Source organism: Chitinophaga arvensicola (genome assembly GCF_900110835.1).
GTDB classification, from domain to species: Bacteria; Bacteroidota; Bacteroidia; order Chitinophagales; family Chitinophagaceae; genus Chitinophaga; species Chitinophaga arvensicola.
Map to the genome: position 1 here is coordinate 1 of NZ_FOJG01000001.1, position 115343 is coordinate 115343.

Consider the following 115343-nt stretch of genomic DNA (forward strand, 5'->3'; position numbering starts at 1 on the left):
TCCACATTCTTATGGGGTATTAATCCAAATTTCTCTGGGCTATTCCCCGCTTGAAGGAAGGTTGCGTACGTGTTCCGCACCCGTTTGCCGGTCGCCACCCAGTATTGCTACCTGTGCTGCCCCTCGACTTGCATGTATTAGGCCTGCCGCTAGCGTTCATCCTGAGCCAGGATCAAACTCTCCATTGTAAAGAAGTTTTGATACTGACTAATTTCTCTCGAAATCAATCGGTGATCTATTAATTATGTTTAGCTGTACATTACCTGTTTTTTGATTCAAACTATCACTAATTTGAATCGTGCTGTTGTTTCCAATCTTTCAAAGAACTTATCGGTTATTACTAACCGGTAGATGATGTGTGAGATCCGATCTCTGTGACGCTTTCGTCAAACATCTTATTTCAATTTCGCAACATTTGCTTTCCGTTTGTTGCCCCGTTGTTGTTGGGGTTGCAAAGGTAATCAACTTTTCATTTCTACCAAATCTTTTTAAAGATTTTTTAAAAATTTATTTCCGGGTGAAGTCTGTCAGCAGAACCACTGCTACCAGGTGTTAGCGGCTATTCCGCATTCCGTAAATAAGTGTAAGAAAAGAGCTTTTTGTGTGCGTGCTTTCTATCAAAGCGGAGCGCAAAGGTAGGCGGATTTTTAACACTTCCAACTATTTGGACTAACTATTTTTAAACAATCTCTGTAACCCTTTACGACAAAGGGTTACAGAGACAAAGAATTATTGGCGATCAAAGCTTATTGGCTGCAAAAGCCCATCAGGATATCTCACGTTCATCAAAAACAAGCCCTGTGGAGGTACTGCAAAATCAGCATTGGTACAATCCAGGCTCTCAATCACCTGTCTGAACTGATCCATGGAAAGCTTACCACGCCCCACTCTCAGCATGGTGCCCACCAGCCCGCGCACCATTCCCCGCAGGAAACGGTTCCCTGTAACGTTATAGACTATACGCTCACCGTCTACCGTCCAGCGCGACTCCGTAATCTTACATATATGTGTCTTCACCTGTGAATTGCGTTTGGAGAACGTAGTAAAGTCGCTGTACCCCATGATCACTTCCGCCGCTTCTTCCAATGCAGCGATGTTCATCTTATAGGGAAAGAAGTAACCACGGTCTTTCAGAAAAGGATCTTTATGCGTGTAAAGGGTATATTCATAAGAGCGCGACAATGCCGCAAAGCGGCTGTTGGCATCTTCCGGTACCTGGTAAATAGCCCTCAGCACCACATCATCCGGCAGAATAGCATTGATCTTATATAGAAACTGCGGATGCAGGGGCAGCTCCGTATCAAAGTGCAGGAAGTTCTGCTGCGCATTTACACCGGCATCGGTTCTGCTGGATCCCGTAGTTTCTATGGGCGACCGGAATAATATACCCAGCGCCCTGTCAATCTCCGCCTGTACGGAATGTGCATTTTCCTGTACCTGGAACCCGCTGTACTGCGCCCCCTTATATCCTACTTCTATAAAGTACCTGTTCATATGGGGGCGAAATTAAAGAATTACCCACTATCTGAAATGAAATACGGAGTTATGGTCAGCCGTCGCTTCCCATAACTCCGTAAAAATGAAGATGATATTACTTATGTATCATGGCTTTGAACCTGCCTCTGTAATAGTCATCTATTAACAGTGTCTCCAGGGAGCCATATTTTTCAGTATCATATGTTTTGGAATAAGCCGCATCCAGCAGGCGGTAGCGGGTATCGTCTGCAGTGAGCAACTGTACCAGCGTTTTGATCTGTGCTGTTTCCAGGCAATAGTTGCGGGTTTGCTTCTGGAACACATCGATCATGCTGTTATCCGTTCTGGCTGCCACAAACTTGCGGAGTACCTTCCGGAAAGTAGCGTCGTCCATGATATTGGCGCAATCGGAATTTACGAGGCGTGTGCCGCTTTTCTTTTTGGAAGATGTGGTTTCTTCAGCAGCTACTGCCGCGCCAACCGGCGCCCCGGCTGCATCAACCGACACTGCTGCTGTCTCTTCGTCGTCTCCACGTTTCTTTTTCTTCTTGCTGCTCTTTGCCGGCGCTTCGTCTGTTATAGCGATGCCGTATCCGCTGGAATCAGTAATGATGTTGGCCGGATGTTCGGTATCGTCAAAGATCTTTTTCTTCTTCTTTTTGGCGGGTGTAGGTGTTTCTTCTGCAGCTACTACCGGCACTTCTACCACAATAGGCGTAGTGGTGGCAGCGGCTTCTACTGCGGTTGGCGCTTTATCATCCTGGAATTCTATGAAATCAGGATCACCTTCCTTTGCCTTATGCTTCTTTGATTTCTTTGCCGGTGCAGGTTCTTCTGTAGCAACGGCTTTCGCCGCATCGTCTGCCGCAGCTTCACTGGCAGCGGTTTTACCTTCTTCTGCCAATACCTCATTCAAAATAGCCTGTTCTTCTTCTGATAAAGGCTCACGGCCATTTTTATGCTTCTTACCTTTCGACTTCTTCACTTCTCCATCTGCGGCTACCGGCGGAGCATCCGTAACGGCTACTGCTGCTTCTTTCTTCACTTCCGGCTCCGGCTCGTTCCTGTCGTCGCCAGTCACTACTACCTTATCGAGTGCGGAAGAGAACGGATTCGCAGATTTAGCTGCAGCGGGTTTTGAGGGCGAGGGCCCTGTTACAATGGCCTTATCGGCAAAAGTAGTTTCCAGGTCCTTCTGGAGATTGGCCATCATTTCCTTTTTAGCCGTATCCAGTTCCGGTTCTACTGCTGCCGGCGCGGGCGTGGCTACCGCCAGCGCGCCATCTCCTGCATCCGACTTGAGTTCGCGAAAGGTTTGCAGGTTATATAAGGAATAGCCGGATTCACCGGATTGCTTCAGTAAGAAACCCTGGTCGTTCTTGGCTACTCTCACATTGAACTGTGCTTCTTTAGAATCTTTACCTGCGAAACCCACGGTAATAGGGGCTGTTCCGTTTTCCAGCTGCGGGATAATGATATAGCCCCGCTCTGTGGAACTTAACACTTTGCCGTTATGCTTTACATAAAACGGCTGCCCCTTCTCGCTCTGAATATATACGTAGTGCCGCTGATCCTGCGCCCACAACCGGCCGCAGAGCAACAGACATGCCCATACGAATATTACTGTCCTGTATTTAAGATGCATACTATTGATTGGTATAAAACTTTCCTTGTGCAAATATTATTCCAGCACGATCAGCACTTCGCCTTTTTCCACTGCGGTGCGCTCCGTTACCTTGATTTCCTTTACGGTGGCATCAGCACTGGCCTTGAATACATTTTCCATCTTCATGGCCTCCAGGATCAATACCGGATCTCCCTTACGGATGGCCTGTCCTGGCGTAACGAGCACTTTCAGTACCAATCCGGGCATGGGCGCCTTGATGTCATTTACCTTTTTAGTCATGGCATCTTTAATGCCCATGGCCGCCAGCAGCTGGTCGATCGGCTCTTCAACAGCCACTTCAAACTGTTGCTGATTTACCTGTAAAACGACGGTCTTGGTATCTTTCTCGATTCTTAAAACCTGCGCCAGATAGCTCTTTCCGTCCATGATAATACTATAATCGCCGGAGGGCAGCTTCACAGCAGACCAGGCTACTTCCTGGTTATCGACTGCCAACTTTGAATCGTTATTCACGGCAAATGTAGATTTGCCATTCACTATTGCTTTGATCATAATGCTGTTTTATGGGCCCGTAAGCATAACAAAAATAGCATTTTTAACCACTTACCTCATATTTGGCCCATTTGTTTAAATTTGACACTTTTAAATCGGTTCAAGCCGATACATTTGTTTAAAACAGTCTTTTACATGAATCAATATCTGAAGCAATCCCTGATGGGGATGCTGATCGGAGGAATCGCCGGACTGGGAATGAGTACTTCCCTGATGGCCCAATCCGATAAAGCTGCCCAGGAAGACCCCGCACTAAAGATTTACCGGGCATCTGCCACCAAAGTGAATGATCTCGTACACACCAAGCTGGACGTACGTTTTGACTATGCCAAACGCTACCTGTACGGCAAAGCCTGGATTACCCTGAAACCTCATTTCTATGCCACCGACTCCCTTACCCTGGATGCCAAAGGCATGGACATTAAAGAAGTAGCCGTAGTAAAAGCAGGCAAGAACAGTCCGCTGAAATACAGCTACGACAGCCTGCAACTGCATATCGCACTCGATAAGAGCTACAAAGCCACTGAATCATATATCATTTATATCAGCTATACCGCCAAACCCGATGAGCTGAAAGTAAAGGGCAGCGCCGCTATTTCCGATGCCAAAGGATTATATTTTATTAATCCCGATGGTAAAGATCCTAAAAAGCCCACCCAGATCTGGACACAGGGTGAAACAGAAAGTTCCTCTGCCTGGTTTCCAACGATCGATAAAACCAACCAGAAATGTACCCAGGAACTCAGCATGACCGTAGAAAAGAAATACGTAACCCTTTCCAACGGTAAACTGGTAAGCCAGAAAAACAATGCAGACGGTACCCGTACCGATACCTGGAAGATGGATCTCCCCCACTCCCCTTACCTGTTTATGATGGCTGTAGGCGACTATGCCATTGTAAAAGATACCTGGCGCGGAAAGGAAGTAAACTACTACGTAGAAAAGCCCTACGAAAAATATGCGAAGAACATTTTTGGCAACACACCTGAAATGCTCACCTTCTACTCTAAAATATTAGGCTACGATTATCCTTGGGTGAAATACTCTCAGATCACCGGCCGCGACTACGTTTCCGGTGCTATGGAAAATACCACGGCCACCCTGCACGGAGAGTTTATGCAGAAAACAGACCGTGAACTGCTGGACAACAACAACTACAATGAAAGCGTAATTGCGCACGAATTGTTTCACCACTGGTTTGGCGATCTCGCTACTGCTGAGTCCTGGAGCAACCTCACGGTGAACGAATCATTTGCCGACTACAGCGAATACCTGTGGCTGGAACATAAGTACGGTAAGGACGCCGCAGATGAACACAGCCTGGAGGCTACTCAGTCCTATATGTCTATGGTACAGTATTCCGGCGACAAAGACCTGGTGCGTTTCCACTACCGCGACAGGGAAGATATGTTTGATCAGATCACATACCAGAAAGGTGGCCGGATCCTGCATATGCTGCGCAATGCCATCGGTGATTCCGCCTTCTTCAAGTCACTGAACGTTTACCTGAAAACAAATGCTTTCAAGGCAACAGAAGCACATCAACTTCGTTTAGCCGTAGAGGAAGTAACCGGTCGTGATATGAACTGGTTCTTCAACGAGTGGTATTTCGGCAAAGGCTTCCCACAACTGGATATCAGCTACAAGTATAACGAAGCTGCGAAAACAGTGACCGTGATCCTGCAACAGATCCAGAAGGAAGATAAAGTGTGGCATATTCCAATGGCTATTGATATTTATGCTGGTGGTAAAACGGAGCGTCACAACATCTTCATGGAAAACAGGGTTGATTCCTTTACCTATTCTTATAACACCAAACCGGACCTGGTGAATGTGGATGCAGATAAAGTAGTATTGGCCAAGATAGATGACCACCGTGCTTTCAGCACCTATGCTTTCCAGTATGCACATGCGCCTAATTATATGGATCGGCATATTGCTATCGACGAAGCAGCAGACGCACAGGCCACCAACCCCGAAGCGGTGAAACTGCTGGTACTGGCATTGAAAGACAAATATCATGGTTTAAGAACATATGCCATTGGTAAACTGAACATGGGCAATGAGGCGGTGAAATCTGCTGCCCTGCCTGTTTTGCTGGAATTGGCCAAACAGGACCCAAGTTCACTGACACGTGCTGCCGCCCTGCAACAACTGGGTGAACTGAAAGATCCTGCGTATGCTTCCTTATTCGAAGCAGCTACAAAAGAAAAATCATACGGTGTAGCAGCAGCCGGCCTGGAAGGGCTGGCCACACTGGACCTGGACAAAGCCTACAACATCGCCAAAACACTGGAAAGCGATACCCGTGGTAAACTGGTAAATGCGATTGCAGGGGTGTATGCGAGGAAAGGTAATCCGGCAGATGTGGACTTTGTAGCCACCAAATTTGATGAAACCTCTGGCCAGGACAAGCTGAATGCGGCTTTTGACTACCTTGGTTTCTTATCAAAAGTCAACAATACCGCAGCCGTAATCAAAGGCGTGGACCAGGTAAAAGCCATGACCGTGCAGTTTAACAACTCACAGGTAAGCACCTACATCAGTAACTGGATGCAGGAGATCAGCAAGGCCAAATCACAGGAAGCCACCGCTGTTTCCGGTGATAACCGTGAGGCGCTGTACAAACAGGCGGATTATTTCAAGAAAACATCTGAAGAAATTAAGAAGACCATCCGGTAATTCCGGGTAAATGATAAAGCAAAAGGGAGATGCCGTTGTGGTATCTCCCTTTTCTTTTACAAATCAATTTCCACCAGTCCGTTGATGTCGGGGTCCCAGCGCCAGGCTGTGGTGGCGAGTCGCACGCCACCGAGCCAGCGGTGTTCGAGCGATACATAGTCCAGATAATTTTCTTCTTCCTCCAGTATTTCCCTCCCCAGGCTGGTAATTTTCAGCATCTGGTCGTGTTCTTCCAGCACGCCTGCATTCACCATACGATGGATGAGAATATCGAGTTGAAAGTTGGTGAAGCCATATATTTCGAGTTCATCCCAGAACAGCATGTAGAGGTCGTACCAGCGGTAGCTTCCCAGCACCAGGCGGAGCAGGAAGTAGTTTTCGATGGTACTGAGTCCGGTATTGAGATCAGGAAATCTTTTCAGATGGGCGGTAATAGCAGCGGGAAGGTGTTTGAGATTTCCGGCAGATAGTTTACTGATAGTTTCCAGCACCTGTGGCGTGGGGAGGCACCATGCATCCCATACATCGGCGGCCCATTGAAGGTCGTCGGGCTGAAGAGTAACACGCTGTTCAAACAGTTTAGGAAAATCTGACACATCGGGATGGTGATGGAGGTCTACCAGGCTGATGGTAGGTAGTGCAGGCAATTTACTGCTGAGGTAGTGAAGAATGAATAGCATATTGATCTGGCAAAACAGATCGTATTCAAACCAGAGAACGATTTCATCAGCATGGGAGCCGGAGAGATCTAATTTCTCCAGCTCCTGTACTACATTGGTATAATAAGTTTGTTTATCTATTCCGTAATGGAATTCGAGATGTTTGGCGCGGCTTTCAAAGAATTCGGGCAGGTTGTTGGTATACTTTACTTTTCCTTCGCACATCATTTCCCTGCAAACCACTACTTCTCCTGGCACCCCGCTTTGTTGAAACAAGGGTAGAATCGCATCTCCGTTTAACACATGCACATATGACATAAAATAGTTTTCATGCTATTACCAGCTGCCACTGGCGCCACCGCCGCCACCGGAGCCTCCTCCGAAGCCGCCGAAGCCACCACCTCCTCCACCGCCGCCGGACCAACCGCCGCCGCCGCTGCTACCACCGCCGAAGCCGCCCATGCCGCCTATTACCGGCCAGATCCAGCCACCGCGTCTGTTGTAGGTGGTACCACCACCTCTGCCGCCACCGCCACCACCGCGGCTGATGAGGGACACAACAATAACGATAATCATGATGAGGATGAACAGTCCACCGGCGCTGATACCGGGTTTACTTTGTTTCGGGTCTGCTTTGTACTCTCCGGCTGCTGCTTTCACAATGGCATCTACCGCGCCGTCGAGTCCTTCATAATAATGGCCTTCCCTGAAAGCTGGTTTGATGATCTGGGCAATGATTTCGTTGGCCACAGCGTCTGGCACTGCACCTTCCATTCCATAGCCCGTTTCTATCCTGATCTTTCTATCTTCTACTGAAACAAGAATAAGGATACCATTGTTCTTGCCTTTGGATCCTATTCCCCAATCGCGTAATATTTTTAATGATACCTGACTGATATCGTAATCGCCTATTGACTTGAGCGTTACCACGGCAATCTGGGTGGAGGTGCTGTCGAAGTATGCGACTACTTTATGTTCGAGTGCGTCGTCTTCATTTTTCAGCAATACACCTGCGAAGTCATTTACTAAAGTTGGAGGATTAGGCCGGGGCGGTATGTTCTGGGCATTCGCCAGCAGACCTGCCATCATTAATAATCCCGGTAAAAACCAGCGTAGTATCCTCATTGTATCAAAGCTAAAATCGTTTAAAAAGAGTGGCGTTTATCTGCCGAAGACGATATCGTCGGGCAGTTGATTCTCATCATTGCCGGCTTCATGCGGGAAATAGGTGCGGAGTGAAGCGCCGATTTCCTCAATGCATGCTTCAATGCCATCGATAATACGATTATCCTGAAAGTGGCTGATCATGAGGTCGGCTTCTTTAACCCAGAAGTCGTCTCCCACTTTCTCATGAATGCCCTGGTCGCCCAGGATGGCAAACTGCCGGTCTTTAATGGCCACATATACCAATACGCCATTGCGGAGTTTTGTTTTGCCCATGTCGAGGGAGTCGAAAGCTTCTTTCGCTCTGTCGATGGGATTTACGTAACTGCAATGGCTTTCTACAAACAACCTGATTTCTCCGGAGGTGAGCCGTTCAGCTACCCGGATAGCCTGCACTAATCTTTCTTTCTCCGTTTCTGAAAAAATCTCTTTTCGTTTAAAAGGGAAAATGCGCATGCTTTATATTTTTTGATGACTGTAACTTGGGATGCCGGTGATTAGGCCGGCATCCCTGGAACAGCATATCTTTTCGGCTGTTATTAGAATTTTACCTGTGGTGCGTTTTCGGAACCGGCGGCAGCTTCGAAGTAGCCTTTCTGTTTAAAGCCTGTGATACCGGCCACGATGTTGTTCGGGAAGGTACGTACGGAGCTGTTATACACATTTACGGCATCGTTGAAGTCGTTGCGGGCAACGTTGATCCTGTTTTCCGTTCCTTCCAGTTGTGCCTGGAGGTTCTGGAAGTTGGCGTTGGCTTTCAGGTCAGGATAAGCTTCAGATACGGCGAGTAAGCGGCCGAGTGCCTGGCTTAATTGTCCCTGGGCAGCCTGGTATTGTTGAATTTTTTCAGGGCTCAGATCATTTACATCTACTTTAATCTGGGTAGCGCTGGCGCGTGCCTGGATCACTTTTTCGAGGGTTTCAGTTTCGAAGTTAGCAGCACCTTTTACAGTAGCTACGAGGTTAGGGATCAGGTCAGCACGGCGTTGATAGCTACTTTGAACTACGCCCCATTTGTTCTTCACATTTTCATCTTTCGTTACGAGGCCGTTGTACTTTCCACAGCCTAACATGACTAACAAAGCGACAACTACGATAACAATAATTCCTGTTTTCATCTGAGTTATAATTTAAAATTTGAGTACCGGCAAATATGCAAAACGTATTCCCGTTTTCCCGCTTGCCGGTGTAAGTAGTTTTTTCACCGGTGAATGCTATAAAAAAAGCGGTAAACGCTTGCTTTTCATAACTACACGAAAATATGGAAACTCCCCCACTAAATCGCTATTGGATAAGGAAACGGCAATTTTTTAAAAAAGTTCAATCATCCTTGAAATATTCATCATAAAACAGTATGTTTATATGTACCTTTGCTATGTACAAAACGTTGAACGTTTTACTATATGATTTAAGGTGAATGGGGCAGAATGGATACAAAATCGATATCGAAGGTTTCATTGTTTCTAACTCATTTATTATCAATAACTTGGAACTAAGTCTGCTTAAATGAGTGCACAACACATCCATATACTCTATATTGATGATGAAATACACAATCTGAATGCCTTCAAGGCTTCATTCAGACGGATGTACAATGTAGTCACAGCAACATCTGCAGAGGAAGCAGAGAAGCTGCTGGCAGAACAGGAATTTCACATCATTATCTCGGATCAGCGAATGCCCAAAACGACCGGGATAGAATTTTTTGAGTCTATACTGGAAAGGTACCCCGAGCCTATACGTATGCTGCTTACTGGTTATGCCGATATTAATGCGGTAGTAGATGCGATCAACAAAGGACAGGTTTACAAGTATTTCTCCAAACCCTGGAACGAAGAGGAGCTGAAACACAACATTGACAAAGCTTATGAGGTGTACGCCCTTCGGAAGGAGAATAAAGAATTAACCGCCAAATTGCTGGATGTAAACCAAAAGCTGGAGTTTTTGGTAAGGCAGAAACTGATTTCCTGATCATTTTCCTGGCAGTGAAGAAAGAGGGGTTGCCCCCTGAGAAAGGGAGCAGCTGCATTTCCTGTGTGCTTGAAAATGGAAGATTGCACCTTGAAAAAGGGTGCAACAGGTATTCCTTTATCAATACATGACGATGCTCCCGGTATTAATACACCAGACATAGCTTATCTGCAAAACCATCATCCCTGTTCCCTTTCCGGGGATATCCACATTAAACGTAAGTCCATTAAAAGGAGCATAAAGATCGATCGTCACTGCAGTTATACTGCTGTAGATGATTTTCCGGGTGGCGAAGCTGATCCGGGTAGCTATACATATTCTTTACGAACCATCAGGCAAGAAATCCAGGTGCGGAGTGATAGCCTGCCTCAAGAGCTTAGCTTTCTGGCTTGCGATCCCGAAATCGCGGGCAGCCTGCCGGGTGGCGGCTGTTTGCTTTACCGTTTCGGGCATGGAACGGACAAAATAAGTACCGTTTCTCCGGTAGCCTATTATATTACCTAATTTTCCTGTAAATGGGAGGATCCCGCTTATGTAGCCATGGAGTTAACAATTTTCACGAAAATATTGAAAATGTAAAGGGTGATTGCCGGGGATATTTAGTAGTTTTCTAAAGAGATAGTATTACGCATTGAAAGATATTCAAACACCCGGGCACTCCCTCTGATGGTTTGTCTAAAAGGAGCATATGGGGGCTTGGAAATCATCTAAAAATGAAAGGTTCCGTTTATCATAATCCTCCGGGCCCGCAATTTCTGAATGTTGATTTTACTTTAACTTGCACCACATTGTGAACTTAATTTCCTAGAATCATGCAAGTTTGGAAAGATTACCAGGCAGAGAACAAAGATCGTTTCCTGGATGAATTACTGGCGCTGTTACGCATTCCTTCTGTGAGTGCGGATTCCCGTCACAATAAAGATACCCAGCAATGTGCGGAAGCAGTAAAACTGCGCCTGGAAGAAGCCGGCGCGGATAAGGTAGAAGTGTGTCAGACTGCTGGTCACCCGATTGTTTATGGAGAAAAGATCATAGATCCTTCCTTACCTACCGTACTGGTATATGGTCACTACGACGTACAGCCTGCAGATCCGCTGGATCTGTGGCATAGCGGCCCGTTTGAACCGGTGATTAAAGATGGTAATATATATGCCCGTGGCAGCGCGGACGACAAAGGCCAGTTTTACATGCACGTAAAAGCCTTTGAAACCATGAACAAGACCAACACTATTCCCTGTAATATCAAGTTTATGATTGAGGGTGAAGAAGAAGTGGGTTCTGCGAATCTTGGCATCTTCCTGAAAGATAACAAGGAACGCCTGAAAGCAGACGTGGTGCTGATTTCAGATACTTCTATGATCAGCCTGGAAAATCCGTCTATCGATACCGGTCTTCGCGGACTGGCCTACATGGAAGTAGAAGTAACCGGCCCTAACCGCGACCTGCACAGTGGTGTATATGGTGGCGCTGTGGCCAATCCTGCTACCATCCTGGCTAAAATGATTGCTTCCCTGCATGATGATAATAACCATATCACCATTCCAGGTTTCTACGATAAAGTACAGGAGCTGACCGAAGAAGAAAGAGCCGCCCTTAACGCTGCTCCGTTCGACGAAGAGGAATATAAGCAAGATCTCGGTGTAGACGACGTTTGGGGTGAAAAGGGATATTCCACTATCGAAAGAACCGGTATCCGTCCTACACTGGAAGTGAACGGTATCTGGGGTGGTTACACCGGCGAAGGTTCTAAAACTGTATTACCTTCCAAGGCATTTGCGAAAATCTCTATGCGCCTCGTTCCCAACCAGGACTGGCACGAGATCTCCGACCTGTTTACCAAACACTTTGAAGCGATTGCGCCAAAGAGCGTGAAAGTGAAAGTGACCAAGCATCACGGCGGCAGCCCGTATGTTACACCGATCGACTCTGTAGCATTCAAGGCAGCTCACCAGGCCATCAATGCTACTTTCGGTAAAGATCCGATTCCGGTACGCGGCGGCGGTAGCATTCCTATCGTAGCCCTGTTTGAAAAGGAACTGGGACTGAAAACAGTACTGATGGGCTTTGGTCTGGATAGCGACAACCTGCACTCTCCCAACGAGAAATATGGTTTGGCTAACTACTACAAAGGCATTGAAACCATTCCTTATTTCCACAAATACTTTGCGGAAATGAGCAAATAGATAAACTTTCAGCGGTTAGTTTTACCGGCTAACCGCTGAAAGCTAAACGATTTTAACATGAGTAATACCGAAAAAGTACGCGTAGATAAATACCTCTGGTCTATCCGGGTGTTTAAAACCCGCAGCCAGGCTGCAGATGCCTGCGACGGCGGTAAAGTAAAACTGAACGGCTCTTCTGTAAAAGCCGCTAAACCAGTGAATATTGGCGATAAATTCGAAGTGAGAAGCGAAGCCCGCAAATGGGTGATAGAAGTGACCGGCCTCATTTCCAACAGAGTAGCCTATCCGGAAGCCATCAAATATTATATTGATAATACCCCTGACGAAGATAAACTCGCCCCGGCCTTTGTTCCGTCTGTGTTCCAGACCGGTAAACGCCAGAGTAAAATTGGCCGTCCTACCAAGAAAGACCGGAGAAGTATCGAAGGTTTTATGGAAGGGGATGAAGAAGAATAATTATTCAGCAAGGCTCCTCCTTGTATTTCAGAGGGCCTTTGCTTTTCTTACAGCCTGTCTTTCAGATCTGCCTGTACTTCCCATGCCAGGTCTCTTATTTTCTTCATTTCAGCGATGCTGAAGATGGATTAGTAAGACAGTTCTGTCGAACCGGTACGATTCCGTAAATTCCGAATTTACTAATTACAACGATTAGTATCCCGCTACCACCCTGATTCTTCCTTTTTTTATAATTTCTCACTTTTGCGTAGTAATTTTGCATCCTCATTCTTAAACTAAGGATTTTCAATGCCTAAACAAAGCGACGTACTTAATGCCGACTTTCTCGTGAAAGTGGCAGAAGAATTTGGTACCCCGGTATATATATACCATGCAGAAAAGATTAAAACCCAGTATGAAAAGCTGCAGAAGGCTTTCCATAAGGCTGACACCCGCTTTTTCTACGCCTGTAAGGCATTGACCAACATCAATATCCTTAAGTACATCAACTCCATCGGTTGCGGCCTGGATACCGTATCCATCCAGGAAGTACAACTGGGCCTGAAGGCTGGTTTTGATCCGAAGAATATCATCTTTACCCCCAACTGTGTGGACCTGCAGGAAATTATTGCAGCGAAAGACCTGGGTGTAATCATCAATATTGACAACCTCTCCATCCTGGAGCAGTTTGGTAATAAGTTCGGCGGCAGCTACCCGATCTGCATCCGCCTGAACCCACATATCATGGCTGGTGGAAACTTTAAGATCTCCACCGGGCATATCGACAGCAAATTCGGTATCTCTATCCACCAGATGCGTCATATTGAACGCATTATTAATTCTACTAAACTGAAAGTAACGGGCCTGCACATGCATACCGGCTCTGAAATCAAGGATGTAGATGTGTTCCTGCGTGGTGTAGAGGTAATGTTTGAAATGGTACAGCACTTCCCTGACCTGGAATCTATTGACCTGGGCAGCGGATTTAAAGTAGCTTACCAACAGGGCGATCCGGAAACGGATATCGACCTGCTCGGCAAGAAACTGAGTGAGGCGTTTAACAATTTTGCAAAATCATATGTGCGTCCACTGCAGCTGTGGTTTGAACCAGGAAAGTTCCTGGTGAGCCAGAGCGGCTACTTTGTGGTAAAAGCCAATGTGATCAAGCAAACAACGGCTAATGTATTTGTAGGGGTGAATTCAGGCTTCAACCACCTGATCAGACCGATGTTTTATGATGCTTTCCACCTGATCCGTAATATATCCAATCCAAAAGGTACCGAACGGATTTATACCGTTGTAGGTAATATCTGTGAAACAGACACCTTTGGCTGGGACCGTAAGATCAACGAAGTAAGGGAAGGCGATTACCTGGTGTTCTATAACGCCGGCGCCTATGGCTTTGAAATGTCTTCCAACTTTAACTCCCGCCTGAAACCGGCAGAAGTATTGGTGAAAGACGGTAAGCCACACCTGATCCGTAAACGTGATACTATCGACGATCTGCTGAGAAACCAGATCGAACTGCAATAAAAACACCGGGTTTAGGATTCAGGTATTTGATTATCAGGAACATAGTTCCGGGTAACAGGTACCTGGATCCCAAAATTCAGAATTGATACAATATTTCCCCTACCTTTGCGTCTACATTAGTACTCCCCTCTGTTACTCCTGCAATGTTTTACTGTAAATTGTAATAAGCTATTTTATTACTGGCACAAAAAGGATCGCCTTTGGTTATAATTGTACGAACATATGAAAGTTTTAACTGCACACCCCGGCATATTTAACGAGGATAAGGTAATTGAGTCACACATATCATTCGTTCCCTTCCTGAACTTTTTGAAGGAAAAAGTAGCTCAGGATGGTGAAGCACGCTCGTCTTTCTATAAACTGATCATTGATAAGTTTGAAAGCAACCCGAACATACTTAAACCCATCCCTGCAAATACCGATCTCAGCGAATATAAAGAATACCTGGATCTGCTTATCGCCGCGATTTTTCCGGTGACTACAGATGCTACCAAGGATATTTATGGCATCGGCGTGCCTTTTAAATTCGCCATCTTCCACTACTCCGACCTGTTTAAACAACTGTTTTCAGGTAATGGAAGCGAGCTGACCGCTGTACCAGATGGGATCTCCATGGCACAGGTGAAAAAAGATAAAATTACCTGGCTCTATAAACTGATCCTGGAAAAGGTATTCCATTTTCCGATGAACTATAAAAACGATATCATCCATACGGTGGAAACACCCGACGGAGGTAAGCGTTATGTGAAAGTGAATATCGACCCAAGGTTTGTAGATGTGAAGGTAAACGGCGATCTGCCGGAACTGAACTACGACCTGTTCTGTTCCAAACAGATCACACCGGAGGCCCTGCAACAAATACTACCTACCAGCATGTTTTCCCTGGAAGGATTCGTGATATGGACCGTGAAAGATGTCACCCAGTCAGAAACCCTTAACAACATCAAGGGACTGGTGATGAACATGCGCACCAGCAACGAAGTGGAAAGTTATGCCGCCCTGGAAAAAATGATCCCGGTAATACTCGGTATTCCTGATGTGACCGCGCACGTAGTACCATTCCCGAAAGTGAACGGAAAGAATGTACTGGAAGAACAGTTCTCCAATACAGACCCGATCCTGGGCGTGGGTAACAAGAAACAACAACAGCATTTCTTTCAACTGCTGCTGGAGCATCTGCAAGCTAACCCGGTACCACTGATCATTCCGGATGTAAATGAAACAGCTATTGCGCCGCACGCATTCCTGAAATACCTGCCTATCAAGAATATCAAGAGTTTCATTGTATTCCCGATTACCCATAAAAAGGAAATCCTGGGCGTACTGGAACTGGCGTCTTCCACACCTAACCGGTTAACATCCGATCCGTTGTGGAAGCTGCAAAATACCTATCCCCTGCTGGTACTCATGCTCAACCGCAGCATGAATATCCTGGAGAGCCGGCTGAACGAAGTGATCAAAGACCAGTTCACCGCCCTGCAACCCGCCGTGGAATGGAAGTTTGTGGACGCCGCCTGGAACTACCTGCTTACACCGGTAGAGGACAGGAAGGATATTGAAAGCATTTCTTTTGATGAGGTATACCCGCTCTATGGCGCTGTGGATATCCGTAACTCCTCTGTACAGCAGGGAACGGCTATACGCGAAGATCTTCAGGAGCAACTGGAACTAATCCGTGATACACTTGAAACCGTTGGACAAACCGTACATCTTCCTTTACTGGAAGAACTACAATTCAAAACCAACGACCTGCTCGAAAATCTCAGCAACAGCCTGCAAGCCGGTGAAGACCTGAAAGTGAACGAATTCATGGACCAGGAAATAGAACCGATACTTCGACACCTTTGTGAAGACAACGACGACCTGAAACCATTACTGGCCAACTATTTCGCCAAAATGGATAAATCAGAAGGGCATGTGTATCATCACCGGAGAGAGTATGAAGAAAGTCTGGCTACCATCAATACCGCCATCAGTCAATACCTGGAGAAAGAACGTTCCTATATACAGCAATCTTTCCCCTGCTACTTTGAGAAGTACAGAACAGATGGCGTAGAGTATACGATATACATTGGTCAGTCTATTGCTCAGGAAAAGAAGTTTGATCAACTCTACCTGCGCAACCTTCGCCTGTGGCAACTTTCTTCCATGGCGCATATTGCCCGGCTCACGCATCAGCTGGGACCTAAATTAAAAGTGCCGCTGCAAACCACGCAGATGATCCTGATGCACAGCGCCCCTATCACCATCAGTTTCCGTAGCGATGAACGTCGGTTTGATGTGGAAGGCGCGTACAATGTGCGTTATGAGATCATCAAAAAGAGAATCGATAAAGTACACGTGAAAGATACCGGCGAGAGATTAACGCAACCAGGTACCATCGCGATGGTATATTCTTATGTACGTGAAATGGAGGAGTTCAAAAAGTATATCACTTTCCTGCAAAGTAAAAAGATACTGATGCCGGAAATTGAAATGCTGGACCTGGAAGAACTGCAAGGTGTGAGTGGATTGAAAGCGCTGCGGGTGAAAGTAAATATGGAGCTTCCTGTTGGAGCGTAGAGTATACGGGAATATCATTCATTTAATAAAAAGGAAGAGGGAGATGAATTCATCTCCCTCTTCCTTTTTTAATTCTTCTATCATCAGAACTTAAATCCAAACGTGACATACGGCACCGTCTCCTCTTTTGAATGCCCTACTACTGCAGTAATGATCAAGGCATTGATAGGTGCAATGTAAATACCTCCACCGTAGCCATCATGCCAGACGTGGGAAGTTTCATTTTCACGCCATACGCGGCCAATGTCATTAAAGGCGATGAGCCCTATTCCTGCCGGCAGAACGTATGTTTTCAGGTCGAAGAGTTTTACACGGACTTCGGTATTGTTGTATACATTGGCATCACCGGCGAAGCGGAAGTTACGGTAGCCACGGAGACTCTGCACACCGCCTACAGTGAGCGCCTGGAAGTATTCATAGTTACCCCATAACTTACCACCACCGAAGCGGCTCACGATTACGAAGTTTGCTGGAATACGGAAACTCATGTATAAACTCAGGTCACTTTGCAGGGAAGTGGTGTTATAGCTACTGCTGTTCACACCGAAGTTACCGGCGTAAGTGGTAGTCCACAGGATGCCGCGTGTAGGAATGATCTTGTTGTTGCGTGTATCGATGGTTGCCACGATCTTACCACCGGCGTACGCTTTATTGGCGTAGATGCCGGCAGAGTCCAGCCCGTTGTCTTTAAAGTCGGTAATAAAACGGTTGTCGTTCTCGTCCTTATTAAAGGCGTAATTATTGAACGTAGGGCCATAAGCGATCGTCATGTGATTACCGACGCTTGTTCTCAGCAAAGCTTCTGCGGTATAGAAATTATACCGGGCACGATAATAGGAAATGGTTTTACCATTCGATTTATCGAACACTGTTTCGTTACCATATCCGAAGAAGTTGATGGTATTATTAGGCGCTTTGGCACGGGCGAAAAGCAGCAGGTCTGTTTTTCCGATAACGTCGGTGTATTCACCTTCGTAGCGGAAGTTCCAGGCACGGGTGGCTAATGCATGTGTAGCGGTGAACAGGTGCCGCGTGGAGAATGGCTCCCTGCGCCAGGAGTGGCGGGTAATAGACAAACCAACACCGAGTAAAACACCGTCGTCGCGGTTGTAGCCTCCAGCCAGTAAGGGGATTGTTTTCTCGTATTGGAAGGCGCTACGGTTATATTTGATATTATCGGGATCGTTAGAGAGACGGCGTTGTTCATTGCCGGTGAGGACAAAAGTATCTTTAGCGTTCTTCTGATCGTATATGCGTATGCGTTTGCCAGCCCTTACGGTGCTGCTATCCACATAAGTGTCTGCATCTTTACCGCCAATGAGCCGGATGCGGATGGGGGTAGCGTGATCGCCTTTTATTTCGAAGCGGTCGTTGCCACCGAGGCCGTATACATTCACTTCTTTGGTGACAGCCGGATCGAAGGTGCGGGAGTAGAAGTTTTGCTGTATGGCTCCTTTCTTGCTGATCTTAAACATATTCAGCGCTACCATGCCACCAGGCTGCTTTTCAACGGTGATGAGTTCATTCTTTTCTGTACCGGGAACATCCACGCCTTTGGCGAGGAAGCGGTAGTACTTCATGGTATTTTTCTCCAGGATGTTGCGACGGGCAGATAAACGCTCTTTCATCATGGGTCCTACGAGCGACTGGATTGTATCGGGAAATGCTTTAACAGCAGCATCAATCACGCTGTCCGTCATCTTCCTGATCAGTCTTTCTGTTTGCTTCTGCCAGTCTTTCTCATCCATTTCATTCAGGAAAGAGCGGTCGAAGTAGCGGGTGCTAAAGTTGAAACCGTTGATATCTGGGATGTAATTACGGAAGCCTTGAATAGCGGGCAGCAGCCATGGGCGTGAAGCCGCACGGGGAATCACGCCACTGTTGATAAAGAACGCCTGATCGCGGTCGCGGGGCACCGGGTAATAGTAATCTTCCCCCTTGTGCTTTTCCTTGTACCAGCGCCACTGGTCGTCGTGCCGGTCAAAGTCCATGATATACATATCGAACAAACGGGCGCGCAGTACGGATTTCTGGTCTACATGTACATCGTTATCTCCCCAGATCTTTGCCAGTACTTTCGGCGTATTATAGGTTTTATCGTTCTTTCCGGTAACGGGTTCCCGCTCTTCAAAGAGGAACACTTCATTACCGAAGTCGTGGGCATAAATGCCCAGTGAGCTATCTACCGGTAAGTATACAAATGTTGGATTGGTATGGGGTACGCCGGCTGCTTCTGCCAGTACGCTTACGGCCAGTGGCGCATAAGGGTTAGCGGCAGAGATCTGGTCCTGTACTACATCCCGGGCTACGGTTTCCCTCAACAGTTCGGGGATGGCCGCCAGCGGGAATTTCTTCAGGGAACGCATGGCCCATTCGGTACCGGTGCTGTCTTCCAGCCGGAGGGAATGGGTTTGTTTACCACCGCCTCTTTGCAGGATCTTCAATCCGCCTTTAGCCGTTTTCAGGTTGAGTACGGGGAAGTTGAGCGGGGTAGCCCATACTTTGCGGTAATTTTCACCGAGCAGGAATTTATGGAAACTGCCTACATGGTTATACTGGGTGTCGGCGGCCACCTTCACAAATGGTGGTAATTCTGCCGGCTGCTGATAAGTGAGGGCCTGTTGCGGAATATCCTGGAGCCGGAACAGGTTGTCGCTGAATACCGGCTGTGTGCCTTTATCTGCAATGTAGTACTGCACTCTCACCGTGCTGTCGGACATCAGTTCCAGGGTACTGAAGCCATTTTCGGTAGTGGCGAACAACGATTTCGGCCCTTTGCGGACCCGGTTATTTTTAGCGCCGCTGCCACTTACCACATAGGCGTTCTGGCTATCCTTAATCAACTGCAGGGTATGATCATGCCCGGACACAAATACGACCGGACCATGCGGTTTCACTGCCGCTTCTACGCCTTTGATCATTTCCTGGTATTTGGGATTGGGAATATCTTCCGGTGTTCCAAACACGCCACGGGCAATGGGATAAATAGATCCCATCACCGGCAACGGCACATACAGTGCGGGGCGCAGATCGGTGAGCGGGAAGATATGTTGCTTGATCGTATAGTAGCCACCGTGAATACCGTAACTACGGAAAGGATGGTGGGTAGCGAAAATGATCAGTTTGTTGCGGTTCAGCGCTACAATGTCTGAGATCCTGGTGAGCACCTCGTCTTTGTCTTTACAATCGCAGGAAGATTCTACTCCCGGCTTCTGATACGGGAATACCCACCATTCGCTATCCATAATGATGAGTGTAATATTATCAGAGATCTTCACTTCTACCGGGCCGGGGCATCCTTCTTTGGGCTCGAACTGCACGTTATCCAGGTGTTGTGAATCTACATACCGTTGCTGATTGCGGATAATATCCCATCCATCGGGCTTGCTTTTGTCCCAGTCGTGGTTACCCGGAATAATATAGCCCTGTGCGTTAGTACCCCGTACCAGGTTGATCTGGTAGTCGATGATTTCTTTGGCAACGGGATATTTACGGCTGGAGGAGTCGGGTACCCCGTGTGGATATACGTTATCACCCAGGAAGAGGATGGTATTGCGGTTATCCTGCAGATCGAATGTATTACGGACGGCATCCACTACGGCATTTTTACCGTTGCCATGGAGCTCACCGGCATCGCCGATCAGGATGATACGTTTTACCACCTGTGGCGATTGGGCCAATATGGTGGTATATCCGCAAAGCAATAGGGCTATAAAGATGATGGCTGATCTGATCATTTTGACTTGTAACTAAATTTAAGAATGTTGGCGGTACCGTCGTATCCGCCTTCGTTGGAAATATACATATCACCGTTGGGGGCAAACGCCAGTCCTTCGGGTTGCAGGAATAGCCGGTGTTTCAGATTATAGGCTTCCTGTACATGTCCCTGAAGGTCGGAAATAACGAGCAAACCGTTAACGGAAGCTACGATATACAAGCGTTTTTCAATAGGATGAATAGCGGCAGCAGATGGTTTGAAGAAGCGCATATCTGATCCGGCGAGACGGGCTATTTCCTGGTTATTGAACTGGTAAATGGCCGAGGTGTCAAATGTTTTGGTAGCCAGATCAAAGCGATAGGCGCTGGTAACGCCCAGGCGCTTATCATCTTCACAGTTCTTACAAATCATGATAATACTGTTCTTAGCGGGATCGTAATAAGTAGTTTCGAACTCCTTCTTCCCGTGCTTCTCCATTTTGTAGTGCTCACTGGCAACGCTATCGGAAAAAAGACCCTGCACATGGAACAACGAGCCGCTGCTTTTCAGCACAAACCAGCCGCTATCAGTATGGCAGATATCTTCATAGTCGCCGTTCTTGGCAAATTTAAAATACGGATAGGGCTGTGTAGCGTTCACATCTATCTGGTAAATACGGCCTTCCTCGTCGTTAATGGCCATGATCTTATGTTCGTCGGGGAATAACACGATACCGGAAATTTCCTGCATCGATTCCCTTACCCGGTACCTTACCGGTTCCTTTAAATCATAGCCGCCGGGAGAGGCATATACTTTTTGTTCTCTGTCGCTAAACGCATTGCAAGACAGTAAAAAAAGGAGAAAGATTAACCCGATCCGGACATCCATAGTGTAACTTTATAGCATAAATTTAACTCAAAAATGCAGTAACTTAGGTTCAATTTGCGATTTGTAATACGCGAATGGGCGAACATACCGTTATTAGTATCGTATTTCGCAGTTCCTTATCTTAATTTTCGTCTTCCTTATGCAAAACAATGTTATCATAGATGCAGCACGGGACTATGTTTTAGCCCAGTATCAACAACACCCGCGCCCCAATCTGGTATATCACAATCTCATACATACACAACAGGTAGTACAGGTTGCAGGGCAGATTGCCGCTCACTACCGCCTGCAGGACGACGAACTACTGGCCGTTTATGTAGCCGCCTGGTTCCATGATGCCGGTTACCTGCTGGGTGAAGGCAAACAACACGAAGAGAACGGTGCCAAAGAAGCCCTCCAGTTTTTACAGCAACAACAGGTTCCTGAAAATGTTCAAACCATGGTACAGGGAGCTATTATGGCCACCAAAATGCCACAATCGCCCAAGACCCTGGTAGAACAGATTGTTTGCGATGCCGACCTCTCCCACCTCGGCTCCAAAGAGTTTTCCGACCGTAATAAATTACTGCGGCATGAAATGGAACTGACCTATCAGCAGGAAATACCCGCCATTCAATGGCTCACCGGAAACGTCACTTTCCTGACACAGCATCACTACTGGACAGACTACGCACAAACCCTCTTCAAACAACAGAAAGAAGAGAACCTGGCCAAACTGAAAAAGAAGCTGGAGAAGAAAACGGAAGACGCCGCAGAAGAAAACCTGGCTGCCGCCACCGTTGCCGCTACCGGCACAGAAGGCGCTCCGGTAACCGCTACACAAAAGAAGAAAAAAGATAAGACCGCCAAATCCGAACGCGGTGTGGAAACCATGTTCCGGACCACTTCTACCAATCATATCCGGCTCAGTTCCATGGCCGACAGCAAAGCACATATCATGATTTCGGTAAACTCCATCATCATCTCCGTGATATTGAGCGTGCTGGTAAGACGGCTGGAAGACTATCCCAATATGGTGATTCCGTCCATTATCTTTCTCACTACGGCCGTACTGACGGTCATCTTCTCCGTACTGGCTACCCGCCCGAATGTAACCAGTGGCGTGTTTACCAAAACAGATATTGAGAAAAAGAACGCCAACCTGCTGTTCTTTGGTAACTTCTATAAAATGCACCTGGAAGAATACCAATGGGGCATGAAGCAAATGATGGAAGATTCTGAATTCCTGTACAGCAGCATGACACGCGACATCTACTACCTGGGCGTAGTACTAGGTCATAAATACAAACTGCTGCGCATCTCCTATAATATTTTCATGTTTGGTCTGATTATCTCTGTACTCGCCTTCCTGATTGCAGCTATATTTTTTCCGGTAAAAGCTTAATGATTCATGGGTGTTCCTTTAAATAACCGCGATCTCAGCTGGTTATCCTTTAATTACCGGGTGCTGCTGATGGCAGCAGACCAACAGGTGCCCCTATACGAAAGGATTAAATTCCTTTCTATTTTTTCTTCCAACCTCGATGAGTTTTTCCGGGTGAGAATGCCGGCCATACTCACCATCAATAAGGTATTGGAAAATGATCCGGCAGCCGGGGAAAACGAATCGATCAGCAGCGACACCCTGCAACAGGTATTGCAGGAAATAAACCGCCAGCAACAGGAATACGGGAAAATATTCAGCGGCTCAGTGATTCCCGACCTGCTATCGAGAGGGGTGCAGTTGTATTATAACCAACCCATTCAAGTGCCGCACCTGGCGTTTACCAAAAACTATTTTCTATCTACTATACTGGCCTACCTGCAACCGGTGTGGCTGGGCCGTAAACAGGAAAAACTCTTTCTGGAAAATAACCAGCTATACCTCGCTGTTACGCTGATTCCCGAACATAATACCAACATACAGGAGTATGTGATCGTGAATATCCCTTCTGTTCTGCCGCGTTTTCAACAACTGCCGGCACTCGAAGGCATTCATTATATCGCTTTCCTTGATGATATTATCCGTACACATATCGGCTACCTCTTTCCCGGCTATTCCGTGGAAAACTGCCACAGCATCAAGCTTACGCGGAATGCCGAAATGGATATGGATGAAATGAAAGTGGATATCCTCGAAGAGGTGGAAACGTTGATCCGTAAGCGTGAGTTAGGCGTACCTACCCGCTTCCTTTACGACGCTGCCATTTCGAGGCCACTGCTGCACTTCCTGGCGCAGCAGTTTGATGTACAGGAAGATGAACTGGTGCTGGGTGGCCGCTATCATAACCTGAAAGACCTGGCCAGTTTACCTGCGCCTGCCGGTCTTACACAGGTAGATTATCCAAAGGTAATTCCGGCGGAAAACAAAGCCGCCGCTGCTACCGATCGTTTACTCGACCTCGTTTTACAACAGGACCTGTTACTGCATCTCCCCTACCAGCGATATGATTATGTGCTCCGCTTCTTCAGCGAAGCTGCCGTAGATCCGGATGTAGCAGAGATATATGTAACCCTGTACCGCATTGCTTCCGGCTCGCAGATCGCGCAGGCGCTGATCAGTGCGGCAAAGAACGGCAAGAAAGTAACCGTGTTCGTGGAACTGAAAGCCCGCTTCGATGAAGCCAATAATATCCGCTGGGCCAAGAAGATGAAAGACGCCGGGGTAAAGCTGATCTACAGCATTCCGGGCATGAAAGTACATGCCAAAACAGCGCTGGTAAAGCGTAATCGCGGCTACCAATGGGATTATTGCGGCCTTATTGCCACCGGTAACTTTAACGAAAGTACCGCCCGTTTTTATACCGATCATGTGTTATTTACCAGCCATAAGGATATTACCCGGGAGATGGAATTGCTGTTCCTCTATCTCCAGAGCAGAGAACAACCCATTGCCTACGACTTCCTCCAGTTCCAGCATCTGCTGGTGGCGCAGTTCAATATGACGGCGCGTTTTACCAAGCTGATAGACCGGGAAATTGTTCATGTAAAAGAGGGGAAACCGGCGCGTATTACCATCAAACTAAATAACCTCCAGGAAAGAGGCATGATCAATAAGCTGTATGAAGCCAGCCTGGCAGGTGTACAGATCGATCTGATTGTGCGCAGCATCAACTGCCTGGTACCCGATATCCCTGAAAGCGCCAACATCCGGATCATACGGATTGTAGACCGCTACCTGGAACACGCCCGCGTATTCATCTTCCATAATAACCAGCAGGAAGAAGTATATATGGGCTCGGCCGACTGGATGAACCGGAACCTGCACCGCCGCATAGAAGTATGTGTGCCGGTATATGATCCTGCCCTGCAGCAACAGCTGAAAGACATTATTCAGCTACAGTTGAAAGATCCGGCAAACGCACAAACGGCCATTCAATCCTATGTGCAAAATATAGTGTAAATTAGATATCCTGATTTAATCGATTTTTATGAAGAAGTATGTATGGATGTTGTTACTGAGTATGGCTTTTGCTATTCCTGCCACGCAGGCGCAAACGCACGACCTGGAGCACATCTACAATCCAACCGCTGATGCGAAAGCGGATATTGCCGCCGCTACAAAACAGGCCGCAAAAGAGAACAAACATGTATTGCTGCAGATCGGCGGTAACTGGTGTATCTGGTGTAAACGACTGTATAAGTTCATCGAAGATGACGCAGAGCTAAAAACCACCATGAACAACAATTATGTAGTATATCACCTGAACTACAGCAAGGAAAACAAGAACCTGCCTATCCTGAAAGAGCTGGGCTATCCGCAGCGTTTTGGTTTCCCGGTACTGGTGATCCTGGATGCCAAAGGCAACCGCCTGCATACGCAGAATTCCGGTTTGCTGGAATCGGCAGATTCCTATGATAGGAAGAAAGTGCAGGAGTTCCTGAAACAATGGTCACCCACTGCTTTGCAGGCTTCCCAGTATATCAACGAATAACATCGTCATGGATAACGGCATTACCACTTTCAATACGGATGCTGTGCAATCTTTTCAGAAGTTTGCACAGCATCCGTTTAAGTTTTCGGCCTACCTGTTCTGGAAACTACCGGCCGCATGGCTGGCAGGTGTCCGGTTACAATCGCTGGAAACCAATACCTGCGTGACTACCGTTCCTTTCCGCTGGTTATCGCAAAACCCTTTTAAATCCACTTACTTTGCCTGTCTGGCGATGGCGGCGGAACTCAGTACCGGCTTACCGGCAATGATGTACGTACGCAGCGCCCCACGTCGTGTATCCATGCTTGTTACCGGTATGGAATCCACCTTTGTAAAAAAAGCAACGGGGCGCACCATCTTTACCTGTTCCGAATTACCCTTGCTCAGATCCGCTATAGAAAGAGCGCTCAACAACAATTCCGCAGAAACTATTACCCTCCACAGTGAAGGCAGAGACAAAGACGGCATATTAATTGCCTCTTTCGCGATCACCTGGTCGTTTAAATGTAAATCGTAAAAATGGTGAACCTGTTCACCCTAAATCTCTGATATGAAAATTGCATTTCATGGCGCCGCGCGCACCGTTACCGGATCAAAACACCTGATCACACTTAAGAATGGCAAAAAGATTTTATTGGATTGCGGCATGTTCCAGGGTATGGGCCACGACACAGATGGCATGAACCGCGAGTTTGGCTTTGATCCGCAGGAAGTGACCTACATGGTATTATCGCATGCACATATCGATCACTCGGGACTGATACCACGACTGGTGAAACTGGGCTATCGTGGTGATATCTTCTGCACACCCGCTACCCGCGACCTCGCAGAAATACTGCTGCTCGACTCCGCCGAAATACAACGCGATGATGCGAAATTCACCAATAAGAAAATGGCAAAAGAAGGCCTTCCTTTCATAGAACCATTGTATGATGTAGATGATGCGAAGCTGTCTATCGGTCGCCTGAAACCAACGCCTTATCATAGCTGGGTGAACATTGACCCGGATATCCAGCTGATGTTTACCGACGCGGGACACATTGTAGGCGCGGCTTCTGTACATCTGCGTATCACCGAAAACGGTAAAACAGAACAGATTTCCTTTAGTGGCGATATTGGCCGTTATAACGATGCGATCCTGAAATCGCCGGAAGTATTTCCACAGGCAGATTATATCCTGATGGAATCTACCTATGGCAGCACCCTGCACGCCGACGCGGCGCCGGCAGATGATGAACTGCTGCGTCACATCCGGGAAACCTGTGTGCAGAAAAAAGGCAAACTCATTATTCCTGCCTTTAGCGTGGGCCGTACGCAGGAATTACTATACGCACTGAATAATGCGCAGGCAGCCGGCAAACTGCCTAAAGTGGATATTTTTGTGGACAGTCCGCTGTCGACAGAAGCTACTGCCGTAACGAAAGCGCATCCGGAAGTATTCAATAAAGCAGTGGCCAATGTGCTGAAAACGGATGATGATCCGTTTGATTTCCCCGGGCTACGCTATATTCAAACAGTAGATGAATCCAAAGCGCTGAACTTCCGCCAGGAGCCCTGCGTGATCATCTCTGCCTCCGGCATGGCGGAAGCAGGTCGCGTGAAACACCATATTGCCAATAACATCGACAATCCGCATAATACTATTCTCATTGTGGGTTATTGCGAACCGCAATCGCTCGGTGGCCGCCTGATGCGCGGCGCCAAAGAGGTATCCATCTATGGTACGCGTTTTAAAGTAAATGCAGAAATAGGGGTGATCCGCTCTATGAGCGCTCATGGTGATTATGAAGATCTGAGCCAGTGGCTGGCTTGTCAGCATCCGAAAGAAATAAAGAAATTATTCCTGGTACACGGGGAGTATGACGTACAACAGATTTTCAAGGCGTGGCTCTTTAAGAAAGGGTTCCTGGATATTGAGATTCCGGAGCGTCATTACGAAATCGGACTGGCATAATTTGCTGCAGAGATGGTCGCTTCAGGCGACCATCTCTGTTTTATTCTTCAACCAATGGAAACCATAAGTTCACACGGGTTCCTTTTGCTTTGCCTTCTTCATCTGCCAGGTCTTCGATATCAAAGCTGGCGTCTACATTAAAGCGGCTGTTATACAAGGATAAGCGATCGCGTGTGATCTGTAACCCGCGCGACTGATGCCGGGGTTTATTCAAGCGCTTCATGGCCGCAGATTTCTCCCTGCCGATACCGTTATCTTCAATGGTACACAATATGCGATCCTCTACTTTATTAAAAGTGATAGTGAGTTTGCCTTTAGTTTTCTCATGGAGCAGTCCGTGCCAGATAGCATTTTCCACAAATGGCTGTATGATCATGGTGGGTACTTCTACCATGTGTGCGTCGAGAGAAGGATCCACGATAATTTCGTATTCAAATTCATCGGTAAAACGCAGCTTCTCCAGTTCCATGTAATTCTCCAATATGGCCACTTCCTGGGCTACCGTGATGTTATTGAGTTGTGAATTATCCAGTACGTTACGGATCAGTTTTGCGAAGCGGCTCAGGTAAGACAATGCCTGTTCTGTTTCGCTTTTCATCATAAAGGTCTGGATGGAATTCAGTGCGTTGAAGATGAAGTGCGGATTCATCTGGGCACGCAGTGCTTTCATTTCCAGCTGAGCGATCTGTTGTTGTATCGCTTCCCGTTGTTTGGCTTCTTTTTTAATTCCGTGGATGCGTAAGCGGTAGTACAGGTATACCAGCGATCCTGCCAGGAGTATACATACCAGCCGGAACCACCCCGTTTGCCAGAAGGCTGGTTTGATAAAGATCTGCAGACTGGTTATATGTTCCGAAAAAGTACCGGCCGTATTCACCGCTCTTACACGGAACAAATAATTTCCTGGTGGCAGATTGGTGTATTTGGCCACAAGGATATTGTCTGTGAGTACCCAGTTTTCATCCACGCCTTCCAGCTGGTAGTAATAGCGGATCTTCTCTTCGTGGTATTGCAGGCTTTTAAATTCTATGCTGATAAAGTTCTGCTTGTGGCTGAGTGTCACCGGAGAGCTGTCGCGCAGGGCAGAATAAATCAGTACAACACTATCGAGTGCTTTCAAATTAACGATCGTAACATCGGGTGGCGGCGGGGCCAGCCGGAGGCTTTTCGGATCGAAGGAAACGATATGATCGGAAGCGCCTACCAGGAGATGATCGTTTCTCAGCTTTATGATGCGGCGTCTTACCTTGCGGGTGTTATCGATGATATCATCGCCCTGGATAAAGGTTTCAAGGCGGTCTTCTGCGGCATAGTAGCGATAAAAACCGTACTGTGTAGTGAACCATATTTTACCTGGTTCATCTTCTTCCATGCTCAGTACCCATTGATCAAACAACTTGGTGTTGGTCAGTAACGGCTTATATGTGCGCCTCAGCGTGTTATAAATCCACAGGCCATGATCGGTACCCGCCAGCAAGGTAGTGTCGTTAAAACGGCGCAAACAGGTGATATTGCTATAGACCTTGGTATTCCGTTCAAAAGTCTGGCTACCGGTAATACGACGCAGTTTTTTATTAAACCTGATCAGCCCGGCGCTGCTGGTGCCCAGCCACAGGATGGAATCTCCTTCGGGTACTATATCCATGACAGATACAGGTCGTTTCAGTTCATCGGTTATTTCGTGGTAGTGCTGGAAGGTTTCCAGTTTTGGATTCCAGCTGGCTAATCCTCTTTTGTATAATCCGATCCAGACGGTGGTATCATTTTGGGGTTGCAGGTCGAGAATTGTTTGTTCATACAGTAGCGGCGAGGTAAGGTGTTTGGTGAATTTGCCGCTGGCCGGATTGAACACGGAAATATAGCCGTTTTCCTGGCCTACGATGATGTTGCCATCTTTCAGTTCGGCGAAAGTCCATACCAGGCCGCGTTCTTCGGGCAGGGAATACGCAGGATCGCCGTCATCATGTACATAATTCCGGATCAGCTGGAGATTAGCATTGAGCCGGCTGAATCCCCGTCCCCAGTAGCCTACATATATGCTGCCATCTGAGGCCTGGAGGGCACCGGTAACTTCTGTTTCGGGCAGGCGTTCTTTGGTGTTGGAGAAAACGGTCCTGTTATCGAGGAGGCGGAAAGTTTTGTTATGCAGGCTGAGGATATTCACACCGAGATCGGTACCGATCCAGAGGTGACCTTCGCGGTCGCTCAGGAAACAGTTGGCTTCGTAGGTGTAATGAAATCCCTTATCGTCGGTATTGTTGGCGGCGATATTAAGATCAAAACGTCCTAAAGGACGGTTAAAACGGAAAATTCCGCCTTTTTCGGTAGCCACCCAGAGGTGTTTATCTCCATCGGCTACGAGATCGAAGATGGCATCCCCCACTTCTTTTTTTCCACCGGGTGCTTCAAAGGTATAATTGCTCAGTTTGCGCGAGGCGGGATCGTAACTGTACAGCCATCCCTGCCTGCCGGCCAGCCAGATCTGGTGATGCGGGTCGGTGAATATTTTTTTAAACGTATTATCGATGTTGAGAATGGGAAGATGTTGGGGATTGTTGGCGGCGCTGTATAGATTTTTCCGGTCGCGGTCGAGAATGTATACGCCATGTTTTCCGCTGATCCAGAGGTTACCGGTTTCATCTTCCATGATGGCGTCCATCATTTGTATGCGGTCGGCTTCAGGGATCACGGAGGCTTTCTGAAAGTTAAATGCTTTTTCGTTGAAGCGAAGGAGGCCATCGTGGGTGGTAGCCCAGATAACGCCGGCGTGATCCTGTACGATCTGGCTGCATTGCAGCCCTTCCGGCCGGATGTCCCTGTCGGCAACCTGCAACGCTTTCACCTGGTCTGTAACGGGGTCGTATACACGAATATTGTCAGGTGTCCCCATCCAGATGCGGCCTTTTTTGTCTTCGCATAAACAGATATCATCGTAGTAAATAGAGCCTGGTATGCGGTCGAAGCTGGCGACAGTTACAAGGTTGGTGCCATCATAACGTTGCAGTGCGGTGCTGGCGATCCAGATAAAACCTTTGCGGTCCTGCATGATGGCCGACACGTGATTACTCGCTAAACCGTTGCTGATATCGAGATGGGAGAATTTATAGCTGGCAGTTTCCCTCTGTTGTGCGCTGGCGGGAAGGAGGTGTAATATGATCCCCATCAGGTAAAAAGTATACCTGACTACAGTTAGCCATTGTTGGACAGAAGCCTTGATATGACGTCGAATCATTGCAATTTCCGGGAAAGAAGCACTATTGACTAAATGTACTAAATGTTGTTGTGAATTTATTGCATGACTATCATCTGCAACTAAACTTTCACCAGCTGTGGGAAATAAATGGCTGAAATGAAAAAAGGACTTCTTTGCAGAAGTCCTTTTTCTTGTACCACGTACGGGATTCGAACCCGTGAATCCTCCGTGAAAGGGAGGCGTCTTAACCCCTTGACCAACGCGGCATTTTTCGTTTGGGATTGCAAAGATAGGAAAATGTTTTACAAACCAAAATTTTTTTTCGATTCTTTATCAAAGGTAAGCATATTTATGATTTTTACCTCTTATTTTTCTATTCATCAGTCCGGCGATTACCCAATGGTACTAAGGCTTTCCGGGTATTTTTTCCGGGAGATAAAAATCAGGATATTTTTTTCATTGTCAGATTATTGTTTCAATCCCGCGATTAAATTAATCGTTAATGCAACCACAAACGTGTTCAGTAAAAAAGAAAGTAACCCATGTGCAAGGGCAGTACGACGGATAATGCGGCCGGTGATATCCACATCTGATACCTGGAAGGTCATGCCGATCACAAAAGCGAAATAAGCAAAATCGAGATAGTCGGGTTTCTTTTCCTGGGGAAATTCGAGTCCACCGGCATGTTTGGTGGTATCTTTTTCGTCATCATCATAATACAGGTTTGCATAGTGAAACGTGAGCGTGGTATGCACCATGGTCCATGACGCCAGCATTCCGGTAATCGCTACCGGCAGGTATAACATCTGCGACACGCCAGACAGCTCTTTCGACAACATGAGCAGCAGTACCAGCACCAGGCTGGCCACAGACGCCAATACCACCGTGATGGAAACAAAAATACGGCTGCCGTCATCTATCCTGGCCCAGGTACGGATCTGATCAGTAGACCTGTTATAGAAAACGATCCAGCCGGTAGCGATATAGGAAATCGCAAAGATATTCCAGAGCAATGCCGAGAATACCAATGGGTGCATGCTCAGATGCAACATAAAACAGATCAGAAACACCACGGCTGTTAAACCCAGGCTCACCAGCACCCTTTGCAAAGGATGCATACTCACCAACAGCGAGGCTACCGCTTTCTTTTTTTTCATAAACGAAACTGTATCCTTTTTTTTAAGAATGCAATACTTAAAGATAGCCCTCATTTTCAATGCTTATCTATCCGGCATTAAAAATAATATCCTACAAATTTAGTAGACTATTGTTTGGATCATTCAATTTAGCTACTTTAGCAGCTTACAATTGAAACCAATGATACCAAACCACCGGTCCGTTACCTGGTATATTTCCGGGTACCGTCCATGCCTTCGGGCAACCTGCTTATTCAACCAATAATATCACATCCGGGCTTCCGGATCCCGGGCAACCACCAATATACCCGGTCGTACACATTGTTCCCTATCTGCCTAAAGAGAGACACTCCTTTAGCTATCATCTCACTAAAAAAAATTAGTATGAAACCAAAATTGTATGCCCTGCTTTGGCTGTTTTTTATTTCCTACTCTGTCTATGGACAAACAATAGAAGGAACAGTATCAGACAATAAACAACCGCTGGTTGGCGCTTCTGTGAAGTTAGTGGGACGGAATACCGGCGCCACCACCGACCTTGGCGGTCACTATAAAATTACCGTACAGCCAGGCCAGTACAAATTAAACGTCAGCTATATCGGTTATCAGTCCGTGGAGAAAACCATCACCATAGCCGCCGGAGAACATATCACGCAAGATTTTACCCTGAATACTACGGATGATCTCAATGAAGTAGTAGTGCTGGGCTCCAGGAGTGCGCCCCGCAGTCAGCTCACTACTGCAGTTCCCGTAGATGTGGTAGATGTAAAACAGATAGCACAATATTCGCCTCAGGTATCTATCAACCAGATCCTGAATTATGTGGCTCCTTCCTTTTCCTCCAACGTACAAACCCTGTCGGACGGTACCGATCACATAGATCCCGCTTCTCTCCGTGGTTTAGGACCAGACCAGGTATTGGTGCTGATCAATGGAAAGAGAAGACATACCACCTCTCTCGTAAATATCAACGGCAGCTTTGGTAAGGGCTCTGTAGGCACCGACCTGAACGCCATTCCCACCTCCGCTATCAAACGTATTGAAATATTACGCGATGGCGCCGCCGCCCAATATGGCTCCGATGCCATTGCCGGCGTAATCAACATCATCCTCAACGACGAAGTAAATAAACTCAATGCGAGCGTATCTACCGGCGCTTACGTATCCAAACATTCGGAGAATAATTTCGATGGACAGAACGTACAGGCGAATCTTAACTATGGACTTCCGCTGGGCAATAAAGGCGGCTTTGTAAACCTTGCCGGCTCTTACGACTACCGCAATTATACCAACCGCACCGGTACTTTCACCGGCACCATCTTCAGCGATTACAACGATCCTACGCTCGCCGATGTACCCGGTTCCCCCAAAGGAAAAGATATTACTGATGCGGAACTGGCCAAGAGAGGATTAAAACGCAGCGACTTCAATTCCCGCATCGGGCAGTCGGCCAACCGTGGTGGTAGCCTGTTTCTGAATGCCTCCCTTCCGGTAAGCGATCATGCAGAAGTGTATGCCTTTGGCGGACTAAATTATCGTCATGGTGAAGCAGCGGCTTTTTTCAGAACGCCTTCCCAACTCACACAAACGAACGACACCATTTACCCCAATGGATTTCTGCCGCTCATCGTTACCGATAACCGGGATAAGTCGCTCGCAGCAGGTATCCGTGGCTCACTCGGCGAATGGAAAGTAGATTTCAGTAACACCTTTGGTGAAAACGGTGTTGATTTTACGGTAGACAATACCCTGAACGCTTCCCTGCTGAAAGCCTCTCCCACCAGCTTTGAAGCCGGCGGCTACCGCTTTCAGCAAAACACCACCAACCTCGATTTCAGCCGTTTCTTTGAGAACGCACTCAGTGGTACCAACGTGGCGTTTGGCGCGGAACACCGTTACGAAAATTACCAGATCTTACCGGGTGAAGCGTCTTCTTATGTGAACTATGGCAATGCGCTGAATATTGGCACCGACGGACAAGGAAAGCCCATCCTGATCCCTGATCCAAAAGGCAACGTACCTACCCGCCTTGCTGCTAATGGCGCCGCCTTTGCCGGTGGGGCGCAGAGCTTCCCGGGCTTTAGTCCGGATAACGCTACCAAAGCCTCCCGCACTTCCATTGCTGCCTATGGCGATGTGGAATTAAATTTTACCAAACAGTTCCTGCTCGATGCAGCATTGCGTTTTGAAAACTACTCCGACTTTGGTTCTACCTTAAACTGGAAACTGGCAGGCCGGTATCAGTTCAGTCCGAAGTTCCTGCTGAGAGCTGCTGCCAGCACAGGCTTCCGCGCACCTTCTTTACATCAGCGTTACTTTAACGCCACATCCAGCATCTTCACAGATGGTGCATTCATAGAATCCGGCACCTTCACGAACGATAGCCGCGTAGCAGCTTTGCTGGGAATTCCCAAGCTGAAACAGGAAACCTCCCATAGCTACAGCGCTGGCGCCACCAGCAACCTGGGCCCGCTGAAACTGACGGTAGACGGGTATTACATCCGGATTGACGATCGCATTGTATACACCGGTCAGTTCTCCGGTAACAAAACCGGTACGCCACAGGAACAGGAAATCTATAACATCTTGCGTTCTGCAAATGCACAGACAGCAAGGTTCTTCGCGAACGCCATCAATACCGAAACCAAAGGTGTGGACGTAGTGATTACCTACACCGCACATCCCGGCAAAGGACATTTCAAAGCGGATCTCTCCGGTACTTTTGCTAAAACATCCTTAGTGGGTCCTATTCACTCGTCCGCGCAACTGGCAGGAAAAGAGAGTACTTATTTTGATGACGCCAGCCGCATTTATCTCGAAAACTCCGTACCACAAACGAAGGCTAACCTGACGCTGAACTATTCCATTCAGAAATGGGGATTCTTCCTGCGGAATGTGTATTTCGGGAAAGTACAGGAAGCCACCAATACAGCAGCCAACCAGGCTATTTACAGCGGAAAAGTAGTAACAGACCTCAGTGTGAGCTACGCTTTTATTCCTAACCTGCGGCTCACCCTGGGCGCCAATAACCTGCTGGATATTTATCCTGACGAGTTATCTGTAGCCAATTCCAGTTCAGGCCGTTTCCTCTATTCCCGCAGTTCACAGCAATTTGGCTTTAATGGCCGGTTCCTGTTTGCGCGCATCGGATTTAGTTTCTAACATAAAGGCGCATAGTACTCACCGTACTGTGCGCCTTTGCTTTTTTATTGCGGCATAATTACAAACTCATACCACCATCCATCAGGAATTCTGCGCCTGTTATAAACGACGATTCGCTCCGGCTTAAATGTGCTACCATTTTACCCACATCTCCCGCTTTACCCATGGTACGCAAAGGTACCCTGTCTATGATCCAATCATGCAGCCCCTTCAGCTGCTCCTCACTTAAACCCTGCTTTTTCAGGATTTCTGTTTCAGTAGGGCCCGGACTTACCGCATTCACCCTGATTTTTCTCGGCGCCAGTTCCACGGCTGCAATCTTCATCACAGCATTTAAGGCTGCTTTGCTGGCAGAATAAACAGAAGAGGTGGCGCCATTCATGCTGGCGGTGTTCGACGACAGGAACGTTACAGAAGCGCCTTCACTCAGCAAAGGAATAAACCTGCTCAGGGTAAAGTAGGCGCCTTTGAAGTTGATATCAAAAATGTTGTCAAACATCGCTTCTGTGGCGTCTTCAATGGCGGCTGTCTGTACCACGCCCGCATTGATGAATAAAATATCCAGTTTCCCGAATTGCTCCTTCACAGTAGCCGCCAGTTGTTCGATGGCAGATAAATCGCCCTGATCAGCGATAAATCCTGTGGCCCCCAGCTCCTGTGCAGCCTTATCCACCGCCTCTTTCCGCCGGCCTGTTATAATTACTTCTGCTCCCTGCGCCTTTAATTCCTTTGCTGTTGCATAGCCGATACCGCTATTTCCACCGGTTACCAGGGCTATTTTTCCACTTAACGTTTCCATGCTTTTATTTTTTTGACAAAGGTATGGGCGGATTGGTATAACTTTGTAACCAGTATAACGAAGTATACCAGTATGGAAGACAAAAAAAGATTGAAACTGATCAAGGAAGTCCTTGCCAGTCCTCGTAATCAGAAGGAAGAAGTGATGGCATTGCAGGACGCGATTTACGTAATTGGTGGCAAGTGGAAGCTCCCTATCATCAATTCTATCTGCAATGGCAATAAGCGCTTCAGGGATATTGAACGCAGCATTCCGGGTATCACCACCAGGATGTTATCGAAAGACCTGAAGGAAATGGAAGCCAATCAGCTGGTGAAAAGAACCGTGCTGCCTACCTCACCGGTAACAGTAGAATATACGGCTACCGATTATTGCCGGTCGTTTGGCGACATCATCCTGGAGATGATCAAATGGGGCAAGCAACACCGGGAGCGCGTTATCCGGACCCCGGCAAAAAGTTAAGGCGGGGATCTGTCCAACTCACCCCGCTTTTTGTCCGATTCCCCCTGAAACCGGTTCCCATCCTGCACGCTGCCAGGTACTTTCGTAGTGCCTGGGGAGCATAAAAGCATCTGCAGGATGATAAGATGGAATCAAACACAAATTTTAACCGTCGCCGTTTTCTCGGCATAGCTGCGCTCACGTTTGCAGCCACCAAACTTTCTCCTTTAACGGCGCTGGCAGCTACCGGCAGCAGCAACAGAAACAACTATAAAAGCACTCAAGGCACATTTGACCAGATCAAACAGATCAGGGCAGGTGTACTGGATGTGGGTTATGCAGAAGCCGGTCCGGCGGATGGACAGCCCGTTATCCTGCTTCATGGCTGGCCTTATGACATCCATAGTTATGCAGAAGTAGCCGGTATCCTGGCAGCAGCAGGCTACCGCGTCATTGTTCCTCATTTGCGCGGTCATGGCACCACACAGTTCTTATCTGCACAGACCTTCCGGAATGGCCAGCAGGCTGCCGTTGCCAGCGATATCCTTTCGCTGATGGATGCACTCCATATCAAAAAAGCCATCCTTGGCGGATTCGACTGGGGCGCCCGCACCGCCAATATTATCGCGGCATTATGGCCGGAACGCTGCACTGCCATGGTTTCTGTGAATGGTTATCTTATCAATAACCTCGAAAGAAATAAACAGCCCTTGCCGCCAAAAGCAGAATGGGGATGGTGGTACCAGTATTACTTCGCTACCGATCGCGGTAAACTGGGCTACACCGCTAACTGGTACGACTTCAACAAACTGATCTGGAAAAATATTTCTCCGAAATGGGATTTTACAGAAGAGACGTATCAACGCGCAGCAGCCTCTTTCAAAAACCCGGACTATGCAGCCGTAGTAGTTCACAACTACCGCTGGCGGCTAAGTCTGGAGCCAGGAGAAGCACAATACGATGCCATTGAAAAACAGCTGGCTGCCGGCCCTGCTATTTCCGTTCCTACGGTTACACTCGACGGCGATGCAGATGGCGTTGTACCCGCCAGCAATGGCTCCGCCTTTGCGGCAAAATTCACCGGCAAACATACGCATCATGTAATTAAAGGCGCTGGTCACAATCTCCCACAGGAAGCACCCGAAGCATTTGCAAAAGCAATTATCGAAGCACATGGCTTTGCCATTTAAACCATTACTCATGCAACTCTCCCACCGCACCATCAGAAGATCCAGTATAGTTATAGGCATATTCACCCTGTTTGTTATTGCGATCCAATTTATAGGGAAACGGGTAGAAAATCCGCCTGTCACAGCGCCATTAAAGGCTCCGGCCGAAGTAGCGGAAATTCTCCGCCGGGCCTGTTACGACTGCCACTCCAATGAAACAAAGCTGACCTGGTACGATAACATTGCACCCGTGTCATGGCTTATATCCTCCGATGTAGCGGAAGCCCGTTCAAGGTTTAATTTCTCTACCTGGGATACCCTGTCGCCCGCAGATCAACAGGGTCGTTTATGGGAAATGGTAAACATGGTACAGAATGGTAAAATGCCTTTAGCCACTTACATTGCCGCACATCCCGCTGCGAAGCTCACCGCAAAAGATCTGGCTGTTCTGAAAAAGTACGTGACAGATGGTAGTCCTTCGAAATACCATGATACCGCAGTGATCAACCAGGCTGATAAAGAATTTCATTCCTTTCAGAAAACAAATACCGCTGATCTCGTGGCCGCCAACGGTGTAAAATATATTCCCGATTATCAGAGCTGGCAGGTGATCAGCACTACCAATAGGTTCGACAATCACAGTATCCGTGTGGTGTATGCCAATCCGATTGCGGTGAAAGCGATCCAGGCAAACAATATCCATCCTTTCCCTGAAGGCAGCGCCGTAGTGAAAGTGGTGTGGAACAGCATCGAGGAGCAAAATGGAGATATCACACCTGGCTCATTGAACAGTGTGCAGATCATGATCAAAGACAACAAGCGTTTTGCGGATAGTAAAGGCTGGGGGTACGCAAAATTCAATGGTATCAACCTAAAACCTTACGGCAGCACACCCATGTTTAATACCACCTGTTACAACTGTCATAAAGCTGCCAGCGAAAATGATTACCTGTTTAATCTTCCGCTGCCCAAGAGCGGATTAAAATAAACTACCTCTAAATAAAACCGTATGAAAAATATTTTGTTCCTTCTTTTTCTTTTAACGGCTGCAAGTGCCTGCCAGCCGTCAGTTCGGGAAGCTGATACCCGGGAGATGTTTAACGCAGAAGGCCTTCGTGTCATCACTTCTTTCGCCAATACACAACAACAAACCATGTCCGTATTGTATGGTAATGAAAGTGCCTCTGCAGCTGCATTATCCGGATATCAGACACATCTTCCGGGGGAGATATTCCGCCTGGTGGTGTACAAACAAACCGATAACAGGCTTTGGTACGGCAGTCATATCAACGGCGCCCTGCTAAGTGTAGAAACAATTACCAGCGGCGATCAGCTGAACTACAAACTGGAGAAAGGCCACGTATCCGGCGACAACACCAGTGCGTCAGACCGCATTGCTTACATATTCTCGCACAAACCGTCTGTTTTCCCGTGAGACTTTTGCCGCGGATAAAAAGAGTGAACTTAACTTTTTTAATGGTGGCGTAAAATCGATACTTTTATCTCCTCTGATTGATTTGCTATAAATGAAAAAAACAGCGCTTAAAATATCTCACGCCACTATCTGGATCAGCTCCATTGTACTGGGGCTGTTGTCCTCTGTGCCGCAGATTGCCGAGCATCATTTCAATGTGGCGGAAGCTGCGGTGAACGCAGGTTTAACGGCTACCTTCGCCGTGCTGATGTGGTATTTCAACATCTTTATGTTATCACGCCGTGCTGACAAGCCCCGGCAACAAAGTATCTCTTACTGGAACCTGATCAGCAGTCTGCTCTTTGGACTGGTAGTGATGCTGGGACTGGCCTGCATTCAGCAGCTGATCCTGTCGCATATCAACTTTGGCCCGGTAATGCTGATGGTGGAAGTCAGAGGTATCCTGATCAACCTGGTGTTTTATATGTTCCTGCACCTGCTACAGCAGAACTACGAGAACCAGCATGTAAGTATGGAACTGGAACGCATCAAAAGCGATAACCTCAGTGCACAATACGAATTACTGAAACAGCAGGTGAATCCGCATTTCCTGTTCAACAGCCTGAATACACTGAAAGCGATGGTGGAAAGCGGCGAAGAAGAATCTGTTGATTTCATCATCAAACTATCGAACTTCTACCGGTTTACGCTCGAAAGCCGCAAGCTGGATCTGATTCATGTAAAAGAAGAAATGGAGATCCTCAACGCTTACCTGTTTCTGCAAAAAGCAAGATTTGAAGATGGCTTCACATTTAAAAATACACTCGGTGAAAAAACGCTGGGAACGCTGATTCCCCCTTTCACCTTGCAATTGCTGGTAGAGAACTGTATCAAACATAATGTGGTGTCACTCGAAAAGCCGCTGCATATTACTATCTATGAGGAGGACGATAAGATAGTGGTAGAAAATCCTATTCAACAGAAAACAAAAGATCCCCATTCGCTGGGTGTGGGACTTAAAAATATTGACCTGAGATATAGCCACCTGCTTCATCAACACATTGAAATTATTGATGACGGCAAGGTATTTCAAATCAAACTTCCGCTTATTTATGAATATCATCATCATTGAGGACGAGCTGAAAACGGCGAAGTCGCTTGAGAATATAATACTTGGATTAAGACCTGCTGATAAAATCATCGGGCAATATCAGAGTGTATCTGCTTCCGTTACTGCACTTACCGAAGGTCCGATGCCGGATCTTATTTTTATGGATGTACAACTGGCAGATGGCCTTTGTTTTGAGATCTTTAAATCTGTAAAGATTACCTGCCCGGTTGTGTTTTGCACGGCGTACGATGAATACTCCATGGAAGCGTTTAAAAACAACGGCGTGGATTATGTGCTAAAACCCTTTGCCAAACAGGATATACAGGAAGCATTGCAAAAGGTGGACGAACTGAAAAACTTTTTCCAGCAACGTGCCCTTCCAGACCTGGGCGACCTGCTCTCCAAATTGAGTGTTCCCAGTGGGAAAACCAGCTTTCTAGTTTTTAAAAATCAGAAGTACAAGACCATCAGTATCGATGAAATTGCATTCTTCTATATCCACAATGAGCTTACCTGGATCATGTGTTTTGACAAGCAACAGTTTTCTGTGAACCAGTCGCTGGACCAGATCACGCAGGCTGTATCTGCGAAACAGTTTTTCCGGCTTAACCGCCAGTACCTGGTCAACTTCAAGGCCATCAAGGAAGTGGAGCCTTATTTTTTGCGTAAGCTGTATGTAAGACTTGTCATTGAAGCGCCGGATAAGTTGCTGGTGAATAAAGAAAAATCGCATAGTTTTCTTTCCTGGATGGAAGATCGCTGAGTATATTTTTTCCCGGCTTTATCGTCCCGGTTGGGGGCTGAAAATGTCTGCCTGCCACCTTTTCCGCTTACTTACGCTCTTAACAGCCAGTACTTTTGAATCAAACAAAATTCAAAAGATATGAACCAGGTAAAAAAGTCGGCCATAGGCGCCGCGTTCGTGCTTTCGCTGATAACTGCGTTATTTGTAAGTCGCAGTATCGCTTCAAAAAAACAGGATCATCCGGGTGGAGGCAATGGCTTTGCCGTACTGGAATTATTTACATCAGAGGGCTGTTCCAGTTGCCCGCCCGCAGATGCGCTATTGGCGCGTATCCAACAGGAAGCCGGTAATAAACCCATCTATATCCTGGCTTACCATGTAGACTACTGGAACCGCCTTGGCTGGAAAGATATCTTCAGCAATCCACAATATTCCAAACGTCAATATCAATACAGCGAGCAGTTAACCGGTCAGGTATATACGCCTCAACTGGTGATCAATGGCAAATCGTCCTGTATAGGATCAGATGAGTCTGCGGTGAACAGTGGTTTGTCAGAGGCATTGAGCGGCGCTACAGGTTTAGGTCTTGACATCAAAGGGCAATTGCAGCCTGGTAAGGTAAAATTGAATTACCAGCTTACCGGCGATGCCCGTAACACCGAATTGCTTATTGCCGTAGTACAAAAACATGCAGTGAGTAAAGTAGCGAGAGGAGAAAATGAAGGACGTACGCTGTCGCATGTGCAAATAGTGCGCGACCTGCAAACATTCCGGGTTGGCGCTGACAGGCAAGGTTCCGTGCAAATCACGTTGCCTGGTGATTTCACTACACAGGAGTGGGAACTGATAGGCATGATCCAACAGCCGAAAACCGGTGTGATGGAGGCGGCAACAAGAGTAGTCGTTTCTCAGTAAACACCAGGTCAAGACATAAAAAAAGCCCGGATTTTATCCGGGCTTTTTTATGTCTAAAATAAAAGAATGATTAACGGGCGAACTGTGCATCCAGTCCCGGATATAATTTCCGGAACATCAGATAGGTAACAGTTACCATTACGAAAGCGATTACCGCATCGAGTGTAGCAGTCAAACCGATAACACTCAGTTTTGAACCAAAAGCAAAAATGATATCAAAGAAAACACCTGCGAATACCCATTCTTTCAGGCGGAGTAATTTTCCGGGGATCAGCAAAACGGCTACGCCGGAGAGTTTGGCAATACCCAACAGATAAATAAAGTGCGGAGGATATCCCAGTTGTTGGGTAATTCCCCAAACGATCGGGTTACCGGTGATTTCAAAAAAGCCGCTTGCGCCAAACCAGAGAGAGGTCAATACGGTTCCTATCCAATAAATAGTAGTGATGGTTTTCTGTGTCATGATTTTAGTGATTTAGGTTGTTAATGACACAAAATTGCGATGGGATGGCTGAATAGTCCAGCGGATATAGGTTGAAGCGGACAAATACGGCGGTTGATCAGACATCAGGCGGCGTGATATCAAAAGTGAAACATCCTTTTGGGGTATCATGGCATAATTTTGTATTTTCGGATACATTGAAGAACCCAGTATGACCCAGATTAACAACACGTTCCCCAAGCGGGCAATCTATAGATCGAAACAAACAACAGCCCTTCTTTCCATTATGCTTTTATCAGGCTTATGCAGCCAGGCGCAAAAGTTATTTGATCAGTTAACCGTACCGAAAGACGGCCCTGAATACTATGTGACCATTGATGGAAAGGGCCCTTACCGGGTTAAGATAAATGATATTCCTTTCTTCACATTTGAAAAAGGTGATGGGAGTATGACTTTTATAGCCAATCATGCCATTCCTTCAAGCGGCGAACAACAAATCGCCATAGAAGCAGAGCCCGGCAGCAACATCCGGGAGGCTTCTATTTCCAGGCACCGGTGGACAGCTGCCGGAAGCCAGCTGGATAGTGTTTTATGGAAGAGCAATCAATCCTTCTCCGGTATTTTTTATGCTACAGTACCTCATGATCTGATTGGATGGAAAAAAAGCAGGGATATTTCATCGAACGAACAATTGCGCAAGGCAGCAGCAACCTGGTTTTCAGATATGATTACGCTACTCAAAGCACATAAAGGGAAGGAGTTTATGGACCGGATCATGCTGGCTGAGCAACAGTCTTTTATTATGAATTACGTGTCAGCTAAGGAAGCCAAAGTGCGCCACAAGGGATGGGAATCGTATATCAATAAAGGAAAATTTGAAGTTGGTAACGAAAAAGATGACCAGGTAGAAATTGTGGGTAACGGCCAACTCATTCATTTGCGTGGAAGCAACAATCAGGGAGGAATTAAACTCCTGAGCTCCGATGGACAGACGACCTACATGGATATTTTTCTGCATTTCCCTTCGGACAAACAGTTGCCGGAAGCGATTATGATTAATTACAGACAGGAAACAAGTGATTTCCGCAAGCGCATCAAATAATGATATTAATGGCACCATCTAATCTATGAGCAAATGGAAATCTTAACGCCCGATCATCTTTCAGATCATTCGATAGTAGTAAAGTCAGACATTTTTCCGGTAGATAAAACCTGGATAGATAGTATTGGTTTGAAACTGAAAGTTATCGATAAGGTAAGCGGCCGTGACAGCTTCCGGATCAGGTATTCAGGACTCAGATACAGCGATGGTTTTCTTGGCCCAGACGGCAAGATCCCGCTTGTTGTTTATGCAACAATGGACGACGGGAAGGAGATATTGATATATGATGAACGGATTCATGGGTATGAGCCCATACTGGTTGAAAAAAAGGACTTTCACGCTCCCCGGTTCCAGCAGTATATCGATCATTCCGGTGCACAGTTGTTCCGCATATATTTCTGTGCGAATTCAAGCATTGATTTTGAGGATGAGTTTACCAGTGATGAAAATGGCCTGATCCATACCCTTGAAGATAAATACCGTAGCCAGGAATGGCTGCGCGCAAATGCATTTGACTATATTGTTGTATTTCTTGAAAATGAAAACGGAGACTTTACCAAACTTATAGAAATGGAACTCGCATAGGTTGCTTCTGAAAGATCGTTGCTTTCCAAATTAACTTTGTGAAAGCTGGCATCTGACCAATAAAAAAGCCTGCAAATTAATTTGCAGGCTTTTTTTCGTCTTGTACCACGTACGGGAATCGAACCCGTGACTCCTCCGTGAAAGGGAGGCGTCTTAACCCCTTGACCAACGCGGCGCATCATTTTCGGATTGCAAATGTAGGATGTTATTTTATATTTCCAAAAAAAATTTTCATAACCTAAATTTATATTGATTAATACTGGTATTGATTGTAAATTCGCCTTCGATTTTTTCATACTCAAATCACGATGTAAAATGGGAACTACTCTCAAAATTGGTATTAATGGTTTCGGTCGTATTGGCCGTTTGGTATACCGCCAGATTTACAAAATGCCCGGCATTGATGTGGTAGCTATCAATGACCTCACCAGCCCTAACGTGCTGGCGCATTTGCTGAAATACGATTCAGCACAGGGTAGATTCGATGCAGAAGTTAAGCATTCCGACAACGCAATCAATGTGAACGGTGAAGATGTGAAGATATATGCACAGAGAGACCCGTCTCAAATTCCCTGGAAGAACCACGACATCGATGTAGTAATCGAATGTACCGGTTTCTTCGCTGACAAGGATAAAGCTGCTGCTCACATCACTGCTGGTGCTAAACGTGTGGTTATCTCTGCTCCTGCTACCGGTGATCTGAAAACTGTTGTTTTCAACGTAAACCACGCTATCCTGGATGGCAGTGAAACCGTTATCTCCTGCGCTTCCTGCACCACCAACTGCCTGGCTCCTATGGCGAAAGTGCTGCAAGACAACTACGGTATCGCTACCGGTTTAATGACTACCGTTCACGCTTACACCAACGACCAGAACACCCTGGATGCTCCTCATCCAAAAGGTGACCTGCGCCGTGCACGCGCTGCTGCTGCCAACATCGTACCTAACAGTACCGGTGCTGCAAAAGCAATCGGCCTGGTATTACCAGAACTGAAAGGTAAACTGGACGGTAACGCACAACGCGTACCTACTATCACTGGTTCCTTAACTGAGCTGACTACCATCCTCAATAAGAAAGTAACTGCTGAAGAAATCAACGCTGCCATGAAAGCTGCTTCCAATGAGTCTTTCGGTTATACCGAAGATGAAATTGTAAGCTCTGATGTAATCGGTATCCACTTTGGTTCCCTGTTTGATGCTACTCAGACTAAAGTAATCACTGTTGGCGATCACCAGATGGTTAAAACCGTTTCCTGGTACGATAACGAAATGAGCTACGTATCTCAGCTGGTTCGTACTGTAAAGTACTTCGCCGGTCTGATCACTAAATAATTATACCATGTACTCCCGGTGCAAACCGGGAGTCTTTAAATTCCGCGGGACTACACCATAGCAGCCATTAGCCAGATTAAACTGGTTGTATACTCGCTTTGTGCTGTTGGTACCGCGGTTTTTTTAATACTGCCCCTTCTCGTTATCTTAAATTGATACATATGAGCAAATTCTCTGATTATAACTTCAATGGCCGCAAAGCCTTGATCCGCGTTGATTTCAACGTGCCTTTGAACGATAAGTTCGAAATCACGGATGATACCCGTATGCGTGCAGCCGTACCTACCATCCAGAAAATCCTGAAAGATGGTGGTGCCGTGATCCTGATGTCTCACCTGGGTCGCCCGAAAGACGGTCCGACCGATAAATATTCTTTAAGACACCTGGTGTATCACCTCGTTTCCCTGCTGGGTGGCGTTACCGTGAAATTCGCGGAAGACTGCGTTGGTCCTGTTGCTGAAAAAGCGGCTGCCGACCTGCAGATGGGCGAAGTACTGCTGCTGGAAAACCTGCGTTTCCACAAAGCAGAAGAAAAAGGTGATGCACAATTTGCAGAACAGCTGTCCAAACTGGGCAACGTATATGTGAATGATGCATTTGGTACTGCCCACCGTGCACACGCTTCCACAGCGGTGATTGCACAGTATTTTGCCCCTGAGAACCGCATGTTCGGTTTACTCATGGAAGCAGAAGTAACCAGCGCTACCAAAGTACTGAACGATGCCGCTTCTCCGTTTACCGCTATCCTCGGTGGCGCCAAAGTGAGCGACAAGATCCTGATCATCGAAACCCTGATGGACCGCGCCAACAACCTGATCATCGGTGGTGGTATGGCTTATACTTTCCTGAAAGCACAGGGTAAAGAAATCGGCAGCTCCCTCTGCGAAAATGATAAACTGGACCTGGCCAATGAGCTGGTAGCCAAAGCAAAGGAAAAAGGAGTAAAATTATTACTGCCGGTAGATTCTATCGCAGCAGATAAATTTGCGCCAGATGCCAATACCCAGGAAGTTTCCAACGATAATATTCCTGCCGGATGGATGGGCCTCGACATAGGACCTAAGTCTGTAGCACTGTTTGCCGAAACAATTGCCGCTTCCAACACCATTTTATGGAATGGCCCTATGGGTGTATTCGAAATGGCTGCTTTCCAGGCTGGTACCAAAGGTGTAGCAGATGCTATTGTAACTGCAACCGCTAAGGGTGCATTCTCCCTGGTAGGTGGTGGCGACTCCGTTGCTGCTGTAAACCAGTTTGGTATTGCAGACAAGGTTAGCTACGTTTCCACAGGCGGTGGCGCATTACTGGAGTTCTTTGAAGGTAAGGAACTGCCAGGTATCGCAGCGATCAGCTAAGCAACCGATATTTATAGAAGCTATTACGGCGATAGGCGTATGCAAAGATTTAATCTTGCGCAGCGTTATATCGCTGTAATAGCTTTTTGCTTTTTTATATCTTGCAACCAATCATTAATACCTGTTGTCATGAATAAACGCTTTCTCTGGTACCCGGCCATCATCGGCGTTTTTGCGGCGCTGATCTGGGTCATCCTTCAGAAGGGACAATCCTTGCCGGTTAACCCGCATACCGTCATTCCGGCTACGCCGGCCACTGTAGCTGCTTCCGGCGGCTGGTGGCGTTATCTCGACAATCTGAAGCATCCGCTGGGCCTGCTGTTATTGCAGATCATCCTCATTATGCTGGCTGCCAGGGTATTTGGGCTCCTTGCCAATAAACTCAAGCAACCCGCCGTAGTAGGTGAAATCATTGCCGGTGTATTGCTGGGTCCTTCCCTGCTGGGCTGGATAGCGCCTTCCTTTTCCGGCTTCCTCTTCCCGGTGGAATCCCTGAAAAATCTTCAATTCCTCAGCCAGATAGGTTTAGCCTTCTTTATGTTCATCGTGGGCATGGAACTGGATATCCAAAAAATCAGGAATAAAGCACATGATGCGGTGATGATCAGTCATGCCAGCATCATTATCCCCTTTTTCCTGGGCGTTTGGCTGGCATATTTCCTCTTTACCCGTTTCGCCCCTGCCAACGTAAGCTTTTTATCATTTGCGCTGTTTATGGGCATTGCCATGAGCATTACCGCTTTCCCGGTGCTGGCCCGTATTGTACAGGAACGTAAACTGACCAATACTCCACTTGGGGTGATGGCTATCACCTGCGCTGCCGCCGATGATGTGACCGCCTGGTGTATTCTGGCCGTAGTAGTGGCTATTGTAAACGCCGGCGGACTGCTGAGCGCCGTGATCACCATTTTGCTGGCCATTGTGTTTGTGACTATCATGCTCACAGTAATAAGACCCTGGTTGAGCAAAACCGTGGAGACGCAGGTGGCCAAAGGCCGTCAGAAAGCAGCCGTTTCCCTGGTGTTTTTTATCCTGCTGATCTCTGCCTGGCTGGCGGAAGTAATCGGTATCCATGCCTTATTTGGCGCTTTCCTTGCTGGAGTGATCATGCCTTCCGGTACCAGTATCAAACAACTGCTGACAGATAAGCTGGAAGATGTGAGTGTTTTACTATTGTTACCCATTTTCTTTGTGTATACCGGCTTAAGAACACATATCGGCCTGTTGAACCAGGGCGATCTCTGGGTTGTTTGCGGTATGATCATGCTGGTAGCAGTGGTAGGTAAGTTTGGCGGCAGTACCATCACTGCACGGCTAATGGGTCAATCCTGGCGCCAGTCGGTTTCCATTGGTGCGCTGATGAATACACGTGGGTTAATGGAACTGGTAGTATTGAATATCGGGTTTGATCTCGGTATCCTATCTCCTGAAATCTTCGCCATGATGGTGCTGATGGCACTGGCTACCACCTTTATGACAGGACCGTTGCTGGACCTGGTAGCATTCAGTGAGAAACGCAAAGGACTGGTAAACGTATAAATAACAGATAAAGACATAAAAAAAAGAGACCGCTGATGATCAGCGGTCTCTTTTTTTATGTCGTATACCCTGCGGGTGATTATTTCTTTTTAGCAGCTACTGTCTTCTTTTTGGCAGTAGTAGTTTTCTTTTTAGCGCCGTAGTGGTGCTTTTTGGTGGTGTGATGTTTTCTGGCAGAAGTAGTAGTAGTTGCTTTTTTAGCTACCGGGCTCTTATCTGCCATTTTCACCGGTGGTGGGAATTTGGATTTATCCACACCTACTGCTTTATCATCCAGTGTCATCTGAACGGATTCTTTCAGCATTTCGTCTTTCTCTGCCATGAACTGTTTCATCTTTTCTTTCGGGATGCGCAGGTCATAGTTGTTTTCGGCGCTGGACATTGCTTTAGAGAAGCCAGGATTGAAGCGGTCCAGTTCGGCCACGTTCATGTCCAGTTTCTTTGCAATTGCTTCCAGGCGGTATTTGCCGGTTACATTAATTTCAACAGTGCTGAAGATCTCATCTTCTGTTAACGGACCTCTTGCCACGGGGGCAGACAGGTTATCTGCTACAGGTACATTAACAGTGATAGTGTTATCGTTATCGTCGCTTACACCGAAGAAGTTATTGAACTTATCGAGAATATAACCGGTAGCGATGAATTTGTACACATGATTACGTGATTCTGCCGGCAGGAAGTATTGCATGCCCCAGAAATCGGTACGTCCGCTGGCTTTGATAGCGCGTTGAACGCCACCTGCACCGCAGTTGTAGGCAGCAACTACCAGTAACCAGTCGTCGAACTGTGCATACAGCTGATTCAGGAACTGTGCGGCAGCCAGGGTAGATTTATAGAAGTCTTTTCTTTCGTCTACTTTCTTACCTACGCTCAAACCGAAGATGCGGGCGGTTCCGGCCATAAACTGCCAGGCGCCTACTGCACCCACCCGGGAGCGGGCATTGATATTAAAGCTGGATTCAATTACAGCGAGGTACTTCATTTCCTCCGGGATACCGTTATCGCGGAACACCTTTTCGATCATCGTGAAATAAGGTTGTCCCTTGTCGATCATGATCTGCAGATGCTGACTATACCGGGTAGCATAGTTACTTACGTAACCGGCAACCAGGTTATTGTTGATCTGTTCATACACTTTCGCGCTACGGATCGTGTTAGGCAGGCTCTGAGCGGCTTTTTTAACAGCCACGGATGTTGGCGATGGCAGTACAGCAGAATCCTTTGGTAAACGTACCTTGTGATTCAGCTTCACTACAGAAGTATCAGGCGATAAAACCGGATACGCCATCTCTTTAGGATTGCTATTGCCTCCCTTTGCACTCACACTCACTAAACTTGTTGCTGGCAACAGCAGTAGTAAAAAGATTTTTCTCATACAATTTATTTTAAACAACAGTAACCTGCTCTTTAGCCATCACCTGATGGGCTATATGTAACAAGTTTGCTTCGCTAAACTTCTTTGTGATGATCTGTACACCGTATGGCATTCCGTTTGAATGCCGGTACAAAGGAACGGATATAGCCGGAACCCCTGCCAGATTTGCCAGTACCGTATAAATATCGGCGAGGTACATGGCGATAGGGTCATCTGTTTTTTCCCCTAATTTAAATGCTGTGGATGGCACAGTTGGCATTAAAATGGCGTCGTATTCTTCTAGTATATCGTTGAGTTTCTCTGTGACAAAACGCCTAACCTGTTGTGCCTTAGTATAATATGCGTCATAGTAGCCTGCACTCAGCACAAAAGTCCCCAGTAAGATACGACGTTTTACCTCTTTACCAAACCCTTCAGATCTACTTTTTTTGTAAAATTCTGTAAGATCCAGGTTTTTTTCAGGGGTTCTGTGTCCATATTTCACCCCATCATACCGGGATAAATTCGAGGAAGCTTCTGCTGTAGTGAGTACGTAATAGGCTGGAACTACGTGGTCAAGGTATTCAAAACTCTTTCCTGATACCGTGTGACCCAATGACTGCAAACTTTCAAAAAAATCAATATAGCCTTCTTTCATTTCTGCGTCCAGACCGTCGTGGTACTGGGCATCTCTTAAATACGCAAATCTGAATGTTTTATTGTCTTCCAGGTTCGCTTTATAATCCGGTACCTCTTTTTGGGAGGCGGTACTATCGTACTCATCCGGACCAGCGATGACTTGTAGAACAGACGCCACATCGGCAATATCCTTGCCAAAAATGCCAATCTGATCAAATGAAGAGGCATAAGCGATGAGTCCGTAACGGGAGATGCGGCCATAGGTGGGCTTTAAGCCTACTATACCGCAAAAATCTGCCGGCTGGCGAACAGAACCGCCGGTATCGCTACCCAGGCTCACCTGGCATAAATCGGCCTGCACCGCAACGGCTGATCCACCAGAGGAACCACCCGGTACGCGGGAGTTATCCAGGGCATTCAGCGTGGGACCATAGGCAGAATTCTCATTGGTAGACCCCATGGCGAATTCATCGCAGTTGAGGTTACCAATGATAATGGCATCTTCTGCCAGCAGTCTTTCAACGGCGGTGGCAGAAAAGAGGGAAGTAAACCCTTCCAGTATATGGGAAGCGGCACTAACATTATGGCCTTGATAGCAGATCACATCTTTAATACCTATCACCACGCCTGCAAGCACGCCCAGCTTTTCCCCGTTTTTAAGGCGGGTATCGAGCGCACGTGCTTTCTCCAGGGCTTCCTCTTCATACACTTCCAGGAAGGCATTCAAATGTTTTAACTGAGCTATACGGTTGAGGTAATAACGCACCCGCTCCGTACAGCTTGTGCTGCCGGCGTATAATGCTTTATGGAAAGTAATTATACTGCTGAATTCAGACAAGACTAAACCAGTTAAAAAATTAAATTAATCAGAAATACTCCAAAGGGAGTTGGCTACAACTATATCTTAGAATGAGTTGCGTCCTCAGTGCTGGTATGCGGCGCATCTGTAGTGGCCGTAGCTGCTGGTTGAACAGGCTTTTCTTTCATACCTTCTTCTATTTCCTGGCGCACATTGTTTTTGGCGTCATTGAATTCACGGATACCTTTACCCAGACCGCGCATTAATTCAGGGATTTTCTTGCCTCCGAAGAGCAGCAATACAACCACGGCAATTAACAACAGCTCGGACATTCCAATATCCTGAAGAATCAAAAATGATGATTTTACAAAAACAGCAGTCATCGTCTCAAATGTTTATAAATGATTAGTCAACAAAGATAGTTGATAAAATCGGCTTTTTCACCTTCACTCCGCTATCCTGCTGTAGTTTTAATACCATTTTAAGCACACGAAAAAAGCGGCACCGGTAATGGTCCCGCTTTTAACAAATTTCCCTGTATTTATACTAAACCCTTTTTTCTTTGATACGGGCTTTCTTACCAGCTCTTTCGCGCAGGTAGTACAGCTTAGCTCTTCTTACTTTACCTACCTTGTTCAACACGATACCATCGATATGAGGAGAGTAAAGCGGAAACAGTCTTTCCACACCAATGCCATCAGAAATTTTTCTAACAGTGAAAGACATTGTTGATCCTGTACCCTGGATTTTCAACACATCACCTTTAAAGGACTGAATCCTTTCTTTATTACCTTCCACGATTTTATAGTTGACAGTGACGTTGTCGCCTGCTTTAAACTTCGGGTACTGTTTGTTAGCTGTCAGTTGTTCGTGAACAAACGAAATTGCGTTCATCTTTCAAATATTTATGGGAGTGCAAAAGTAAGTCAAGAAATAGCATTTACCAAATTAAAAATCAAGAAATTATCTCCGTCAAATGGTAAAGCAATCTATATGACCTATGTATCATTAAGTTATAACAGGTCGGGCCTGCGTTGTTTTGTTCTTTCTATTGATTCCTGGTGTCTCCATTCATCAATCTTCTTGTGATCACCGCTTAGAAGGATCTCCGGCACCTTCCAGCCACGGAACTCTTCAGGGCGGGTGTATACCGGCGGCGCCAGCAGATTGTCCTGGAATGAGTCTGTAAGGGCGCTTGTTTCGTTGTTGAGTACCCCTGGAAGCAATCTGCCAATGGCATCTACCAGCACAGCAGCTCCCAGTTCGCCTCCACTCAGCACATAATCACCGATGGAAATCTCTTTCGTGATAAAATGATCCCGGATACGTTGATCGATGCCTTTGTAATGTCCGCAAAGCATGAGCAGGTTCCCTTTGAGCGACAGCTGGTTGGCCATTTTCTGGTTCAGCGTTTCGCCATCGGGGGTCAGGTAGATCACTTCATCGTACTGAATCTTTGCCTGTAGTGACTCTATAGCATTTACAATGGGCTCCAGCATCATGACCATTCCTGCACCGCCGCCAAACTGGTAATCATCTACCTGGCTGTGTTTCAGGGTAGAATACTGCCTGAGCGGGTGTACATGTATTTCCAGTAATCCTTTGGCCTGTGCCCTTTTCATGATAGAATGGGACAACGGGCTTTCCAGCAGTTCCGGCAATACGGTAATTATATCTATTCGCATATTGCAATGTATTGAATTTCAGCCTTTAGCAGGATATCCGGCTAAAAGCCAGCGGCTACATTTCGGTGTAAAGTTCAATCAGTCCGTCCGGCAGGTTCAGGTGCACCACCTGGTTCTTCTTATCCACCTTTACGAGTGACTGTTCGTTTACCGGCAGCAGGGCTTCTTTTCCTTTGATAAACACCTTTACCAGTACCTGCATGGGCATTTCAATCACTTCTTCAATAGTGCCCAGGGGGCCGTATTGCTGGTCTTCCACCGCAAACCCGAGCAAAGCCAGGGGAGCGGAAGAAGCAGTTTGCTGTTTGAAATCTTCTTCCTGCAGGTATACCTGTGCCGGCATCAGTTTATGGGCAGCTTCCTTCGTATCGATGCCTTCCAGCTTGATGTACACGCTTTCTGTGTCCTTCACCGTTACCTGTTGTACGAAGTAAGGTATAAAGCTGTTTTTCCTTTCTTCCAGGAAAATGACCGTCACGCCCTTTAAGGCGGATCTTTTCCCAAGGCTGTGCCTTAAAAGCAGATCCCCTTGCAGTCCATGCGCTGACGCAAGTTTACCGATACTGAAATAATTACTCATTTGTAGCTGTTCGCTTTTAGCTACCGGCTTTTGTGCGGCCTGGCAGCGGTATGCTGCCGGCGCAATCCGGTGACTTTTTGGATGGGCATTAAAAAAGGAAATATTTGCGGTTGCAAATATTTCCTTTTTCAGGTATTGTTAAAACGTTGCCGTTTTATGCTTCTGTACCTTCACCTTCTGCTGCTGGTGCTTCTGTCGCAGGAGCTGCCGGAGTGTCTTCTACCTTTCTTACGATTGGAGCAGCAATTCTGGCTTTCTTGTGACCGTCGCGGCGGGCAGAAACTTTTTGTTCGTGTTCAGCTTGCCATTGTGCAAATTTCTGGTAAGCAGTAGGCTCGTCGAACAGGTTCAAAGTAACACCTCTTAACAGGTGTTTCAAATACAATACACCTTTGAATGACAAGATTCTTCTAACAGTGTCAGTAGGTTGTGCACCTTTCTGCAACCAACGCAATGCCTTTTCGGTATCGATGTTGATGGAAGCTGGAACTGTTAAAGGATTGTAAGTACCAATTTTCTGGATGAATTTACCATCTCTTGGTGCGCGTGCGTCGGCTACTACGATAAAATAGAAAGGCCTCTTCTTCGCGCCATGTCTCTGCAGTCTGATTTTTACTGGCATAAATAAGTCGAGTTATTTTTTGCGAGTTAGGAAATATTGTTTAATTAGGGATGCAAATGTAATCAGTAAGTTGATATTTGCAAAAAAATTTTATGTCAATCTGATCCAGTTATCTCATCATTCCTTTCAAACCCTTACCACCACCGCCAAATTTATTCATCATCTTCATCATCTGGCGCATCTGTTCGAACTGCTTCATGAACTGATTGACATCCTGGATGTCTTTTCCGGCTCCTTTTGCAATGCGTTTACGGCGGCTTCCGTCGATCATATCCGGGTCGGCACGCTCTGCCTTCGTCATGGAGTTGATCATGGCCTCAATGCCCTTAAAAGCGTCGTCGCTGATGTCCAGGTCCTTCACTGCCTTCCCTACTCCCGGGATCATGCCCATCAGATCTTTCAGGTTACCCATTTTCTTGATCTGCTGTAACTGCTCCTTGAAGTCGTCGAAATCGAACTGGTTCTGGCGGATTTTCTTTTCGAGTTTCTTGGCCTGTTCTTCGTTGAACTGCTCCTGGGCGCGTTCTACCAGGGTGGTGATATCACCCATCCCGAGGATACGCTGTGCCATACGTTCAGGGTAGAAAACATCGAGGGTATCGAGTTTTTCACCCATGCTCACAAACTTGATAGGCTTTGCCACCGTGTATTTGATGGTAAGCGCCGCACCACCACGGGTATCACCGTCGAGCTTGGTAAGTACCACACCGGTAAAGTCGAGGCGTTCGTTGAACGCTTTGGCAGTATTCACGGCATCCTGACCGGTCATCGAATCCACTACGAACAGGATTTCCTGGGGTTTTACCGCAGCTTTCACAGCGGCTACCTCGGTCATCATGGCTTCGTCTACCGCCAGACGGCCGGCAGTATCGATGATGATCACGTTGAAGCTGTTGGCTTTAGCGTATTTGACAGCGTTTTCAGCGATCTGAACGGCATTTTTATTTTCCGGTTCGCTGTACACTTCTACGCCTATCTGCTCACCCAGTACTTTCAGCTGGTCGATCGCCGCAGGGCGGTAGATATCGGCAGCTACGAGTAAAGGCTTTTTATTTTTCTTTGTTTTGAGGAAGCTGCTCAGTTTACCGGAGAAGGTAGTTTTACCAGAACCCTGCAAACCGGCGATCAGCACTACAGTAGGATTGGTTTTGAGGTCGAATTCTGCCTCGGTACCGCCCATGAGTTCTGCCAGTTCATCCTTCACGATTTTAACCATGAGCTGTCCGGGAGAAATAGAAGTTAATACCTTCTCTCCCAGCGCTTTATCCTTTACTTTATCGGTAAATTCCTTGGCTATTTTATAGTTCACATCCGCATCTACCAATGCACGACGGATCTCTTTAACGGTAGAGGCTATATTTATTTCGGAAATCCGGCCTTCGCCTTTAAGCTGTTTAAACGCGGAATCGAGTCTCTCTGATAATGATTCAAACATTGTTGGTATTTTAAACGGACTGCAAAAGTATATTTTTTAGCGGAAAATGTCTTATTCCCGGTTAAACTGATTCTGCAGACCTGGCTGATTTACTTTACGGGGGCATAAAAAAGATTAGCGAAGACGGCGCTGGTGTTGTCGCAGCGGTCTTCGCTAATCTTTATAAAATCTTACAAAACCTAAAAAACCTTATCGTGGAATCTATATGCTCAGATAACTGCTGAGCCAGGCAATATCCACTATCCGAGGTAATTACGCAGTAATTTGCTCCTGGAGGTAGTTCTGAGTTTGGTAATGGCTTTGTCTTTGATCTGACGGACGCGTTCGCGGGTCAGGCCAAATTTTTCGCCGATATCTTCGAGTGACATGGGATGTTCAACGGCGATGCCGAAGTACAGCATAATCACATCTTTCTGACGATCTGTTAAAGTAGAGAGGGAGCGCTCGATTTCGCGGCGGAGAGAATCGTGATGATCCAGTTCTTCGTCTGCGCTAACGGCATTTGGATTTTCGAGCACGTCCAGCAGGGAGTTGTCTTCTCCATCGATAAACGGTGCGTCCATGGAAACGTGACGGGCAGCAACGCCAAGGGTGGCTTCTACTTCTTCCGTGTTGATTTCGAGGATGGTAGCCAGTTCGTCGGGAGATGGTTCTCTTTCATATTCCTGTTCGAGCTGGGAGTATGCCTTGCTGATTTTGTTGCTGAGGCCTACTTTGTTCAGCGGGAGGCGGACAATCCTGGATTGTTCGGCCAGCGCCTGAAGGATCGATTGACGGATCCACCATACGGCATAGGAAATGAATTTAAAACCGCGCGTTTCATCAAAACGTTGAGCAGCTTTAATTAACCCGAGGTTCCCCTCGTTGATCAGGTCACTGAGTGACAGGCCCTGGTTCTGGTACTGTTTCGCAACGGATACCACAAAGCGGAGGTTTGCTTTGGTAAGCTTCTCCAACGCTCTCTGATCGCCCTGCTTGATCCGGATAGCCAGGTTTACCTCTTCTTCCGGCGTAATTAAATCCACTTTCCCAATCTCCTGCAGATACTTCTCCAGGGATTGTGACTCCCTGTTGGTAATGGATTTAGTGATTTTAAGTTGGCGCATTGACATAGAGTCGGAACAGTTACAGGTTAATAAAAAGTTAAGATTTGATGAATGCCTGACAAAAATAACTTTTTTTAGATAGCCACCAAAAAAAATCTATTGTTTTTAAATCATTTCCAAATAAAATCGATTGATCATTAAGGGCTTGCAATTGTCGCGGAAATTCGCCACTATAAAGGCGAAGCAGGAAGCCCTCCCATATGTTTAATTTTAATATTTATTATAAATGTAATATATATAGATTTACTTAGGTGTGTAAAGTTTTTGTGTATTCTATAAAAAAAAACCGTAAATTATTTTGACAGAGTAAAATATTTTCTATAATTGCAACTGGATGATATTGATTTACTAATTATTTGAGAGATGTCTAAGAAAGTGCTTTATGAGTTAGAATTTCCGGTAAGGTGCTCACCCGGTATCCTGTATGAATTCTTATCGACCCCTGCTGGTTTACAGGAGTGGTTTGCCGATAGGGTTGATTTCAGAGATAATGTTTTTTCCTTTTCGTGGAACGGCACAGCTGAAGAAGCTGAGGTGCTGGAACAGGAGGAAGACGAGTACATCCGGCTGCACTGGACGCATGCTCCCAAAGAGGAATATTTTGAGTTCCGCATACAAATTTCTGAAGTAACGAATGAAACTATCCTGATAGTAAAAGATTTCGCAGAGAAGAAAGAAGTGAAGGACCAAAGTCAGCTATGGGAATACCAGGTGAAAGATCTCTTCCACCGCATCGGCAGCTAAGCCCCTTTATTGTCAAGCATATTGAGTAGCGTAGCATAGGCCTCCACTACATCAGTGATTATTTCGCCCCAATGACCGATCACGAAAGGTTTAGCCACTTTAATGAAATCGTTCCGGCTAACCAGCGTCTTCCACTCATCTAAACTGAAGGTGTTTATGAAGCAATAATTCCCATTTTCGAAGTCATGTTCCCAGGGATTCTCCTGAATGTACACCTGAAATCCGGCCGCCGCCAATTTTGTGTAACTATTTTCCAGCTCCGTGCTGTAATAACGCTTTACGTTGCCTGCTAAATGCAGGGTAGCGCTGAAGTAATGCCCCCACCAGAACATCGTCCGGAAGGCAAATACATCTGATTTACTGAAATAACGTGGATAGTCCAGCATCACCCAGGGCAATCCCTTATACTGCTCCCCTTTTGATATTTTCCCTCCCTGCATCAACCATTCCTGCTTAAAGGGGAAACTACTGTTACGGTCGTACGCCGCCAGTGCCTCCTGTAACCTGCCCATCAACGCCATTACCTTCTCTATTGCGCTGTTTTTCAGGCGAATAAAATGCGTGCTGCCTATGATAGACGCTTCTTCCGGCGTTAATTCAAAACTTTCCATATAATTTTAACGGTATTTTCAGGTTCTCCTTAACACTCCTTTGTGAATTCGTGCTAACTTTACCGTTTAGGAGTACCCTGACCAGTAGCATACGAAGATCGGGATTCCATTTTTTTAATACCGCATTATCAGTGAAAAAACTCGACAAACTTATTATAAAAACCTTTCTGGGTCCCTTCATCGCCACGTTCTTCGTTACCCTGTTTGTGCTGGTGATGCAATTCCTCTGGAAGTATGTGGATGACCTGGTAGGTAAAGGACTGGACACCGGTGTGATTATTCAGCTCATCGCCTATACCAGCGCTACCCTGGTAACCCTGGCCCTTCCACTCGCGGTATTGCTCTCTTCTATCATGACCTTCGGGAACCTGGGAGAAAGCTTTGAATTAGTGGCCCTGAAATCTTCCGGTATTTCCCTGTTGCGTTTTATCCGCCCGCTGCTGTTCGTATGCACGATTATCGGGGTGCTTGCCTTTCTGTTTGCCAACTATGTGATTCCTGTAGCCAATCTTCAGGCCAAGTCGCTCCTCTACGATATTACCAACTCGAAACCCGCCTTTAACATCAAGGCAGGGGTATTTTATAAAGATATTCCCGGCTATACCATCAAGGTAGCGCAGAAAGATAAAGACAACCAGACCATTCACCAGGTGATGATCTTTGATCATCAGAGTGGCGGCGGCGACCGGATCATCCTAGCCGAAAAAGGCCAGATGGTGCTTACCGCCAACAAACGTTTCCTCTATTTTATCCTGGACAACGGCTGGCGCTATGAAGAAAGAAATAATCGCGGATATACTGTTCCCGGTGACATGATAAGACTGGGTTTCAAAAAATACAGCAAAGCATTTGATTTGAGTTCTTTCGCTTTCAGCCGCCTGAACATGGATCTTTTCGCGTCTAACCAGCAAATGCTGAACGTAAGGCAACTGGATATGGCGATAGATTCTATGCAAAAAGCAGAGAATCAATTCAGTAAAACCGTAAATTCGTACGTCACCGTTCGCTACCCATTCTTCAAATGGAAGGATACCGCCTGGGCAACCAGTGCTCCTCCGCTGAAAGTAAAGAGTTTTGAAGAAAGCATTCCGGAGAAAAATCGCCGGAGCGTGCTGGATAGGGCGGAACAAAATGTACGTGAAACACAGAGTTCCCTGGAACAGCCAACCCAGGAGTATGAGGATAAGCACAGCCTGATCCTGATGCACAAAGTGGAGTGGCAACGTAAATTCACACTGGCGGCGGCCTGTATTGTGATGTTCCTGATCGGCGCCCCGCTGGGATCCATTATCCGGAAAGGAGGATTGGGCACACCACTGGTGTTTGCGGTGATCTTTTTTGTGATTTTTAACGTATTTTTCATGATAGGCGAAAAGATGGCCAGGAGTGGCGTCATGTTCACCTGGTCGGGGATGTGGCTATCGAATATAGTCCTGCTTCCCATTGCAGGTTTCCTTATTGTTAAGGCTATGAATGATTCACAGCTTTTTAATAAAGAATATTATTTTCGCGTTATTCAGAATGTAAAAAAGTTCTTACAAAGATTTAGAAAGAAAGAAGTTCTTAAGGAGATTTAAAAACAACCTACAATTTAAAACCTACAGACTTGAAAACGCTGTTTACACTGTTCAGACAGAACGCTATGTTCTTTCTGCCCTTCCTGCTATGGCTAGTGGTGGGGGGAGTAATGCTGGCCACCTACAGCCAACGGGACTTGTTTCTCAGTATTAACGGAGAACATTCCGAATGGGGTGATGTTATTGTAACAGGGCTTACGTACCTCGGTGATGGGATTATGTTTGGAATAGTGCTGTTCCTGATGCTGGTAACACAGCGGTTCCGGCTATTCTTTATCGGGCTGGCAGTGCTCCTGCTGGTAACCATCATTGTACAGGTAGCCAAACATTATTTTAATGCGCCAAGGCCGATCAGCTATTTTGGCGACGAAACGGCCACACTGGTGCATACCGTGCGTTGGGTAAATGTGCACAGCAGCTGCAGCTTCCCTTCCGGTCACTCAGCAGCCGCTTTTGGTATGTTTAGTTTTCTGGCGCTGATCATACGCAATAAAAAGCTGGGAATATTGTTAATAGCTATGGCGCTTTGTGCGGGCTACTCCCGTATTTACCTCGCACAACATTTCTTTGCAGATGTATATGTGGGTAGTATAGTAGGCACATTAAGCACTATTATCGTATATGGATTTTTTAAATTCCGGGATACCACGTCATCTCCGGAAGTATGTTCAGAAGCACTATTACAGACTAATACAACAACTACATAGCAACGCATCATTACGAACAATTACGGACGGTCCCAACATCCCGTTCGTAATTGAATTTTTTTAAATACTGTCAATGAAATACCTATTGATTGCCCTGGTGGCCGCTTTACTATTCATACCTTTTCTGGGTGCTGTACATTTATTTGACTGGGACGAGATCAATTTTGCCGAAGCAGCCCGTGAGATGATAGTAAGCCACAACTACAGCCAGGTGCAGATCGACTTCCGGCCTTTCTGGGAAAAACCACCCTTATTTATCTGGATGCAGGTAGGCAGTATGTATCTTTTCGGTGTAAACGACTTCGCTGCAAGGTTCCCGAATGCCATCATAGGTATTGCCACATTGGTCAGCTTATTTGCTATCGGCAAAAAGACCGTAGACGAGAAATTTGGTTACTGGTGGGCACTGGTGTATGCCGGCTCCTGGTTGCCACACTTCTATTTCAAGTCGGGGATCATAGATCCTACATTTAACCTTTTTATTTTCCTGGCTATTTATTTTGCGTACCGTATCGGCTATAACCCGAAAACGTTGCGTATGGCTATATTCAGTGGATTGTTCCTCGGATTGGCCGTGTTAACAAAAGGACCCGTTGCCATCCTGGTGGCTTTACTCACCCTGCTGGTATACTGGATCTGGAACAAAGGCAAGATCAGTATCGGCTTTGCGCACCTCGGGTTAATTGCCCTGTTTGCCTGTATCACCACCTTGTTGTGGTTCGGATACGAAATACTGACACATGGCTGGTGGTTTGTAAATGAGTTTGTAGCCTACCAGATCCGCCTGCTTACCACCGAAGATGCCGGTCATGGTGGTCCGTTCTTCTATCACTGGATTGTACTGCTGATCGGGTGTTTTCCGGCCAGTACTTTCCTCTTCACCTATTTACAGGGCAGGAAGAAAACGATCTACACCACACCTGCTGCTACTGAATTGAAGGATTTTAAAATCTGGATGTGGGTATTGTTCTGGGTGGTACTGATCCTGTTCTCTATTGTGAAAACAAAGATCGTTCACTATTCTTCCCTTTGCTATTTCCCGCTGTCTTTCCTGGCTGCCTGGCAGGTGTATAAATTATCGGAGGGTAAGCAACAACTACGGGGCTGGAATATCGCCCTGATCCTTTTTATTGGTATTGTACTCGGACTCGCTATTGCGGTGTTACCGCTGGTAGGTGTGTACAAGGATATGCTGATTCCGTACATCGGGGATAAGTTTGCCGTAGCCAATTTACAGGCGGAAGTGCCCTGGTCTGTGGCGGAAGCGGCTTATGGCGCCGGGTATATTATCCTGGTGATTGTCAGTGCAGTGCTGCTGATGCGTAAGCAGATCAGCAAGGGTTTGCTTTGTCTTTTTATCAGCTCTATATTAGTGATCCAGGTAACCGTAGTGCATTTTGTACCTAAGATAGAAGCTTATTCACAGCGTGCGGCGATCGACTACTTCATTTCACTGCAGGGCAAGGATGTGTATGTAAAAGCGTTGGGGTATCACAGTTATGCACAGCATTACTATTCCAGGGAGCAGCCGCATTCGAATAAGAACTACTATAATGAAGACTGGCTCCTGAACGGGCAGATTGATAAACCAGCTTACTTTATTTGCCGCATTACGGATAGTGAGCCATACCGGCATCATCCAAACCTGGAAGTGATTGGTGAAAAGAATGGATTTGTGTTCCTGAAAAGAAAGTAATCTATAGTATAGCTATATATGCAAAAAGCCCTTCCGGTCTGGAAGGGCTTTTTGCATATATAGCTATTTAAAAAACTAAACGGCAGCCTTGTATCTCTTCTCTACTTCATCCCAGTTTACTGCATTCCAGAAAGCGTCGATATATTCCGGACGTTTGTTCTGGTGTTTCAGATAGTAAGCGTGTTCCCATACATCGAGTGCCAGGATGGGTGTGCCTTTATCTTTCACGATGTTATGCATCAGCGGATTGTCCTGGTTAGGGGTATTGATCACCGCCAGTTTCTTGTCGGGAGTAACGATAAGCCATGCCCAGCCGGATCCGAAAACGGTTTTAGCGGCATCGTTGAATTTTGTCTGGAAAGCTTCCCAGCTTCCGAAGTTGCTGGTAATGGCAGATTTCAGTTTATCGGAAGGTGTTTTCTTCGTGGGAGACAACAAGGTCCAGAAGAGGGAGTGATTGTAATGTCCGCCGCCGTTGTTGCGGATAGCTTTGTCTTTATCAGTCACTTTCTTGAGGATCTCCTCCAGTGACAGCGTAGCAAATGCAGTACCCCCCAGGTTATCATTCAGATTTTTCACATAGGCCGCATGATGTTTATCATGGTGAATTTCCATGGTGAGTTTATCGATATGAGGTTCCAGGGCATCGTATGCGTAAGGCAGCGCAGGTAATACAAAAGGGGCTTTAGGATCAGTAAAAGCGGGCTGTCCGGATACATTAGCGGTGGCCAGGCTGCTCAATGGCCCGCTCAGAATGGCGGCGCCGGCAAGACTGGTAAGCTTGAGAAATTCTCTCTTATCCATATTTATTAAATTTAATATATATTATTGTATAATAAAGATCGAGTCAGGCGGCGAAAGCCACAAATATTAAACCAAATCTCACTGGTGGGAAGAGATGAAAAGTAATATTAAAACTAAGGTAAAAGTATAAAAACAGGAATTTAATATCAAAATAAAGGGAAACTTTTACTTTGTTTTCATATTAAATTACTATTTTACCTTACATTCATATCTTGATTACGTGGTTTCATTGTAGTTAATTGTATGATTGCCAGACATATTTATCCCGGGCCCGGCAGGTAGACGAAAATAAGCCTGTTCATTAACCCGCCAATACGCCAACATAATAACCGGTTACATTTAATTATTTTATAGCAAATACTTAAGAGCAACTGGAATTGCTTTACACAACGATAATACAGCGTAAACCAGTGCAAGCAATCCCGGCCCAACCTCGATAAAGCAGGAAACATGATACAAGATTACCTCAGGAAACAACAGGATGAAAGTAACGACTATAAGCCTGTTTTTTATGATTTGAAGAATGCACACGACCTTCAGACCTTTGAAACCCTTCTGGAAACCCATCCGCATATCCGTATCAACGATAACATAGATTCCCAGTTGAGGGAGCTGATGAAAATCAGGAATCCTACCAAACGATTGACTGTGGCCGAATACGATGAAAAAGTGCAGGCGTATCTTGGGGATGTTTCCATGGAAAAATTTGGTGTTTGGGTATACTATCCCTGGAACGACCGGCTGGTACACCTGGTAGATGAGGCAGATTTTATAGAGTTGCGCACCAGTCGTAACCAGCATAAAATCACTGCAGCGGAAATTGCAGTATTATCCAAAAAGAAAATTGGTATTGTTGGCTTATCCGTTGGGCAATCGATCGCATTAACCCTGGTGATGGAGCGTATCTGCGGGGAGCTCCGGCTGGCCGACTTCGACAAACTGGAGCTGACCAACATGAACCGGATCCGTTGTGGCGTTCATAATATACAGGTACCCAAAGTGGTGATAGCTGCCAGGGAAATAGCGGAACTGGATCCTTTTATCAAGGTAAAGATCTACGGTGATGGTATGACGGAGGCAAATATGGATAGCTTCTTCACGGAAGACGGCGTACTCGATATTTTTGTGGAAGAATGCGATGGTGTAGATATAAAAATATTAAGCAGAATAAAGGCAAAAGCATTGAAAATCCCTGTAGTCATGGAAATGAACGACAGGGGAATGATTGATATTGAGCGTTTTGATCTGGAACCGGACAGGCCGCTTATGCACGGTTTGATCCCGGAAGTGAATACTGACACATTAAAGGGCCTGACAGATGCGGAAAAACTACCTATCTTCAGCCCGATGCTGGCATTGGAAAATGCCTCTGCCCGGATGAAATATTCGCTGGGAGAAATTGGCAAAACCATTACCACATGGCCGCAGCTGGCCTCTTCAGTGGTACTGGGAGGAGCACTGGTAGCCGATACATGTCGTCGTATAGCCCTGGATCAGTTAAAAAGTTCAGGCAGGTATTACATAGATTTTGAGCAGTTGATTGTTTAACATACTTATGCCTTGTATAAGCGCTATTCCGCAATGTCATGATTAATGTAAGGGTATTTAGGGCTCCGGATGATCCTGAGGCTTGCATGAGATTTTACACCGGTCACCTCAAGTTGCTGGAAATTTATTTTGGTATTGCCCAGGTAACATCCGGCAGCGCTGACTGGATGCAACACGAAAACACGATAGTGATCATTGTTGAGGACGAAACCCGTACCAAAACATATGGTGGAGCACGCGTACAGATTGCTGACGGCGTGTTACCACTGCCCATTGAAACGGCGATAGGCAAATACGATCCAAAAATATACTCATACGTTAAAAAAGGAAGTGCAGAGATCTGTGGAATGTGGAATTCAAAAGAAGTAGCGGGAATGGGCATTGGTAGCCAGGTACTGGCCAGAGTGGGCGTTGTACTCGGCGCCCAGTTACCGATAGATACCTACCATGTATTGTGCGCACCTATTACTACACGTGTTGGCAAACGTGTGGGTTTTGTCATTGATGAATCCCTGGGAAATAATGGTACCTTCTTTTATCCGAAAGACGACTTCCTGGCTACGGCCATGGTGATCAATGATCCCTTCAGTCTTCCACACGCAGATCCAAAAGAAAAACTACTCATTTCAGACCTCAGGGAAAATCCTATGCAGTCTAAAATCGAAGTAGGGCCAAAGGGTTCCTATGAGGTCAATTATAGCCTCCGGATCCCTACTCATGCGCATTCTACCCCGTAAACAACAAACCGGGCCGGAATTATAAAAAAACATATAAATTCAAGCCTCATAACTAATCTATTTCGTGATGTTGTCCAAGATTGTTGGTTTATGGTCAATCTTTACCTTACTATTCCTGTTTCATGTAACAGCACAACCTGTTGTTTATAAAAACAGCCGGTCGCTTTTACAGATAGGTAATCACCTGGAACTCTATACAGACAAGGCCGATACGCTGACCATAGCGGCTGCACCACAGCAAGCCTTTAAGCCTTCCGGACAGGATGTGCCCAATCTCCAGATCACACCTTATACACAATGGGCCAGGTTTTCTATCCGGAACGAATCTAAAGCAACCAAACTGCTGCTGGAAGTAGAATATCCTATCATCGACGATATTACCCTCTACGAGTTATTGCCGGATGGCACTGTCAAACAAACACGGCTCGGAGAGTTTACCGCCTATAAAAACCGGGGCTATGATCATCAGAATTACCAGTTTCCTATCCAGATAGCTCCGGAAGAAACAAGGCAGTTCTATCTCAAAGTAAAAGCCGGAGAACAGCTACAGCTGCCGGTATACCTCGGTACACCCGAAACTATTTTTGAGAAGAATAACAAACGGGAACTCATTTTTGGTATATACGTGGGCGTTATTCTCGCCATGGCGTTTTATAACCTGTTTATTTATATCTCAACCCGCGACAACAGCTACCTGATTTACGTAAGCTATATCATTTGTGTGGGCCTCACACAGGTAACACTGCAAGGTTATTCCTTCCGGTTCCTGTATCCGAACAGTCCCTGGCTGGCCATGCATGCCACCGTACTTGTGCCGGTGTTCAATGGTCTCACGGCAGTCGTCTTTATACAGCAATTCCTGTCTACCAAGATCAATTACCCGCTGGGACATAAGTTGCTGAATGTAGTACTGGGGCTTTACCTGCTTTGCTTTATCCCGACATTCCTGAATGAGTATAACTATGCCCAGATACTCGTACAACTGGATGCTTTCCTGGCGGCGGTAATGGCATTTATAGTGGCTTACCGTATCAGTCTGAAAGGCGTGAATGCGGCGCGATTCTTCCTCCTGGCATGGTCTATTTTCCTGATCAGCATCTTTGTATTTGTGTTACGCAATTTCAATATGCTGCCATATAACAACTTCACCTACTACGCGCTGCAGATCGGCTCTGCGGTGGAAGTACTGCTTCTCTCCTTTGCACTGGCGCATAAGATCAATGTGTTCAAAGCTGAGAAAGAAGCCTCGCAGCAAATGGCACTGGCCATCTCCCAGGAAAATGAAAGACTGGTAAGAGAACAAAACATCATACTGGAAAGTAAAGTAAAAGACAGAACAGAAGACCTGCAGGCCACTAACCTGGAACTGAACAATGCGTTGAATAACCTGAAAGATACACAGACAAGGCTGGTGGAAAAAGAGAAAATGGCATCGCTCGGTCAGCTGACCGCCGGTATTGCCCATGAAATCAACAATCCGATCAACTTCGTCACATCCAATATCAAACCATTAAAACTGGATATTGCGGATCTGAAAGAATTGCTGAACCGGTATGATGATTTGCGCGGCAGTACAGATGTGCCTAAAGCACTGGCCGACATCGAACTGTTTAAACGGGAAATTGATATAGATTATATTCACGAAGAAATTTCCTCACTTATTAAGGGAATAGAAGACGGCGCTGCACGCACAGCCGAAATCGTAAAAGGGTTACGCACATTCAGCCGTCTGGATGAGAGTGAAGTAAAATCCATCGATATCCACGAAGGACTGGATTCCACGCTGGTACTGCTCCGTAATGGTATTCCTCCTTATGTGAACATCATTAAGGAGTATGCGAGTTTGCCGAAGATCGAATGCTATGCCGGTAAAATAAACCAGGTATTCATGAACATCTTCTCCAATGCACTGAATGCTATTAAAACTAAAAAAGAGCATGGCAATGAATTCATCTCTATTCAAACTAAACAGGAAGGCAGTTTCATTGTTATAACTATCAAGGATACAGGTATCGGCATGTCGGAAGCAGTACGGGAAAAGATCTTTGATCCGTTCTTCACCACCAAGGATGTAGGAGAAGGAACCGGGCTGGGATTGTCTATCGTATTCAGTATTATTGAAAAGCACAAGGGTAAAATCATCGTCAACTCTGCGCCGGGAGAAGGAGCAGAATTTATTATATATTTACCTCTCGATATAACAACTCACTTATCGTAATTACCATTAAGGTCTTTTAATGAAAGAGAACCGCATAAGAATACTGTACATAGATGATGAAATTCATAACCTGAACGCTTTTAAAGCGAGCTTCCGCAGGAGTTATGAAATTTACACGGCAACATCTGCGCAGGAAGGTAAACTGCTGCTGAAGGAGATCTCCGTGCAGATTATCATCGCTGATCAGAAAATGCCTGTATCAACCGGTGTGGAATTCTTCAACGAAATCAAGGATACCCTGCCTGATCCCATGCGCATTCTGCTGACCGGCTACACCGATGTGGAAGATATTATAGATGCCATCAACAAGGGACACATCTATTCCTATATCAAGAAGCCCTGGGATGAACACGAGTTGCATAAGACGATCAACAACGCTTACGAAATATACCGTACCCGGAAACAACTCCGGGAAAAGATAGAGGAACTGGAGAAAACAAATGATGAACTCAACCGGTTTATCTACTCCACGTCCCATGATCTCCGTTCGCCACTGATGTCTGTACTGGGTATTATCAATTTGTCGCGGCTCGATAATTCTGTGACTGACCCCAACGGCTATGTGAATATGGTGGAAACCTGCGTGTTAAAGCTGGATGACTTTATTCAGAAGATCATCGAATATTACCGCAACTCCCGACTGGAAGTAGAATATGAAAAGATTGATTTCAATACGCTGTTGAATGATTGTATCACTGCTTTCAAGCCACAGAATACGCAGATCCGTTTTCAGACCCAGGTAGAACAGGCGGTAGACTTCCGGGGAGACACCTTCCGGATCAGTGTCATTTTAAACAATCTTATTTCAAATGCTGTTAAATACCAGAAGCCGGAGGAAACAAACCCGATGGTCAACCTGGCGGTGAAAGTGGAGCCTCACAAAGCCACCATCTGTATACGTGATAACGGGATTGGAATTTTAAGTGAACATCTGAACAATATTTTCAAGATGTTCTTCCGATCCAAAAATAATAATAAACCGGGCAGTGGTATTGGCTTATATATTGTTAAGGAAGCACTTAGTAAAATAGGTGGCACCATTAACGTAGAGTCTAAATATGGCGAAGGCACACAATTTGAAATTACCATCCCTAACAGAAATGAATTCGATACCTGACCTGCGTGTCATATTGATTGATGACAATGAGATTGATTTGTTGCTGCATGAAAAGTTGATCGGATTTCAACAAATCAGCAGAACCGTCATATCGTTTGTAAATGCCAACAAGGCACTGGAATTCCTGTCTTCCAATATCACCTTACCCAAAATTCCGCCTACCATGATCCTCCTGGATATACAGATGCCGGAGATGGATGGCTTTGAATTCCTGCAGGCGTTTGACTCCTACCCTCATAAAATAAAGTCCCAGTGTCATATTGTAATGGTATCTTCCTCTCTTGATTATGGAGATATTACCCGTACAAATGCCAATCCCATGGTAATTAAATTGCTCCGTAAACCCTTACTCCTAAAGGATCTGAAGGAAACCGTAGAAGGAATTTTCAAAGATTTTCTATAAAATGTTGGTGTTTACAGGAAAAAATATATTTTTGCACTCCCGAAAGGGGAATAACAAAACACATAAGGGGGATTAGCTCATCTGGTAGAGCGCAAGCATGGCATGTTTGAGGTGAGCGGTTCGAGCCCGCTATCCTCCACCAACAAAAAAGGCTGTAAATCATAAGATTTACAGCCTTTTTTATTTTCAGTTACTTTTTGCCTGCGTCAGGGGAAGTATAATAATAAACGAAGACCCCTCTCCTTCTTTACTCCGGGCAGTAATAATACCACCATGTTTATCGATCACCTTTTTGGCGATAGCCAGGCCGATACCTGTTCCCTCATATAATTCGGAAGTGTGGAGGCGCTGGAAAATGGTGAATATTTTAGAGAGATATTTTTCGTTAAACCCGATGCCATTGTCGCGGATAGTTACCCGGCAATATTGCCCGCCGGTAAAAGCCGCGCTGTCGGGGTTTAGGTCTGTTACCGTTTCTGCAGTTATATGCAATTCAGGTGATACATCTTTCCTGGAAAACTTCAGGGCGTTGCTGATGATATTTTGAAAAACCTGGCGGATCTGCCCCGGAACCGCTTCAATGTGAGGCATTTTTTCCACACTTATCATCGCATCGCGTTCTGAAATCATCAGTTCAAGATCGATCAGGATATCCTGGATAATTTTATTGAAGTCCGTTATTTCGTATATGCTTGCCACCGACAGCCGGGAGTAGTTCAACAGGTCGTTGATGAGCCTTGCCATGCGTTCTGACGACCCTACAATACGCTCCATATAAGACAGCGCGTTAGGGTCCATGTGCAGAAACTTATCTCTTAAAATAGCTCCGAAAAGCTGAATTTTCCGCAAGGGTTCCTTCAGGTCATGAGATGCCACCGAGGCAAACTGCTGCAGGTCATGGTTACTGGCTTCCAGCGACTTATTGATTTCCCTCAGTTCTTCCGTTCTCTCCCGCACTTTCTGCTCCAGCATTTCATTCACCTGCTGCTGATGGGCTATCAGAGCTTCCTGCGCCAGCTTTCGTACTTCTACTTCTTCCTTGAGCGACTGGTGCATCTGCTTCAGTTCCAGCGACTGCTGGTAAAGACGGGAAAAGGTCTTCACCTTCATCAGCAGGATATCAGGATCTACAGGCTTGGTGATATAATCAATCCCACCCGAATCGTATCCTTTTACAATAAATCTTTTGTCTTTATTAACGGCCGACAGAAAGATAATAGGTATGTCTTTCGCTTTACTGTAGCCGGAAAGCGCTTCCGCCACCTCGAAACCATCCATGCTGGGCATCTGTACATCCAGTATAATAAGGGTGTAGCTATGCTTCAGTATTTTTTTGAGCGCTTCTTCCCCGGAGAGGGCCGTATCTACTTCGAACTGGTACAGTTCCAGGGTTTTCCTGATAGATAGTATGTTCTCCGGTTTATCATCTACAATTAAGATCATAACATCATGCTTGTGAAAACAGGCAGGTACAGGGTTTTATATGCCTGGTTCCTTTCTTTAAAGAATAATGGATCAATAATCATACCCCGGCCATTCCGTTAATAAAAGCGGCCATCTCCTGTGGCTGAAGTATGATGTCTATCGGTGCAAGTTGAATGGCCTGCCTGGGCATGTAGTCCACATCTGCGGTGGCAGGATCCTGCACTGCCGTAGTACCACCCGCCTCGTGTACATCCATCAGTCCTTCGCTGCCATCTGTATTGGCGCCGGAAAGCAGTAAGGCGGTCATATTGCTGCCATACGCCATGGCGGCCGATGTAAAGGTGACATCTATACTCGGGCGGCTGAAATTTACTTTCTCTGAATCGTCCAGTGCGAAGGTATGATCGGCTTCAATCAGCAGATGGTAATCTGCCGGTGCAATGTAAACGGTTCCCGGCAGCAATGGCTCTTTCTCTGCAGCCTCTTTTACCGGCAACACGGATCTGGCAGATAATAATTCCGTGAGCACAGATTCATAGTGGCTTTGCCGGTGCAAAACAATCAGGATGGCTGCCTGGATCGAAGCAGTAAGTCCTGGCAACAAGGTAAGTATAGGCTGCAGGCCACCGGCTGAACCGCCAATTACTATCAAATAAGGCGCTGTTGTCATAAGGGCTTGTTTCATTATTACAGTTGCACCTTCCGCCAGATCTTCTCCCTGTTTTCCAGTTGTTTGAATTTCCTGGTAACACTGGTGAAGTTAAGGGTTTCTTTACTCCCCAATGCGAGAAAGCCCAACTGTTCCAGGCTGTCGCTGAACAGCGTCAGCACACGGTCCTGGAGTGTTTTGTTAAAATAGATCAATACATTCCGGCAGATGATCAGTTGAAACTCATTGAACGAACCATCTGTGACCAGATTATGCGGAGAAAAAATGATCTTCTCCCCCAGGTCTTCCCGGAACTTGGCATATTCATAATTGGCAGTATAGTAAGCCGAAAAATCTTCACGGCCGCCAGACTCCATATAGTTGCGGGAATACTGCTGCATCTGCGACAACCGGAACATTCCCTTGCGGCCTTTTTCCAGTACACCGGCATTGATATCGGTGGCATAAATCACTGCTTTATGCAACAGCTTCGCTTCCTTCAGCAGGATAGCAAAAGAATACACCTCTTCCCCGGTAGAACAGCCGGCGTGCCATATCCGGATAAACGGATAGGTAGCCAGTACCGGCAATACTTCTGTACGCAAGGCCTGGTAAAACGACGGGTCGCGGAACATCTCTGTCACGTTCACCGTAATCTCCTCTACAAACCGCAACGCATACGCCGGATCAGAAATAATCCGGTAACGGTATTCGGCAAAACTGGGAAAGCGGTCGGCATGATACAGGTGGTTGACCCGCCGGTTAATGGAGGCGGGGGCATACTCCGTAAAGTCATATCCATATCTTTCCAGTACATCATTCAGCAACAAGGATACTTCCTGTTCACTTATCGGATTCCTGCTCACTTGCTATCTTGATAAATATTGTTGTAGCTGCACCAGTAATTCATCTACATCAATGGGTTTTGAAATATAATTGTCCGCACCTGCTTCCAGGCACTTTTCCCGGTCTCCTACCATCGCTTTTGCCGTTACAGCAATCAGCGGCAGCTGGCTGTTGGCGGGCATTGCGCGGATAGCGGCAATGGTTTCATAACCATCCATATCCGGCATCATGATATCCATCAGTACTGCGCCAACACCATGGTTGCCGGATAATATCTGTAATGCCTCTGCACCCGTTCCAACCGATATACTGGGAATGCTCCTGGATTTCAATACGGCCTTCAGTGCAAAAATATTGCGGGCATCGTCATCTACTATTAATACCTGTTTGTGTTCCATAAATTATTTCATGGCTTTATCGTATAACCATACCCGTAATAGGGATAATAACTGATCTACGTCCACCGGTTTGGAAATATAATCAGAAGCGCCTGCCTGTAAGCATTTCTCGCGGTCGCCCATCATAGCTTTGGCAGTGACAGCAATCACCGGCAATCCTTTTAGGCCGGGCTGTTTGCGGATAGCGGCAATAGCATCATATCCATCCATTTCCGGCATCATCATATCCATTAACACCACGTCTACCGGGTGATCTTTCAATTGTTGCAGCGCCTCTTTACCATCTATGGCAGACAGCACTTTCATCTGGTGTTTCTCCAGTGCTTTGGTTAGCGAGAAGATGTTGCGTACATCATCGTCAGCAATCAATACTGTTTTATCTTTCAGCACTTCATTCAGCACACCCATCTTACCATTTCCTCCGGCGGCGGTGGGTGCATTTTCTGATACCAGGTGCAGGAAGAGGGACACTTCATCCAGCATCCGCTGATAGGAATGCGCCGTTTTCACTACAATGGAATCCGCATACTGGCGGATGCGCTGCTCTTCTGCTTTCGATAAACTCTTACCGGTAAAGATGATAATGGGTAGATTTTCCAGTCCCTTTATTTCCTTTACCATTTCCAGTGCTTCGTAAGCCCGCTGATCGGGAATACCCATGTCGAGGATCACACAGTCTACATCATTCTGCTGTAGCAGGGAGATGCCATCTTCCACGGAATTACTGATTTCCGAACTCACCTGGTAGTTGCTGAGGAAGTAAGCCAGCGCTTTTGCATGCTTGGCATTTTCTTCGAGGATCAATACTTTCTTGGTAGACCGCTGCAATACAAACTCCATCTTTTCAAAGATCAGTTGCATACTTTGCATATCTACCGGTTTGCTGATAAAGTCGACCGCGCCTTTGAGCAAACTCTCCTTCCTGGCTTCCATGGAAGACATGATATGCACCGGTATCGGCCTTGTATGTGGATCGCTTTTCAGTTCTTCCATCACCTGCCAGCCGTCTTTAACCGGTAGTTGTATATCCAGCAAAATACCGATAGGCTTGTAGATGCGCGCCAGTTCTGCGGCTTCATCACCACGCACCGATACAATACCTTTGTAGCCCCGTGAATGGGTGAAATCCAGCAGTGCTTTGGCAAAATGGGTGTCATCTTCCACGATGAGAATCACGGGGTCTCCGTTTTCAATCAATCCACGGTCGTCGTAAATATCTTCAGGAATAGTGGGCGACAGGAAGCGGGTCATTCCAGGTACGGCTACTGCTTCTTCCACGACGGGTGAAGGAATATCCAATGGCTGGTTAGTGGCTGCTTTTCTGATCACCGGAATGGTAATGACAAACTCACTTCCTTCATTGCTGGTGCTGCTTACACTGATCTGGCCGCCGAGCAACTTAGCCAGTTCCCGGCTGATAGACAGTCCAAGGCCGGTGCCGCCATATTTCCTCCGGGTAGAACCATCTGCCTGCTGGAAGGCCTCAAAGATCACCTGCTGCTTTTCTTCGGCAATACCAATACCGGTATCTTTTACAGCAAAACGGATGGTCTGCGGTACTTCACCAGGTAACACGTTCAGACTTACAGACCCACGGGCCGTGAATTTCAGCGCATTGGACAAAAGATTCTTGATGATCTGCTCCAGTCTTACCTGGTCTGTTTCAATGCTATCGGGTACACCGGCGGCGGTGTGTATTTCCAGTTGCAATCCTTTTTCACGGGCAATAGGCTCGAATAATGCCTGCATATTTGAACAGATATCACCTACGGATATCTGGCTGTACTCCAATTCCATTTTACCGGATTCTATTTTCGAGAGATCCAGTATTTCGTCTATTAAAGTCAGCAATCCTTTACCAGAGCTGTTGATCACCTGCGCATATTCTATCTGGTCGCCATTGAGGTTGCTGTCGTGGTTTTCAGACAGTAATCTTGATAACAAGAGAATTGAATTGAGCGGCGTACGCAGCTCATGCGACATATTCGCCAGAAACTCCGATTTATAACGGGTGCTGAGGGCCAGTTCTTCGGCCTTCTTATGTATATCAAGGTTACGTTCTACGATAATCTGGTTTTTCTCTTCCAGCAGGCGGCTTCTTTCTTCCAGTTCTGCGTTGGATTGCATCAGCTCTTCCTGTTGTACTTTCAGTTCTTCTTCCGATACCTGGAGTTTCTGTGTTTGCGCTTCCAGTTCTACATTCAGGCTTTCCAGTTCACTATGCTGGGTTTGCAGTTCTTCTGCCTGGGCCTGTGTTTCTTCCAGCAGTTCCTGGAGACGGGTACGGCTGCGGGTACTTTGCAGGGCAATCGCAATATTAACGGACGCCTGTTTGGCGAAGTCAATTACATTTTCCGGAAACGGGAACAGCGAACCTATTTCAATAACACCTTCTGTAACACTGGCATGAATCAATGGAATGATCAATACATAACCAGGTTGTGCAGAAGCGGCGCCACCGGCGATATGCAGGAAGTTATCCGGTGCTTCTTTCAGGTACATTGGTTCCCGCTGCAATACACTTTGGCCAAGTAATGTTTGTCCCACCTGTATTACTTCCGGTGCGGGATGTGTTGGCGACAGGGCGTATCCTGCAGTGAGATGCAATTCCCCGGAATACCTGATATACAGTACGCCGGTTTGTGCACCGGTATATTGTACCATATCTGTCAGGGCGTCATTGCTCAGGACTTTCATATCCTTTTCGCCCAGCAGGGTTTCTGCCACGCGGTTAAGGCCGGTCTGTATCCATATTTTCTGGTCGTTGTGATAACGGAATGATTTCAGGTCTGCGGCCATCTGAACAACAGCATGGCCAAGAAGATCTCCTTCACTACGGGGTTTAACATCAATATTAAAATCTCCTTTCCCGATGCTGTCTGCCGCAACTGCCAGCGCCTGGCTGGTTTGATCGATGGCGTTGAAAGAGCGGGCCAAACTGCCGATGGCATCTTTCGTTCGTATTTCCGGAGCGCTGCCCGGTACTCCTTTGGCGATGTTAATAGCGGCTGCCCGCAACATTTCGAGGCTGTCAGCAATCCCTTTGATAGTAAAGGAAACAAATACAACTACCAGTATCACGATGCCTACGAGGGCCATGAGGTAGCGTGTTTTGAGATCATTTTCCTTTTTGGAGATGGCTTTGGCGTCGCGACCAATCTTATCCATGACCGAACGTTGCAGCTGTTTCAGCTGATCTACGGCGAGCGAAGAGTTGGCCCACCAGGAATCGGCATTAAACAGGGTATCAATTTTCCGGGCAGCAATGGTGCTGCGGATAAAATCATTGGTGATGGTCATTTCATTGGAGGTTTCCATCCGCTGAAAGTCTTTGGCTACGGCAGGAGAAGCTTTATCAATCAGCTCTGCACGCAGGGAGGCCAGCATGTCTGCATTGTTTTCAATGCGGGCAAAATCTTCCGGCCATACTTCCTTTTTCAGCATGAAATAGTAAATATCCATGCGGATCATTCCCTGGTAGGCGGCCATCTGCGCCATCAGGTATTGTGCGTTCATATCCTGCTGAAGGCCTTTCAGTACAGGGATATCGGGCGTATTGGTATTGGCCAGATCGTTCAGGCGGAAGATCAGGTTGGAATAATAGTCCAGCACTTCCCGCTGCGGCATGCTCTTATTGTCAATATCCTTTCTTTTGCGGGGAAGGGTATTGAGCAGCGAATATTGGAAGAAACGGCTATCACTGGCCAGCAGCCTGCTTTTCACGGCGTCGATGGCCAGGTCTGTTTTGGCTCTCTGCGTGAGCAGGTCGTTCAGGCTTCCGGTCTGCAACACATAATTCACGCTATTTCTGCGCTCCATATGAATTTCATCCGCCACCTTCATGATGGTAGTAGCAGTGGTGATTTTCTGTACCAGGTTATCGATGGTGTCTATATCTGCACTCTGTTTATTAAATACAGCGATACCAAAATATACAAGGCATGCCAGCGGTATTACTGCGATTAACATCAGCTTCCTGGGTAAAGGAAGCCGCATAAAGAATCTCTTCATTTGCCTGAGCTTGTTTAATTTTTAAGGGGTACTCTCCTCAAAACCTCGGTTCACACCGGGTTTTAGCACATTTCGTTCCAAACAGTACCATTAAACCGAATTATAATGATAATAAAATAACAACAAAATCATAGATTTGTCCCTATTCAAAAATGATATGTCTGATAGCTGTAAATATACCTCAGTACTTTTAATTGATGATGATATAGATGATAGAATGATATTTGGTGAAGTATTAAAAGAATTGGCACCGGATATTATTTACCATGAAGCTATAAACGGGGAAGATGCCCTGATAAAGCTGAACAATGACCTGGTACCTGATCTCATCTTCCTTGACCTGAATATGCCACGGGTAGACGGCAAGCAATTCCTTGCTGAAATACAGCAGCAGGACCGGCTGAAACATATACCAGTGGTGATTTATTCTACCTCTTCGCATGAATCGGATAAAAAAGAGACCCGGGAGCTGGGCGCCTCTTACTTTCTGACAAAGCCTAACAGTCTTCATGAACTGACGCATATCCTGACGGATCTGCTGCAACAAAAGTTATTCTAATAAAATAGCCTCACAAAGAATTGTGAGGCAGCTTTTCTACCATTGTTACTATTTTTAAACCCTCATATATGCGTGAGCATATGCTTTGTATTATAAAGGTGAGGGCTAAAATAATCCCAAGTGTTAATCAGATCTTAAAGACTTCTGCATTAAAATTGCTTCATCACTTCTTCCAGCCAGCCGGCGGAATGAAAATTCAACTTTACTACAGGCTGAACGCCTTTATTATCAATACCTTGTCCCATTGCTACCCGGCGGGAGCGCGTAACAGGATAATGGATAGTGAAATCCGGCGCACTGAAATGCACCTCGCTTACATTCGCATAATCCAATGCACCGCTGGTAGGGGTACCCATTAATTTTACTTTCTGACTTTGTGCAGCTTCCAGCAGGAATTGCTCTGTGGTATTATTACATTGTCCGTTCATCAGCACCACCACTTTGGCGGGCGCCGGCAACGGAGAAGGCAGGATCATGTTTTCATCAGGTCCCATACTCACCAGGCGGCCTTGCAAACCATCACCCTGGTGAATCAATGCACGGATCTGCTCCACGTACTCATCAGGTAATTTTCCTGTCTGCTCATCCAGCACATGCCCCCAGGCGGCAATATTATCCGGCGTAGCAAAGAAATCGGCGCCGGTAATCCTTACCGGCTGGGTATACAGCATAGGTCGCAGGCGTTCGATCAGCTTATCAGTGCCCGCACCACTGTTACGCACATCTATCACCAGGTTGGGCGATCTGCGCAAAAAGTCATCATGGGTATTCATGACGGAATCTGCCTGCGGATATGTTGCAGCGTCGAAGCTGGATAAACGCAGGTAACCGGTGCTGTCGTTGATCTGCCGGAAGAAGAAAGGCGCACCGGCTTCATCAGCGAAGGCGGGCATTTCTCCCGACTGCTTTGCAGACACAATACCACCGGGCTTTTGCCAGCCCAGGGCAGCCAGTCCATCCCGTTGCTTTCCGATGGTGAGGGTATCAAAACGTACCCGCTGATCTGCATAATCGATCAGATCGAATTTGTCCGGGCCATTGGCGGCCAGCTCAAAGAGTACATCACCGGGCTTCCAGGTCGGCACGGGCGATTCCAGGATCACTGCGGCATAAGTGCGCAGTCCTTTTAAATTCTTTACCACGGCTACTTTGTAGCCGGCTGACTGGTACACCCCTGCGATTCCGCTCTGTGGCTGCTTTTCCAGCAGCTCCAGCTGGGCAGGTGTAAGGGACAGATTTTCTTTTACCGGAACATAACCGGTCTGGAGAGTAAGATGCTCGTCGCGGAAGAAGTGCAGGTACCTGTCGACCAGCAACAGGCAATGCGTAGCCCCCTTGATAGTGGCGGCTTGCAGCCGCATTTTGGAAAGCATGCCTGTATAGGCCTGCTGAGTAACCGGTGTTACTTTGTCGATAAAACCTACATAATTCTTCCTGAGGTAAACGGATACGCTGTCAAATTTCTTCCTGCAATCACATTCCTGTGCATATACAACCGTGTTACTCACGAGTAATAACAATACTGCTATTGCTTTCATGGCAAAGGATTTGGATGTTTCTGGCTGATAATAAATGGTCTTTAAATATATATATTCGGAAGGAAACTATCAGAATTTATTTATCATCGTGCCCCATTATTAATAAATTACACGTCCTAATAAAGCGCATATGCATTTAGACGAACTGGAAAGGCTGTATAACGAACAGGCATATACCGAAGCTATCACACAACTGGAAATATACTTACAGGATCACCCGGGAGCCGCCCGGGGCTGGCAACTGCTGGGCTTATCCCAGTTGGAAAATGCCAAGGCCACCGACAACAGGGACCTGGCTACCGCCATGTATCATTCGGCCTATGAGGCCTTCAGCCAGGTGCTGCTCATAGATCCGGCACATGTGCAGGCCCGTGTACACCGCGCCTATATGGGCGCCAACGTGCTGCCCGAAAAAGGAGATGAAACCATCAGTGATTGCGATCTGTTGATCGCCGGCGGAGATGAAGAGCTAACAACCAAGGCATTGCTCTACCGTTTCCAGGTGTGGGTGCTGAAAAACGAAACAGACAAGGCCCTGGCCGATATGCACCGCAACCTGCAGGTGTATGAGTCGCTGTACGCCGACGATCTCCCACAGCTCAACGTAGCCCGGTTTCAATGCTATACCCGCATCGGCGATGTATACTATCATACCGAAAACAGGCCCGCTGCCCTGGAATATTACAAACTGGCCTTCGACTGCACCGTGTTTAACAACCGGCTGCTATCTACTACCTGGTTTGCACTCGACATGGCCGATTACGACTTTGCCGCCGCCATGCTGCAGGTGATGATCAGTGCAGGAGAAAATACCAAGGAAGATATACTCCGCCTGCTGCGGCACGTGCAACAACTGCTGACCGATGGCGTGCGTAATGCAGCGCTGGCAAGTGCTTTCTGTAAAGGCACCACCGAATGCTGGCAGGAGTTTTATGGCGATGATGATGATGAAGGCACGCTGGAACAGATTTCCACCGGCAAACGCTTCATTGCCCAATACCCGGAAGAAGCTTATTTCTATCATTATACCGCCACTGCTTTCTTCAATATCGGTAGCTACCAGGAAGCATTGCCCTGGTATGAAAAATCACTCGCTATCCATGCTTATCCCTTCAGCATGGTAAGATGGTACTTTACAACTTATAAAGTCACGGGGCAATTCCCTGAAAGCTGGCCGGAGCTGTCGCATCCCATTCCGTACGACTGGTACGCCGCCGGCGTTATTTTCAGCGAAATTATTCAGCTGGAAAAAGATCCTGCGGTAAAGCAGGCATCTGTGGCGTTGAAAAGATTTCTCTATAAAAAAGCCTTTGATATTTATCATGCTTACTGGTATGATAATACCGGCGATTCCTATGCCGGCCACCCGCATCATTTTGCGATGTGCTGCAACAACTATGGCATTGCGTTGTATGAAGGAGGCTTCTTTGCGGAAGCTGCGAATGTGCACACTATCGGTTACAACATGTCGCCCTTCTGGGAACAGCTGGAATCCAGAGCAGATGCGTATCACAGCATGGGCAAACTGGCGGAAGCAGTGGCCGACCGCCAGATGATCCTCGCTAATTTTATGGAGGTATTGCCGCTGATGTACTATGTATCCATTCATGAGCGCATGATCGACGATCTGTGTACATTGGAGAAACATGCCGAAGCGCTGCGTCTCTACGAAACAATACTGGAAGAATACGACAGCTTTATTGCCCGCGACATGCAGGAGCTGGAAGAATACGACCGCGATACCATTACGTATAACATTGACCGTATTAAAACTGGTCGCGCCTTTATCCGGACTGATAGCGCTAACGACCTGTCAGAGCGCATCCTGGCGCTGGAAAACCACCTGGTGGAAAAACCGGATGATAGTGATGCGTACTTCAACCTGATGTACCTGTACTTCGACAACGGTCAGTATGATCACTGTATCGGCGCTATCAATAACCGTATTTCTATCGGCGGAATTACGAAGCTGCCGGTGATTTCACAAATGAAAATTTACTACTTCCGTGGGAAAGCAAATCTGAAGCTAGCCCGCTATAAGGCAGCTATTGCAGACCTGTTGTATACGCTGCAGATCATGTCTTCCGGCGATGCAGCAGACAATGCGCCTAACTACCGGTTTGGGGTATACGCTTTTTTAGCGGAGGCTTATCTGGGTGAAAAGGAATATGAGGAATGTCTTGCTTACGCGGCACAGTGCCTGAACATCTACGCCAGTAACAACTGGGCCTGGGATACAGAAGCTTCTTCGATCCGTTATATCATGGCATTGGCCTATGAAGCGAAAGAAGATATTGCGACCTGTAAGAAAATAATAGACCAGATAGTAGCGAATGATCCGGAATTCCGGCCTGCGGCAGAGAAGAAAAACCAGTTGCGGGGAGGTGGATTGTTTTCCTTTTTCCGGAAGAAAAAATAAAAAAAACGTCTTACGCAGCTGGTCTGTGTAAGACGTTTTTATCCCTTACATGGGTTTGTTGAAACTCACCATCCAGTTGATGCCGTATTTATCCACCAGCATTCCAAAGCGGTGTGCCCAGAATGTTTCTTCGAGGGGCATGGTAATTTTGCCTCCGGCAGATAATCCATTAAACAATCGTTCTGATTCTTCAACAGATTCCGTACCCAGCGCCAATGATACGTTATCACCGGTTTTAGGCGGTTCTCCGTTCATGCCGTCAGACGCCATCAGTGCAAAGCCGGGGGCTTGCAGGTAAGCGTGCATGATAAGATCTTTTGCCTGTGGGGGCAGGTCTTTCATGGGTGAATCTCCCATGGTCATTAACTGCAGATCGCCACCCAGGATTTCTTTGTAGAAATTCATGGCTTCGCGGCAATTGGTACCAAAAGTCAGATAAGATGTCAGGCTGGTAGACATAACAATCAATTTTTGGGTGTGAAATTGGAATTCAGGTAGACAATAAAGTTAACCCAAACTAACTTATCAACACCTTATTTCTTACCAGCAGACAGGCGCCGATGATACCGGCCCTTTCGCCGAGCTGGGACATTTTCAGTTTGGAATCATTGCTGACCAGACTCAGGGAATATTTCTTCATGGCGCTTTTGATGGGCAGCCGGATATGATCCTGTGTGGCAGCGAGGGCGCCTCCGAGGATGACCAGTTCTGGGTTGAAGATATTCATGAGCAGGGCTACGCCGCGCCCCAGGTTCTCCCCCACTTTCGCGATCAGTTCTATGGCCAGCATATCGTCGTTGTTGGCAGCTTCAATAATATCGTGGAGATGAATGTCTTCCGGAGACTGGAAATTGCGGGTCAGCATGGAAGATGAGCCGGCAGCCAGTTTATGCCGGAACATATTCACCAGTGCCCAGCCGGAGGCTTCGGTTTCCAGGCATCCTTTTTTGCCGCAATGGCAGATGATTTCATTATCGAACATGGGAATATGCCCCACTTCGCCACTGTAGCCGGATTTACCGTAGTACAGTTCCCCATTGATCAGTACGCCCATCCCGATACCATAGTCGAGGTTCAGGAAAAGTACATTGCGTTCCCCGTTAACCAGGTCGGAGCAGAATTCGCCGTAGGCCATGGCTCGTGAGTCATTTTCCAGGAATACGCGGATGCCTACTTTGGCGGCAATCACTTTGCTGAGTGGTTCATCATCAAAATAGAACAGGCTGTAATTGTAGCCGGTGGCATAGTTGATACGTCCCTGTATATTGATACCGATACCCAGGATCTTTTCTTTGGGCACGGTGAGGCCGTCGATAAAATTGTTGATCAGCAGGCAGAGCTGTTCCAGTGAAGCTTTGGTGTTATCGAGTTCATAGGGCAGTCCTTCTACAGTGGTGACCAGGTTTTTATGGAGGTCGGACAGGCCGAGATTGAGGTGGTCCTGTTTCACGTCCACGCCTATAAAGAAGGCAGAATCCGGTACGAGTCCGTACAGGTTTGGTTTACGGCCGCCGGTCGATTCAATTTTGCCGTAGTCCATGACCAGTCCGTCGGCGATGAGGTCATTGACCAGGTTGGTGACCTTGGGCGTGCTCAGGTTGAGTTCTTTGCACAGATCGGCGATCGTGGCATTGCCGGAATTGGCAAAATAGGCCAGGGCAGCCTTTTTCAGGTTGATATTCTTATAGGCTACACCGGTAGCATTTGCACTGTTTAGTTCTTCAAAAAAGGTTTTAGCCATAGCATCAGATAGACTTTTACAATAATTGCTCTCCAATTTAACAGCTTAATTCTGATTTTTTAAAAAATAGGGGTAGAAAGCGGAGGGAAAGTTCTCTTATAAATGATTTTGTTAATTCGCAAAAAATAATACCTTTGCAATCCTTTTTGAGCTAAAAAAGGGGCTCTTGTCATGTATATCCGGGGCGGTCTCCGGGTAGGAAAAGCAGTAACAGAGCGAGTTCTTTTATTTCCTGCGGATGTGATGAAATTGGTAGACATGCCAGACTTAGGATCTGGTGCCGCGAGGCATGGGGGTTCGAGTCCCTTCATCCGCACCTATAATATTATGTGGCAATGCGTCAATATGGCAACGTGATAATGCTATGCTTTCCCTCCCTTTCATTGTCACTCCTGTCTTATTCAGACACAGTTTCACCTGATTTTATTTAAAAATAGTTTCCTGCCATTCCTACTTGCCGTTGTGACTTCATGGCAGAAAAATAAACAAGGAATCATTATTGCTTCTTAAAGAACACTTTATACAATTCAATTATGGCAACCGTTACGAGAGAAAACATTGGTTTATTGAACGATAAGATCACTGTGAAAGTGAGCCAGGAAGACTACCTTCCTAATTTTGACAAAGCAGTAAAGCAGTTCAGCAAAAATGCGAACATCCCAGGCTTCCGTAAAGGAATGGTACCTGCAGGCATGGTTAAGAAAATGCACGGTCAGGCTATCTTTGGCGACGAAATTCTGAAAACTGTTGAGAGAGAATTAATGGGCTACGTACAGGCAGAGAAGCTGGAAATCTTTGGCCAGCCACTGTCTCTGGAAAAACAGGCAAAAGACCTGGATTTCAACAAACCTGCTGACTACAACTTCGAATTTGAAGTGGGTCTGAAACCAACCTTCGCTGTTACTCCACTGGAAGATAACAAAACCACCCTTACTAAATATAAAGTAGCCGTTACCGATGAAATGGTAAACGACGAAATACAGCGTTTACAGCTGAAAGGTGGAAAAACTACCGAACCGGAAACAATTACTTCAGAAGATAACGTGATTAACGTTAAATTCGAAGAATCAGACGAGAAAGGCAATGTAGTAGAAGGCGGTATCGTTAAAGAAAACGCCTTACTGGTAAAATACTTTGCACCGGCTATCCAGGCGGAACTGCAGGGTAAGAAAAATGAAGACAGCATTGTATTCCAACTGGCTACTTCTTTTGACGAACAGCGTCTTGGCTGGATCCTGAAAGATCTGGGCTTTGAAACTACCGATAAGGAAGCAGCAAAGAAATATTTCAAACTGACGATCACTAAGGTTGGTCTGATTGAAAAAAGAGAATTGAATGAAGAGTTCTTCAAAGAAGTTTATCCGGGAGAAGAAATCACTACAGAAGAAGCTTTCCGTGCTAAACTGAAAGAAGAAATCGGTAAATACTGGGATTCTGAAAGCCGTAACCACCTTCACAACGACCTGTTTGAAGTACTGGTACACGAAACGCCGATTGAATTACCAAAGGATTTCCTCAAACGCTGGCTGCAGGTAGGTGGTGAAAAACCTAAAACTGCGGAAGAGGCGGAAAAAGAATTCCCTTCGTTTGACCACCAATTACGTTGGACACTGATCAGCGATAAACTGGTTAAAGAAAATAAACTGGAAGTTTCTTTCGAAGATCTGAAAGAAAATGCCAAACAAAAAGTATTAGGCTACTATGGCGGCGCCGCTGCTGATGGAGCAGAATGGTTAGACAGCTACCTGGATCGCCTGTTACAGGATGAGAAATTTGTAGACCAGACTTACCGTGAAATGATCACTGCCAAGTTATTTGACTGGGCTGAAGCAAAGGTGAACGTGAAAGAAGAGGAAATCAAAGCAGAAGATTTTGTTAATTTACCTCATAAACATCACCATCATGAACATTAATAACGACGAATTCAGAAAATATGCCATCAAGCATCGGGGAATCAGCAGCCTGGTAGTAGACAGTTACGCTAAAAGCCACCAGATCAACAGTCTGACTCCGTATATCTTAGAAGAACGCCAGATGAATATGACCCAGATGGACGTTTTCTCCCGGTTGATGGCTGATCGTATTATTTTCCTGGGAGATCCCGTGAACGACTACGTAGCAAACGTAATTACTGCGCAGCTGCTGTTCCTGGAGTCTTCCGACCGTAACCGTGATATTCAGATGTACATCAATAGCCCCGGAGGAAGCGTTTACGCCGGCCTGGGTATTTATGATACTATGCAGATCATTTCTCCTGAAGTAGCTACTATCTGTACCGGTATGGCCGCCTCTTTCGGCGCTGTACTCCTGGTAGCAGGTACCAAAGGAAAACGTACCGCACTGAAACACGCACGTGTAATGATTCACCAGCCTCATGGCGGTGCAGAAGGCCAGACCTCAGATATCGAAATCACTGCACGTGAGTTCGTGAAACTGAAAAAGGAACTGAACGAAATCATTGCCGGCCACTGCGGACAACCCGTTAAAAAAGTGGAAAAAGACTCTGACCGTGATTACTGGATGACTGCGGATGAAGCGAAAGAATACGGCATCATTGATGACGTACTCCAGAAAAATCCAAAGAAAAACCTAGAAACACCTCAGTAAAGGCTTAAAGCTCAAAGCATAACTTAAAGCTATTGTAGCGAAGATTATAGCGATATATACAAAAAAACGCTACTATCTTTACTACAATAGCTTTTTTGCTTCCTGAGATGATAAGCTTTACCGTATTAAGACTTACGCTTTCGGCTATTTAGTGTAAATTTGTAACCCTGCAATATCAATGCAGGCAATGATAGTTTCGTAGAAAAATAATCTATTCCGAAATGAAAGAATCAAAAATCCGATGCTCCTTTTGCAGCCGCTCCAAAGAAGAAGTGCAGATACTGATAGCAGGCGCTGAAGGACACATCTGTGAAAACTGTGTAGCCAACGCGCAGGAAATCATTGACCAGGAGTTATTCACTCCGGGCAAGAAAGCCGCTGCTACCGTTGCGCCTCACTTCGCTCCGAAAGTATCCAAGCCAATGGATATGAAAAAGTACCTGGACGAATATGTAATCGGACAGGATGATGCAAAGAAAATCCTGGCAGTTGCTGTATATAACCACTACAAAAGACTCAATCAGCAGATTGGTGATGATGAAGTGGAAATTGAAAAGTCCAACATCATCATGGTGGGTGAAACCGGTACTGGTAAAACATTGCTGGCCAAATCCATTGCCAAACAATTAAACGTTCCCTTTGCGATCGTGGATGCTACCGTGTTCACAGAAGCAGGTTACGTAGGTGAAGACGTGGAAAGTATCCTCAGCCGCCTGTTACAGGTATGTAACTACGATGTGGAAGCTGCTGAACGTGGGATCGTTTATATCGATGAAATCGATAAAATTGCCCGTAAAAGCGATAACCCATCCATCACCCGTGACGTAAGCGGTGAAGGTGTACAACAAGGCCTCCTGAAATTACTTGAAGGAACCGAAGTACTGGTACCACCTCAGGGCGGTCGTAAACACCCGGAACAGAAACTGATCAAACTGAACACACAGAATATCCTCTTCATCTGCGGTGGCGCATTTGATGGTGTGGAAAGAATTATCAGCAGAAGAGTACAGACTCACTCCATCGGTTTTACCGTTAACAAGGAAAAAGAAGAAGAAAACAGAAAACAGATCCTGCGTTACATCAACTCACAGGACCTGAAATCCTTCGGTCTGATCCCTGAATTACTGGGCCGTTTACCGGTAGTGACCTATCTGAACTCCCTGGACAGAGATACCCTGAAACTGATTTTAACAGAGCCTAAAAATGCACTGGTAAAGCAATACAAGAAACTGTTCAAGGTAGAAAATATCGATTTACAGGTAGAAGAAGAAGCGATCGACTACATCGTTGACAAAGCCATGGAATACAAACTGGGTGCGCGTGGATTACGCTCCATCTGTGAAGTAGTACTGAGTGATGCTATGTATGAACTGCCATCTGCCAACGAAACTCATTTTCATCTTACCAAGGAGTATGCACAGGCAAAACTGGAGCAAAGCAACTTCGTTAAACTGAAAGTGGCCTAACTGTTCCGGTTATTATCCGTTAACAGCAACACTATCTATCACCATAAAACCGCTATTTATGCAGGAACTCATTCAGCAATTACAGGAAAAAGCCGGACTCACCACCGAACAGGCAGTGCAGTCCATTGATGTGATCAAAGAATATGTGAAGGGCAAATTACCTCCGTTTATTGCAGGTACAGTTGATAACTGGTTTGCAGGGATGTCAGATAAAGCCGAAGGCAAAAAAGCAGGTCTGATGTATCAGGCAGGTGATTTTCTGGATAACGTGAAAGATAAAGCAGAAGATTGGGCAGAAGAAGCAAAGGATAAAGTATCCGACTTCTTCAACAAAGATAAAAAGTAGCAACCGCTACAGCAAAGGGCTGACCTACAGGTCAGCCCTTTTTTTATGTCGTAAAGCCGTCGTTTTAGCTACGCAGATATTTTGCCGGGATGAAGCGCTCAACTTTAAATCTTCCCACCAAAATAAAGCCTGGCTGCCTTTTTCTCCCCAGCCAATGCGTTTTTAGATGCTTTTGAGATAAAGATATAAAGCTGTTAATTCTTCTTCCGTGTATTGTGCGGTCATCGGCCACGGCATATCCTTTGCCTGCAGCTGCTTCCCTTCCGGTGTCTTACCTGTACGTAAGGTGGCAATAAACTCCTCCTGACTCCATTTACCCACATGCCCTGTGGAAGTGATATTGGCTACCGGAACGCCACCGGGAACGGGGTTATCCCCGCCGGTCAGTGATGGTTTATGACAACCTGTACAGGAAACCGACAAATACTGGCCATACTCCTTTGTAGACGCCTTCACCACCAGGTTGGGCTGCTCGCGTTGGTGATCAATATGCTCCGCCGGGAAAAGCGGTATTTTGCCCAACACCGACAATACTTTTCCCATAGGCCCTATTTTAATAGATACAGACGGGGTATCTATTTTAGGCTGCGCCTTGCAATACGCAATTATAGCCGCAATATCGTGATCATCCAGCCGGGTGAACTCTTCTGAGGGCATGAGCAATAACGTCTTATTTTCGGCATTTAAACCGTGCCGCAGCGCCTTTAACCAGGCTTTATTGTCGTAGCTGGCCGGGAGGCCACCTTTTCCATAGGTAAGATTGCTACCGGCAATCCGCCCGATGGGAGGATCATCGACAAACACTTTTCCCCTCAGATCTGCACCGTGGCATTCACCGCAACCCTTTATTTCATACAGGTGCCGCCCCGCCGCAATGGTGGCGGAATCGTCCGGAACAGGAATATCCCTTACCGTTACCGCATACGTTTTGTTGGTATGCTGATGAAAAAGAAAAGAAAAAATGCCAAAGGCAATTAATACAACTACGATCAGACCAAGCACAAGACGTGCGGTCCACTTTAGAATTTTGGAGAACATAACAAAAGGAATAATTGAGGATGTAAAAGTAATAGGGATAAACCTGCTAGGTATCAGTAGAACTACTGAATTAAAGAAGAATCATAACGTGGATTACAGGCTTCACATTTTACTAAGCGTCTTCTTCTAATACGGGATAAACCAGTCAGACCCGGTATAGAAAAGCACCCGTATTACAGGGTGCTTTTCATTGCGTAAAAGTGTTTCAAATCGTACTTGATTTTGTGTGTTAAGGTTGATAAACGGTAAAGAGTGATGAATTAACCCAAATTTAACGTTCCTTTTGCAATATTCAATAACACTAAAGGGGTAATATTAAATTATTTTGAAAAAATGATGAACGGCTTATAAAAGCTCTTTTCATAAATTATAAAAATACTATTCCCTCAATAAGATCAAAATCAATAGCAAAATCGTTATTCTATCTCAGTGCTTCCCGGGCAATAACGATCTTCTGAATTTCGGAAGTTCCTTCCCCGATAGTACATAATTTTGCATCACGATAAAATTTTTCCACCGGAAAATCCTTCGTATAGCCATAACCGCCAAAAATCTGTACCGCATCATTGGCTACTCTCACTGCTACTTCAGAGGCATAATACTTTGCCATGGCGGCCTGCTGGGTCATTTTCACCTTACGGTTTTTCATATCTGCGGCCTGCATGGTCAGCAATTCTGCCGCTTCAATTTCAGTGGCCATATCCGCCAGCTTAAAGGATACCCCCTGGAAGTTGGAAATAGGCTGATCGAACTGGTGACGTTCTTTGGAATACTTCAATGCTGCATCCATAGCGCCTTTGGCAATACCGAGAGATAATGCGGCAATGGAAATACGACCGCCGTCGAGTACTTTCATCGACTGGATAAACCCGTCGCCTTCTGCACCCAGCATGTTTTCTGCCGGAATGCGGCAATTGTCAAATATCATTTCTGCGGTTTCTGATGCCCGCATGCCCAGTTTATTCTCTTTCTTGCCACCGCTGAATCCCGGTGTGCCTTTTTCAACGATGAAGGCAGTCATACCATGACTGTCGCGCACATCGCCGGTACGGGCTATCACTACTGCCACGTCGCAGCTTTTACCATGGGTGATCCAGCATTTGGTACCATTCAGTACCCAGTCGTTGCCGTCTTTCTTTGCAACGCATTTCATATTCATGGCATCGGAACCAGTGTTGGGTTCTGTTAAACCCCACGCGCCGATCCACTCTCCTGTGGCCAGTTTGGGCAGGTAACGCTGTTTCTGCGCTTCATTGCCGAATTGTAAAGTATGACCGGTGCACAAAGAATTATGTGCTGCCACGCTTAAGCCAATGGCCCCGCAAATGCGTGAAATCTCACTGATCACCGTTACGTATTCCAGATAGCCCAACCCGCTCCCACCGTACTCCTGCGGCACCAGTACCCCCATGAGACCCAGTTCTCCCAATCGCTTAAACACCTGCACCGGAAACTCCTGTGATTCATCCCATTCCATCACGTAAGGCTGTATGTTTGTCTTTCCGAAATCCCGGATCATTTGTGCAATCTGTTGTTGCATTTCCGTAGGCTCAAAGTTCATAAACGTGTGGATTTAATATTTGATCTCAATGTAATGTTCAATTTTACGATAAATAATCTCATCCACCAACGGCAGCTGACGAAGGTCCTGCACCGCCTTGAAACCCGCGTGGCTACTGCGATACTGCACAATTAAACGCGCCAGTTTGTAGCGTATGTATGGGTGATCCGCCAAAGATTTTTCATCTGAGCTGTTGAGGTCTAGTTTTTTTAGAGAACTGTTACCAATCTGTAAGAAAGGTTGAATTTTTTGAAATACGGAGTCAGGTAAACCGTAACATTCTGCCACCTGCTCCACGGCATAGAAGCCTCCCAACCGGTCGCGGAAGGCCATTATCCGCCGCGCGAAGCCGGGCCCGATGCCCGGCAGCGACTGCCAGCCTGCACTATCTGCCGCATTAATATCGATCGCTACCGGCTGCGCTTTTTTACGGTAACGGGCAAACGAAGAATCGCGGAAATAATGATTTTTCTGAAAACTGTCCGCTTCATAACGTCCTCCACGCTGGTGATCACCGTACGCTCTCCCACGCCAGGACTGCCGCTCCGCGAAATCACCGCGCTGATCCGGATCCGCATGGCGATGATGCGGATCATCTCTCCCGGAAAAACCGGTAGCTGCAATACGCACATAAGGCATTAATTGCGCACACAGTACTGGCGGTAAGCTGTATATCTTCGCCAGATCAGCCGCTGTGCGGAATCGGCCACCTTTGGCGATGTATTTCCCGATAGTGCCGGCCGTACGCTCACTCACACCCAGTTGCTGCCAACCTTCAATCGATAATGTATTCGGATCAAAATAAAATAACGCCGCTTTCCCGGGCGGCTTATCCTCCGCACTGTCAATGGTTTTCACTACCAGCTGTGCCTCAAAAGCCTGCACCGCCGCCTGCAGATCATCACTACCGGCAACGGGCCTACGCTGAAAATAAAAAAGCAAATCCGGGAAGTAGCTGGTCAGCAGCATAGCCAATACCAGCAGCACAATTCCCTGGCGCTCCTTACGGGAAAAGCGCAGGTATTCGCGGATAAAAGTTCTCCACATGGGTCAACAAAACATTTGACACCAAGCTACATTATTGCTACGGGTGTTTTGTTAATAGAAATAAAATGCTTGTTAAATATCGAGCCGGAGGCCGTCATAAGCCAGGTGTACCCCTGCTGGCAGCTCTGCCGATACGGCTTCATGCAGGCCCAGCTGGTGACTGATATGTGTGAGGTATAGTTCCGGTACTTCCAGTTCTTTCCCCAGTGCAATGGCTTCTTCCAGGGTAAAATGAGAGATGTGTTTCTCCTTCCGCAGGGCATTCAGCACCAGGATCTTTGAGCCACGGATCTTTTCCTTTTCCTCCGGCGCAATATAATTGGCGTCGGTGATGTAGGTGAAATCATGGATGCGGAAACCCAGTACCGGCATTTTATGATGCATCACATGGATAGGCGTAATCGTTAGTCCGTTTACCTCGAAAGGATCGTCTGCAATGGTTTTCAGATTTATTTCAGGAATACCCGGGTATTTGAAATCGGAAAAGGCGTAGGCAAATTCGCGTTTGATCACACTTTGTGAAAACTCAGTGGCGTAGATATTAATAGCGCTTTGCTGGAAATAATTAAAGGCACGGATATCGTCCATGCCGGCAATATGATCTTTATGGGAATGGGTAATCAGTACGGCTTCGAGATGGCCCACCTTTTCCCGCAACATCTGGTAGCGGAAATCGGGGGTGGTATCTACCACAATATTACCGGCGGGTGCGGTAATCATGATACTGCTTCTTAAACGTTTATCTTTTGAATCGGTGGAGGTGCAAACTTCGCAACCACATGCTATAACCGGAACTCCCTGCGACGTACCTGTACCTAAGAATGTAACTTTCATCCCAACATCATTTGTCTGTTTTAATCTATTCTGCTGCCTCTTCTTCCTCCGGAGCATCCTCCGTTCCCGCTTCAGGTACCGGTTTGCTGGCCTGTATCTGTTTATACAATTTATGCGACTCTGCCGTCAGGGCTTCTTCCTCGAGCGGCAAAGTCGTTAAAATATCGATGAGGGTATTGATACGCCCTTCGAGGTTCAGGAATTTATTGATCACCACCACCTTTTTGTGTTCCAGGATACAGTAACCGGAAAGGAAACTACCCTTTTCGAAGCGGAGCACATATTTGGCTTCCTCGAAGATCTTTTCGAGTTTAGTCAGGCTATTTGGAGTGATTTTAATATTCATGTCGCAAAAATAGCAAAAAGCTGTTGTTACTTCGTTACCATCCGGGCAAAAGGTACAATCATTTCTTCCAGGGAAATGCCGCCATGCTGGAAGGTATTCCGGTAATAATTTACAAAATAATTGTAGTTGTTGGGATAGCAGAGATACCCGTCGCCTTTCGCAAAAATGTAGGAAGAGTTGACGTTGGGTTTCGGTAAACCTGCATCACGTGGGTCCCGGAAGGCCAGTACTTCCTTCGGATCGTAGTTCAGGTTGCGTCCATGTTTATAACGCAGGTTGGTGGTAGTTTGCTTATCACCGATCACTTTTACCGGTGTTTTTACCCGTACGCTGCCGTGGTCTGTGGCGATGATCAGGTTTATTTTTTTATCGCTGATGCGTTTCAGGGCCTGGTGCAGCGGACTGTGTTCGAACCAGCTGGCCGTAATAGAGCGGTAAGAAGCCTCATCACCGGCCAGTTCTTTCAGCACTTCCATTTCTGTGCGGGCATGACTGAGCATATCCACAAAATTATAAACAATCACGCTCAGCGGGTAATCCAGCATATTGTGGATATTATTGAGCATGATTTGCGCATCGGCATGGTTGGTGACCTTGGTATAAGAAAACCGGGGGTCCATTTTCAGCTGCTTGAGCTGGGCGGCGAAGAAATGTTCCTCATACAGGTTCTTTCCGCCTTCTTCGTCGTCATTTTTCCATTCCTGCGGAAATTTATGTTCTATATCTATGGGCAGCATGCCGGCAAAGATGGCATTACGGCTGTATTGCGTGCTGGTGGGTAAAATGCTGTAGAAAGATTCTTCCTCCACAAGCCGGAACGATTCCTGGAAAATGGGCTGGATGGCTTTCCACTGGTCGTACCGGAGGTTATCGATCAGGAGGAACACATTGGGCACATTCGGGTCCAGGTTGGGCACTACCTTGTTTCGGAACAGGTTATGCGACATCACCGGGGCTTCGGTGGCCTTTGGATGGAGCCAGTCGCTGTAATTGCGGCTGATGAACTTGGCAAACTCCGTATTGGCTTCCGTTTTCTGGGCGTTGAATACCTCCAGCATCTCCGGGCTGTTGGTTTTGGTCATTTCCATTTCCCAGTACACCAGTTTTTTATAGATGTCCATCCACTCATTGAAATCCGGGTTGGAGCTCAGGGCCATAAACAGACTGCGGAACTCCTGCTGGTAGGCGATGGTGGTTTTTTCGGCCACCAGTCGTTTGTTGTCAATTATTTTTTTGAGAGATAATAATACCTGGTTAGGATTGACCGGTTTGATCAGGTAGTCAGTGATCTGGGAGCCGATGGCGTCGTCCATGACATTTTCCGCCTCGTTCTTGGTAATCATGACAATGGGGATCTGCTGGTCTATTTCCTTAATCTTACTGAGGGTTTCCAGACCGGTGATACCGGGCATGGATTCATCGAGCAACACTACATCTACGGTTCTTTCTTTGAGAAATTCGAGGGCGTCATAGCCGTTGGTGAGCGCAGAAACTTTGTAACCTTTGCTTTCCAGGAAGATAATCTGCGATTTCAGGGACTCTATTTCATCATCTACCCATAGTATATTTATCTGACTCATAATAAGATTTAAGGTGCTGTAAAAAAAGGAATTTACCCTTATTTTTTGGCAAATATCATTCCCCGTCTATCATTTGCCGGTAATTATATGTTAAAAAGGATGGAACCGGTTAAAATCCTGACCCGAAAAAGTGAACGGCCTGCTAAAGTTATTTACCTTCGCATCCATAACATTTAATTACCTGTAACCTACCAATTGTTTTTTACTGTCATAGGGGTACCGTGGACGTGGAACGTCATTATAAGTAAAAAAATTACATATAATTAATTCAAGGTGTAGCTTTGCATACAGGCACCAGGGATTCTGACGTGGACGCCCCCGTTGGAATCGTATAATTAAATGCAATGACCGAACGCAAGCGAAAAATTGTTAATGATCCGGTGTATGGCTTTATTACCATAGATCACCCGTTGATTCTTAACCTCATTTCACATCCATATTACCAGCGGCTACGCCGCATACACCAGATGGCGCTGGCGCACCTGGTGTATCCCGGTGCTATGCACACGCGGTTTCATCATAGCATGGGTGCCTATCACCTCATGAGTATGGCCCTGCAGGAGCTTCGCAGCAAGGGAGCAGACATCACCCCCGAAGAGGAGGTGGCGGCAAAAATGGCCATTTTATTGCACGATATCGGCCATGGGCCTTATTCCCATGCGCTGGAAAACGGCATTATCGAAGGGGTATCTCATGAAGAGATTTCCCAATGGCTGATGGAGGCACTGAACCGGGAAATGGACGGCGCCCTGTCACTTACACTGGATATTTTCAACGGACGTTATCATAAAATGTTCCTGCATCAGCTGGTGTCGAGCCAGCTGGATGTAGACAGAATGGACTACCTGAACCGCGACAGCTTTTTTACCGGGGTAGCTGAGGGCACTATCGGCTACGACCGCATTATTAAGATGCTGACCGTACATAAGGGGGAATTGATGGTAGAAGAGAAAGGTATTTATTCAATAGAGAAATTTATTATCGCCCGGCGGCTGATGTACTGGCAGGTATACCTGCATAAAACGGTGCTCAGCGCGGAAAACATGCTGGTAAAGATCCTGACAAGGGCCAAGGCACTGGCCCAGGAAGGAAAAGAGTTGTTTTGCTCTCCTGCCCTCCGCTATTTCCTGTATAACACGATTACCAGAAACAATTTTGAATGCGGACCAGAATGCCTGGAGCTATTTTGTCAGTTGGACGACTATGATATCATGGGAGCGATCAAAGTCTGGACAACGCACGAGGATAAAGTTTTATCTCTTCTCTGCAAATGGCTGATAGACAGGAATTTATTCAAAGTGGTATTAAGTAATCAGCCCTTTGATGGAAGTGCAGCACTATTATTGAAGGAGCAGGTGAAACAAAAATGGGGGATTGAAGACGCGGATCTGGATTACTTCGTTTTTTCCGGTGCTGCCACACTGAGGGCATACAACGTTAATGACGAAAAGATTAATATCCTATTTAAAGACGGAACTGTAAAAGACATTTCCTCCATCGACAATGCACTGATTAGCCATACTCTGGCGATACCGGTAAAAAAATTCTACATTTGTCATCCAAAAATTCAGGCTAACAACGTTTTATAAGGAATAAAATGTTAAACAATATGTTCATACTATCCGGTGTAGCCTGGAAAACATCACAATTTTAAATTATGCAGTTTAGCGCATTACAATTAGCTACCATGTTAGATGGTAAGCTGGAGGGAAATCCGGACGTAAAGGTGAGCAACATCGCCAAGATTGAGGAAGCTGGCGAGGGCATGCTCAGTTTCATTGCCAATCCTAAATATGAAGAATTCATATATACCACCAATGCCTCCATTCTGATTGTGAATGAGAGCCTGGTGATTGAACGTCCGATCAAATCGACCCTGATCCGGGTAAAGGATGCCTATAGCAGCTTCGCGCTGTTACTGGAACAATACAGGTACCTGACCGGAAATAAGTCGGGTATTCAGCAACCCTCCTACATTCCCGCTTCTGTGAAGATGGGAGAAAATGTATTTGTGGGCGCTTTTGCATACCTGGGGGAAAATGTGGTGCTGGGCAACAACGTAAAAATCTATCCTGGAGTATATCTTGGTGATAATGTGGTTGTTAGCAACGACTCTATCCTATATCCAGGGGTAAAAGTATACGATAACTGTATTGTAGGCAGCCGCGTAATGCTGCATGCCGGTTGTGTAATCGGTGGCGATGGCTTCGGCTTTGCCCCTCAACCGGATGGTTCCTACAAAAAAGTACCCCAGATCGGTAATGTAGTGATCCATGATGATGTAGAAATCGGCGCCAATACCACGATCGACCGGGCCACTATGGGTAGTACCGTGATCCGTAAAGGTGTGAAACTGGACAACCTGATCCAGGTAGCCCACAACGTGGATATCGGTATCAATACGGTGATTGCGGCGCAAACCGGCGTTTCCGGCAGCACCAAGATCGGCCAGAACTGCGTGATCGGTGGTCAGGTAGGTATGGTTGGACACATCCATATCGCCGACAGCACCAAAATCAACGCACAGAGCGGATTGTCCAAGTCTATTACCGTGCCCAATACCTCTTTGACAGGCTCTCCGGCGTACGATTATAAAAGTTCGCTGAAAAGTCAGGCAATTTTTAGAAATTTGCCGGACCTTGAAAAGCGGGTAAAGGAGTTGGAAGAAATGGTAAAACAACTGCTGCAGGAACGAGCGGGTGTTTAAAACTGATTACTACAAACTGTTATATATTAGTTAGCTTATTATGGAAAATCAACAGTTGCAATACCAGCATACCCTGAAAGGTGAAATCACCTTATCGGGTATTGGCTTGCATACAGGCGCCTATGTCAATATGACCCTCAAGCCGGCAACACCCGGCCATGGGATTAAATTTCAACGTGTAGACCTGCCGGGACAGCCCATCGTGAAAGCAGATGTGGACTATGTGGTGGAAACCACCCGCAGCACCACGCTCGAACACAACGGCGCCAGAGTGAGTACCGTAGAACACATCATGGCGGCTTTAGCCGGTACTGGTGTAGACAACGTACTGGTAGAACTGGATGGTGGCGAAATTCCTATCATGGACGGTAGCGCCTATGCTTTTATTGAAGCCATAGAAAAAACCGGTCTGCAGAACCAGGATGCCAAAAAAGTATACTATACTATAGATACCAACATCAGCTACTATGATGAAAAGAAAAAGGTAGAAATGGTAGCGATGCCCGCACTGGACTATCGCATTACCTGCCTGATCGATTTCAATTCACCGGTATTGGGTACCCAGCACGCCAAAATGAAGGGAATCGAAGAGTTCAAAACGGAAATTGCACCGTGCCGTACCTTCTGCTTCCTGCATGAACTGGAATACCAGCTGTCGCTCAACCTGATTAAAGGCGGCGATATCAACAACGCCATTGTAGTGGTAGACAAGCCCGTTACCGAAGAGGAACTGGCCCGTTTAGCCAAAGTATTTAACAGGGAAACCATTTCTGTACAGAAAGAAGGGATCCTGAACAATATAGAATTACGTTTCCCGAACGAGCCCGCACGTCACAAGCTGCTGGATGTGGTAGGTGACCTGGCGCTGATCGGTTATCCGATCAATGCACATATCATCGCTAACCGTCCCGGTCATGCGTCGAACGTGGAATTTGCCCGTGCGATCAAAGCGTATATCAAAAAGAACAAACATAACAAAGACGTACCTGTTTACGATCCGAACCTGCCACCGGTATTCGATACCCCACGTATCGAAAGAACCCTGCCGCACCGTTACCCGATGCTGCTGGTAGATAAGATCATTGAACTGGGAGAAGAGAAAGTAGTAGGTATCAAGAACGTAACCTTCAACGAACATTTCTTCCAGGGCCACTTCCCAAGTAACCCCGTAATGCCGGGTGTACTCCAGCTGGAAGCACTGGCACAGGTAGGCGGTATCCTGGCACTGAACCGTGTACCGGATCCAGAAAACTATGATACCTATTTCCTGAAAATAGACAACTGTAAATTCAAACAGAAAGTAGTTCCGGGCGACACCATGATATTAAAAATGGAGTTGCTGAGTCCAATCAGAAGAGGACTTGTGGAAATGCGGGGGACAGTGTTTATCGGTAACAAAGTAGCTACTGAAGCCGACATGATCGCACAAATTATAAAAACAAGAGAAGGCAAATAATAGCAATGATCCACCCGCTTACATACATACATCCGGACGCCAAAGTTGCGCCTAATGTAAAAATTGATCCATTTACCGTAATACACAAAAACGTAGAAATCGGTGATGGTACCTGGATAGGTTCCAATGTAACCATTATGGAAGGAGCCCGTATCGGCAAAAACTGCCGTATTTTTCCAGGCGCTGTTATTTCTGCCATCCCTCAGGATTTAAAATTTGCGGGTGAAGAAACCACGGTAGAAATCGGTGATAACACTACTATCCGTGAATATGTGACCATTAACCGTGGTACAAAAGATAAATGGAAAACCAAAATCGGGAATAACTGCCTGATCATGGCATACAGCCACATTGCACACGATTGCGAAGTAGGTAACTACTGCGTATTTTCCAATAACACTACCCTCGCCGGACATATTACCGTGGGCGACCACGTAGTACTGGCAGGAATGGTAGCCATCCAGCAATTTTGTAAAGTAGGCGATCACGCATTCGTAACCGGTGGGTCTATGGTGCGCAAAGATGTGCCTCCCTTTGTAAAAGCTGCGCGTGAGCCACTCTCCTATGTAGGCGTGAACTCCGTAGGATTGAAGAGAAGAGGTTTTTCCCTGGAAAAAATCAACTCTATCCTCGATATCTACCGCGTCATTTTTGTAAAAGGTTATAAATTATCCAAGGCCGTGAATATCATCGAAGCAGAATTCCCTGCTACCGATGAGAGAGATGAAATCCTGTCATTCATCCGTGAATCAGGACGTGGCATCATGAGAGGCTATACTTCCCGGACCAATGACGATATCTCTTAACCAGACAGGTAAGCGTTTTAACTACGACTGGATTTTCCGTCGGGTAACCCTCACCTTCAGTGAAGGACAACGTTATGCCATACTGGGTCCCAACGGTTCCGGTAAATCCACTTTATTACAGGTAATCAGCGGTGCCATTCAACACAATGAAGGCACCGTTACCTATAGCACACCGGAAAAACCCATCGCTCCTGATGCGTTTTTCCGGTACTGCTCCATTGCAGCTCCCTACCTGGAACTCATCGAAGAATTTACCCTCACAGAAATCATCGACTTCCACCAGCAGTTCAAAAACTTCCTGCCCGGTATTACGCCGGCAAAAGCCATGCAACTGGTAGGACTGGAAAAAGCGGCTAAGAAACAAATCCGCAACTTCTCCTCCGGTATGAAACAAAGGATCAAGCTGGCCCTCGCCATCCTGTCTGATGTTCCCGTGCTGCTGCTCGACGAACCCTGCACCAACCTCGATGCCGCCGGTATCGCCGTATACCAGCAACTCATCAATGAATACGGTGGCAACCGACTTATTATTGTAAGCTCCAATGATGAGCAGGAGTATTTCATGTGCAAAGAACATATTCACATCCAGGATTATAAATAACAAGGCAACAGCCTTTTTGCTTTCTACTGATAAAAAGTATCTTCGTGAAAAGCTAAACGCTATATGAAGACTGCCAGTAAGAAGGTGATCAATGGCTGGGCCATGTACGACTGGGCTAACTCCGTGTACAACCTCGTTATCACCACTACTTTTTTCCCTATCTATTTCTTAGCGGTAACCGACGAACACGTTTCCTTCCTCGGAATGAACTTTGTCAATTCCGCCCTTTACAATTACGCGATGGCCGCCGCTTACCTGATAGTGGCCTTTTCCTCTCCTATCCTGTCGTCTATTGCCGATACCAGGGGAAATAAAAAGAACTTCCTTCGTTTCTTTACCATCCTGGGAGCCCTCTCCTGCTGCGGACTTTACTTCTTTGATAAAGATCATCTGCTACTGGGTGTGATTTGTTTTATACTGTCTACCATCGGTTATTGTGGCGGACTGGTATTCTATAATTCCTACCTGCCGGAAATTGCGGCGCCGGAAGACCGTGACCGGATCAGTGCCCGTGGTTACAGCCTTGGATACATCGGCAGTGTTATCTTACAACTGCTGGGTTTTGGTCTCGTAGTACTGGGCCCTCAGCTGGGCCTTGGCAAAAGCCAACCGGTGCAACTTACTTTTCTTCTCGTTGGTGTCTGGTGGTTTGGCTTTGCGCAGATCACTTTTGCGCGGCTCCCCAACAGCAGAGCCACCGTATCCAAACATACCGGAGGTGCTTTAACAGAAGGATTTACGGAATTACGTAAGGTATATGCACAGGTAAAAAACATGCCGGTACTGAAGCGCTTCCTGCGTGGATTTTTCTTCTACAGCATGGGCGTACAAACCGTGATGATGGCGGCCACCATATTTGGTGGGAAGGTGCTCAAACTGCCGGATGAAATGCTGATCGTAACAGTGGTGATTATCCAGGTAGTAGCGATCTTAGGCGCATGGAGCATGGCGCGGTTGTCTACCAGGTTTGGTAATTTACGTGTAATCATTGCCGTTATCCTCATCTGGATCGGTATCTGTGTTGCCGGCTACAGGATGCAAACGGCTACCGACTTCTATATTCTGGCAACCGTAGTAGGACTGGTAATGGGTGGTATACAATCCTTGAGCCGCTCTACGTATGCTAAACTGATGCCTGAAACAGAAGACACTACCTCCTTCTTCAGTTATTATGACGTGACCGAGAAACTCTCTATTGTAATCGGTATGTTCTCTTTTGCTTACATAGACGACCTCACAGAAGACATGCGTAATTCCGTGCTGGCACTCGTGGTATTCTTTGTGATCGGACTGTTTTTCATCATCTCTGCCCTGCGTAAACAAAAGCAACTGGCAGCACAGTATTAGTTAACTTTCAAAACGGAAACAAAAATCTGAGCGATGAAATTATACACCATTGAAACAGGATTCTTTAAACTGGATGGCGGCGCCATGTTTGGCGTAGTACCAAAAACCATCTGGAACAAACTGAATCCGGCAGATGAAAACAATCTGTGCTCCTGGGCCATGCGTTGCCTGCTGATCGAAGACGGCAACCGCCTCATCCTGGTAGACAACGGTATTGGCGATAAACAGGATGCCAAATTTTTCAGTCATTATTATCTTCACGGCGATGCCACGCTGGATAAATCACTGGCTGCACATGGCTTCCACCGCGACGATATCACTGACATCTTCCTGACGCATCTGCATTTCGACCATTGCGGCGGCAGCATCATCAGGCAGGGCGATAAACTCGTGCCCGCTTTTAAGAACGCCACTTACTGGAGTAATGAAGATCACTGGAAATGGGCCACACAACCAAATGACCGTGAGAAGGCGTCTTTCCTGAAAGAAAATATCCTGCCTATCCAGGAAAGCGGACAATTGAAATTTATTGATCACCTGGAAGGCGTAAATTTTATTGATAATTTCCAGATCCGGTTTGCCAATGGGCACACCGATGCCATGATGCTGCCACAGATCAGCTATAAAGGCAAAACCATTATTTACATGGCGGATCTGCTGCCTTCCATCGGGCATATTCCATTACCGTATGTGATGGCTTATGATATGTTTCCGTTGAAAACATTGCAGGAAAAGAAAAGCTTTTTACAGGAGGCGGCCGAAAAGGAATACATCCTCTATTTTGAGCATGATCCGGTACATGAATGCTGCGTGTTGCAACAGACGGAGAAAGGCATCCGCGCGGGGGAAACCTTTGCCCTGAGCAGCCTGTAAAACACTGTCAGTCTGTCACTTTTTTGGCTGCTGCATTATATTTGATAGAAACCGTGTATGGCTATACACATAACAACAGATAATAAATTGAAAAAACTGATCGTTGTGGGCGACCGCGTGCTGATAAAGCCAGCTACTCCCCACGAACGCACGAGCAGCGGATTATACCTGCCTCCGGGAGTACAGGAAAAAGAAAAAGTGCAACGGGGCTATGTGATAAAAACAGGACCGGGGTATGCAATACCGGTGCCGGCAGATAGCGACGAAGCCTGGAAACCGGAAGAAGAGAAAGTAAAATATATTCCATTACAGGTTAAAGAAGGCGATCTGGCTATTTTCCTGCTTAGTGGATCAACAGCGGTGGTATACGAAGAAGAAACATATTATATCGTGCCACAGGGAGCTATCCTGATGCTGGAAAGAGAAGAGGATCTCTGAATCTTATAAAAACAAAAAAATCTGCTATCGCTTAGCAGATTTTTTTTTGTTCTATCGCATTATGAAAAAGCATCTATCCTTTGTATTCGAGAATATCTCCCGGCTGGCAATCCAGTACCCGGCAGATTTCTTCCAGTGTTGAAAAACGGATGGCCTTTGCCTTTCCGCTTTTCAGTATACTAAGATTGGCCATCGTAATACCTACCTGTATACTTAACTCTGTCAGTGACATCTTCCTTTTGGCGAGCATCACATCCAGATTTACGATTATCCCCATTATCATTTTTATTAAGATCATTAAATCGTCAGCGCCTGCTCTTCATTCAGACTTACCGCTCTCTCAAAAACGATGGCCAGTGCCAGGATTACCATAAAGGCCATCAACAACTCCCAGCTGGCGCCCAATACGTTCAGCAACCTGAAATAAAGACCATTCTGGTAAACCTTTACGTCACCTGCCGCGATCCAGGCAAATACCATTTTTGTTATCAGTAAGCCCAGCATTACGTACAGAATTCCTTTTACTGCACTGAGATTTTTCCGGGAGATAATGTCTTCATTACCCGCTCCTATCAACAACCTGAACAAGAACCATGTCATCACGAGATATAACAACCCCAGTATCGTGTTTTGCAACATCGCCGTTCTGATACTCTGTATTTCCGGTTGTAACCGGGCCTGAAAATAAGCAACACCATTAAAGATCGTGATGTATACACTGATCAGTACAGAAATGAGCAGCACGATTTTTAACGGAAGAAGAAACCTGCTGATTTTCATGGTACGCTCGTTTTATTAATTCAAAGGTATGTTGCAATTATCGAAATTCAAAATAAATTTATCGTTTATCAATAATTAATAATCGATAAACGGTACAAAGGCGCCGATAATAATTTGAAGCTCAACCGCTTGTTGCTTTTTATTATCTTCATAAAAAAAATACGTCATGGCCAATCAGGATGCATTTCTGGAATATATCAAAAGCGGCTATACCTTTAAAGGCGAGCATTTCAAGCTGGGTTGTGCCATGCTGAACGGAGAAGTGGTAACCGGCGCGGATGTTTTTCTCCCGCTCAAAACCCTTAACCGTCACGGTTTGATTGCAGGAGCTACCGGTACCGGTAAAACGAAAACCCTGCAGGTGATCGCCGAAGGCCTCAGCGACGCCAGTGTACCGGTATTACTGATGGACATCAAGGGAGACCTCAGCGGTATTGCCGCAGCAGGTACCAACAATCCAAAAATTGAGGAACGCTATCAGAAAATAGGCGGCACCTGGTCGCCATCAGCCTATCCATCTGAACTGTTGTCGCTCAGCCAGGAAAAAGGTGTACGACTCAGAGCCACCACCAGTGAATTCGGTCCTATCCTCCTCTCTAAAATTCTTGAACTGAACGACACACAGGCTGGCCTCGTAGCCATGCTGTTTAAATATTGCGACGATAATAAACTGCCTTTACTCGATCTGAAAGACTTTAAAAAAGTATTACAGTACGCCAGTGATGAAGGCAAAGCAGACCTGGAAAAAGACTACGGAAAAATTTCCACCACCTCTACCGGCACTATTTTACGCAAAGTGATTGAACTGGAACAGCAAGGCGCCGCACAGTTTTTCGGGGAAAAATCTTTTGAAGTAGATGACCTGATGCGCATCAGCGACGATGGCCGTGGGATCGTATCCATCCTCAGGGTCAGTGATATACAGGATCGCCCGAAACTCTTTTCCACCTTCATGCTCAGCCTGCTGGCAGAATTATATGCTACCCTGCCGGAAGAAGGAGACCTCGACAAACCTAAACTGGTGATGTTCATCGATGAAGCACATCTGATCTTTAATGAAGCCAGTGATGCACTCCTGAAACAGATCGACACCATCATTAAACTGATCCGTTCCAAAGGCGTAGGCATCTTCTTCTGTACACAGAACCCGATGGATGTACCACCTTCTGTGCTGGGACAGCTGGGGTTGAAAGTACAACATGCCCTGCGCGCCTTCACCGCCAACGATCGCAAAACCATTAAACAAACCGCGGAAAACTACCCGTTATCCGACTTCTATAAAACAGATGAACTGCTAACCCAGATTGGTATAGGAGAAGCACTGATCACCTGTTTGAATGAAAAAGGCGTACCCACGCCCTTAGCCGCCACCATGCTGGTATCGCCAAGATCCAGGATGGACGTGCTCACCACCACAGAGATTGATAGCCTCGTAAACAATTCCAAACTGGTAAAAAAATACAGCGAGGAAATTGACAGCGAAAGCGCTTACGAAATCCTCACGGCCAAACTGCAGGAAGCAGCGGATAAAACAGCCGCACAGGCTGCCGCACCAAAAGCGGCAGCGAAACAGAAAGAGGAAAAAGGATTGCTGGAACAGGTGATGGAAAGTTCTGCTGTAAGACAGGCCGGCCGCACCGCCGCCAGCGTGATTACCCGCAGTTTACTCGGAGCACTTGGCCTCGGCGGAAGAAGCAGTAAAAGTAAAAGCTGGTTTTAGCTGATAGCGTTTATCAGCCACACCATTAATATATCAACAGTATGAGTAGAATTATTAAAGCGGGCGTATGCTCGTACGGCATGTCCGGACAAATATTCCACGCGCCGTTCCTGTATGCAAACCCTGGATTTGAATTTACAGCGGTAGTAGAAAGAAGTAAAAACCTGGCGCAACAACGCTATCCTAACGTAAAAGTATATACGAGCGTAGAGGATATGCTGGCCGACAAAGACCTGGAGCTGATTGTAGTGAATACACCCAACTACACTCACTTCGACTATGTAAAAGCAGCACTGGAAGCCGGTAAGAATGTAATCGTAGAAAAACCTTTCACCGTACATGCCGCCGAAGGAGAAACCCTCGCAGCATTGGCGGCTGAAAAAGGTTTACTACTCAGCGTTTACCATAACCGCCGTTACGACAGCGATTACAAAGTGGTAAAACAGGTGCTGCAGTCCGGTCAGTTGGGCGATGTACTCGAAGCGGAAATACACTACGACCGCTTCAAGGAAGAACTAAGCTACAAAAAGCATAAAGAAATAGGCGGTCCGGGTACCGGCGCACTGTACGATCTAGGCTCCCACCTGATCGACCAGGCCATTACGCTGTTTGGCATGCCTAAGCGTATCTGGGCAGATATCCGCGTGATCCGCCGCGACTCCATCGTAGACGATTATTTTGAACTGGTACTCTATTATGATAACCTGCGTGCCCGTGTAAAATGTAACTACCTTGTAAGAGAGGCGTTACCTGCTTACCAGCTGCATGGCCGCATCGGCTCCTTTATCAAAACAAAATCAGATATCCAGGAAGCGCAGCTGCAACGTGGTTTATTCCCGAACAGCCCCGACTGGGGCGCAGAACAACCACACGAATGGGGCTTGCTGCACACTGAAATCAATGGTGAAGTAGTGAAAAAGTATGTTCCCGGTGGTCATGGCAACTACATGGATTACTACCAGGGCATCTATGAAGCATTGGTGAATAAGGCCGCTAATCCGGTACCACCACAAGATGCCATCAAAGTGATAAAAGTAATTGAAGCTGCTTTTGAAAGCAGTGAAACAGGTAAGGTGATAGATCTCTAATTTTTTCGCCGTCTTTGCCGGGTGAAGATACCCGGCAAAGACGGCCTGTTTAACGCGGACAGGAGAGCCGTCCCGCTTCATCGCGTACCACCAGTCCTTCTTCATTCAGGAACTGTAATACTTCCATCAGGTCGTTTCTTTTTACTTCCGGCAGTTTGCTTTGCAGCACATTAAACAACAAGGGTGAAGCTTTCAGCAGCGTGATCACGTTATCGGATATACGTTTAAATCCATTGGCGTCCATCGGCTGCGCCTTTTTCTTCAGGCAGATATCGCATACCCCGCAGGGAGTAGCGTCCTTTTCTCCGAAATAGGCCACCAGTTGTTGTGTACGGCAGGCATCACGGTTACGTGCATACGCAAACATAGCCGCCAGCCGGTCGGCATATACTTTTTTACGTACTTCTATCCGTGCCATATTGATCCGCAGATGCTGGGCTGATACCCGCTCCTGCAAAAAGCAGAGCTGTGGCTCATCGCGCCGTGGCTGATAATGCAGAATACCGTACTGGTGCAACTGGTATAGTTGTCCGGCAATTTCATCATCTTCCGTGAGCATAATGCGGCCTATCTGTCTTTCGTAAATAGGCACTGCGTTATCGAAGATACCTTCGTAGGTGCGTAACAGTGTTTTTATAATTTCTTCCAGTGCAGGGTAAGCGTTTTCAAATTCGTACAGCGATTCTTTATTCGTTACAAACTCTGCGCGGGAAGGCAGGAATACGCTTTCACTCAGTTGCAGCACGCCTTCCTGTTCCAGCAGGCGTACGGCGCTGTAAGCCATCGTAAGATTGAGCTGGAAGGTGCGGGCAAAGTCGTTGATATCAAAATCAAAATACACACCTTCTGCACTGCCCACCGGTACCTGGAGATAGTTTACAATAGCCTGGTATACTTCGCGGATCTGTTCCAGTGTGGGAAACTGCAATGCAATTCGTTCGTGCATATCCGTGAGTTCATCCTCGTTGTACAACAACACGGCATATGCCTTCTGTTCGTCACGGCCGGCGCGGCCAGCTTCCTGGTAGTAGGCTTCCAGTCCGTCGGGCATATCATAATGCACTACAATACGCACATCCGGTTTATCGATTCCCATGCCAAAAGCGTTGGTACACACCATGATACGGGTGTCGTTATTGACCCAGGCTTCCTGTCGGGCAGCGCGTTCGGCTTGTGGCAAACCGGCATGGTAATAACTCGCCGGGATTCCCTGTAACTCCAGCAGGGAGGCGATTTCTTTGGTGCGTTTGCGGTTACGGCAATACACGATGCCACATCCGGGAACGCGGTCCAGTATATGTTTTACTTTATCAATTTTAGTGGCTTCTTCCAGTACACTGTAAGAAAGATTGGCGCGGGCAAAGCTTTTGGTAAAAACCTTGGCGTCTTTCATCAGCAGCTTTTCACAGATGTCGGATTGTACTTTCGGCGTAGCCGAAGCCGTGAGCGCCAGTACCGGCGCCTCCGGGAAGAAGCTGCGGATATCTGCTATCTGCAGATAAGCAGGCCGGAAATCATATCCCCACTGAGAAATACAATGTGCTTCATCGATGGCCAGCAGGTTTACCGGCAGGCCATCGCAATAGGTTTGAAAAAGTTTGCTTTGTAATCTTTCGGGAGATACGTATAAAAACTTGCATCCACCGCGCCGGGCGGCTTCCAGCACCCTTTCCACTTCCTGGTAGGGCATCCCTGAATAGATGGAGTAAGCCGTGATACCGCGCTTTTTGAGATTGGCCACCTGGTCTTTCATCAGCGCAATAAGCGGTGTAATTACCAGGCACAGTCCCGGTTTCATCATGGCAGGTACCTGGAAACAGATGGATTTCCCACCGCCGGTAGGCAGCAGTGCCAGTGTATCCTGACCTTCCAGTACAGCATTCACGATATCTTCCTGTAGGGGACGAAACTGTTCGTATCCCCAATATTGCTGTAATATGGCTGTGGGCGTACTCAAATAAAAATTGAATGGTTATCGCGAAGATACGCGATTTAAGCGGAGCCTCCTCTTTAACCAATCACGTTCTTATATCTTAACCTGACGGAATTCACTGCCAGCACTACATCAGAAAGGCCCATGATACCCGCGCCCACAATAGGATTCAGGAATCCAAGGGCTGCTACCGGGATCGCCACTACGTTGTAAATGAATGCCCAGAAAAGGTTCTGTTTAATAGTGAGATAGGTATGTTTTCCCAGTCCCAGTGCCAGCGGCAGGGAACCCAGGTTATTATTGAGCAGCACTACATTGGCGCTTTGCATGGCCACCTGGGTGGCATCGCTCAGGGAAATGCCGATAGTCGCTTTGGCCAGTGCGGGTGCATCGTTTATACCATCGCCCACCATAGCGGTAGCAGCTATTTTCATGAGTGCATCTACCTGTTGCAGCTTCTGTTCGGGTGATTGTTCGGCATATACTTCCGTAATGCCCAGCTTTGCGGCCAGTTCCCGGCATTTCCGGGTAGTGTCGCCACTCAGCAGAATGGACTTGATCCCCGATTCCCTCAACTGAATAATCACGTTAGCGGCTTCCGGCCTGATTTCATCGGTAAAATCGATCCAGCCCGCCAGCTGACCGTTTTTCAGGAGGTACAGGTTATGGCTGTCGTCTTCTGTCACCCCATCCGCCATGCGGAAAGAACCCAGCTGCCATTGGTTACCGGCTTTGTCGCCCGCCCGCATGCCCAGGCCCTTGTGTTCGCGTACCTGCTGCAAAGGCACTTCCCCGGCAGATTTCCAGGTAGCGGCAATAGAGCGGGCAATAGGATGCGAGGAATACTTCTCCAGACTATAAACGACCTGTTTAAATTCATCTTCCTGCATATCAAAAAAGCGGTATTCGCCCAGCTGCAATTTACCGGTAGTGAGGGTCCCTGTTTTATCAAACACCACCTGCCGGATATCCTTGAACATTTCGAGGGTATGACCGCCTTTGATGAGGATCCCGTTGCGGGCCGCACGCCCCAGTCCTACCATCACGGCAGCCGGTGTGGCCAGGCCCATGGCGCAGGGACAGGAAATCACGAGCACGGCTACACTCCGCATCATAGCGGTGGCCAGTGTGGTATGACCAATAAAATACCAGCCCAGGAAAGTAACCACCGCAATGCTGAGTACCAGCGGTACAAAGATGGCGCTGATACGATCCGCCAGTTTCTGCATGGGCGGCTTTTCGGTTTGTGCCTGTTTTACCAGTTCAATGATATAAGACAGTACGGTATCCTTACCCGTGGCAGTGATATATACTTTGATGCTGCCATCTTCGAGGATGGTGCCCCCAATTACTTTATCCTTTTCCTTCTTGCTGACAGGCGTGCTTTCACCGGTGATCATGGATTCATCCGCATGGCCACTCCCCCAGTAGATAGTGCCATCCATAGGGATCTTATCGCCGGTGTTGACCAGTACACAGTCGCCCGTACGCAGCTTGCGGTTATCCACTTCATGAATATGTTCGTGGCCATGATCGGTGTTAATAAGCCTGGCTGTGGTGATCTGCATCCGGGCCAGTTCGGAAATGGCGGTGGTGGTTTGTTTTACGGATCTTTCCTCCAGCATGTTTCCCAGGAAAACCAGGGTGATGATAGCGGCGGTGGTTTCGTAAAACATATAATCGGGGTTGCCGTATAACACGGTGCCTACAAAACTATATACAAAAGCAGCGGTAGCGCCCAGGGTTACCAGCACATCCATATTGGCCATGCGGTTCAGGATGGAGCGCACAGCGCTGCGGCCAAAATGCCACATACCCATCAGGTATACCGGGAGCGTGAGACCAAATTGCACCCAGGGCTGGTGCAGCCAGGGCCAGCTCACCCACATATGCAGCAGTAGCGGCAACGTAAACAGGAGGCAAAAAAAGAATTTGAAGGTGAGGGTATTATATATCTTTTGTTCAGTGGGTTTATCTTCCGGCATCACTACACGGTAGCCCATCTGGGTGATCCCATTGAGTATATCGGCTGAATCTGCCCCGGTGGGGGCGGTGAAGCTGACTTCTTCCGTAGCGAAGCTGACGTTAACGTCCTGCATGCCTTTTTTCTCCAGGTATTTGGAAACGCCGAGTGCACAACTGGTGCAATGCATCCCTTCTACCTTGCAATTAATTGCTGTCATCTGATACCTCTTCGTTTGTCTGCAAAGTTACCGGCTGATGAAATATGCGGGTAAAATATTAATGCAACGGCGAGGCAGAACCACCCTGTCTGTACCCGATAACTTACGGGGTAAGGGCTTCGGGAGATTTTTGACGCCCTGCTGCAACTTTTATAAAATCTCCGGGCAATCGCTTTTTGCTGTCGGCTTTCTCCTTATTTTTGGAGATGCAATGGACATTTACGCAGGATCAGCTTCCGGAAACCGCCCGGCAATTCTGGGATCATTTCGCTGACAAAACTGTTTTTACCCTGACCGGACCGATGGGAGCAGGAAAAACTACGCTGGTAAAAGCCTTATGCGCCGCCAAAGGCGTACAGGACGCCACTGCCAGCCCCACTTTTTCCATCATCAACGAATATGCCTATAAAGACGCGCAGGGACAGCCCCGCCGCATCTTCCACCTGGATCTTTACCGGCTCCGGGATGAAGACGACGCCATCAGCGCCGGCGTGGAAGACACCCTTTACCAGGATGCTATCTGCTTCGTGGAGTGGCCGGAAATAGTAGCACATATGCTGCCTCCGGATACTGTTCACCTCCAGCTGGAAGTGCAACCGGACCAAAAAAGGATACTGCGCGAAAACGCTTCATCTGTCAAATGATGTATCTTTGAATACTTCGATTTAAAAAAACTGAACACCGCATATGGAGCAGAGGCAAAAACCTGTAGTAAGTGCTGGCTTTACCTATTCACCGCTGGAAGAAACGTTGGATATTCCACAGAAAAATTCCCGTTTGTTTATAGGTATTCCAAAAGAAACATCTTTCCAGGAAAACCGGATTGCCCTTACGCCCGATGCAGTCAGCATTTTAGCGGCACACGGACATCACGTAGTAGTAGAACATAAAGCCGGCGACGGGTCGCATTATTATGACACCGACTATTCAGAAGCCGGGGCAGAAATTGTATACGATAAGAAAGAGGTTTTCAAAGCCGAAATCATCGTTAAATCCGCCCCGCTGAATGATGAAGAAATAGAACTGCTGCATCCCCACCAGATTGTTATCTCTCCTATCCATCTGGCTGCGCTGAAAGCACCACAGGTAGAAAAAATGATGGACAAGCGTATCACGCTGTTATCTTTCGAAAACCTGAAAGACGATGCCGGCACCTACCCTATTGTACGGGCGATGAGTGAAATCGCCGGAGGCGCCTGTATGCTGATCGCCGGACAGTACCTCAGCAACGACAACAAAGGAAAAGGCATCCTCCTCGGTGGAATTACCGGTATCCCGCCTACGAAAGTAGTGATCATAGGCGCAGGTATTGTGGGCGAGTTTGCCGCACGTACAGCACTGGCCCTGGGATCTTCCGTAAAAGTATTTGACAACAATATCTATAAGCTCAAAAGGCTGCAGAACAACATCGGGGTACGTGTATTCACCTCCGTTATTCAGCCCAAAGTACTGGCAGAGCAATTACGCAATGCCGATGTAGCCGTAGGCGCGTTGTCGTCGCAGAGCGGGCGCACCCCCATCGTGGTCAGCGAATCGATGGTCAGCAATATGAAGGCCGGTTCCGTGATTGTAGATGTGAGCATAGACCGGGGCGGTTGCTTTGAAACTTCGGAAATCACCACCCACGAAAACCCCGTGTTTAAAAAGTACGATGTGGTACACTATTGCGTGCCCAACATTCCTTCCGGCTTTGCCCGTACCGCTTCTGAAGCGATCAGCAATGTGCTGATGCCTTTACTGGTAGAAGCGGCCGATGATGGTGGGTTTGAGAACCTGGTTTGGATCAAGCGCGGCGTACGTAACGGTATTTACCTGTACAAAGGCGCCCTGACCAACTACCATTTAAGTGAGAAATTCAAGCTGAAATATACCGACCTGGAATTATTGCTGGCGGTAAAAGGCTAAACGATACAAACTATAAAAAAAGAGCGGCCCTTCCTGATCAGGAAGGGCCGCTCTTTTTATCAGTAATGCTATTATTATACTTCCAGTGTATATCCCATGAAGATAGCCGCGATAATGATAATACCTACCACGATGCGATAGTATCCCCACATTTTGAAACCATATTTCTTCACGGCGCCGATAAAGAACTTAATAGCGCCCAGGGCCACTACAAAGGCTACGATATTGCCGATCAGCAAGAGTTTCAGGTTTTCCGGGTGGGCAATCAGCAGTTCCTTTCCTTTCAGCAGTTTGTAACCAGTGGCGGCGGCCATGGTAGGCACTGCCAGGAAGAAGGAAAACTCTGCGGCCACACTGCGCGACAGCTTCTGTTGCATACCCCCGATGATGGAAGCGGCACTGCGGCTGGTACCAGGAATCAGCGCCAGGCACTGGTAAAAACCAATACGTAATGCGGTAAAAATATCTATTTTTTCTTCTGTCAGGATAGTAGGTTCTTTAAACCAGTTGTCCACAAACAGGAGGATAATACCTCCTACCAGCAGGCTAATACCCACGGTGAGCGGGCTTTCCAGCATAGCGTCGATCTTTTTGCTGAACAGGAAACCCAGGATCAGCGCCGGGATAACGGCTACTGCGAGTTTCAGGTAAAAGTTAAAGCGATTCTTATCGAATACCAGGAATTTTTTCCAATAAAAAACGACTACTGCCAGGATAGCCCCGAGTTGGATCACTACTTCAAACAGCTTGGTAAATTCATCTTTGCTGATCCCGAGCAGCGAGCTTACAATAATCATATGCCCGGTGGAAGAAACCGGCAGGAACTCCGTTAAGCCTTCCACAATGGCGATAATGATTGCCTGAAAAACGTTCATTGAATGTAATATGGTTAAAAGTGAAAAAAAAAGCGATGAGGGATCATCGCTGTTAAAATACTTTTATAGAAATAGTTATGCCTTCGGTTTAGGACGGTGCATGATCGCATATACCTCTATTACCAGGCCGAGTACAATTACGATCGGAGCCAGGGTAATTCTCTGGAAGCTGTACACCTGTTCTGGTTTGAAGCTGTTGGGATCACTGGAATCGCCTCCCATCATGAGGAGGAAACCCAATACAATCACCACAAGACCACCCAGCATAAATTTGAAATTCTCTTTTGGGAAAATAGGGCGGCTGTCGGCCAGTGCATTTTCTGCATCCTTGTTCAAAGCTGTTTTAGCCATAGTGTTTGGTATTATATCTTCAGTTAAAGATTTTAAATTAATACAAATCATCCAGTTTCAGGCGGAGGTATTTCATCACGGAGCGGTGTGTGCTCACCAGGGAAATACTGATCCCGATCAGGATCATACCTATAAACAGGAAGGCGATCATCATGTTGTCACGTAATCCGGCCAGTTCAGGCAGCAGCTTATCAGATACCGACATGATACCGATAAGACCTGCAATGGCAATGGCTGCGGCAATAGCGCCGTTGGCAATACTGCGTAAATCGAAAGGTTTGGCAATAAACCAGCGGGTAGCTCCCACCATTTGCATGGTTTTGATCAGGAAACGGTTGCTGAACATCGCCAGGCGGATGGTATTATCTATCAGGAATATCACCACGAGGCATAATAAACCGCTGATGATCAGGATGATCAATCCGATCCGGTTTACGTTTTCGTTCAGTTTGCTCACCAACATGCGCTGATAGGATATTTCCCGTACAATGCTCTGCTGGGAGAGGTTATTTTCAATGATCTTCAGACTGTCGTTGTTCACATAATTGGCGTTGGCCTTTATGTTAATGCTGCTGTACAGCGGATTATACTGGAGCAGGGTGATGAAATCCTCTCCGAAATCCTTTCTGAACCGTTGCGCTGCCATGTCTTTCGACACATATTCAATTGACTTGATATATGGCTTATGGGCCATGGAGTCGCGCAAGGCGGTAGCCTGTGCCTCTTTCACGTTATCCCGGAGGATCACCTGTATTTCTATGCTTTCCTTAAAATACACGCTCAGCTTATTAGCGTGTATAACCACCAGACCCAATGTGCCCAGTAAAAACAATACCAGTGCTACACCTATGATGGAGTACAGGTAGGATGGTTTCGACTTCTTTGCTGATGATTTCCCGGATTGCGCCATTAATCTGCAGTTTATCGGCGAAAATAATAAAAATTAGTAGTTATGTGTTTAATTTTGCCAACCTGGTCCCGTAATACAATGTTTCGGGGCAACAGAACGGCAATATATAGAGATGTTGGGGAATGACATTGGTGTATTAATGAATTTAACATTATTTTGCTGAACAGGCATTTATTACAATTTTATAAATTATAACTGATAACGCCTTAATGACCGGACGTATTGTTATATCCGGACAATTAAGGTTCATCTACAACAGATATGGAATACAATTTCAGGGCAATCGAAAAAAAGTGGCAACAACAATGGGAGCAATCGCATGCTTACCGTGTGAGCAATGACAGTCCAAAGCCCAAATGTTATGTACTGGACATGTTCCCTTATCCTTCCGGAGCCGGTTTACACGTAGGCCACCCGCTTGGATACATTGCAACAGACATCTATTCAAGATATAAAAGGCTAAAAGGCTTTAACGTACTCCATACCATGGGCTACGATGCTTTTGGTCTGCCTACCGAACAATATGCACTGGAAACGGGTCAGCACCCGGCCGTGACCACCGAACAGAATATCAAAACTTTCCGGGAACAGCTTGATAACATTGGTTTCAGCTACGACTGGGAACGCGAGGTAACGACCAGCGACCCGTCTTATTATAAATGGACCCAGTGGATCTTCCTGCAGATCTTTGAAAGCTGGTATAACCGCAGCAGCCAGAAAGCAGAACCGATTACCACCCTGGTAGCCATTTTTGAGAAATATGGCAATGCCGGCCATATCTGCCCCGGCGACCGGAGCATCCAGTTCACTGCCGCCCAGTGGAACGCCTACAGCGAGAAAGAACAACGGGAAGTGCTGATGCAGTACCGCCTCGCCTACCTGGCCCATGCCGAAGTAAACTGGTGCGCAGCCCTGGGTACCGTTCTCGCCAATGATGAAGTAATCAACGGTGTGAGCGAACGCGGTGGCTTCCCCGTGGTGAAAAAGAAAATGAGCCAGTGGTTCCTGCGTATCACCGAATACGCCAACCGCCTGCTGTCCGGACTGGAAACCGTAGCCTTCAGCGATGCCATGAAAGAAATGCAGCGCAACTGGATCGGTAAAAGCCAGGGCGCTGAAATCAGCTTTGCCGTTAAGAACTCCGCCGAAAAAGTGGAAGTATATACCACCCGCCCCGATACTATCTTTGGCGTGGATTTCATTGTACTGGCTCCCGAACATGAGCTGGTAGCGAAGATCACCACCCCGGAACAACAGGGCGAAATCGACAAATACCTGGAATACGTGCAAAGCCGCTCTGAGCGGGAGCGTATGGCCGATGTAAAACAGATCACCGGCTGCTTCACAGGCGCTTACACCATCAACCCGTTTGATGGCCGCGAAATCCCGGTATGGATTGCGGAATACGTATTGGCCGGCTATGGCACCGGCGCCATCATGGCCGTGCCTTGTGGCGACCAGCGCGACTTTGGCTTCGCCAGACATTTCAATATCCCTATCACCAACATCATCGGCGACGCCTTCAACGGCCAGGAAGCCAATTCCACCAAAGATGCGAAACTGCAGAACAGCGGCTTCCTCGATGGCATGGACATGAAAGCCGCTATGGATGTAGTGATCAGCAAACTGGAAGAAATGGGTATCGGTAAACGCCAGATCAACTACAAAATGCGTGACGCCGGCTTTAGCCGTCAACGCTACTGGGGCGAACCATTCCCGATCGTATACAAAGACGGTGTTCCTTACGCGATGGATGAAAAAGACCTGCCGCTGGAATTACCGCATGTGGAAAACTACAAACCCGGAGAAGAAGGAGAAGGCCCGCTCGCCAATATCACCGACTGGGTAAACGTAGCTCCCGGTGTAAAACGCGAAACCAATACCATGCCCGGCTATGCCGGCAGCAGCTGGTATTTCCTGCGCTACATGGATCCGCATAACAGCCACACCTTTGCAGACCGCAACGCCACCGACTACTGGAACCAGGTAGATGTATACGTAGGCGGTACCGAACATGCCGTAGGCCACCTGCTCTACTCCCGCCTGTGGACCAAAGTATTGTTTGATCTGGGACATATCGGTTTCGATGAACCGTTTAAGTCATTGATCAACCAAGGGATGATCGGAGGTAGCTCCAGACTTGTATACCGCATCCGTGGTACCAACCAGTACGTTTCCCACGGATTAAAAGATCAGTACGAAACAGACGAACTGCACGTAGATGTGAATATCGTGGATGGCCTGGAACTCGATACTGAAGCCATTAAAAAATGGAAACCTGATTTTGCTGATGCTACTTTCATCCTGGAAGATGGTAAATATATCTGTGGGGTGCAGCTGGAAAAAATGAGTAAGCGTTTATTTAATACCGTTAATCCAAACGACCTGGTAGAGAAATACGGCGCTGATACTTTCCGCATGTACGAAATGTTCCTTGGTCCGGTAGAACAGTCCAAACCATGGGATACCAAAGGAATTGAAGGTGTACACCGCTTCCTGAAAAAATTATGGCGCCTGTTTGCAGACGAACAGAAAGGCATCCTGGTAAACGAGCAACCTGCTACACCGGAAGAACTGAAGATCCTGCATAAAACAATTCAGAAAATAGATCACGACACTTCCAGTTTCTCCTACAACACCGCAGTGAGCCAGTTTATGATCTGTGTAAACGAACTCGCTACCCTGCGTTGCCATAAACGTAGTATCCTGGAGCCATTGCTGATACTGCTCACGCCTTATGCGCCTCACCTGTGTGAAGAACTGTGGCAGTATATCGGTCATAACGAAAGCATCCTGAATGCTCCTTTCCCGGTATATGAAGAAAAGTATACCAAAGAAAG

General features: G+C 46.7%; 98 protein-coding genes, 4 tRNA genes and 1 rRNA gene (1 of these 103 running past the window's edge). 55 read left to right on the forward strand and 48 right to left on the reverse strand.

The annotated features are described in order from the left end of the window. The 4 genes from BMW79_RS00005 to BMW79_RS00020 form a co-directional block, all read right to left on the reverse strand. Positions 1–188: ribosomal RNA gene (locus tag BMW79_RS00005) — 16S ribosomal RNA — on the reverse strand; the annotation flags it as partial. A gap of 541 nt (positions 189–729) precedes the next feature. After that, positions 730–1494: a tRNA pseudouridine(38-40) synthase TruA gene (gene truA, locus BMW79_RS00010; protein ID WP_089888847.1), complete on the reverse strand. Its 765-nt coding sequence runs from the start codon at positions 1492–1494 to the stop codon at positions 730–732. 97 nt (positions 1495–1591) lie between these two features. Further along, positions 1592–3121, reverse strand: coding sequence for a DUF4476 domain-containing protein (locus BMW79_RS00015; RefSeq protein WP_089888850.1), 1530 nt, complete (start codon positions 3119–3121; stop codon positions 1592–1594). 36 nt (positions 3122–3157) lie between these two features. Further along, entirely contained in the window at positions 3158–3655 is a 498-nt protein-coding gene (locus BMW79_RS00020; protein ID WP_089888853.1) for a biotin/lipoyl-containing protein, read from the reverse strand. A 135-nt stretch (positions 3656–3790) separates the two neighbouring features. Between BMW79_RS00020 and BMW79_RS00025 the strand changes: the two genes are divergently transcribed. After that, a complete protein-coding gene (locus BMW79_RS00025; protein ID WP_089888856.1) occupies positions 3791–6337 on the forward strand; it encodes a M1 family aminopeptidase in 2547 nt (848 codons plus the stop codon). A 56-nt stretch (positions 6338–6393) separates the two neighbouring features. On the opposite strand, the gene BMW79_RS00030 is transcribed toward BMW79_RS00025, so the two are convergent. From BMW79_RS00030 to BMW79_RS00045, 4 genes are all read right to left on the reverse strand, one after another. After that, a complete protein-coding gene (locus BMW79_RS00030) occupies positions 6394–7314 on the reverse strand; it encodes a hypothetical protein (protein ID WP_143059034.1) in 921 nt (306 codons plus the stop codon). Between the two features lie 18 nt (positions 7315–7332). Further along, positions 7333–8121: a TPM domain-containing protein gene (locus BMW79_RS34310; RefSeq protein ID WP_089888861.1), complete on the reverse strand. Its 789-nt coding sequence runs from the start codon at positions 8119–8121 to the stop codon at positions 7333–7335. 36 nt (positions 8122–8157) lie between these two features. Then, a complete protein-coding gene (locus tag BMW79_RS00040; RefSeq protein WP_089888864.1) occupies positions 8158–8616 on the reverse strand; it encodes a TPM domain-containing protein in 459 nt (152 codons plus the stop codon). Between the two features lie 83 nt (positions 8617–8699). Then, positions 8700–9278, reverse strand: a complete 579-nt coding sequence (locus BMW79_RS00045; protein WP_089888866.1) for a LemA family protein — start codon at positions 9276–9278, stop codon at positions 8700–8702. A 388-nt stretch (positions 9279–9666) separates the two neighbouring features. On the opposite strand from BMW79_RS00045, the gene BMW79_RS00050 reads away from it, so the two are divergent. From BMW79_RS00050 to BMW79_RS00070, 6 genes are all read left to right on the forward strand, one after another. Then, on the forward strand, positions 9667–10131 hold the full coding sequence (locus tag BMW79_RS00050; protein WP_089888869.1) for a response regulator: 465 nt from the start codon (positions 9667–9669) through the stop codon (positions 10129–10131). A 69-nt stretch (positions 10132–10200) separates the two neighbouring features. Beyond that, a complete protein-coding gene (locus tag BMW79_RS33660; protein ID WP_143059035.1) occupies positions 10201–10635 on the forward strand; it encodes a hypothetical protein in 435 nt (144 codons plus the stop codon). 308 nt (positions 10636–10943) lie between these two features. After that, entirely contained in the window at positions 10944–12314 is a 1371-nt protein-coding gene (locus BMW79_RS00055) for a dipeptidase (protein ID WP_089888873.1), read from the forward strand. Between the two features lie 57 nt (positions 12315–12371). After that, positions 12372–12770 (forward strand): RNA-binding S4 domain-containing protein, encoded by a 399-nt coding sequence (locus BMW79_RS00060; RefSeq protein ID WP_089888876.1) that lies wholly within the window; start codon positions 12372–12374, stop codon positions 12768–12770. A 288-nt stretch (positions 12771–13058) separates the two neighbouring features. Next, complete coding sequence (gene lysA, locus BMW79_RS00065; protein ID WP_089888879.1) at positions 13059–14282, forward strand: diaminopimelate decarboxylase; 1224 nt, start codon at positions 13059–13061, stop codon at positions 14280–14282. Between the two features lie 222 nt (positions 14283–14504). Continuing rightward, positions 14505–16844 carry a GAF domain-containing protein gene (locus BMW79_RS00070; protein ID WP_089888881.1) on the forward strand — a complete coding sequence of 780 codons (2340 nt, stop codon included), beginning with the start codon at positions 14505–14507 and terminating at the stop codon, positions 16842–16844. Between the two features lie 83 nt (positions 16845–16927). On the opposite strand, the gene BMW79_RS00075 is transcribed toward BMW79_RS00070, so the two are convergent. Together BMW79_RS00075 and BMW79_RS00080 are read right to left on the reverse strand one after the other, a co-directional pair. Continuing rightward, positions 16928–20581: a BamA/TamA family outer membrane protein gene (locus tag BMW79_RS00075; RefSeq protein WP_089888884.1), complete on the reverse strand. Its 3654-nt coding sequence runs from the start codon at positions 20579–20581 to the stop codon at positions 16928–16930. Further along, entirely contained in the window at positions 20578–21429 is an 852-nt protein-coding gene (locus BMW79_RS00080) for a hypothetical protein (protein ID WP_089888892.1), read from the reverse strand. Before BMW79_RS00080 ends, BMW79_RS00075 begins: the two co-directional genes overlap by 4 nt. Before the next feature lie 139 nt (positions 21430–21568). Here BMW79_RS00080 and BMW79_RS00085 point away from each other — a divergent pair, with 139 nt between their 5' ends. The 5 genes from BMW79_RS00085 to BMW79_RS00105 are packed head-to-tail and all read left to right on the forward strand — an operon-like array spanning position 21569 to position 27297. Further along, a complete protein-coding gene (locus BMW79_RS00085; RefSeq protein ID WP_089888896.1) occupies positions 21569–22813 on the forward strand; it encodes a Pycsar system effector family protein in 1245 nt (414 codons plus the stop codon). Between the two features lie 6 nt (positions 22814–22819). Further along, complete coding sequence (gene ppk1 / locus BMW79_RS00090) at positions 22820–24811, forward strand: polyphosphate kinase 1 (RefSeq protein WP_089888899.1); 1992 nt, start codon at positions 22820–22822, stop codon at positions 24809–24811. 28 nt (positions 24812–24839) lie between these two features. Continuing rightward, positions 24840–25343, forward strand: coding sequence for a thioredoxin family protein (locus tag BMW79_RS00095; protein WP_089888902.1), 504 nt, complete (start codon positions 24840–24842; stop codon positions 25341–25343). 7 nt (positions 25344–25350) lie between these two features. Next, complete coding sequence (locus BMW79_RS00100) at positions 25351–25860, forward strand: DUF4442 domain-containing protein (RefSeq protein WP_089888905.1); 510 nt, start codon at positions 25351–25353, stop codon at positions 25858–25860. 33 nt (positions 25861–25893) lie between these two features. Continuing rightward, positions 25894–27297 carry an MBL fold metallo-hydrolase RNA specificity domain-containing protein gene (locus tag BMW79_RS00105; protein ID WP_089888908.1) on the forward strand — a complete coding sequence of 468 codons (1404 nt, stop codon included), beginning with the start codon at positions 25894–25896 and terminating at the stop codon, positions 27295–27297. Positions 27298–27337: 40 nt separating this feature from the next. On the opposite strand, the gene BMW79_RS00110 is transcribed toward BMW79_RS00105, so the two are convergent. The 3 genes from BMW79_RS00110 to BMW79_RS00120 all read right to left on the reverse strand — a co-directional run bounded on the left by BMW79_RS00110 (position 27338) and on the right by BMW79_RS00120 (position 31647). Continuing rightward, positions 27338–30460, reverse strand: a complete 3123-nt coding sequence (locus tag BMW79_RS00110) for a sensor histidine kinase (RefSeq protein ID WP_177191996.1) — start codon at positions 30458–30460, stop codon at positions 27338–27340. Between the two features lie 224 nt (positions 30461–30684). Next, positions 30685–30756: transfer RNA gene (locus BMW79_RS00115), tRNA-Glu, on the reverse strand. 201 nt (positions 30757–30957) lie between these two features. After that, positions 30958–31647, reverse strand: coding sequence for a DUF1345 domain-containing protein (locus tag BMW79_RS00120; RefSeq protein ID WP_089888914.1), 690 nt, complete (start codon positions 31645–31647; stop codon positions 30958–30960). 363 nt (positions 31648–32010) lie between these two features. Between BMW79_RS00120 and BMW79_RS00125 the strand changes: the two genes are divergently transcribed. After that, the gene (locus BMW79_RS00125; protein ID WP_089888918.1) at positions 32011–34788 is read left to right on the forward strand and encodes a TonB-dependent receptor; all 2778 of its coding nucleotides are present in this window, start codon (positions 32011–32013) and stop codon (positions 34786–34788) included. Between the two features lie 58 nt (positions 34789–34846). On the opposite strand, the gene BMW79_RS00130 is transcribed toward BMW79_RS00125, so the two are convergent. Continuing rightward, the gene (locus tag BMW79_RS00130; protein ID WP_089888921.1) at positions 34847–35587 is read right to left on the reverse strand and encodes an SDR family oxidoreductase; all 741 of its coding nucleotides are present in this window, start codon (positions 35585–35587) and stop codon (positions 34847–34849) included. A gap of 72 nt (positions 35588–35659) precedes the next feature. Between BMW79_RS00130 and BMW79_RS00135 the strand changes: the two genes are divergently transcribed. The 7 genes from BMW79_RS00135 to BMW79_RS00165 all read left to right on the forward strand — a co-directional run bounded on the left by BMW79_RS00135 (position 35660) and on the right by BMW79_RS00165 (position 41382). Beyond that, the gene (locus BMW79_RS00135) at positions 35660–36049 is read left to right on the forward strand and encodes a winged helix-turn-helix transcriptional regulator (RefSeq protein WP_089888923.1); all 390 of its coding nucleotides are present in this window, start codon (positions 35660–35662) and stop codon (positions 36047–36049) included. 125 nt (positions 36050–36174) lie between these two features. After that, on the forward strand, positions 36175–37218 hold the full coding sequence (locus BMW79_RS00140) for an alpha/beta fold hydrolase (RefSeq protein ID WP_089888926.1): 1044 nt from the start codon (positions 36175–36177) through the stop codon (positions 37216–37218). 10 nt (positions 37219–37228) lie between these two features. Beyond that, entirely contained in the window at positions 37229–38185 is a 957-nt protein-coding gene (locus BMW79_RS00145) for a heme-binding domain-containing protein (protein ID WP_089888929.1), read from the forward strand. A gap of 21 nt (positions 38186–38206) precedes the next feature. Continuing rightward, positions 38207–38632: a hypothetical protein gene (locus BMW79_RS00150; protein WP_089888931.1), complete on the forward strand. Its 426-nt coding sequence runs from the start codon at positions 38207–38209 to the stop codon at positions 38630–38632. Positions 38633–38723: 91 nt separating this feature from the next. Then, positions 38724–39743 carry a sensor histidine kinase gene (locus BMW79_RS00155; protein ID WP_089888934.1) on the forward strand — a complete coding sequence of 340 codons (1020 nt, stop codon included), beginning with the start codon at positions 38724–38726 and terminating at the stop codon, positions 39741–39743. After that, positions 39724–40485, forward strand: coding sequence for a LytR/AlgR family response regulator transcription factor (locus tag BMW79_RS00160; RefSeq protein ID WP_089888937.1), 762 nt, complete (start codon positions 39724–39726; stop codon positions 40483–40485). The genes BMW79_RS00155 and BMW79_RS00160 overlap by 20 nt, the downstream gene beginning before the upstream one ends. A 120-nt stretch (positions 40486–40605) precedes the next feature. Then, the gene (locus tag BMW79_RS00165; protein ID WP_089888939.1) at positions 40606–41382 is read left to right on the forward strand and encodes a DUF1223 domain-containing protein; all 777 of its coding nucleotides are present in this window, start codon (positions 40606–40608) and stop codon (positions 41380–41382) included. Positions 41383–41452: 70 nt separating this feature from the next. Here BMW79_RS00165 and BMW79_RS00170 read toward each other — a convergent pair whose 3' ends face one another. Then, the gene (locus BMW79_RS00170) at positions 41453–41845 is read right to left on the reverse strand and encodes a DoxX family protein (protein ID WP_089888941.1); all 393 of its coding nucleotides are present in this window, start codon (positions 41843–41845) and stop codon (positions 41453–41455) included. A gap of 265 nt (positions 41846–42110) precedes the next feature. Between BMW79_RS00170 and BMW79_RS00175 the strand changes: the two genes are divergently transcribed. Together BMW79_RS00175 and BMW79_RS00180 are read left to right on the forward strand one after the other, a co-directional pair. Next, entirely contained in the window at positions 42111–42926 is an 816-nt protein-coding gene (locus BMW79_RS00175; protein ID WP_089888943.1) for a hypothetical protein, read from the forward strand. A gap of 33 nt (positions 42927–42959) precedes the next feature. After that, the gene (locus tag BMW79_RS00180) at positions 42960–43511 is read left to right on the forward strand and encodes a hypothetical protein (RefSeq protein WP_089888946.1); all 552 of its coding nucleotides are present in this window, start codon (positions 42960–42962) and stop codon (positions 43509–43511) included. Positions 43512–43614: 103 nt separating this feature from the next. On the opposite strand, the gene BMW79_RS00185 is transcribed toward BMW79_RS00180, so the two are convergent. Continuing rightward, positions 43615–43686 (reverse strand) — tRNA-Glu (locus BMW79_RS00185). A gap of 140 nt (positions 43687–43826) precedes the next feature. Here BMW79_RS00185 and gap point away from each other — a divergent pair. The 3 genes from gap (at position 43827) to BMW79_RS00200 (ending at position 47737) form a co-directional block, all read left to right on the forward strand. Then, positions 43827–44843: a type I glyceraldehyde-3-phosphate dehydrogenase gene (gap, locus tag BMW79_RS00190; protein ID WP_089888949.1), complete on the forward strand. Its 1017-nt coding sequence runs from the start codon at positions 43827–43829 to the stop codon at positions 44841–44843. A 161-nt stretch (positions 44844–45004) separates the two neighbouring features. Continuing rightward, positions 45005–46198 carry a phosphoglycerate kinase gene (locus BMW79_RS00195; RefSeq protein WP_089888952.1) on the forward strand — a complete coding sequence of 398 codons (1194 nt, stop codon included), beginning with the start codon at positions 45005–45007 and terminating at the stop codon, positions 46196–46198. A 129-nt stretch (positions 46199–46327) separates the two neighbouring features. Next, complete coding sequence (locus BMW79_RS00200) at positions 46328–47737, forward strand: cation:proton antiporter domain-containing protein (protein ID WP_089888955.1); 1410 nt, start codon at positions 46328–46330, stop codon at positions 47735–47737. Between the two features lie 79 nt (positions 47738–47816). Here the strand turns inward: BMW79_RS00200 and BMW79_RS00205 are convergent, their stop codons facing one another. The 9 genes from BMW79_RS00205 to BMW79_RS00245 all read right to left on the reverse strand — a co-directional run bounded on the left by BMW79_RS00205 (position 47817) and on the right by BMW79_RS00245 (position 55957). Continuing rightward, positions 47817–49112, reverse strand: a complete 1296-nt coding sequence (locus BMW79_RS00205) for a lytic transglycosylase domain-containing protein (RefSeq protein WP_089888958.1) — start codon at positions 49110–49112, stop codon at positions 47817–47819. 10 nt (positions 49113–49122) lie between these two features. Continuing rightward, entirely contained in the window at positions 49123–50568 is a 1446-nt protein-coding gene (gene gatA, locus BMW79_RS00210; protein WP_089888960.1) for an Asp-tRNA(Asn)/Glu-tRNA(Gln) amidotransferase subunit GatA, read from the reverse strand. A 59-nt stretch (positions 50569–50627) separates the two neighbouring features. Then, entirely contained in the window at positions 50628–50912 is a 285-nt protein-coding gene (locus tag BMW79_RS00215) for a Sec-independent protein translocase subunit TatA/TatB (RefSeq protein WP_089888963.1), read from the reverse strand. 163 nt (positions 50913–51075) lie between these two features. Beyond that, positions 51076–51423: a 50S ribosomal protein L19 gene (rplS, locus tag BMW79_RS00220; protein WP_079473603.1), complete on the reverse strand. Its 348-nt coding sequence runs from the start codon at positions 51421–51423 to the stop codon at positions 51076–51078. A 119-nt stretch (positions 51424–51542) separates the two neighbouring features. After that, positions 51543–52214, reverse strand: coding sequence for a tRNA (guanosine(37)-N1)-methyltransferase TrmD (gene trmD / locus BMW79_RS00225; RefSeq protein WP_089888966.1), 672 nt, complete (start codon positions 52212–52214; stop codon positions 51543–51545). A gap of 55 nt (positions 52215–52269) precedes the next feature. Further along, the gene (gene rimM / locus BMW79_RS00230; RefSeq protein ID WP_089888969.1) at positions 52270–52794 is read right to left on the reverse strand and encodes a ribosome maturation factor RimM; all 525 of its coding nucleotides are present in this window, start codon (positions 52792–52794) and stop codon (positions 52270–52272) included. 154 nt (positions 52795–52948) lie between these two features. Continuing rightward, the gene (rpsP, locus tag BMW79_RS34450; RefSeq protein ID WP_089888972.1) at positions 52949–53416 is read right to left on the reverse strand and encodes a 30S ribosomal protein S16; all 468 of its coding nucleotides are present in this window, start codon (positions 53414–53416) and stop codon (positions 52949–52951) included. 109 nt (positions 53417–53525) lie between these two features. Beyond that, positions 53526–54851, reverse strand: coding sequence for a signal recognition particle protein (gene ffh, locus BMW79_RS00240; RefSeq protein WP_089888974.1), 1326 nt, complete (start codon positions 54849–54851; stop codon positions 53526–53528). Between the two features lie 239 nt (positions 54852–55090). Beyond that, positions 55091–55957: a sigma-70 family RNA polymerase sigma factor gene (locus tag BMW79_RS00245; protein WP_079473598.1), complete on the reverse strand. Its 867-nt coding sequence runs from the start codon at positions 55955–55957 to the stop codon at positions 55091–55093. Between the two features lie 363 nt (positions 55958–56320). Here BMW79_RS00245 and BMW79_RS00250 point away from each other — a divergent pair, with 363 nt between their 5' ends. Beyond that, on the forward strand, positions 56321–56701 hold the full coding sequence (locus BMW79_RS00250; protein ID WP_089888975.1) for an START-like domain-containing protein: 381 nt from the start codon (positions 56321–56323) through the stop codon (positions 56699–56701). Here the strand turns inward: BMW79_RS00250 and BMW79_RS00255 are convergent. Next, positions 56698–57312: a hypothetical protein gene (locus BMW79_RS00255; protein WP_089888978.1), complete on the reverse strand. Its 615-nt coding sequence runs from the start codon at positions 57310–57312 to the stop codon at positions 56698–56700. The two genes, BMW79_RS00250 and BMW79_RS00255, sit on opposite strands and share 4 nt — an antisense overlap. A gap of 131 nt (positions 57313–57443) precedes the next feature. On the opposite strand from BMW79_RS00255, the gene BMW79_RS00260 reads away from it, so the two are divergent. The 3 genes from BMW79_RS00260 (at position 57444) to BMW79_RS00270 (ending at position 61292) form a co-directional block, all read left to right on the forward strand. After that, complete coding sequence (locus BMW79_RS00260; protein ID WP_089888980.1) at positions 57444–58889, forward strand: LptF/LptG family permease; 1446 nt, start codon at positions 57444–57446, stop codon at positions 58887–58889. A 29-nt stretch (positions 58890–58918) separates the two neighbouring features. Further along, complete coding sequence (locus tag BMW79_RS00265; RefSeq protein ID WP_089888983.1) at positions 58919–59596, forward strand: phosphatase PAP2 family protein; 678 nt, start codon at positions 58919–58921, stop codon at positions 59594–59596. A 73-nt stretch (positions 59597–59669) separates the two neighbouring features. Continuing rightward, positions 59670–61292 carry an ArnT family glycosyltransferase gene (locus BMW79_RS00270; RefSeq protein ID WP_089888986.1) on the forward strand — a complete coding sequence of 541 codons (1623 nt, stop codon included), beginning with the start codon at positions 59670–59672 and terminating at the stop codon, positions 61290–61292. A gap of 75 nt (positions 61293–61367) precedes the next feature. Here BMW79_RS00270 and BMW79_RS00275 read toward each other — a convergent pair whose 3' ends face one another. After that, positions 61368–62096, reverse strand: coding sequence for a superoxide dismutase (locus tag BMW79_RS00275; protein ID WP_089888988.1), 729 nt, complete (start codon positions 62094–62096; stop codon positions 61368–61370). Between the two features lie 450 nt (positions 62097–62546). Between BMW79_RS00275 and BMW79_RS00280 the strand changes: the two genes are divergently transcribed. From BMW79_RS00280 to BMW79_RS00305, 6 genes are all read left to right on the forward strand, one after another. Further along, a complete protein-coding gene (locus BMW79_RS00280) occupies positions 62547–63644 on the forward strand; it encodes a ThiF family adenylyltransferase (RefSeq protein WP_089888991.1) in 1098 nt (365 codons plus the stop codon). An 86-nt stretch (positions 63645–63730) separates the two neighbouring features. Next, positions 63731–64381, forward strand: a complete 651-nt coding sequence (locus BMW79_RS00285) for a hypothetical protein (protein ID WP_245752336.1) — start codon at positions 63731–63733, stop codon at positions 64379–64381. 67 nt (positions 64382–64448) lie between these two features. Next, positions 64449–66599, forward strand: a complete 2151-nt coding sequence (locus tag BMW79_RS34315; protein WP_089888997.1) for a sensor histidine kinase — start codon at positions 64449–64451, stop codon at positions 66597–66599. Positions 66600–66618: 19 nt separating this feature from the next. Then, entirely contained in the window at positions 66619–67716 is a 1098-nt protein-coding gene (locus tag BMW79_RS00295; RefSeq protein WP_089889000.1) for a sensor histidine kinase, read from the forward strand. Next, complete coding sequence (locus tag BMW79_RS00300; protein ID WP_177191997.1) at positions 67700–68119, forward strand: response regulator; 420 nt, start codon at positions 67700–67702, stop codon at positions 68117–68119. Before BMW79_RS00295 ends, BMW79_RS00300 begins: the two co-directional genes overlap by 17 nt. Before the next feature lie 66 nt (positions 68120–68185). Beyond that, positions 68186–68261: transfer RNA gene (locus BMW79_RS00305), tRNA-Ala, on the forward strand. 44 nt (positions 68262–68305) lie between these two features. On the opposite strand, the gene BMW79_RS00310 is transcribed toward BMW79_RS00305, so the two are convergent. The 5 genes from BMW79_RS00310 to BMW79_RS00330 form a co-directional block, all read right to left on the reverse strand. Next, on the reverse strand, positions 68306–69562 hold the full coding sequence (locus tag BMW79_RS00310) for a hybrid sensor histidine kinase/response regulator (RefSeq protein ID WP_089889005.1): 1257 nt from the start codon (positions 69560–69562) through the stop codon (positions 68306–68308). 79 nt (positions 69563–69641) lie between these two features. Continuing rightward, the gene (locus BMW79_RS00315; protein ID WP_245752337.1) at positions 69642–70229 is read right to left on the reverse strand and encodes a chemotaxis protein CheB; all 588 of its coding nucleotides are present in this window, start codon (positions 70227–70229) and stop codon (positions 69642–69644) included. A gap of 2 nt (positions 70230–70231) precedes the next feature. Beyond that, positions 70232–71059, reverse strand: coding sequence for a CheR family methyltransferase (locus BMW79_RS00320; RefSeq protein WP_089889008.1), 828 nt, complete (start codon positions 71057–71059; stop codon positions 70232–70234). A gap of 3 nt (positions 71060–71062) precedes the next feature. Beyond that, entirely contained in the window at positions 71063–71437 is a 375-nt protein-coding gene (locus BMW79_RS00325) for a response regulator (protein ID WP_089889011.1), read from the reverse strand. Positions 71438–71440: 3 nt separating this feature from the next. After that, complete coding sequence (locus BMW79_RS00330; protein WP_089889015.1) at positions 71441–75448, reverse strand: response regulator; 4008 nt, start codon at positions 75446–75448, stop codon at positions 71441–71443. Between the two features lie 136 nt (positions 75449–75584). On the opposite strand from BMW79_RS00330, the gene BMW79_RS00335 reads away from it, so the two are divergent. Then, a complete protein-coding gene (locus BMW79_RS00335) occupies positions 75585–76007 on the forward strand; it encodes a response regulator (protein WP_245752338.1) in 423 nt (140 codons plus the stop codon). 149 nt (positions 76008–76156) lie between these two features. Here BMW79_RS00335 and BMW79_RS00340 read toward each other — a convergent pair whose 3' ends face one another. Continuing rightward, positions 76157–77545: a S41 family peptidase gene (locus BMW79_RS00340; RefSeq protein WP_089889021.1), complete on the reverse strand. Its 1389-nt coding sequence runs from the start codon at positions 77543–77545 to the stop codon at positions 76157–76159. A 130-nt stretch (positions 77546–77675) separates the two neighbouring features. On the opposite strand from BMW79_RS00340, the gene BMW79_RS00345 reads away from it, so the two are divergent. Further along, positions 77676–79964 carry a tetratricopeptide repeat protein gene (locus BMW79_RS00345; RefSeq protein WP_089889024.1) on the forward strand — a complete coding sequence of 763 codons (2289 nt, stop codon included), beginning with the start codon at positions 77676–77678 and terminating at the stop codon, positions 79962–79964. A 45-nt stretch (positions 79965–80009) separates the two neighbouring features. Here BMW79_RS00345 and BMW79_RS00350 read toward each other — a convergent pair whose 3' ends face one another. After that, the gene (locus BMW79_RS00350) at positions 80010–80423 is read right to left on the reverse strand and encodes a VOC family protein (RefSeq protein WP_089889027.1); all 414 of its coding nucleotides are present in this window, start codon (positions 80421–80423) and stop codon (positions 80010–80012) included. Between the two features lie 58 nt (positions 80424–80481). After that, positions 80482–81705 carry an ROK family transcriptional regulator gene (locus BMW79_RS00355; RefSeq protein WP_089889030.1) on the reverse strand — a complete coding sequence of 408 codons (1224 nt, stop codon included), beginning with the start codon at positions 81703–81705 and terminating at the stop codon, positions 80482–80484. 234 nt (positions 81706–81939) lie between these two features. On the opposite strand from BMW79_RS00355, the gene BMW79_RS00360 reads away from it, so the two are divergent. The 5 genes from BMW79_RS00360 (at position 81940) to BMW79_RS00380 (ending at position 86124) form a co-directional block, all read left to right on the forward strand. Beyond that, positions 81940–82021, forward strand: a tRNA-Leu gene (locus BMW79_RS00360). A 217-nt stretch (positions 82022–82238) separates the two neighbouring features. Further along, positions 82239–83618 carry a trigger factor gene (gene tig, locus BMW79_RS00365; protein ID WP_089889031.1) on the forward strand — a complete coding sequence of 460 codons (1380 nt, stop codon included), beginning with the start codon at positions 82239–82241 and terminating at the stop codon, positions 83616–83618. After that, complete coding sequence (clpP, locus tag BMW79_RS00370) at positions 83608–84312, forward strand: ATP-dependent Clp endopeptidase proteolytic subunit ClpP (protein ID WP_089889034.1); 705 nt, start codon at positions 83608–83610, stop codon at positions 84310–84312. Before tig ends, clpP begins: the two co-directional genes overlap by 11 nt. A 221-nt stretch (positions 84313–84533) precedes the next feature. Then, positions 84534–85778, forward strand: a complete 1245-nt coding sequence (gene clpX / locus BMW79_RS00375) for an ATP-dependent Clp protease ATP-binding subunit ClpX (RefSeq protein ID WP_089889036.1) — start codon at positions 84534–84536, stop codon at positions 85776–85778. Between the two features lie 58 nt (positions 85779–85836). Continuing rightward, a complete protein-coding gene (locus tag BMW79_RS00380; protein WP_089889039.1) occupies positions 85837–86124 on the forward strand; it encodes a hypothetical protein in 288 nt (95 codons plus the stop codon). A gap of 162 nt (positions 86125–86286) precedes the next feature. On the opposite strand, the gene BMW79_RS00385 is transcribed toward BMW79_RS00380, so the two are convergent. The 6 genes from BMW79_RS00385 to porX form a co-directional block, all read right to left on the reverse strand. After that, the gene (locus BMW79_RS00385; protein ID WP_089889040.1) at positions 86287–87162 is read right to left on the reverse strand and encodes a c-type cytochrome; all 876 of its coding nucleotides are present in this window, start codon (positions 87160–87162) and stop codon (positions 86287–86289) included. A gap of 421 nt (positions 87163–87583) precedes the next feature. Beyond that, positions 87584–88723: an acyl-CoA dehydrogenase gene (locus tag BMW79_RS00390; RefSeq protein WP_089889043.1), complete on the reverse strand. Its 1140-nt coding sequence runs from the start codon at positions 88721–88723 to the stop codon at positions 87584–87586. A 12-nt stretch (positions 88724–88735) separates the two neighbouring features. After that, the gene (locus BMW79_RS00395; RefSeq protein WP_089889045.1) at positions 88736–89770 is read right to left on the reverse strand and encodes a ComEA family DNA-binding protein; all 1035 of its coding nucleotides are present in this window, start codon (positions 89768–89770) and stop codon (positions 88736–88738) included. 72 nt (positions 89771–89842) lie between these two features. After that, a complete protein-coding gene (locus tag BMW79_RS00400; RefSeq protein WP_089889048.1) occupies positions 89843–90604 on the reverse strand; it encodes an MBL fold metallo-hydrolase in 762 nt (253 codons plus the stop codon). A gap of 25 nt (positions 90605–90629) precedes the next feature. Next, positions 90630–90950: a hypothetical protein gene (locus BMW79_RS00405; protein ID WP_089889051.1), complete on the reverse strand. Its 321-nt coding sequence runs from the start codon at positions 90948–90950 to the stop codon at positions 90630–90632. 26 nt (positions 90951–90976) lie between these two features. Next, positions 90977–92530, reverse strand: a complete 1554-nt coding sequence (gene porX / locus BMW79_RS00410; RefSeq protein ID WP_089889054.1) for a T9SS response regulator signal transducer PorX — start codon at positions 92528–92530, stop codon at positions 90977–90979. A 344-nt stretch (positions 92531–92874) separates the two neighbouring features. Here porX and BMW79_RS00415 point away from each other — a divergent pair, with 344 nt between their 5' ends. The 8 genes from BMW79_RS00415 to BMW79_RS00450 all read left to right on the forward strand — a co-directional run bounded on the left by BMW79_RS00415 (position 92875) and on the right by BMW79_RS00450 (position 100758). Further along, positions 92875–94119, forward strand: a complete 1245-nt coding sequence (locus tag BMW79_RS00415) for an HD domain-containing protein (protein WP_089889056.1) — start codon at positions 92875–92877, stop codon at positions 94117–94119. A 68-nt stretch (positions 94120–94187) separates the two neighbouring features. Beyond that, positions 94188–95237, forward strand: a complete 1050-nt coding sequence (lpxD, locus tag BMW79_RS00420) for a UDP-3-O-(3-hydroxymyristoyl)glucosamine N-acyltransferase (RefSeq protein ID WP_089889059.1) — start codon at positions 94188–94190, stop codon at positions 95235–95237. Between the two features lie 40 nt (positions 95238–95277). Next, a complete protein-coding gene (locus BMW79_RS00425) occupies positions 95278–96693 on the forward strand; it encodes a bifunctional UDP-3-O-[3-hydroxymyristoyl] N-acetylglucosamine deacetylase/3-hydroxyacyl-ACP dehydratase (protein WP_089889061.1) in 1416 nt (471 codons plus the stop codon). 5 nt (positions 96694–96698) lie between these two features. After that, positions 96699–97499: an acyl-ACP--UDP-N-acetylglucosamine O-acyltransferase gene (gene lpxA / locus BMW79_RS00430; RefSeq protein ID WP_079473565.1), complete on the forward strand. Its 801-nt coding sequence runs from the start codon at positions 96699–96701 to the stop codon at positions 97497–97499. Then, on the forward strand, positions 97483–98100 hold the full coding sequence (locus BMW79_RS00435; protein WP_089889064.1) for an ABC transporter ATP-binding protein: 618 nt from the start codon (positions 97483–97485) through the stop codon (positions 98098–98100). Before lpxA ends, BMW79_RS00435 begins: the two co-directional genes overlap by 17 nt. 63 nt (positions 98101–98163) lie before the next feature. Continuing rightward, positions 98164–99447: an MFS transporter gene (locus BMW79_RS00440; protein ID WP_089889067.1), complete on the forward strand. Its 1284-nt coding sequence runs from the start codon at positions 98164–98166 to the stop codon at positions 99445–99447. Positions 99448–99480: 33 nt separating this feature from the next. After that, the gene (locus tag BMW79_RS00445) at positions 99481–100320 is read left to right on the forward strand and encodes an MBL fold metallo-hydrolase (RefSeq protein WP_089889069.1); all 840 of its coding nucleotides are present in this window, start codon (positions 99481–99483) and stop codon (positions 100318–100320) included. 57 nt (positions 100321–100377) lie between these two features. Beyond that, positions 100378–100758 carry a co-chaperone GroES gene (locus BMW79_RS00450; protein WP_245752339.1) on the forward strand — a complete coding sequence of 127 codons (381 nt, stop codon included), beginning with the start codon at positions 100378–100380 and terminating at the stop codon, positions 100756–100758. A gap of 73 nt (positions 100759–100831) precedes the next feature. Here the strand turns inward: BMW79_RS00450 and BMW79_RS00455 are convergent, their stop codons facing one another. Both BMW79_RS00455 and BMW79_RS00460 read right to left on the reverse strand, forming a co-directional pair. Then, positions 100832–101035: a helix-turn-helix domain-containing protein gene (locus BMW79_RS00455; protein WP_089889072.1), complete on the reverse strand. Its 204-nt coding sequence runs from the start codon at positions 101033–101035 to the stop codon at positions 100832–100834. A 20-nt stretch (positions 101036–101055) separates the two neighbouring features. Continuing rightward, positions 101056–101538 carry a DUF2975 domain-containing protein gene (locus BMW79_RS00460; protein WP_089889075.1) on the reverse strand — a complete coding sequence of 161 codons (483 nt, stop codon included), beginning with the start codon at positions 101536–101538 and terminating at the stop codon, positions 101056–101058. Between the two features lie 166 nt (positions 101539–101704). Between BMW79_RS00460 and BMW79_RS00465 the strand changes: the two genes are divergently transcribed. Then, entirely contained in the window at positions 101705–103258 is a 1554-nt protein-coding gene (locus BMW79_RS00465; RefSeq protein ID WP_089889079.1) for a helicase HerA-like domain-containing protein, read from the forward strand. Positions 103259–103299: 41 nt separating this feature from the next. Then, positions 103300–104346: a Gfo/Idh/MocA family oxidoreductase gene (locus tag BMW79_RS00470; protein WP_089889081.1), complete on the forward strand. Its 1047-nt coding sequence runs from the start codon at positions 103300–103302 to the stop codon at positions 104344–104346. 49 nt (positions 104347–104395) lie between these two features. On the opposite strand, the gene BMW79_RS00475 is transcribed toward BMW79_RS00470, so the two are convergent. Beyond that, a complete protein-coding gene (locus tag BMW79_RS00475; protein WP_089889084.1) occupies positions 104396–106303 on the reverse strand; it encodes a RecQ family ATP-dependent DNA helicase in 1908 nt (635 codons plus the stop codon). Positions 106304–106356: 53 nt separating this feature from the next. Further along, entirely contained in the window at positions 106357–108462 is a 2106-nt protein-coding gene (locus BMW79_RS00480; RefSeq protein WP_089889087.1) for a heavy metal translocating P-type ATPase, read from the reverse strand. 206 nt (positions 108463–108668) lie between these two features. Here BMW79_RS00480 and tsaE point away from each other — a divergent pair, with 206 nt between their 5' ends. Both tsaE and BMW79_RS00490 read left to right on the forward strand, forming a co-directional pair. Further along, complete coding sequence (tsaE, locus tag BMW79_RS00485) at positions 108669–109106, forward strand: tRNA (adenosine(37)-N6)-threonylcarbamoyltransferase complex ATPase subunit type 1 TsaE (protein ID WP_089896727.1); 438 nt, start codon at positions 108669–108671, stop codon at positions 109104–109106. Positions 109107–109149: 43 nt separating this feature from the next. Then, positions 109150–110367, forward strand: a complete 1218-nt coding sequence (locus BMW79_RS00490; RefSeq protein WP_089889090.1) for an alanine dehydrogenase — start codon at positions 109150–109152, stop codon at positions 110365–110367. Between the two features lie 74 nt (positions 110368–110441). Here BMW79_RS00490 and BMW79_RS00495 read toward each other — a convergent pair whose 3' ends face one another. From BMW79_RS00495 to BMW79_RS00505, 3 genes are all read right to left on the reverse strand, one after another. After that, a complete protein-coding gene (locus BMW79_RS00495; RefSeq protein WP_089889093.1) occupies positions 110442–111242 on the reverse strand; it encodes an undecaprenyl-diphosphate phosphatase in 801 nt (266 codons plus the stop codon). Positions 111243–111317: 75 nt separating this feature from the next. Continuing rightward, positions 111318–111593 carry a DUF3098 domain-containing protein gene (locus BMW79_RS00500; RefSeq protein ID WP_089889095.1) on the reverse strand — a complete coding sequence of 92 codons (276 nt, stop codon included), beginning with the start codon at positions 111591–111593 and terminating at the stop codon, positions 111318–111320. Between the two features lie 37 nt (positions 111594–111630). Beyond that, positions 111631–112503 (reverse strand): cell division protein FtsX, encoded by an 873-nt coding sequence (locus BMW79_RS00505; protein ID WP_089889097.1) that lies wholly within the window; start codon positions 112501–112503, stop codon positions 111631–111633. Positions 112504–112764: 261 nt separating this feature from the next. Between BMW79_RS00505 and leuS the strand changes: the two genes are divergently transcribed. Then, a protein-coding gene (gene leuS / locus BMW79_RS00510; RefSeq protein WP_089889100.1) for a leucine--tRNA ligase crosses the window boundary here: on the forward strand, positions 112765–115343 show its 5' portion. Its footprint extends 187 nt past the window's final position; the window shows 2579 of its 2766 coding nt (coding positions 1–2579); the start codon lies at positions 112765–112767; its stop codon lies off the right edge, out of view.

Excerpts from the sequence above, each read along its gene's own strand:
- BMW79_RS00355 (WP_089889030.1), bottom strand. The coding sequence starts at position 81,705 with ATGGCTAAAACCTTTTTTGAAGAACTAAACAGTGCAAATGCTACCGGT.
- BMW79_RS00135 (WP_089888923.1), top strand. The coding sequence starts at position 35,660 with ATGGAAGACAAAAAAAGATTGAAACTGATCAAGGAAGTCCTTGCCAGT.
- rplS (WP_079473603.1), bottom strand. The coding sequence starts at position 51,423 with ATGAACGCAATTTCGTTTGTTCACGAACAACTGACAGCTAACAAACAG.
- rpsP (WP_089888972.1), bottom strand. The coding sequence starts at position 53,416 with ATGCCAGTAAAAATCAGACTGCAGAGACATGGCGCGAAGAAGAGGCCT.
- BMW79_RS00395 (WP_089889045.1), bottom strand. The coding sequence starts at position 89,770 with ATGTGGAGAACTTTTATCCGCGAATACCTGCGCTTTTCCCGTAAGGAG.
- BMW79_RS34310 (WP_089888861.1), bottom strand. The coding sequence starts at position 8,121 with ATGAGGATACTACGCTGGTTTTTACCGGGATTATTAATGATGGCAGGT.
- BMW79_RS00015 (WP_089888850.1), bottom strand. The coding sequence starts at position 3,121 with ATGCATCTTAAATACAGGACAGTAATATTCGTATGGGCATGTCTGTTG.
- BMW79_RS00295 (WP_089889000.1), top strand. The coding sequence starts at position 66,619 with ATGAAAGAGAACCGCATAAGAATACTGTACATAGATGATGAAATTCAT.
- BMW79_RS00340 (WP_089889021.1), bottom strand. The coding sequence starts at position 77,545 with ATGAAAGCAATAGCAGTATTGTTATTACTCGTGAGTAACACGGTTGTA.
- BMW79_RS00025 (WP_089888856.1), top strand. The coding sequence starts at position 3,791 with ATGAATCAATATCTGAAGCAATCCCTGATGGGGATGCTGATCGGAGGA.
- BMW79_RS00415 (WP_089889056.1), top strand. The coding sequence starts at position 92,875 with ATGACCGAACGCAAGCGAAAAATTGTTAATGATCCGGTGTATGGCTTT.
- BMW79_RS00060 (WP_089888876.1), top strand. The coding sequence starts at position 12,372 with ATGAGTAATACCGAAAAAGTACGCGTAGATAAATACCTCTGGTCTATC.
- lysA (WP_089888879.1), top strand. The coding sequence starts at position 13,059 with ATGCCTAAACAAAGCGACGTACTTAATGCCGACTTTCTCGTGAAAGTG.
- BMW79_RS00465 (WP_089889079.1), top strand. The coding sequence starts at position 101,705 with ATGGCCAATCAGGATGCATTTCTGGAATATATCAAAAGCGGCTATACC.
- BMW79_RS00130 (WP_089888921.1), bottom strand. The coding sequence starts at position 35,587 with ATGGAAACGTTAAGTGGAAAAATAGCCCTGGTAACCGGTGGAAATAGC.
- BMW79_RS00070 (WP_089888881.1), top strand. The coding sequence starts at position 14,505 with ATGAAAGTTTTAACTGCACACCCCGGCATATTTAACGAGGATAAGGTA.
- BMW79_RS00195 (WP_089888952.1), top strand. The coding sequence starts at position 45,005 with ATGAGCAAATTCTCTGATTATAACTTCAATGGCCGCAAAGCCTTGATC.
- BMW79_RS00255 (WP_089888978.1), bottom strand. The coding sequence starts at position 57,312 with ATGGAAAGTTTTGAATTAACGCCGGAAGAAGCGTCTATCATAGGCAGC.
- BMW79_RS00100 (WP_089888905.1), top strand. The coding sequence starts at position 25,351 with ATGGATAACGGCATTACCACTTTCAATACGGATGCTGTGCAATCTTTT.
- BMW79_RS00460 (WP_089889075.1), bottom strand. The coding sequence starts at position 101,538 with ATGAAAATCAGCAGGTTTCTTCTTCCGTTAAAAATCGTGCTGCTCATT.
- BMW79_RS00390 (WP_089889043.1), bottom strand. The coding sequence starts at position 88,723 with ATGAACTTTGAGCCTACGGAAATGCAACAACAGATTGCACAAATGATC.
- BMW79_RS00095 (WP_089888902.1), top strand. The coding sequence starts at position 24,840 with ATGAAGAAGTATGTATGGATGTTGTTACTGAGTATGGCTTTTGCTATT.
- BMW79_RS00125 (WP_089888918.1), top strand. The coding sequence starts at position 32,011 with ATGAAACCAAAATTGTATGCCCTGCTTTGGCTGTTTTTTATTTCCTAC.
- clpP (WP_089889034.1), top strand. The coding sequence starts at position 83,608 with ATGAACATTAATAACGACGAATTCAGAAAATATGCCATCAAGCATCGG.
- porX (WP_089889054.1), bottom strand. The coding sequence starts at position 92,530 with ATGAGTCAGATAAATATACTATGGGTAGATGATGAAATAGAGTCCCTG.
- BMW79_RS00380 (WP_089889039.1), top strand. The coding sequence starts at position 85,837 with ATGCAGGAACTCATTCAGCAATTACAGGAAAAAGCCGGACTCACCACC.
- BMW79_RS00075 (WP_089888884.1), bottom strand. The coding sequence starts at position 20,581 with ATGATCAGATCAGCCATCATCTTTATAGCCCTATTGCTTTGCGGATAT.
- BMW79_RS00205 (WP_089888958.1), bottom strand. The coding sequence starts at position 49,112 with ATGAGAAAAATCTTTTTACTACTGCTGTTGCCAGCAACAAGTTTAGTG.
- BMW79_RS00040 (WP_089888864.1), bottom strand. The coding sequence starts at position 8,616 with ATGCGCATTTTCCCTTTTAAACGAAAAGAGATTTTTTCAGAAACGGAG.
- BMW79_RS00285 (WP_245752336.1), top strand. The coding sequence starts at position 63,731 with ATGAGATTTTACACCGGTCACCTCAAGTTGCTGGAAATTTATTTTGGT.
- BMW79_RS00500 (WP_089889095.1), bottom strand. The coding sequence starts at position 111,593 with ATGGCTAAAACAGCTTTGAACAAGGATGCAGAAAATGCACTGGCCGAC.
- BMW79_RS00155 (WP_089888934.1), top strand. The coding sequence starts at position 38,724 with ATGAAAAAAACAGCGCTTAAAATATCTCACGCCACTATCTGGATCAGC.
- lpxA (WP_079473565.1), top strand. The coding sequence starts at position 96,699 with ATGATCCACCCGCTTACATACATACATCCGGACGCCAAAGTTGCGCCT.
- BMW79_RS00280 (WP_089888991.1), top strand. The coding sequence starts at position 62,547 with ATGATACAAGATTACCTCAGGAAACAACAGGATGAAAGTAACGACTAT.
- BMW79_RS00350 (WP_089889027.1), bottom strand. The coding sequence starts at position 80,423 with ATGTCTACCAGCCTGACATCTTATCTGACTTTTGGTACCAATTGCCGC.
- BMW79_RS00105 (WP_089888908.1), top strand. The coding sequence starts at position 25,894 with ATGAAAATTGCATTTCATGGCGCCGCGCGCACCGTTACCGGATCAAAA.
- BMW79_RS00435 (WP_089889064.1), top strand. The coding sequence starts at position 97,483 with ATGACGATATCTCTTAACCAGACAGGTAAGCGTTTTAACTACGACTGG.
- BMW79_RS00080 (WP_089888892.1), bottom strand. The coding sequence starts at position 21,429 with ATGGATGTCCGGATCGGGTTAATCTTTCTCCTTTTTTTACTGTCTTGC.
- ppk1 (WP_089888899.1), top strand. The coding sequence starts at position 22,820 with ATGGGTGTTCCTTTAAATAACCGCGATCTCAGCTGGTTATCCTTTAAT.
- BMW79_RS00450 (WP_245752339.1), top strand. The coding sequence starts at position 100,378 with ATGGCTATACACATAACAACAGATAATAAATTGAAAAAACTGATCGTT.
- BMW79_RS00470 (WP_089889081.1), top strand. The coding sequence starts at position 103,300 with ATGAGTAGAATTATTAAAGCGGGCGTATGCTCGTACGGCATGTCCGGA.
- BMW79_RS00445 (WP_089889069.1), top strand. The coding sequence starts at position 99,481 with ATGAAATTATACACCATTGAAACAGGATTCTTTAAACTGGATGGCGGC.
- BMW79_RS00315 (WP_245752337.1), bottom strand. The coding sequence starts at position 70,229 with ATGAAACAAGCCCTTATGACAACAGCGCCTTATTTGATAGTAATTGGC.
- BMW79_RS00330 (WP_089889015.1), bottom strand. The coding sequence starts at position 75,448 with ATGAAGAGATTCTTTATGCGGCTTCCTTTACCCAGGAAGCTGATGTTA.
- BMW79_RS00050 (WP_089888869.1), top strand. The coding sequence starts at position 9,667 with ATGAGTGCACAACACATCCATATACTCTATATTGATGATGAAATACAC.
- BMW79_RS00110 (WP_177191996.1), bottom strand. The coding sequence starts at position 30,460 with ATGGGGATCATATTACACCTCCTTCCCGCCAGCGCACAACAGAGGGAA.
- BMW79_RS00045 (WP_089888866.1), bottom strand. The coding sequence starts at position 9,278 with ATGAAAACAGGAATTATTGTTATCGTAGTTGTCGCTTTGTTAGTCATG.
- BMW79_RS00275 (WP_089888988.1), bottom strand. The coding sequence starts at position 62,096 with ATGGATAAGAGAGAATTTCTCAAGCTTACCAGTCTTGCCGGCGCCGCC.
- ffh (WP_089888974.1), bottom strand. The coding sequence starts at position 54,851 with ATGTTTGAATCATTATCAGAGAGACTCGATTCCGCGTTTAAACAGCTT.
- BMW79_RS00400 (WP_089889048.1), bottom strand. The coding sequence starts at position 90,604 with ATGAAAGTTACATTCTTAGGTACAGGTACGTCGCAGGGAGTTCCGGTT.
- BMW79_RS00160 (WP_089888937.1), top strand. The coding sequence starts at position 39,724 with ATGAATATCATCATCATTGAGGACGAGCTGAAAACGGCGAAGTCGCTT.
- BMW79_RS00165 (WP_089888939.1), top strand. The coding sequence starts at position 40,606 with ATGAACCAGGTAAAAAAGTCGGCCATAGGCGCCGCGTTCGTGCTTTCG.
- BMW79_RS00385 (WP_089889040.1), bottom strand. The coding sequence starts at position 87,162 with ATGTTCTCCAAAATTCTAAAGTGGACCGCACGTCTTGTGCTTGGTCTG.
- truA (WP_089888847.1), bottom strand. The coding sequence starts at position 1,494 with ATGAACAGGTACTTTATAGAAGTAGGATATAAGGGGGCGCAGTACAGC.
- BMW79_RS00150 (WP_089888931.1), top strand. The coding sequence starts at position 38,207 with ATGAAAAATATTTTGTTCCTTCTTTTTCTTTTAACGGCTGCAAGTGCC.
- BMW79_RS00455 (WP_089889072.1), bottom strand. The coding sequence starts at position 101,035 with ATGGGGATAATCGTAAATCTGGATGTGATGCTCGCCAAAAGGAAGATG.
- tsaE (WP_089896727.1), top strand. The coding sequence starts at position 108,669 with ATGCAATGGACATTTACGCAGGATCAGCTTCCGGAAACCGCCCGGCAA.
- rimM (WP_089888969.1), bottom strand. The coding sequence starts at position 52,794 with ATGAGTAATTATTTCAGTATCGGTAAACTTGCGTCAGCGCATGGACTG.
- BMW79_RS00505 (WP_089889097.1), bottom strand. The coding sequence starts at position 112,503 with ATGGCGCAATCCGGGAAATCATCAGCAAAGAAGTCGAAACCATCCTAC.
- tig (WP_089889031.1), top strand. The coding sequence starts at position 82,239 with ATGGCAACCGTTACGAGAGAAAACATTGGTTTATTGAACGATAAGATC.
- BMW79_RS00270 (WP_089888986.1), top strand. The coding sequence starts at position 59,670 with ATGAAATACCTATTGATTGCCCTGGTGGCCGCTTTACTATTCATACCT.
- clpX (WP_089889036.1), top strand. The coding sequence starts at position 84,534 with ATGAAAGAATCAAAAATCCGATGCTCCTTTTGCAGCCGCTCCAAAGAA.
- BMW79_RS00030 (WP_143059034.1), bottom strand. The coding sequence starts at position 7,314 with ATGTCATATGTGCATGTGTTAAACGGAGATGCGATTCTACCCTTGTTT.
- BMW79_RS00215 (WP_089888963.1), bottom strand. The coding sequence starts at position 50,912 with ATGACTGCTGTTTTTGTAAAATCATCATTTTTGATTCTTCAGGATATT.
- BMW79_RS34315 (WP_089888997.1), top strand. The coding sequence starts at position 64,449 with ATGTTGTCCAAGATTGTTGGTTTATGGTCAATCTTTACCTTACTATTC.
- BMW79_RS00425 (WP_089889061.1), top strand. The coding sequence starts at position 95,278 with ATGGAAAATCAACAGTTGCAATACCAGCATACCCTGAAAGGTGAAATC.
- BMW79_RS00170 (WP_089888941.1), bottom strand. The coding sequence starts at position 41,845 with ATGACACAGAAAACCATCACTACTATTTATTGGATAGGAACCGTATTG.
- BMW79_RS00085 (WP_089888896.1), top strand. The coding sequence starts at position 21,569 with ATGCAAAACAATGTTATCATAGATGCAGCACGGGACTATGTTTTAGCC.
- BMW79_RS00345 (WP_089889024.1), top strand. The coding sequence starts at position 77,676 with ATGCATTTAGACGAACTGGAAAGGCTGTATAACGAACAGGCATATACC.
- gap (WP_089888949.1), top strand. The coding sequence starts at position 43,827 with ATGGGAACTACTCTCAAAATTGGTATTAATGGTTTCGGTCGTATTGGC.
- BMW79_RS00495 (WP_089889093.1), bottom strand. The coding sequence starts at position 111,242 with ATGAACGTTTTTCAGGCAATCATTATCGCCATTGTGGAAGGCTTAACG.
- BMW79_RS00055 (WP_089888873.1), top strand. The coding sequence starts at position 10,944 with ATGCAAGTTTGGAAAGATTACCAGGCAGAGAACAAAGATCGTTTCCTG.
- BMW79_RS00480 (WP_089889087.1), bottom strand. The coding sequence starts at position 108,462 with ATGACAGCAATTAATTGCAAGGTAGAAGGGATGCATTGCACCAGTTGT.
- BMW79_RS00310 (WP_089889005.1), bottom strand. The coding sequence starts at position 69,562 with ATGATCTTAATTGTAGATGATAAACCGGAGAACATACTATCTATCAGG.
- BMW79_RS00140 (WP_089888926.1), top strand. The coding sequence starts at position 36,175 with ATGGAATCAAACACAAATTTTAACCGTCGCCGTTTTCTCGGCATAGCT.
- BMW79_RS00245 (WP_079473598.1), bottom strand. The coding sequence starts at position 55,957 with ATGCGCCAACTTAAAATCACTAAATCCATTACCAACAGGGAGTCACAA.
- BMW79_RS00300 (WP_177191997.1), top strand. The coding sequence starts at position 67,700 with ATGAATTCGATACCTGACCTGCGTGTCATATTGATTGATGACAATGAG.
- lpxD (WP_089889059.1), top strand. The coding sequence starts at position 94,188 with ATGCAGTTTAGCGCATTACAATTAGCTACCATGTTAGATGGTAAGCTG.
- BMW79_RS00180 (WP_089888946.1), top strand. The coding sequence starts at position 42,960 with ATGGAAATCTTAACGCCCGATCATCTTTCAGATCATTCGATAGTAGTA.
- BMW79_RS00175 (WP_089888943.1), top strand. The coding sequence starts at position 42,111 with ATGCTTTTATCAGGCTTATGCAGCCAGGCGCAAAAGTTATTTGATCAG.
- BMW79_RS00490 (WP_089889090.1), top strand. The coding sequence starts at position 109,150 with ATGGAGCAGAGGCAAAAACCTGTAGTAAGTGCTGGCTTTACCTATTCA.
- BMW79_RS00250 (WP_089888975.1), top strand. The coding sequence starts at position 56,321 with ATGTCTAAGAAAGTGCTTTATGAGTTAGAATTTCCGGTAAGGTGCTCA.
- BMW79_RS00145 (WP_089888929.1), top strand. The coding sequence starts at position 37,229 with ATGCAACTCTCCCACCGCACCATCAGAAGATCCAGTATAGTTATAGGC.
- BMW79_RS00405 (WP_089889051.1), bottom strand. The coding sequence starts at position 90,950 with ATGAATATTAAAATCACTCCAAATAGCCTGACTAAACTCGAAAAGATC.
- BMW79_RS00120 (WP_089888914.1), bottom strand. The coding sequence starts at position 31,647 with ATGAAAAAAAAGAAAGCGGTAGCCTCGCTGTTGGTGAGTATGCATCCT.
- BMW79_RS00440 (WP_089889067.1), top strand. The coding sequence starts at position 98,164 with ATGAAGACTGCCAGTAAGAAGGTGATCAATGGCTGGGCCATGTACGAC.
- BMW79_RS00200 (WP_089888955.1), top strand. The coding sequence starts at position 46,328 with ATGAATAAACGCTTTCTCTGGTACCCGGCCATCATCGGCGTTTTTGCG.
- trmD (WP_089888966.1), bottom strand. The coding sequence starts at position 52,214 with ATGCGAATAGATATAATTACCGTATTGCCGGAACTGCTGGAAAGCCCG.
- BMW79_RS00020 (WP_089888853.1), bottom strand. The coding sequence starts at position 3,655 with ATGATCAAAGCAATAGTGAATGGCAAATCTACATTTGCCGTGAATAAC.
- BMW79_RS00325 (WP_089889011.1), bottom strand. The coding sequence starts at position 71,437 with ATGGAACACAAACAGGTATTAATAGTAGATGACGATGCCCGCAATATT.